This window comes from Gordonia sp. NB41Y (assembly GCF_030718915.1).
In the GTDB taxonomy this organism is placed as follows: domain Bacteria; phylum Actinomycetota; class Actinomycetes; order Mycobacteriales; family Mycobacteriaceae; genus Gordonia; species Gordonia desulfuricans.
The window spans coordinates 4,379,701-4,495,043 of the sequence record NZ_CP132196.1 but is presented as its reverse complement, the minus strand read 5'-3'; the positions used below and the strand labels follow the sequence as shown (position 1 = coordinate 4,495,043).

Genomic DNA, 115,343 nt, shown 5'->3' with positions numbered 1-115,343 from the left:
CGCTGCCGCCGGCCGTGCGGACATAGCCGCTGCGCAGGACCCGATGATGGGCCAGCAAACCGGACGCGGCCAGCCGGATGCGGGCACGGTCGATGTCGCCTCCGAGGGTGAGCACCGCCTGGGTGACGTAGACGTCGACCGACGCCGCCCGGCCCACACCGGCCGAGGTCATCCCGGCCTGGAAGTAGAGCCCGGCCTGCAGTGGCGACAGCGGCCAGAGGGCGGCACGCGGATAGCGCACGGCGAGGACGTCGAGATCGTCCTGGGTCAGTGCCACACCCGGCACATCCGACGGGGACGGCCCCGGATCGGGGTCGGCCGCGATGTGGTCGACGACGGCTGCGAGTTCGTCCTCCCAGGCCCGTCCGAGTGCGGCGACCTCGGTGTCGGTCAGCAGTGCACCGGGGAAGGTCAGGTCGGCGACCAGGGTGCGGCCGCCGGCGCCGGGCACCGTGGACACGGTGACCGTGAGCGCCGCGGGCATCGTCATGGCCCCGGCGACGGTCGGGGGCAGCGGCGGTGCCTCGGGGGCGACGGTGAACGGGACGACATGGGCGGCCCCGGATGCCTCACCGGCCCCGGATCGCTTGCCGGCCCCGGATCTTTTGCCGGCACCGAAGAAGTTGAACGCGATGGACGGCAGCGGTCGCTCGGCGAGTTCGGTCTGCGCTCCGTAGCGCAGGATGCCGAATCCGACTCCGGCGTCGGGCATGCCGAGACGTTCCTCCTTGGCCGCCTTGACCGCGTGCACGATGTCCACCGCCGGGTCGAGTGCCACCGGGGCGATGGTGGTGAACCATCCGACGGTGCGCGACAGGTCGGCCCGCCGCGGATCGGTTCCGCCGGAGATGGCCTCCTCCGACCGTCCGTGACCCTCGGTGAGCACGACGACCGGTGCGTCGTCGGCGATCCCACGCTCACGTTGCCGGCGGCGCACCGCCCGTGCGAGTGCGGCCAGCAGCACGTCCTGCGCGGTGCCGCCGAAGGCCTCGGGCACCCGGGTGAGCACCGCCTCGGTGGTGGCGGCCGACACCCGGTGGATCACCGATCTCGCGGTGGCCTCCCGATCGCGGGAGCGGTCGGGGGTGACCCCCAGGTCGGTCGGCTGCAGCGGGGACCGGGCCAGCCAGTGGTCGAGTTCGGCGGTCCGGGCCCCGGCCTGTCCGGCGAGCGCACCGTACCAGGCTGCCGCACCGGTGATCTCGGGCCTGACCTGCACCGGTGCGTCGTCGGTGCGCCGGGTCCACACGGTGATCAGGTCCTCGATCAGGATCGGCCACGAGACCGCGTCCACACCGAGGTGGTGGATCACCAGGACGAGGCGTTGCTCGCCGCCGGAGGCGTGCACCAGAACGGCGGCGACCAGGGCACCGGTCGACGGGTCGAGACGACCCGAGGCCTGCGCGTGGGCGGTCCGCACCACCTCGGCGAAGCCCGCATCGTCCACCGCGAGTCCGGTGGTCGTCTCGGTGACGGCGGTCTGCGGATCGAACACCCCGTCGGCCACCAGGTCCCAGCCGGCACCGGCCCGACGCAGCGACACGGTGAGCATCGGGTGGGCGGCGACGACGTCGGCGACGATCGCCGCGACGCTGTCGCGGGTCGACCCGGTGGGTGCGATCAGCACCCGCGACTGGGTGAAGTCCGCGAACGGCTCGGTTCCGTCGGACAATTCGGGGCCGTCGGACAACCCGGTGCCGTCGGACAACCCGGTGCCGTCGGACAACCCGGTGCCGTCGGACAACTCGAGCATCCAGGACACGATCGGCGGGATGTCGACGGCGCCGCCGGTGTGCTCCGGTTCGGCCAGCATCGGCAGGCGATCGGTGTGATCGGCGGCCGCGGCGGCCATCGCACGGATCGTCTTGAGCTCGAAGATCTCCCGCGGTGAGAGCGAGAGTCCGGCGGCACGCGCCGCCGAGGTCAGCTGGATCGACATGATCGAGTCCCCGCCGAGTGCGAAGAACGATTCGGTGACCGACACGCGGTCGAGTCCGAGCAGCCCGGCGACCAGTGCCGCCAGGATGCGTTCGGCCTCGGTGACCGGCTCCACGAACTCCTCGTCGATCGCACCGAAATCCGGTTCCGGCAACGACTTCCGGTCGACCTTGCCCGCGGTGTTGAGCGGCATGTCGTCGAGGATCATCCAGACCGAGGGCTGCATGAACTCGACGAGGTGCGCCGCCGCATGGGTGCGCAGCGTCTCGCGGTCCAGTCCGGCCGGCCCGTCGACGTAGGCCACCAGCACCTCGCCGCCGGCCGGTGCCCGGCCGAGGACGACGGCGGCGTGCACGACGCCCGGCGCCGCGGCGACGACCGCCTCGATCTCGCCGAGCTCGATCCGCTGACCGCGCAGTTTGACCTGGAAGTCGGTGCGGCCCAAGTACTCCAGATGTCCGTCCTGGTTCCAGCGGACCATGTCGCCGGTTCGGTAGAGACGATCGCCGGCCTGCCCGAAGGGGTCGGCGACGAACCGTTCCGAGGTGAGACCGGGACGATCGGCGTAGCCGCGGGCGATCTGCAGCCCGCCGAGGTAGAGCTCACCCGGCACCCCGGCCGGGACGACCTGCAGCCGGTTGTCGAGGACGTGGGCACCGACATGCCACAGCGGCCGGCCGATCGGCACACTGCCCCGCCCCGCCCGGACCTCGGCGATGGTGGCGAAGATGGTCGCCTCGGTGGGGCCGTACTGGTTGTGCAGACCCACGTGCGGCCACAGCCCCAACAGGCGGTCGACCACCGCCGGCGTCAGGGCCTCGCCACCGGTGTGCAGATGACGCAGTGACGAGATCCATTCCGTCCCGGCCTCACTCATCGCCTCCACCAGCGAGGAGAGCATCGACGGCACCATGATGGCGCTGGTCACGCGATGGTCGGCGATGTGGCGGGCGACGGCCCACGGATCGCGGTGCTCCCCCGGCCGCATCATCACCAGGCGACCGCCGTCGTACATCCACCGGAGGAACTCCAGCACCGACGGGTCGAAGGTGTAGTCGAGCACCTGCAGGAAGACGTCGTCGGGTCCGAAGGCGTAGTAGTCCTGGTCGAAGATCAACTGCGACAACACCGACCGGTGGGACACGGTGACCCCCTTGGGGCGACCGGTCGATCCGGAGGTGAAGATCGTGTAGGCCGCGTGATCGGGCCGCAAGGGCGCGGTGCGGTCGGCGTCGGTGATCGTGGCGACCTCGCCGTCGACGGGGTCGTCGGCATCGAGGGCGACCACCGGCATACCGCTGTCTGCGGCGAGGGCGGAGATCACCTCGGGCACAGTATGTCCGGCGACCACCACCGCGACCGCACCGGCCGTGTCGAGCATGTACTGCACACGCTCGACGGGGGCGGCGGTGTCGATCGGCACATACTGTCCGCCGGCGGCGAGCACCGCCTGCAGGGCGATGACCATCTCGAAGGACCTCGGCGTGCACACACCCACCGCCACATCCGGTCCCACGCCGAGACCGATCAGGCGGCGGGCGGTGGCACCGACCCGGGAACCCAGTTCGGAGAACGACATCGCCCGACCGTCGAAGGTCACCGCGGTCGCCTCGCCGAACCGGCGCCAGGCGGCGTCGATCACGTCGGCCAGGGTGCCGTGGGTCGGCGCCCCGCGCAGTGCCTCGTCGGTGAGACCGACCTCGGCGCCGTCCGACCAGCCCGCGATCGTCGCGCGCTCGTCGTCGGTCACCAGTGCCGGGGCCGACACCGGAAGCTGCGGTGCCGCGGTCAGGTCGGCGAGCAGACGGGTGAGACGGGCGGCCAGGTCGGCGACGCGGGCGGCGTCGAACAGATCGGTCGCGTAGACGATCGCGCCCTGCCACCGGTCGCCGGGGGCGCCCGGGGTCAGGCTGATCAGCAGATCCACCTTGGCGGGAACGCCCAGGTCGTCGACCGGGGTGATCTGCAGGCCGGCGATCGTCGCCGCCGGTGCGCCCGGCGCCAGTTCCGGCAGCACCGACTGGTCGAGGGTCAGCCACACCTGCGCCAGCGGCGCGAAGGCCTCCGACCGCACCGGAGCGAGGGTCTCGACGACGGTCTCGAACGGCACATCGGCATTGGCGAAGGCATCCAGGTCGGTCTCACGCACCACCGCGAGCAGATCGGCGAACGACATGTCCGGGTCGATCCGGGTCCGCAACACCAGCGTGTTGACGAACATGCCCACCAGCGGGTCGAGTTCGCGGCGGCCACGCCCGGCGACCGGACTGCCGATCGCGATGTCGTCGGTCGCCGACAGCCGGGCCAGCAGCACCGCGAGTGCGGCGTGCACGACCATGTAGGAGGTGACCCCGGCCTCGCGGGCGATCGTCGCGACCGCGGTGGCGACGTCGGCCGGCAGGTCGAAGGCCACCGAGGCACCCCGCTGCGAGGCGACGCGTGGCCGTGGCCGGTCGGCGGGCAGGTCGAGGACGTCGGGCAGACCGTCGAGCCGTTCGGCCCAGTAACGCAGTTGCCTGCCGACCACCGAGTCCGGATCGCCGGTGTCGCCGAGGGTCTCGCGCTGCCAGAGTGCGAAATCGGCGAACTGGATCTCCATCGGCGCGAACTCCGGTGCCGCACCCCGCAGCCGGGCCTCGTAGGCGGTCATCAGGTCACCGATCAGCGGTGCCATCGACTCGCCGTCGGCGACGATGTGGTGGGTCACCACCGCCACCACGGCCTCGCCCTCGGCGAGGGTGAGCACGCGGACCCGCAGCGGCAGGTCGGCGGTGACGTCGAATCCGGTGGTCACCGCCGACTCGAGCTCGGCCGGTGTGTCCACCACCGCCCAGTCCAGCCGGTCGCCGATCTCGGCGACGTCACCGATCAGCTGCACCGGATCACCGTCGACGGAGACGAAGGTGGTGCGCAGGATCTCGTGGCGCACCACGAGATCGGCGATCGCCGACCGCAGTGCCCGGATGTCGAGCGGACCGCTCACGCGCATCACGATCGGCACGTTGTAGGTCGGCGACGACGGGTCGAACTGGTTGATGAACCACATCCGCTGCTGTGCGAACGACAGCGGGATACGGTCCGGCCGTGCCGGTTCGGCCACGATCGGGGCGACGATGCCGCCGTCCCGGCCGGCCGCGGCGGCCACCAGCGCCCGCACCGATCCGGCCGCGAAGACGTCGCGGACCGAGATCTCCGCCGACAGCGCCTCACCGGCCCGGGCGGCGAGCCGGGTGGCCGAGAGCGAGTTGCCCCCGAGGTCGAAGAAGTCGGCGGTCACCGACACCTCGGCGGGATCGAGGTCGAGGAGTTCGGCGAAGACGCGCACCATCGCGGCCTCGGTGGGATCGGCCGGTGCGACGAACTCGCCCACGGTGATCACCGGATCGGGCAGTGCCCGCTTGTCGAGTTTGCCGACCGGGGTCAGCGGCAGTGCGTCGAGAACCATGATCGACGACGGGACCATGTGGGCGGGAAGGCGTTCGGCGACATGGGCACGGACCTCGTCGACGTCGAGCGATCCGGCGTCGGCCACCACGTAGCCGGCCAGTGCGGTCGCCACCGAACCGCCGACACCGACCACCACCGCGGCGCGCACACCGGGATGGCCGGCAAGCACCGCCTCGATCTCGCCGAGTTCGATCCGCAGACCACGCAGCTTGACCTGGTCGTCGCTGCGGCCGGAGTAGTCCAGGACCACCTCACCGGCACTGTTCTGCCGCCACCGGACGACGTCACCGGTGCGGTACATGCGATCACCGCCGGGCCCGTGCGGGTTGGCGACGAACCGGCTCGCCGTGCGGGCCGGGTCGTCGAGGTAGCCGCGCGAGAGTGCGCCGCCACACACGTAGAGCTCCCCGGGCACACCCACCGGGACCGGACGCAGCCGTGCGTCGAGCACCATCAGCCCGACACCGGCGAGCGGACCGCCGAGGGTGACCGGCTCGCCGACACCCATCGGCGCGCTGATCGTCACGCCGATCGTGGTCTCGGTGGGGCCGTACAGGTTCTGCACCCGCCGGAACGCCGCCCACTGGTCCTTGAGCGCCTGCGGCACCGCCTCGCCGCCCGCGTAGACCACGCGCAGCGTCGGAACACCGTGTGGCTCCAGCGTCGCCAGCACCGACGGGGTGAGGAAGGCGTGGGTGACCGCCTGCCGGGCCATGTGGTCGGTCAGTCCCGGACCGCCGACGGCATCGGCCGGCCGGTAGATCAGGACCCCACCGGACACCGTCGCCAGCAGATACTCCAGCACCGACGCGTCGAAGCTCGGCGATGCGAAGCCGAGGACCCGCGCGTACTCGTCGGCACCGCTGCGGCCGATCTCCTCGGCGGCGAAGTTCGCCAGCCCGGTGTGGGTGACCGCCACGCCCTTCGGCCGGCCGGTCGACCCGGAGGTGTAGATGACGTAGGCGATCGAGGTCGGGTGGGCCGTGGCGAGGCGATCGGTGTCGGTGATCGCCGCGTCGGAGGTCGAGGCGATCGTCGCCGTCACCGCGTCGTCGTCGATCCGAATCCACTCGAATGCCGTACCCGGCAGATCTCCGGCGGCGGTAACGGTGAGTCCCAGCACCGCCCCGGAGTCCTCGATCATCGTGGCGATCCGGTCGGCCGGGTAGTCGGCGTCGATCGGGACGTAGCCGGCGCCGGTCTTGGCGACCGCCCAGATCGCGGTCAGCAGACGTGCCGATCGGCCCATCGCCAGCGCGACCAGCGACTCGGCGCCGATCCCCTGCCCGATCAGCCAGCGCGCCAGCCGATTCGAGCGCGCATCGAGCTCGGCATAGGTGAGCATCTCACCGTCGGCGTCCACCACCGCCTGCCGTGGCCCCCAGGTGGCGGCGGCGGTGGCGAAGATGTCGGCGAGGATCACCGGCGGGGTCTGGCGCCCGCCGGTCACCACCACATCCGAATCGAAGGCGGCGGGATCGAACGAACTCGCCGGCGGCGCCGGGGTCACCGGCCGGGGTGCGCGGGCCAGTTCCCCGACGGTCGTACCCGCCGAGAACGGCACGTCACCGACGAGGATGCGCGGATCGGCGACCACGGCCTCGAGCACCCCGACGAGGTGCTCGGCCAGCCCCGACACCGTCGGCTCGTCGAACAGGTCGGTGGCGTACACGATCGAGGCCTGCCACGGTGCGTCGTCGGCGTGGGCCACCGAGACCATGAGGTCCACCCGGGCTCGCACGGTGTCCGGCGTCAGCGGGGTCAGCGTGAGGTCACCGAGCCGCCCGGCGGCCAGATCGGCTCCGGCGGTCTCGGGCAGGGTGGACTGGTCGAAGGTCAGCCACACCTGCGAGAACGGTGCGAACGCCTCCGAGCGCGGCGCCCCGGACGCCTCGACGACGGCCTCGAACGGGACGTCGGCGTTGGCGAAGGCGTCGAGATCGGTGCGCCTGACCTCGTCGAGGAGGGCGGCGAAGGTGGCGTCCCGGTCGACTCGGGTCCGCAGGATCAGCGTGTTGACGAACATACCGATCAGCGGATCCAGCTCCGCGGAGCCGCGACCGGCGATCGGGGTCCCCACCGCGATGTCGTCGGCGGCACCGAGCCGGGCCAGGACCACCGAGAGCGCGGCGTGGACCACCATGAACGGTGTCGTACCGGATTCGCGTGCGAGATCGTCGATCCGGGCACCGAGGCCGGTGTCGATCCCGAATCCGACGCGGCCACCGCGTCCCGAGGCGACCGGTGGGCGCGGCCGATCGGTCGGCAGGTCGCCGACCGGGTCGAGGCCGGCCAGCCGGCCGGTCCAGTACGCCAGTTGTCCGCCCACCGACGATCCCGGGTTCTCCGGACTGCCCAGCACACGGTGCTGCCAGATCGCGAAATCGGCGAACTGCACTGCCAGCGGCGCGAAGTCGGGGTCGGTGTCGGCCGATTCGGCGAGGTAGGCGGTGGTGAGGTCGGCGATCAGCGGTGCCATCGACTCACCGTCGGCGGCGATGTGATGGGTGATCACGGCGATGACGTACTCGGCCGGTGCGGTGCGGGCGACCCGTACCCGGATCGGCCAGGCGGTGGTGACGTCGAAACCGGTCTCCACCGCCTCCCGGATCTCGTCGGCCGAGTCCACCACGGCCCAGTCGAGCCGGGCCGCCACCGACGACACCCGGCCGATCTTCTGATGGCCGACACCGTCGGCCGACGGGAAGGTGGTCCGCAGGATCTCGTGGCGGACGACCACGGCGATCAGTGCCGCGTGCAGCGCGTCCACGTCGAGTTCGCCCGACACCTGCAGGACGACCGGGATGTTGTAGGTCGGCGAGGTGGGGTCGAGCCGGTTGATGAACCACATGCGCTGCTGCGCGAAGGCCAGCGGGATGCGCTCCGGGCGTGGATCGGCCACGGTGACCGGTCCGGGTGCCGCGCCACTGTGGCCGGGGGTGCCGATCCGCGCGGCGAGGTCGCGCACGGTCGGTGCGTCGAACAGGTCGCGGACCCCCAGGTCGCGGCCGAGGATCTGGCCGGCGCGGGCGGTGAGCCGCATCGCCGACAGCGAGTTGCCACCGAGATCGAAGAAGTGGTCGGTGGCACCGACCCGGTCGGTGCCGAGTACCTCGGCGAACACCGCGGCCAGCGTGCGCTCGGTACCGGTCTCCGGTTCGACGTACTCCGACGCCTCGAAGACCGGTTCCGGCAACGCCTTTCGATCGATCTTGCCCGCCGTGTTGAGGGCGAGGTGGTCGACCGGCATCCACACGGTGGGCCGCATGTACTCCGGTAGTGCGGCGGCGACGGTCGCCCGCACCGCGTCGAGGTCGATCTCCGTGCCGGTCGCGGCCGACACATAGCCGACGAGGTGTTCTCCCCCGCCGGGTGCCGTCGCCACGGTCGCCGCGGTGTGCACCACACCCGGCGCCGAGGCGATCACCGACTCGATCTCCCCCAGCTCGATCCGCTGGCCGCGCAGCTTGACCTGGAAGTCGGTGCGGCCCAGGTACTCCAGCACACCGTCGGCGCGGCGGCGCACCAGGTCTCCGGTCCGGTACAGCCGTGTACCGGGTGCCCCGTAGGGGTCGGCGACGAACCGTTCGGCGGTCAGGTCGGCCCGGGCGGCATAGCCGCGGGCGAGCTGGACGCCACCCAGGTAGAGCTCACCGGCGACACCGTCGGGAACCCGGTGCAGACGTGCGTCGAGCACCACCGCCGACGAATTCCACATCGGCAGGCCGATCGGGACCGTGGGGTCGCCGGCCGAGACGGTCTCGACGCGCTGATAGGTGATCTCGACCGCGGCCTCGGTGGGGCCGTACAGGTTGTAGAACAACGCCTCCGGCCAGATCTGCCGGACGGTGGCGGCCACGGCCGGCGGCAGTGCCTCACCGGTCGTCGAGAGGATCCGGACCGTGTCGAGCCGGGCGAGCCGGTCACCGGGGACGACCTCGAGGAACACCGACAGGATCGACGGCACGAAGTGCACCATCGTGACACCGGTGCGTTCGATCTCGTCGGCCACGTGTACCGGATCGAGGTGGCCACCGTCGCGCAGGACCACGGTCTTCGCACCGATCATCAACGGCGCGAACAACTCCGGAACCGAGCAGTCGAAGGTGTAGGGCGTCTTCTGCAGCACCACGTCGGTGGTGTCGATGGGCAGTTCGTCGAGTCCCCACCACAGGCGGTTGAGCACGGCGGCATGCGAGAGCGTGACCCCCTTGGGCCGACCGGTGGATCCGGAGGTGAACAGGGTGTAGGCCGCCGCGTCGGCATGCAGCGGGGCGAGCCGGTCGGCGTCGGTGACGGGGGTGACGGTGAGATCGACCGGACCGGAGGTGTCCACCGTCAGCACCGCGATCCCGGCGGCGCGGGCCGCCGTCGCGGCATCCGAGCCGGAGGTCGCGGCGGTGGTCAGCAACACCGCGGCACCGGCGGTGGTGAGCATGTACTCCACACGGTCGGCGGGTGCCGAGATCTCCACGGGCACATACTGTCCGCCTGCGGCGATCACCGCGTGGACGGCCACCATCATCTCCGGCGAACGCGGGATGCACAGGGCCACGGCCACATCGGGTCCCACACCGGTGGCGATGAGGTCGCGGGCGAGGACACCGATCCGGGCACCGAACTCGGCGAACGACATCTCCCGGTCGCCCGCGACCAGCGCGACGGACCGGCGGTGTGCCGCGATACCCGCGGCGATCGCATCGGCGACCGTGTTCACCCGCGGAAGATTTACCGCCGCACCCGTTTCGGTTTCTGCGATGGCGCGGTTCTCGGTGTCGTCGACGATCCGGATGTCGCCGACGGCGCCGTCCGGGGTCGCGGTGAGCAGGTCGAGTACCCGCACGAGCCGGCGGTTGAGCCGGTCGATGGTCGCCTCGTCGAACAGGTCGGTGGCATAGGTGGTCCGGAGATCCCAGTCCTGCCCGGCCGGTGCGGTGGACACCACGACGTTGAGGTCGAGCTGTGCCGGCACCTCGGCGGGCTCCACCGCGGTGAGGGTGAGTTCGTCACCGGTGACCGCACCGATCGCCTCGATCACCGAGGCCCCGCGGGCGCCCTCGTTGAAGGTCAGCATCACCTGTGCCAGTGGCGAGAAGGCCTCCGACCGGGTCGGCTCCAGTGCCTCGACGACAGTCTCGAAGGGGACGTCGGCGTGCGCGAAGGCCGCCAGATCGCCGGTGCGGACACCGTGCAACAGATCCGTGAACGTCTCGTCGGCGACGATCCCGGTGCGCAGCACCAGGGTGTTCACGAACATTCCGATCAGCGGGTCGAGGACGCGCTGTCCGCGTCCGGCGACCGGGACGGCGACGGCGATGTCGTCGGCCGCCGCCAGCCGGGAGAGCAGGACCGCCAGTCCGGCGTGCACCACCATGAACGGGGTGACCCCGACATCGCGGGCCAGCGCTGCGATGCGGTCGGCGAGTTCGGCGGGAATGTCCAGTCCGGTCCGGGCACCGCGCTGTGATGCCACCGGCGGACGTGGCCGGTCGGTGGGCAGTTCGAGGAGATCGGGCAGTCCGGCGAGCGCACCGGTCCAGTAGGCCAGCTGGGCGCCGACCACCGAGTCGGGGGCGTCGGCCGCGCCGAGCTCGGCATGCTGCCAGATCGCGTAGTCGGCGAACTGCACCGGCGGCGGCGTGAACTCCGGTTCCCCGCCCCGGATGCGCGCCGCGTAGGCGGTGGTCATGTCGGTCACCAGCGGCACCATCGACTCGCCGTCGGCGGCGATGTGGTGCATCACCACGGCCAGCACGTGCTCGTCGGCCGACACCGGCCACAGCCGCACCCGTACCGGCAGCGTCTCGGTGAGGTCGAACCCCGACATCACCGCGGATTCGACGTCGGCCGCGGAATCGACCACCGCCCAGTCGAATCGGTCGGCCATCTGTTCCGGCGACAGGATCACCTGACGGCCGGCACCGTCCTGCGCGGGGAACACCGTGCGCAGGATCTCGTGCCGGGTGACGACGTCGAGCAGCGCCGTCCGCAGGGTGGGTACCTCGAGATGTCCGCGGATCCGTACCACCACCGGGATGTTGTAGGCCGCCGACCGCGCGTCGAAGCGGTTGAGGAACCACATGCGCTGCTGGGCGAACGACAGCGGGATGTGCTCCGGCCGCGGGCTGACCGCGGTGATCGGGGCGAGGCCGGCACCACGGTCGGCGACCAGGGCCAGCAGTGCCCGCACCGACGGCGCCTCGAAGACATCGCGTACCGAGACGTCCACGCCGAGCACATCGGCCACCCGGGCCGCCAGCCGCGACGCCGACAGCGAGTTGCCGCCGATGTCGAAGAAGCCTGTGGTGACCCCGATCTCGGCCGGATCGTCGAGTCCGAGGACATCGGCGAACACCTCGGCGAGCATCAGTTCGTCGGCACTCGCGGCCTCGACGATCCCGCCGGTGTGTGCCACCGGCTCCGGGATCGGCAGCGCGCCGCGGTCGAGTTTGCCGTTCGCGGTCAGCGGCAGCCGGTCGATTCCCATCACCATGTCTGGAACCATGTAGCCGGGTACCACCTTCGCGGCGCTCGCCCGGATGAGCTGGGCATCGGGCTCCCCGGCATCCGACCCGGTATCGCCGAGCACCACGTAGCCGATCAGCTGGTCACCGCGCCCGGGCATCTCGACGACGCGTGCGGCGGCGGCGAGTACCCCTGGTGCCGCGAGCAGTGCCGCCTCGACCTCGCCGTATTCGATCCGGTAGCCACGCAGTTGCACCTGGGCGTCACCGCGTCCGAGGTATTCGATGTCCCCGCCGATGCGGCGGGCGAGGTCACCGGTGCGGTACATGCGCTCGGCGGTGCCGAACGGGGAGGCGACGAAACGTGTCGCAGACAGTTCGGGACGACGCAGATATCCTTGTGCCAGTTGGTGTCCGGTCACATACATCTCGCCGACGACGCCGTCGGGCACCGGCCGCAGCCGGCCGTCGAGGAGGTGGATGCCCAGACTGTTCAGCGGCCGGCCGACGAAGCTGGCGTCACCCGCGGCGACCACCTCGGGATCGAGTGCGCGGAAGCTGACGTGCACGGTGGTCTCGGTGATCCCGTACATGTTGACCAGGGTCGCGGTGTCGGCGGGGTGCTCGTCGAACCAGCGGCGGACGTACTCGAATTCCAGTGCCTCGCCACCGAAGACGAGGTAGCGCAGATCCGGGAGTGCGGTCGGTGTGCGGCGCCGTGCCTCGCCGAGCTGGACGAAGGCCGACGGGGTGAGGCTGACGACGGTGGCATGTTCGTCGGCGAGCAGGCCGAGGAACTCCTCCGGGGAGCGCGCGACGTCCCGGTCGACTATCACGCATCGGGCCCCGGTGCACAGTGCACCCCACAACTCCCACACCGAGAAGTCGAAGGCATAGGAGTGGAACAGGGTCCAGGTGTCGGTCTCGTCCAGGGTGAACTCGGCCGCCGCGGCGTCGAGCAGGGCCACCACGTCGCGATGGCTGACCGCCACCCCCTTGGGCAGGCCGGTGGAACCCGATGTGTAGATCACGTAGGCGAGGGTGTCGGGGTGCACTCGCGGCAGGTCCGCCGGTGTGTGCGCCGCGCCGTCGGACACCAGCGACCCGATGTCGGCGATCGCCACGGACGCGGGCAGCTCCGCCCACAGGGGTGCACCCGCCGATCCGGCGTCGGTGATCACCACAGCGGGTGCGGCGTCGGTGACGATGTGCCGCAGGCGTTCGGTCGGGTTGGTCAGATCGAGCGGCAGGTAGCCGGCCCCGGCGCGCAGGACACCGAGGATCGCCACCGGCAGATCGGTGCCGCGCCCGGTGGCGACGCCGACCAGATCCCCCACCCGCACACCACGGTCGATCAGGGCGGTGGCCACCGCAGCCGACCGCCGGTCGAGTTCGCCGTATCCGAGTGCCGACCGTCCGGCGGTGATCGCCACGCGATCGGCGAAGCGGCCCGCCGATTCCCCGGCGAGGTCGACCAGACTGCGCCCGGATCGGGGGCCGGGCACCGGTTCCGCCAGGGCCTCGACGTAGCCGTCCACGTCGAGCAGCGCGATGTCGCCGACCGGCGTCGACGGCGTCTCGGCGACGGCGTCGAGCACCCGCAGCAGCATGTCGGTGAAGATCTCCACCTGCCGGTCGCCGAAGGCCGACGGCAGATATGCCAGCGTCATCCGGAGGGTCTCACCCCGCAGGGACGAGATCAGGGTGAGCGGGTAGTGGGTGGCGTCGCGGGTCACGACGTCGACGATCTCGAGATCGGTGCCGGTCCCGGTGCCGGTCAGTGAGTCGGTGTCGACCGGATAGGACTCGTGCACCATCAGGGTGTCGAACAATGCACCGGCGACCCCGGTCATCGCGAGCAGGTCGGGGAGGCCGATCTGCTGATGGTCGAGCACGGCGACCTTGTCCGACTGCAGGCGGGCCAGCACATCTCGCACCGAACGGTCCGGATCGACGTCGACCACCACGGGCAGCGTGTTGATGAACAGTCCCACCATCGACTCGACACCGTCGAGGTCGGCGGGGCGGCCGGAGACGGTCTCGCCGAACGTGACGACCTGTTCGCCGCTGACCCGCGACACCAGGACCGCCCACGCGAACTGGACGAGGGTGGCCAGGGTGACGCCGAGATCGCGGGCGGCGGCCTCGAGTGCCGCGGTGCGGCCGGCGGGGACGGTCAGCACGCGTTCCTGCGGGAGATCGTCGACGGAGGCCTCACGTCCGGCGGCGACCAGGGTCGGCCGGTCGACCCGGGCCAGGACCTCTCGCCAGGCCGCCGTTCCCGCAGTGGTGTCGGCGGTCGCCAGCCGACGCAGATGGTCGGCGAAGTCTCCTGCGGCACCGGTGTTCTCGGTGTAGGTGCGCCCGGTTGCATACAGCGCCAGCAGATCGGCGAGGACCAGCGGCCCGGACCATCCGTCGAGCAGGATGTGGTGGTTGGTGACCACCAGATGGGCACCGCCGGCGTGGCGGACGAGCACGAACCGGACCAGCGGCGGCCGATCGAGATCGAACCGCGCCAGCCGCTCGCGATCGGCGATCCGCGCGATCCGATCGTCCTCGACATCGGCAGCGGCATCGGCATCGGTCACCGAGGTGAGATCATCGGCGAGGTCGACCACTTCCCAGGGGATCTCGACGTCATCGGCGATCACCGCGACCACCGAACCGCCGATGGTGCGGACGAATCCCGACCGCAGCACCCGGTGGTGATCGAACAATCGGCGGGCGGCCCCGCGCAGCCGTTCGGCGTCGACGTCACCGCCGAGCGACACGATCACCTGGGTCACGTACACGTCGACGGCACCGGCCGCCGAACCCGCCGCGGCGAGTTCGGCCTGGAAGTACAGGCCCTGCTGCAGGGGTGCGAGCGGCCAGATCGCCGCGTCCCCGAACCGTGCGGCGAGGTCGTCGAGGTCGGCCTGCCCGACATCGGCACCGGGCACATCCGACGGCGACAGACCCAGCGGGATGCCGCCGGCCACGACGGCGGCCACGGCACCGAGTTCGGCCAGCCACCGGTCGGCGAGCCCGGTGATGTCGGAATCGTCGAACAGTGCTGCGGGGAACGCGATGTCGGCGCTGATCTCCCGGCCGTCCGCGGTGGGTACCGTGCTCGCGTTGATGGTCAGCGAATTCAGGGCGACCATCCGGCCGGCCGGCGAACCGGACAGCCGGATCTCCTGTGCCACCGGCAACAGATCACCGGACCGCGCGGGTCCGCCGGCGACGTTGCCCAGGTAGTTGAAGCCGATCGACGGCAGCGGACGCGCCGACAGCTCGGTGTCGGCGAGATAGCGCAGGACACCGAAACCCACGCCGGCGTCGGGGCGGCCCAGTCGCTCCTCCTTGGCCGCCTTCACCGCGTGCACCGGGTCGGCGCACGGGTCCAGTGCGACCGGCACGACGGTGGTGAACCAGCCGACGGTGCGCGACAGGTCGGCGCTGCGCGGGTCGTCGCCGCGGGCGAGGATCTCCTCGGTGCGGCCGTGTCCCTCGACCAGCACCGAGACCGGTGCGTCGTCGACGATGCCACGTTCGGCCTGCCAGGATCGGACGGCACGCGCCAGGGTGGCCAGCAGCACGTCCTCCACACCGGCGTCGAAGGCCCGCGGTACCGACGTCAGGATCGCCTCGGCGAGTTCGGATCCGACGCGCGCAACCACCGATCGTGCGGTGGCCGCCCGGTCGCGGCTGCGGTCGAGCTGGGCGCCCAGCGCGGTCGGACGCACCGGCAGCCGGTGCAGCCAGTAGCCGAGTTCGCTTGTGCGCAGGTCGGTCTGGGCGGCCAGTGCGCTCGCCCAGGCCCGCATGGAGGTCTGTTCGGGACGTGGCGCGGGGGTCTGTCCGGCGGTGCGGGCGGCCCACGCGGTGACGAGGTCTTCGATGATCACCGACCACGACACGGCGTCGACGCCGAGGTGGTGGATGACCAGCACGATCCACCCGGCCCCTGCGGGGTCGGTCACCAGCACCGCCTCGACCAGCCGGCCCGCCACCGGGTCGAGTCGACCGGCGGCGTCGGCATGTGCGGCGGTCACCGCGTCGACGAATCCCGCCGAGCCGACGGCCTCGGGCGACCCGATCACCGTCACCGGCCCGGCGAGGTCGGTGCGGGTACCGGCCACGAGTCGCGGGCCGGTGACGTCGACGGTCAGCGCAGCGCTCAGCATCGGGTGGGTGGCGAGCACCGTACCGAGCAGTCCGGCGAGCACCTCGGCGGTGATCCCGGTGGGTGCCTGCAGGACCGATGCCTGCGAGAAGTCGGCGAGATCGGCTGTGGTGTCGGAATGTTCGAGCATCCAGGAGACGATCGGCGGCACCGGGAGCCCGCCGGTCGGCCCGCCGTCGGGCTCCGCGAGCGCCGGGAGGATGTTCGCACCCGCGATCACCGCCCGGGCCAGCGCCCGGACGGTGCGGTGCTCGAAGACATCCCGTGGCGAGAGTCCCATCCCCGCGGCGCGCGCGGCGGAGGCGAGCTGGATCGACATGATCGAGTCGCCGCCGAGTGCGAAGAACGACTCGGTCACCGACACGTCGTCGACGCCGAGTACGGCGGAGACGATGGCCGCCAGCGCCACCTCCACGGTGCCCTCGGCGGCGACGTGCTCGTCGCCGATCCCGAAGTCCGGGGCGGGCAGGGCGCGGCGGTCGAGTTTGCCCGCCGGGTTCAGCGGGACGGTCTCGAGCCGTACGTACACGGTGGGCCGCATGTATTCGGGTAGATCGCGGGCGATCCGGGTGCGCACCACGTCGAGGTCGACCGTCGCCGGCGCCAGGTAGCCCACCAGATGCTGGGCACCCGACGGCGCGGTGGCCACGGTCACCGCGGCATGCACCACGGCGTCGACGGCCGCGAGGACCGATTCGATCTCGCCGAGCTCGATCCGCTGACCGCGCAGCTTGACCTGGAAGTCGGTGCGGCCGAGGTACTCGATCGCACCGGAGGTGTTCCACCGCACCAGGTCTCCGGTGCGGTAGAGCCGGGAACCGGGTTCACCGTGGGGGTCGGCGACGAATCGTTGCACGGTGAGGTCCGGCCGGCCGGCATATCCGCGGGCCAGCTGGACGCCGCCGAGGTACAGCTCACCCGGGACGCCGACCGGCACCGGCCGCAGCCGCGCGTCGAGCACCCAGGTGTCGGTGTTGGTCACCGGGCGTCCGATCGGGACGATCCGCGGGGCGTCGGTCACGTCGGCATGGGCGACCTCCACCGCGGCCTCGGTGGGACCGAACAGGTTGTGGACACCCACCCAGGGCAACGCCTCGTGGGCCTGCGCCACCACCGCCGGTGGCAGCGCCTCACCGGAGGCGAACAGCCATCGCAGCGTGCTCAGTTCGCGCAACCGGTCACGGCCGACCACGTCGAGGAAGACCGCGAGCATCGACGGGACGAAGTGGACCGAGGTGGCCCCGGTGGCCGTGATCAGATCGGCGATGTACTCGGGGTCGGTGTGTCCGCCTGCCCGGGCGATCACCATCTGCGCCCCGGCCAGGAGCGGACCGAACAGCTCCGGAACCGAGACGTCGAAGGTGTACGGGGTCTTCTGGACGATGCGATCGGCCGGGCCCCACGGGTATTCGTCGAGCCCCCAGTGCAGGCGGTTGAGTACTGCGGCGTGCGAGACGGTGACCCCCTTGGGGCGACCGGTGGAGCCGGAGGTGAACAGTGTGTACAGGGCGTGATCGGGGCGCAGCGGGGCGATGCGCTCGGCGTCGGTGACCGGGGTGTGATCGCCGGTGACCGGGGCCGACGCATCGACGGCGAGCACCGTGACGGACACGTTCGTCAGGCCGGTGCCGTCGGTGGCGTCGGGGCCGTCTGTGCTGTCGGAGCTGTCTGTGCTGGCGGGGCCGGGTGCGGCGTCGGCGATCTCGGCGATCGCGGGTGGGACGGTGCCGGAGACCAGCACGATTCCGACCCCGGCGGTGGCGATCATGCCCGCCACACGGTCGGTCGGCGCCGCGGTGTCGATCGGCACGTACTGTCCGCCCGCGGTGACGACCGCCGCGATCGCCACGACCATCTCCACCGACCGCGGCAGGCACACGCCCACCGCGACGTCGGGACCGACACCCAGTGTGATGAGTTGTCGCGCAAGGGTATCGATGCGCTCACCGAACTCGCCGTAGGTCACCTCGCGACCCTCGTGGTGCAGGGCCACCGCGGTGGGCGCGGCGGCGATCGTGGCGGCCACGGCGTCGGCGACGGTGCCGGTGGCGTAGCGGGTCCGCGCACCGCGCGAGCACACGTCGAGGTCCCGGCGTTCCCGGTCGTCGAGCAGGGCCACGTCGCCGACCGCGATCTGCGGGTCGGCGGTGACCGCGCGCAGCACGTCGGAGAACGACGACGCGAAGCGCTGTGCGGACGGTTCGTCGAAGAGATCGGTGGCGTAGATCAGTGTCCCGGACCAACTCTCGCCCCGCTCGCCGACGGTCAGTCCGATCGCGAGATCCACCTGCGCCGCCACCACGGGTGCCGGCAGTGCACAGATCGCGAGTCCGGCGTGCTCGCCTGCCGGGATGCCGACCGAAGGATCGGTGACACCGGGGATCGCCGAACGATCGAGGGTCAGCATCACCTGGGCGAGCGGGGCGAATGCCTCCGACCGCACCGGATTGATCTTCTCCACGAGGGTTTCGAACGGCACGTCGGCGTTGGCGAAGGCGTCCAGGTCGACGGTGCGGGTGTGGCCGAGCAGATCGGTGAAACTCACCGCCGGATCCACGCCGGTGCGCAGCACCAGGGTGTTGACGAACATGCCGACGAGCGGGTCGAGTTCGCGCCGGCCACGCCCGGCGATCGGGGTGGCGACGGCGATGTCGTCGGTCGCCGACAGCCGGGCGAGGAGCACCGACAGGGCGGCGTGGGCGACCATGAAGGCGGTGCTGCCGTGGTCGGCGCCGATCGCCGCGGCCCGGTCGGCCACCTCGGCCGGTATCTCGAAGGTGACGCGCGCACCACGGCCCGAGGCCACCGGGGGCCGCGGGCGGTCGGTGGGCAGGTCGAGTACGTCGGGCACCCCGGACAGCCGGTCGAGCCAGTAGGCCAGCTGCGCACCGACCACCGAGTCCGGATCGTCGGGCCGGCCGAGCACCCGGTGCTGCCACAGCGCCACATCGGCGAACTGCATCGGTAGCGCCTCGAATCGTGGTGCCTCACCGGCGATCCGCGCGGCGTAGGCGACGATCAGATCGGTCATCAGCGGGGCCATCGACTGTCCGTCGGCGGCGATGTGGTGGGCCACCACGCCGAGCAGGTGTGCGCCGGCGGCGTTGCGCCACAGGCGTGCCCGCACCGGCCATCGCGTGCTCACGTCGAAGCCGGCGGTCAGCGCGGCCTCCAGTTCCGCACGTGAGCCGACGACCTGCCAGTCCAGGCGAGCGGCCACCGTCGCGGCATCGTCGACCTGCTGGACCGGTGCCCCGTCGACGGACGGGAAGGTGGTCCGCAGGATCTCGTGCCGGATCACGACGTCGACGAGCGCATGCCCGAGGGCGTCGACGTCGAGCGCGCCGGACAGTTCGAGGACGACGGGGATGTTGTACGTCGGCGCCGAGGGGTCGAACTGGTTGATGAACCACATGCGCTGCTGCGCAAAGGACAGCGGGATCCGGTCCGGCCGTGGGATGACGGCGGTGATCGGCTCCGAGCCTCCCGCCCCGTGGGCGACGTGTGCGGCCAGGGTCCGCACGGTGGGGGCCTCGAAGAGATCGCGGACCGACACCTGCGAGCCGACGACGTCGGCGACCCGGGCGGCCAGGCGCATCGCCGACAGCGAGTTGCCGCCGAGCGCGAAGAAGTCGTCGGTGACACCGACCCGATCGACGCCGAGCAACTCGGCGAAGACATCGGCGATCATCTCCTCCGCCGGGGTGGCGGGCCCGATGTACTCCACGGCGGAGAACTCGGGCACCGGCAACGACTTCCGGTCCAGCTTGCCCGCGCTGTTGAGGGTGACCTCGGTCAGCACCATCCAGGTGGTCGGACGCATGTACTCCGGTAGCGACTGTGCCACCGCCTGTTTCACGGCTTCCAGGTCCACCGGGCGACCGCCGGGTGCGGCGACGTAGCCGACGAGGTGCTGCCCGCCGTGCGGTGAGTCCACCACCGTCGCCGCGGCGTGCACCACGCCGGGTGCCGATGCCATCACGGCCTCGATCTCGCCGAGTTCGATGCGCTGGCCGCGCAGCTTCACCTGGAAGTCGGTGCGGCCCAGGTACTCCAGGACCCCGTCGGGCCGACGGCGGACGAGGTCACCGGTGCGGTAGAGCCGCGTCCCGCCGGCTCCGAACGGATCGGCGACGAACCGCTCGGAGGTCAGGTCGGGGCGTCCGGCATAACACCGGGCCAGCTGGACGCCGCCCAGATACAGTTCGCCCGGCACTCCGGGCGGCACCCGCCGCAGACGTCCGTCGAGGACGACCGCCGACGAGTTCCACACCGGCACACCGATGGCCACCGACGACGCGCCCGCCTCGACGGTCTCGATCGACTCGTAGGTGATCTCGACCGCCGCCTCGGTGGGGCCGTACAGGTTGTAGAACCGAACCTGCGGCATCCAGGCACGCAGCCGCGCGGCCACCGACGGCGGCAGCGCCTCACCGGTGGTGGACACGATCCGGACCGACCTCAGCGATCGCACCCGATCCTCCCCCGCCACGTCGAGGAAGACCGCCAGCATCGACGGCACGAAGTGGACCATCGTGGTGCGGGTGCGGGCGAGTTCGTCGGCGACGTGGATCGGGTCGAGGTGCCCGCCGGCACGCAGCACCACCATCGTGGCACCGACCATCAACGGCGCGAACAGCTCCGGGACCGACACGTCGAAGGTGTACGGCGTCTTCAGCATCACCCGGTCGGTGGCGTCGATCGGCAGTTCGTCGAGGCCCCACCACAAGCGGTTGAGGACCGCGGCGTGGGTCAGGGTGACACCCTTCGGGCGCCCGGTGGAGCCCGAGGTGAACAGGGTGTAGACGGCGTCGTCGGGCCGGACGGTGCGGACACGGTCGGCGTCGGTGAGGGCGGGAGTGGCCGGGTCGAACGGACCGTCACAATCGACCTCGACACACCGGATGCGCTCGAGTGCGGCGATCGACGGCGGCACCGTCCCGGCGACGATGACGACACCGACGCGTGCGGTCGACACCATGTACTCGACGCGATCGGCCGGTGCACCGGTGTCGATCGGGACGTACTGGCCGCCTGCGGCGATCACCGCGTGGATGGCCACCACCATCTCCGCCGATCTCGGGATGCACAGACCTACGGCGTCATCCGGGCCGACGCCGAGCCGGCGCAACTGCCGGGCCAGGACGGCGACGCGGGCGGAGAACTCCGCGTAGGTGATCCGACGGTCACCGACCAGCAGCGCGGTGGCATCCGGTGTCGCCGTCATCTGTGCGGCGACGGCATCGGCCACCGAACCGAAGGCGGGGAGTGCGATCTCACCGCCGGACTCACGGCCGGCCTCGGTGGCCGTCTCCGCCGGGCTCATGATCTCCACGTCGCCGACGCAGGTCGCCGGGTCGGCGACGAGTGCGCCGAGCACCTCGGCGAATCGGTCGGCCAGCCGATGTGCGGTCGGCTCGTCGAACAGATCGGTGGCATAGACCACCGACAGCGGCCAGTCGGTTCCCGCGGCCGCACTCGACACCGTGATGTAGAGATCCACCTGTGCCGGCGGTGCCTCCGAGACCACCGGCGTGATCACCGGCTCGGTGATGGCGGCGAGGACGTCGTCGGCGGAGGCGGCCGGATCGAAGGAGAGCATCACCTGGGCCAGCGGCGAGAATGCCTCCGACCGGGTGGGATTCAGTCGTTCGACGAGCAGCTCGAACGGGACGTCGGCGTTGGCGAAGGCATCGAGATCGCCGGCGCGGACGTCGTCGAGTACCGCGGCGAAGGTCGCCTCGGGCCGAATTCCGGTGCGCAGCACCAGGGTGTTGACGAACATGCCGACCAGTGGGTCGAGCACCGACCGGCCGCGGCCGGCGATCGGGGTGCCGACGGCGATGTCGTCGGTCGCCGACATCCGGGCGAGCACCACCGCGAGGGCGGCATGGACCACCATGAACGGGGTGACACCCCGCTCGTGGGCCAACTCGACGACTCCCCTGCCCACCTCGGCCGGGATCCGGGTCTCGGCACGACCACCGCGGTGTGAGGCGAGCGCCGGTCGAGGCCGGTCGGCGGGGAGTTCGAGGACGTCGGGCAGCCCGTCGAGCTGCCGCGCCCAGTGGTCGAGCTGCCGGCCGAGCACCGAGGTGGCGTCGGCGGGATCGCCCAGCGTCGAATGCTGCCAGATCGCGACGTCGGCCACCTGCACCGCCAGCGGCTCGAATCGTGGTGTGCGCCCGTCCTTCCGGGCGGCATAGGCGGTGACGAGGTCGGTGATCAGCGGTGCCATCGACTCGCCGTCGGCGAGGATGTGATGCACCACGAGGGCCAGCACGTACTCGTCGTCGCCGAGTACCGCGACGCGCACCCGCAACGCCGGATCGGCGGTGACGTCGAATCCGGCGGCGACGGCCGTCTCGATCTCGGCGGGCGAGTCGACCACCTGCCAGTCCAGGCGCTCGGAGATCTCGCCGGCCGGGTGGATGTACTGGCATGCGACCCCGTCCACGGCGGGGAAGGTGGTGCGCAGGATCTCGTGCCGGGTGACGACGTCGACCACCGCCGCCCGCAGGGCGTCGAGGTCCACGGCACCGGTCAGGCGCAGCACGGCAGGGATGTTGTAGGTGGCCGCCATCGGGTCGAACCGGTTGAGGAACCACATGCGCTGCTGTGCGAAGGTCAGCGGGATCTGCTGCGGTCGAGGCGATACCGCGACGATGGGGGCGAGTGCATCGCCCCGGCCGCCGAGTGTCTCGGCCAGCGCGCGCACCGACGGCGCCTCGAACAGGTCGCGCACCGAGACGTCCACGCCGAGTGCCTCGGCGGTGCGTGCGGCCACCCGGGTGGCCGACAGCGAGTTGCCGCCGAGGTCGAAGAAGGAGTCGGTGGCACCGACCCGTTCCACGCCGAGGACCTCGGCGAAGACCGCGGCCACCGCCTGCTCCGCGGCGGTCCCGGGCTCGACGAACTCGGTTGCGGCCGAGCCCGATCCCGGCGTGGGGAGCGCGCCACGATCGAGTTTGCCGTTGGCGGTCAACGGCAGGGCGTCCACGGTGACGACGAGGTCGGGCACCATGTATCCCGGCACATGGGCGGCCGCCGATCGGCGGATCTCCTGGGCGTCGAGAGGTTCTGCCCGGTCCGCGGCCGAGCCGGGTTCGGCAGCAGCAGAGCCGGGTTCGGCCACGACATAGCCGACCAGGACGTCGCCGCGCTCGGGCAGGGTGACGACCGCTGCGGCGGCCGCGGCGACACCGGGTGCCGACAGCAGCGCCGACTCCACCTCGCCGTATTCGATCCGGTAGCCCCGCAACTGGATCTGGGCGTCGGCGCGGCCGAGGTACTCGATGTCGTCGCCGATGCGCCGGGCGAGATCGCCGGTGCGGTACATGCGTTCGCCGGTACCGAACGGTGCGGCGACGAACCGGGTGGCGGTGAGGTCGCTGCGGCCGAGGTAGCCCTGTGCGAGTTGCCCACCGGTGACGTACATCTCGCCGATCACGCCCTCGGGGACCGGGTTCAGCCGGGTATCGAGGAGGTGGATGCCGAGCGATGCCAGCGGACGCCCGATGAAGCTCGCGTCGCCGGCCGACACCGTGGCCGGATCGAGTTCGCGGAAGCTGACGTGCACGGTGGTCTCGGTGATGCCGTACATGTTCACCAGGACGGCGGTGTCGGACGGGTTGTCGTCGAACCAGCGTCGGACGTGGTCGAAGCCGAGCTGTTCGCCGCCGAACACCACATAGCGCAGCGGCAGCGGCCGCGGATCGCGCCGGCGTGCGTCGGCGAGCTGGTAGAACGCCGACGGGGTCTGGCTGAGCACCGTCACCCGTTCGCGGTCGAGGAGATCGAGGAACAGTGCCGGATCGCGCGCGAGGTCCCGGTCGACCAGCACCATCCGGGCGCCGGTGGACAACGGTCCCCACAGTTCCCAGACCGAGAAGTCGAAGGCATACGAGTGGAACAGCGTCCACACGTCGTCGGCACGGAAGTCGAAGTCGCCTGCGGCGGTGTCCATCAGGGTCACCACATCACGGTGGGTCACCTCGACGCCCTTGGGGCGGCCGGTGGAACCGGAGGTGTAGATGACGTATGCCCGACCGTCGGCGGGGATCGTTCGTGCGGGAAGCGTTGCCGTGGCGCCGGTTTCGGTCTCGGCCTCGAGATCGGCGATCCGTGCGACGGTGACGGCATCGGGTACCCGGGTCCACAGCTCGGCATCTGCGGTCGAGGCGTCGGTCAGGACCATCCGCGGTGCCGCATCGGAGAGGATGTAGGCCAGCCGTTCCGGCGGATTGGTCATGTCCAGCGGCAGATAGGCTGCGCCGGCCTTCAGCACGCCGAGGATCGCGACCACCAGATCGACGGTGCGGGCCGGGGCGACGGCGACGAGATCACCGGGCCGGACGCCACGGACGGTGAGCGCGTCGGCGACGGCCGACGATCGCCGGTCGAGCTCGGTGTGGGTGAGGCTGCGAACACCGTCGGAGACGGCGATCGCGGTGGTCCCTGCGGCCGGCGACCGGGTGAACAGATCCACCAGGGATGCACCGGAGTTCACGGTGTCGGTCACCGGGGTGCGCAGTGACCGCCGGTACCGTTGCGGGTCGGCGAGGGCGATCGCGGCGGTCGGCGCATCGGGAGCCGCGACCACGGTCTCGAGGATGCGGACCAGCGCATCGGTGAACACCTCGACCTGGCGGTCTCCGAAGGCCGCGGGCAGGTACTTCAGCTTCACCTCGAGGTGGTCACCGGCCATGCCGGTCACCATCGACAGCGGGTAGTGCGTCGCATCGGTGGCGGTGATCTCACCGATCTGCAGTCCGCCCACGGCCGCCGAGGCGAGCGAGTCGGTGTTCACCGGGTACGACTCGTGCACCGCCAGCGTGTCGAACAACTGCCCGTGTCCGGCCGCCGCCATCAGTTCCGGCAGCGGGATCTGCTGGTGGTCGAGTACCGACACCTTGGCCGTCTGCATCGCGGCGAGCACCTGCGCCGCCGACGCCGCCGGGTCGACGTCGACCACCGACGGCAGGGTGTTGATGAACAGCCCCACCATCGACTCGACACCGTCGAGATCGGCCGGTCGGCCCGAGACCGTCTCGCCGAAGGACACCACCCGCCGACCGGTCACCCGGGACAGCAGCACCGCCCACGCGAACTGCAGCACCGTCGACACCGTCACGCCCTGTTCGCGGGCGGTGGCCTCGATCGATGCGGTCAGCTCCGGGGTGAGGCTCCGGAGATGATCGCGCGGCAGCTCGTCGAGGGTCGCCTCGTGTCCCGGGGCGACCAGCGTCGGCGCCTCGACCGGGGCGAGCACCTCCCGCCATGCGGTCAGACCGGCCGCGGTGTCCGACCGCGCCACATGGGACAGGAAGTCGGCGTAGTCGCCACCGGTCCGGCCTCCGCGGCCGGCACCGAGGGTTCCGGTGTAGGTCTGCCCGGTCGCGTACAGCGCCATCAGGTCCGCCAGCATCAGCGGTGACGACCATCCGTCGAGCAGGATGTGGTGGCTGGTCACCACCAGCCGGGTCCGGTCACCCGCGCGGACGACGGCGAACCGGATCAGCGGCGGCGCGCTCAGATCGAACGGCTCGACCCGCTGTGCCGTCGCCAGCTCGGCGACCGTCGCATCGAGATCGGTGGAGTCGAGATCGGTGGTGTCGAGTTCGGTGGCGGGCGTGTCGAGTTCGATCAGTTGCCACGGAACCTCCGCCGCCTCCGGCACCACCGCGACGACCGCACCGGAGCCGGTGCGCACATACCCCGACCGCAGCGCCCGGTGGGCGGCGAGCAGTTCCTGTGCCGCGGCGTGCAACCGCGCCACGTCCACCGCACCGGTGAACGACAGGACCGCTTGTGCCACATAGACGTCCACGGCGCCGGTGGCGCGTCCGCCGGCCGCCAGCTCCGACTGGAAGTACAGGCCGCGCTGCAACGGCGACAACGACCACACCGCCGCACCCGGGTACCGTGCCGCCAGATCGTCCAGATCCGGTTGGGACACCGTGACGCCCACGACGTCCGACGGCGACAGACCGGGATCGCCGACCTCCTCGACGTAGGCGACGATCGTGGCCAGCTCCGCCGACCACCGGTCGGCGAGGTCGGACACGAGTGTGTCGTCGAGCATCCCGGCGGGTGCGGCGAACTCGGCACTGAACTCGCGGCCCGCGGCACCCATCACGGTTCCGACGGTGACGGTCAGGCCGGTCGATGCCATCGCGCCGGTGGCGGTGGCCGGCAGTCGGGGTGCCGTCGGGTCGGGCAGGAACGGGCCGGTGGCCGGCTGGGCGCCGTCCGCGCCGGTGGTCGCGGCCGGGGTGCCCGCCACGTTTCCGAGGTAGTTGAACGCGATCGACGGCAGCGGGCGACCGGTGAGCTCGGTGTCGGCGAGGTGACGCAGGAGGCCGAATCCGATTCCGGCGTCGGGTGTTCCGGCGAGTTCTTCCTTGACCGCCTTCACCGTGTGGGCCACATCGTCGGTGACGGGCAGGCGTACCGGGGCGACGGTGGTGAACCAGCCGACGGTGCGGGCGAGGTCGGCCCGGACCGGATGCGTCCCCTGTTCGAGGACACCCTCTTCGCGGCCGTGGCGCTCCACCAGCACCGACACCGGGCGGTGGTCGGGGATGCCGTGTGCGGCCTGCCAGGAGCGGACCGCGCGGCCGAGGGCGGCGAGCAGTGCATCGTTGACGGTGCCGCCGAATGCGGCGGGGACGGTGCCGAGCAGGGGTTCGGTGATCTCGGTGGCCACGCGTCGCACCACCGGACGCAGCGTGTTCATCCGGTCGCGTCGCCGGTCCGGTCGCGCACCGAGGTCGGTGGGCGACTGCGGGGTGCGGTCCAGCCAGTACCCCAGTTCCGCCGTGCGGTCTCCGACGCGTTCGGCGAGTGCGGCGGTCCAGGCGCGCGCGGAGGTCACCTCGCCGGCCGGTTCGGTGCCCGGCCCGCCCGCCCAGACGGTGACCAGGTCGGTGATGACGGTCCGCCACGACACGGCATCGATGCCGATGTGGTGGATCACCAGAACGATTCGGGCACCGTCGGTACCGCGCACCAGCACCGCCGACACGAGCCGGCCCGTGGTCGGGTCGAGTGCGGCCGAGGCCGTCCGGAAGGCGGCGACGACCGCGGTGGCGAACCCGGCGTCGGCGACGGCGGCCGCCACGTCGACGGTGGTGACGGCGTGGCCGGCGTCGAACCGACGTCCGGGCACCAGCATCGGGGTGGCCACCCCGGTGGTCTCGTGGGGGTGGGTGTCCAGCAGCGCCGCCGACATCATGGGGTGTGCGGTGACGACCGCCGACAGCGTGCGGGCGAGGTCGTCGCCGGTGAGTCCGTCGGGTGCGACGAGCACCATCGACTGGGAGAAGTCGGCGTGGTCGTCCGGGGTGTCGGAATGCTCGAGCATCCAGGACACGATGGGCGGCAACGGAACCGGAGCGTCGGTGGCGGGTTCTGCGACGGTGTCGAGGAGGTTGTCCGCACGCGCGACGGCCACCGCGATCGACCGGATCGTGCGATGCTCGAACACCTGACGCGGGGTGAGATCGACGCCTGCCGAGCGCGCCGCCGACGCGAACTGGATCGACATGATCGAGTCGCCGCCGAGGGCGAAGAACGAGTCGGTGGCCCCGACCCGGTCCAGGCCGAGCAGACCGGCGACGATCCCGGCGAGGGTCTGCTCGATCCGTCCGGCCGGCGCCACGTACCCCTCACCGAGGTCGAGGACCGGACGCGGCAGTGCGCGGCGATCGAGTTTGCCGACCGGGGTGAGCGGAAGGGCTTCGAGCACGGTGAAACTCGACGGCACCATGAACACCGGCAGGTCGCGTTCGAGATGTCCGCGCAGATCGGTGACATCGGTTCCCCGGGGTGCCACCACATAGGCGGCGAGCGCGGCGACCACGGACTCGCCGCTGTCGGCGACGGCACCGTCGGCGGTGATGCCGACGACGACGGCGGTCTCGACCGCGTCGTGGCGGGCGAGGATGCTCTCGATCTCGCCGAGCTCGATCCGCAACCCGCGCAACTTGATCTGGTCGTCGCTGCGGCCACCGTAGGCGACGGTCAGGTCGCCGTCGGCATCGCGCACCCAGCGCACCACGTCACCGGTGCGGTACATCCGTTCGCCGGGCGCCCCGAACGGTGTGGCGACGAATCGCTCCGCGGTGAGACCCGGCCGGGCGAGGTAGCCGCGGGACAGCGGCAGTCCGGTGACGTACAGCTCGCCGAGCACACCCACCGGTACCGGGTGCAGTCGGGAATCGAGGATCGTCAGTCCCACGCCGTCCAGTGGTCCGCCGAGGGTGACCGGGGCACCGGACCGCAGGGGCGCGCCGATGGTGATGCCGATGGTGGTCTCGGTGGGGCCGTACAGGTTCTGGATGCGGATGTGGGGCGCCCAGGCCTCGACGAGGGAGTCCGGGACGGCCTCGCCGCCGGCGTAGACGGTGCGCAGGGTGGTCAGGGTCGCGGGGTCGAGCGAGGCGAGGACGGTGGGGGTCAGGAAGGTGTGGGTGATCCGTCGGGCCCCGATGAACTCCGCGAGGTCATGGCCGACGACGACGTCGGCGGCCCGGTAGATCAGTGTGCCGCCGCCGACGAAGGCGAGGAGGTATTCGAGTACCGAGGCGTCGAAGCTCGGGGACGCGAAGCCGAGGACCCGGGCTCCGGTGGCCGAATCCGCCCGCCGGATCTCCTCGGTGGCGAAGTTGAGCAGCCCCCGATGGGTCACGGCCACGCCCTTCGGGCGGCCGGTGGAGCCGGAGGTGTAGATGACATAGGCGAGCGAGTCGATGCCGACCGAACCGAGGCGGTCGGCGTCGGTGATCGGCGCCCTCGACCGGGTGGCGACCTCTGCGGCCACCGGATCGGAATCCAGGGTGATCCAGTCGATGTCGTGTCCGGGAAGCTCGCCTGCCGCGGACACGGTGAGGCCGATCGCCGCACCCGAGTCCTCGATCATCGACACGACACGGTCGGCCGGGTAGTCGGGATCGATCGGCACGTACCCGGCACCGGTCTTGGCGACCGCCCAGATCGCGGTCATCAGCGTCGTCGACCGGCCGATGCCGAGGGCGACCAGGCTCTCTGGTCCCGCGCCACGGTCGATCAGCATGCGCGCCAGCGCATTCGACGCCTCGTCGAGCTCACGATAGGTGAGCGTGCCGGATGCGTCGGTGACGGCCGGATGATCGGGGTGCCGTCGCGCGGCGTCGGTGAAGATGTCGGCGAGCAGGACCGGATCGGTACCCGCACGACCGCCCACCGGGGTCAGTGCCGGGGTCTCGCCGGCGGTGGTCACCGCGACATCGCCGACCGCGCGCTCCGGCGCGGCCACGAGCTCACCGAGCACCATGACGAAGCGGTTGCACAGCACCGAGATCCCGTCGGCGGTGAAGAGATCGGTCGCATAGTTGACCACACCGGACCACGGCCCGTCGGGTGCGGCGCCGATCCCGATCGTCAGGTCGACCTTGGCGGTGGTCTCCTCGATGTCGAGGATCTCCACCTCCAGCCCGTCGAGGCGGGCGGCGACGGTGTCGACGTCCGGCGGCTCCGGCTGGTAGGTGAGCAGGACCTGGGTCAGCGGCGCGAATGCCTCCGACCGCGTCGGGTCGAGGGCGTCGACGACGGCCTCGAAGGTGACGTCGGCGTGGGCGAACGCATCGAGATCGGTGCTGCGGACCGAGCCGAGCAGCCCGGCGAACGTCGCAGCCGGGTCCACGACGGTGCGCAGCACCAGGGTGTTGACGAACATACCGACGAGATCGTCGAGTTCGGCCTGACCGCGTCCGGCGATCGGGGTGCCGATGGCGATGTCGTCGGTGGCACTCATCCGCGACAGGAACACCGCGAGCGCGGCGTGGATCACCATGAACTCGGTGACCCCGTTCGCGGCCGCGACACCGCGCACGAGTGCGCCCACCTCCGCGGGAATGGCGAAGTGTGCCTCGGCGCCGCGCTGTGAGGCGACCGGCGGGCGGCGACGGTCGGTGGGCAGGGGCAGCAGGTCGGGCAGCCCGGCCAGCCTCGCACGCCAGAAGTCCAGTTGTGCCGCGACGAGCGATGCCGGATCGTCCGGGGTGCCGAGCACCTCGTGCTGCCACAGCGCGTGGTCGGCGAATTGCAGTGGCAGGTCGGTGAACTCGGGAGCCACTCCCCTGGCCCGCGCCTGGTAGGCGCCGACCATGTCGGTCACGAGCGGCCGCATCGACTGGCCGTCACCGGCGATGTGGTGGATCACCAGCAGGAGTACGCACTCCCGGTCGTCGGGCTTTCGGTCTCCCGACCCGGGATCGGCGACCGGCGCGACCCGCACGCGCAGCGGGTGTGTGGTGGCGACGTCGAAACCGGTGGCCGCCGAGGCATGCAGGGCGTCGACGTCGTCGACGACCGCCCAGTCGAGCCGGGCGCGGGCGGTGGCGGGATCGGTGATCTGCTGCACCGGATGCCCGTCGACCGACGGGAAGGTGGTGCGCAGCACCTCGTGGCGCTCGACGACGTCGCCGACCGCCTGGCGCAGGGCATCGAGATCGACCGCGCCACGCAGCCGCAGGCCGATCGGCAGGTTGTAGGCCGGTGACGCGGTGTCGAACTGGTTGATGAACCAGATCCGGCGCTGCGCGAACGACAGTGGCACCTGCGCCGGGCGCGGGTCGACGCGCCGCACCGGGGGCAGACCCGCCCCCCGGGATGCGACGAGGGCGACCAGTTCCCGCACCGACGGCGCATCGAAGACGTCGCGGACGGACACGTCCACGCCGAGGGCGGCCGCGGTCCGCGCGGCGACCCGGGTGGCGGCCAGCGAGTTGCCGCCGAGATCGAAGAACGAGGCGGTCACGGACACCTGCGCCACCCCGAGCACCGATGCGACCACCGCCTCGACAGCCTGCTCCGCGGTACTCGCCGGTGCCACGACGTCGTCGACGGTGAACTCCGGTGCGGGTAGCGCGGAGCGGTCGACCTTGCCCGAGGCGTTGCGGGGCAGGCTGTCCCGGAGCTGCCAGATCGACGGGCGGAGGAACTCGACGAGGTTCTCGGCGGCGAAGGACCGCAGGGAGTCCACGTCCACCGCGCCACCGGCGACGCCGGCCACGTGCGCGACCAGCACGTCACCGGCCGGACCGGCCACCACGGCCGCGGCCACCGCCGCCACCCCGGGGGCACCGGCCAGGACGGACTCGACCTCTTCGAGCTCGATCCGCTGGCCGTGGAGTTTGACCTGGAAGTCGCTGCGCCCGACGTACTCCAGCGATCCGTCGGCGCGTCGCCGGACGAGATCGCCGGTGCGATAGAGGCGCCCGCCGGAATCTCCCGCAGAATCGGTACCGAAGGGATCGGGGACGAATCGCTCGGCGGTGAGTCCCGGCTGCCCGGCATAGCCGCGGGCGACCTGCGCACCACCGAGATAGAGCTCACCGGTGACGCCGACCGGGACCGGATGCAGGTAGGTGTCGAGGACCCGAGCGGTGGTACCGGCGACCGGGCGGCCGATACCCGGATGGGTTGTGTCCGAGGCGACCTCGGCGATCGTGGCGTCGACGGTGGCCTCGGTGGGCCCATACTGGTCGATCAGGCGTGCGCCGGGGATCGCCTCCAGCGCACGTCGTGCCACGGCCGGGGCGAGGAGTTCGCCGCCGGTGAACACGGTACGGATCGAGGACATGCCATCGGGATCCGACTGTGCCACCGCGTCGTCGAGGAAGACCGCCAGCATCGACGGGACGAACTGGGCCATCGTGACCTGCTCGGCAGCTATCACCGCACGCAGCGCGCGGGGGTCGCGATGGGCATCGGGTCCGGCGAGAACCGCGGTGGCACCGGAGATCACGGGCCAGAACAGCTCCCACACCGAGGCGTCGAAGGTGGCCGGGGTCTTGACCAGGACGCGTTCGGTGCGCGGATCGTCACTCAGGGTGCCGAACCAGCTGAGCAGGTTGGCCAGCGACCGGTGGCTGACGGTGACGCCCTTGGGCTGACCGGTGGAGCCGGAGGTGAACAGGATGTAGGCGGCGGTGTCGGGGCGGATCGTCCCGCGCCGCTCCGCCGCGGTCGGCAGCGCCATGTCGGGGGCGATCGGGGTCTCGGGGTCTACGGAGAGCACCCGCGTCCCCGGGACATCGCCGACCAGGGCGCGCACGGCCGGCGGCGCACCGTCGGGGCCCACCAGGATGTGTCCCGCGCCGGTGGCGGCCACCATGTGGGCGATCCGGGCGGCCGGGGCGTCGGGGTCCATCGGCACATAGGCACCACCGGCACACACCACCGCATGGATCGCCACGAGCAGTTCCGGCGACCGCGGGATACACACGCCCACCGCATCATCCGGACCGATACCGGCGGCGATCAGCCGATGGGCCAGGGCGGCCACCCGCGCACCGAACCCGGCGGCGGTGAGGGTGCGGCCCGCGGCGGTCACGACGGTCCGCCCCGGATCACCGTCACGCAGACCGGCACCGATCAGCTCGGTCACATCCGACCGGGGGACATCGAATTCGGGCAGGGTGGGCCGCGGACCGGCCGCGGCGGCCTCCAGGGCGTCGTGCTCGGCGGCGGACAGGATGTCGGCGGCACCCACCGGCAGCTCGGGATGGGCGGTCAGGGCGTCGAGCACCCGGACGAACCGCTCACCGAACTGCCGCGCGGTCGCCTCGTCGAACAGGTCGGTGGCATAGCCGATCGTTCCCCGCCATCGGTTCTCCCCCACCGCGATACCCAGCGTGAGGTCCACCTTGCTGGGCAGGTCGTCGGGTTCGGCGGCCCGGATCCGCAAGCCGCCGGCGTCGCCGACCTCGAGTGTCACCGTGGTGAGATCTGTTGTGGCGGACTGGTCGAAGGCCAGCCACACCTGGGCGAGCGGGGCGAATGCCGCCGAGCGGATGGGATCGACCCGGTCCACCACCGCCTCGAACGGGACGTCGGCGTTGGCGAGCGCGGCGAGGTCGACATCGCGTGTGGCACTGATGAGTTCGGCAAACAAAATATCTGGGCGAACGTCGGTGCGCAGGGCCAGAGTGTTGACGAACATGCCGACCACCGGGTCGAGCACCGACTGGCCGCGTCCGGCGATCGGGGTGCCGACGACGATGTCGGTGGACGCCGACAACCGTGCCAGCAGGACGGCGAGGGCGGCATGGGCGACCATGAAACCCGAGGCGTCATGAGTGCGTGCCAGTCGCTCGGCGCGCTCCGAGACCGACTGCGGCACGGTGAATTCCACACGTGCTCCGCGGTGCGAGGCAACCGCCGGCCGGGGACGGTCGGTGGGGATCTCGATGACCTCGGCGACGCCGTCGAGCCGGTCGGCCCAGTAGGACAGCTGCGCACCGATCGGCGAATCGGGGTCGGCGGTGTCGCCGAGGACCTGCTGCTGCCAGACGGCGTGGTCGGCCACCTGCACCGCGAGCGGGACGAGATCGGGTTCTGCGCCGCTGATCCGGGCGCGATAGGCGGTCAGCAGATCGGCGACCAGCGGCTGCAGCGACTCGCCGTCGCAGGCGATGTGGTGCAACACCAATGCCACCACGTGTTCGGATGCGGACCGCCGCAGGAGACGCACGCGCACCGGCCATTGTGCGGTGACGTCGAAACCCGTGGTCGCCGCGGCACGCAGCGCGGCATCGTCGCCGACGGCCGCCCAGTCCATCGCGGAGGCGATCTCGTCGACCCCGTGGACATGCTGGTGGGCCACCCCGTCGACCGACGGATAGGTGGTGCGCAGGACCTCGTGTCGGGTGATCACGTCGGCCAGCGCCCGCCGCAGGGCCGCGACGTCGAGATCGCCGGTCAGCTCCAGGATGGCCGGGACGTTGTAGGTGGGTGCGGTGGGGTCGAGGCGGTTGAGGAACCACATCCGTTGCTGCGCCAGCGACAGCGGGATGCGTTCGGGCCGGTCACCGGCGACGATCGGCGGCAGCGCCGCACCGCTCTCGGCCGACCGCTCGGCCAGCTCGCGCACACTCGGCGCCTCGAACAGATCACGGACGGTGAGGTCGACGCCGAGTTCCTCGGTGGCGCGTCCCACGATCCGTGCGGCGAGCAGGGAGTTGCCGCCGATGTCGAAGATGGACTCGGTGACGCCGACGCGGTCGAGACCCAGCACGTCGGCGAAGATCACCGCCAGCCGGCGTTCGGTGTCGGTGGCCGGCTCGACCGACTCACCCGACGACCCGATCACCGGGCGCGGCAACGCCTGTCGGTCGAGTTTGCCGTTGCCGGTCAGGGGCAGCCGATCGATCACCGTGACGACGTCGGGGACCATGTACTCGGGTACCGCACGCGCGACGAAGCGGCGCACCTCGGCACCGTCGACGTCGGCGCCCTCGGCGGCGACCACATATCCGGCGAGCAGGCCGCCCCGATCCTGCTGGTCGACGACGGCCGCCGCCGCGGCCACGACCCCGCTGACGCGGAGCATCGCGGCCTCGATCTCGCCGTACTCGATCCGGAAGCCACGCAACTGCACCTGGGCGTCTCCCCGCCCGAGGTACTCGATGTCGTCGCCCACGCGGCGCGCGAGGTCGCCGGTGCGATACATCCGTGATCCGTCCGCGGCGAACGGGTCGGCCACGAACCGGCCGGCGGTGAGCCCGTGGCGGTCGAGGTATCCGCGTGCGAGTTGTGAACCCGCGACATACATCTCGCCGACGACTCCGGTCGGTACCGGCCGCAGTCGCGAGTCCAGGAGGTGCAGGCGCAGCGACGGCAGCGGATGGCCGATGAACGACGCGTCCTCGGCGGTGACGACCGCCGGGTCGAGCGCACGGTGCGAGACGTGCACGGTGGTCTCGGTGATGCCGTACATGTTGACCAGCACGGCCTCACCCGCGGGTTCGGTGTCGTACCAGCGGCGGACCTGCTCGAAACTCAATGCCTCGCCGCCGAACACGATGTAGCGCAGGTCCAGCGGGACCGGGTTGCGGCGGCGGGCGTCACCGAGCTGATAGAACGCCGACGGTGTCTGGCTGAGCACGGTGACGTGCTGTTCGGCAAGCACCTCCAGGCATCGCCGGGGGTCGCGGGCGACGTCCTCGCCCAGGATCAGCAGTCGGGCGCCGGTCAGCAGCGGTCCCCACAGTTCCCACACCGAGAAGTCGAAGGCATAGGAGTGGAACATGGTCCACACGTCGGTGTGGGAGAAGTCGAATTCGGTTGCGGCGGCGGCCATCAGCGCGACCACATCGGCGTGGGTGACCACCACGCCCTTGGGTGTGCCGGTCGATCCGGAGGTGTAGATGACGTAGGCGGGTGTGCGGTCGTCGATCGCCGGGGCGCGCCACTCGGCGGTCGCGGCCGGCCCCGCCGCCTGCTCGTCGCCGACGAGGCGGCCGACGGTGGTCAGCCGCACACCGAGATCTTCTCCGCCGTCGGCCCAGTCGGTGTCGGTCAGCACGAGCAGCGGTGCCGCGTCGTCGACGATGGTGCGGATGCGGGCGATCGGCTGCGATCGGTCCAGCGGCAGATAGCCTGCGCCGGAGCGCAGGACCCCGAGCAGGGCGACGACCAGGTCGGTGGTGCGGCCGACGGCGACGCCGATCAGCGTCTCGGGCCCGGCGCCGGCGGCGAGCAGGGCCCCGGCGAGTTCGGCCGACCGCTCGTCGAGTTCCCGGTAGGTCAGGCTGCGTCCCGACAGGTCGGTGACGGCCACCCGATCACCGAAGCGGGCGACGCTCGACCGGAACAGGCCCGGCAGCGAACACAGATCGTCGGTTCCGGCGAGACGGGCTGCGCGCGCGCGGATGTCGGCGATCGCCTCCCGGGTCGCCGCCGCGATGCGGGCGGGCTCGAGACCGGCCGTCGGGAGCAGACCGGCGAGGGCGGCACCCACCGCCGCGGCGTCGTCGAGTCCCTGGGCGGCGAGGACCCCGGCGGTCACCGAGACCTGCGTGTGCAGCCGGCCGAACGTGACCGGTCCCGACGGCGCCTGCACCGCAACCGTGTCGGGTGATGCCGCGGCGGCGAAGGCGATCAGGTGAAGAGTCGTAGCCTGGGAGCCCCAGGCACGAGAGATGTCCGTGGCTCCTGCATCGACATCGGTCACGTCTGAGTCGTTCCTTCCCTCACCTGTGTACGGTTCCCGCCGGCGACGACCTCCGTCGCGGTGGACCGGATGGCTTCGAGCACCTCGCCGAGCGCCGCCGGTCCATCGGCGGCGAGCGTCGGGATCAAACTCATCAGCGCGGTGGTCAGCGCCGAATCCCGGTCCGGCAGCACCGCCGCCATCGCGGTGGTCATCGCCGCGATCGCGGTGAACGTCACCGGGACGGCGTCGCGGCCGACGGCACCGGACTCGGGCGCCACCTGGGCGGCGAGGTCGACCAGTTGCGGCAGCGGCAGCGCAGCGATGTCGTCGGTTCCCTCGCCCGCCGCGGCGTCCTCCTCGGCGGTGGTCACCGAGATGTCGCCGACGAGGACCTGCGGGTTCTCGGCGATGTCCTCGAGCACCCGGAGGTAGCGGCGGGTGTAGAGCTCGACGGTCTCGCGGCGGAAGAGATCGGCCGCATAGATCATCTGGGCCTTCATCGCCGGTTCCTCCTGGGGGATCTCGTCCTGCACCGCACGGGGGGCCGGTTGCGGTGGGTAGAGCGTCAGCTGCAGGTCCACCTTCGCCGCGGTCAGTTCCTCCGACAGCGGCGTGACCGTCAGGCCGTCGAGGGTCACCGTGGGGAAGGTGAAGTTCTGGAAGGCGAACATGACCTGGTAGATCGGATTGTGACTGGTCGGCCTCGAGGTCAGCACCGCATCGGCGATGGTGTCGAAAGCGATGTCCGCACAGGCCATGTCGGCCAGATCGTCCTCGCGCACCCGGTGCAGCATCTCGGCGAACTTCTCGTCGTCACGGATCTGGGTACGCAGGGCGAGGGTGTTGACGAACATGCCGACGACGTCATCGAGTTCGGCCTCGCCCCGGCCGGCGTGCGGGGTGCCGATGACGATGTCGCGCTGCGTGGTCAACCGGCTCAGCAACAGCGCGAAGGCGGCCTGCATCACCATGAACAGCGTCGCATTGTGCCCGCGCGCCACCACCTCGAGGCCGGCCACCAGGTCCGGGTCGAGATCGAAGTCGACCGCACCGCCGGTGAAGCTCGGGGTGCGGGGCCGCGGCCGGTCGGTGGGCAGTTCCAGCCGGGCCGGGGTGCCGGCGAGCCGCTGGGTCCAGTAGGCCAGCTGACGCTGGGCCTCGGAGTTCCCGTCGTCGTCGGTGCCGGCGAGGATCTCCTGCTGCCACAGGGTGAAGTCGAGGTAGTCGACGGGCATGTCCGACCAGTTCGGCGGCACTCCCCCGACACGTGATGCGTAGGCCGACATGAGATCTCGGGCCAGCGGACCCATCGAGATGCCGTCGGCGGCGATGTGGTGGACCACCGCGACCAGCACGTGCTCGTCGGAGCCGGTGGCCAGCAACAGGACCCGCACCGGCGGTGACGCGGTGACGTCGAATCCCCGGCCGGTGAAGGCCGCGATCGCCGCGGCCGGGTCGCCGTGACCCTGCTCGTCCATCCGTCGCTCGATCCGCTCGAGCGCGGTGGCGGTGTCGAGCACCGTCTGGATCGGGTCGCCGTCGATCATCGGATAGTGGGTGCGCAGGGCATGGTGCCGGGCGATCACGTCCTCGACCGCGGCCGAGATCGCGTCCCGGTCGAGCGCTCCCGACAGGTGCAGGGCCATCGCGACGTTGTAGGCCGGCGAGTCCGGGTCGGCATGGTTGATCAGCCACATCCCGCGCTGCACCGTCGACAGCGGGGCGACGCCGTCATGGTCGGCGGGTTCGAGCCGGCGCCGGCGGTGCCGGTGCAGCCGGGCCGCATGATCACACAGCTCCCGCACCGACGGGGCGGCGAAGATCGCGGCGACGGTGATGTCGTATTCGAGTTCCGCCGACAACCGTGCCGCGAGTTTGGTTGCACTGAGCGAGTTCCCGCCGAGATCGAAGAACGACTCGGTGACACTCACGTGATCGGCACCGAGGACCTCCGCATACACCCGGGCCACGATCTGCTCGGTGTCGGTGCTCGGCGCGACCGTCTCCGCGACGGTGATCACCGGCTCCGGCAGGGCCTTGCGGTCGACCTTGCCCGCCGCGTTCAGCGGGATCGCCGGCAGCGGCATCCAGATGGTCGGCACCATGAAGTCCGGCAGGTGCTCGGCGAGTGTCCGCGCGACCGTCGCCGGTGGTGTCGTATCGGGTGCGTAGTAGGCGACCAGCGACTGGCCCGCCGACAGGTCGACGACCGTCGCCGCGGCGTGCACCACCCCGGGAACGGCCACCAGCGCCGCCTCGATCTCGCCGAGCTCGAGCCGGCGGCCGCGCAGCTTCACCTGGAAGTCGTTGCGTCCCAGGTATTCCAGCTCCCCGGCCGAGTTCCACCGCACGAGGTCGCCGGTCCGGTACAGCCGGGCCCCGTCCGAACCGAACGGATCGGCCACGAAACGCTCGGCGGTGAGCCCGCCCTGTGCGGCGTACCCGCGGGCGAGTTGGACCCCGCCGAGGTACAGCTCGCCGGGCACACCCTGCGGGACCGGCTCGAGCCGGGGTCCGAGCACATGGGTGGTGGTGTTGGCGACGGGACGGCCGATCGGCACCACCGTCTCACCCGCCACCACCTCGTGGGCGGTGACGTCCACGGCGGCCTCGGTGGGGCCGTACAGGTTGTGCAGGCGGGTGGTCGGGAGTCCGCGGAGCACCGCGGCGGCGACCCGAGCGGGCAGCGCCTCCCCCGAGGTGAACATCAGCCGCACCGATTCCATCGACGCGAACTCGACGGTGTCGAGCGCGTCGAGGAAGGCCGAGAGCATCGACGGCACGAAGTGCACCACCGACACCCGGTGACGGTTGATCACCTGACGCAGATAGGACGGGTCGCCGTGCCGGTTCGGTTCGGCGATCACCAGGGTCGACCCGGTCATCAAGGGCCAGAACAGTTCCCACAGCGAGACGTCGAAGGTGACCGGCGTCTTCTGCAGCACGACGTCGTCGGCGGTCAGCCGGTGGGCGTCCTGCATCCACCGCAGCCGGTTGCCGATCGCCGCATGGCTCACGGTCACGCCCTTGGGCCGGCCGGTGGAGCCGGAGGTGAACAGGGTGTAGGCGGCGTCGTCGGTGCGCAGCGGGGCGTGCCGGTCCGCGTCGGTCACCGGCGCCGCACCGCGGGCGGTGACGGTCTCGATCGGGATCGCGGTGTCGACCGGGGTCACCGCCACCGCCGGTCCGAGAGCGTCCGCGAAGCCCGGGGTGTGCCCGGCGGCGACGAGCAGGTGCCGCACACCACCGGTGCGCACCATGTACTGCGCGCGTTCGACCGGCGTGTCGACCGCCACCGGCAGGTAGGCGCCACCGGCGGCGACCACCGCGTGGATCGCGACGAGCAGTTCGGCCGACCGGTCGATGGCGACGGCGACGGTGTCGTCGGGGCCGATCCCCGCGGCGATCAGGTCGCGGGCGAGACCGTTGACGCGGGAACCGAATTCGGCGTAGTCGACGACGCGGTCCCCGGCGATCAGCGCGGGCCGGTCGCCGGCTGCGGCGACGGCCGCGGCGATCAGGTCGGGCAGGGTGGTGGCCGGCATGTCGGTGGCGGCACCGTGCGACCATTCGCGGATCGGTGCGAGCTCGTCGGCCGAGCACCGGAGCAGGTCGGCGACGCCGACCGCATCGACGTCGGCCTGCGCCATCCCGCGCAGCACCGCGATCAGACCGTCGGCGAATCTGGCGATCGTCGCTTCCTCGAAAAGGTCCGACGCATAGGTGAACTCGATGCTGATCGGGGTGGCCGCAGCGGAGCCGCGGGGGTCGGCGACATGCACCGAGAGGTCGTATTTGGCTGCGGGCACCCGGGCGTCGATGACGGCGTCGGCCGGTCCGCGGTCCCCGGCGGGTCGGGCCCCGGTCGGACGGCCGCCGAGCAGGCGGCCGAGGTGATCGCCCTGCATCACCAGCTCGACGCCGAACAGCGGGGCGTGTGACCGCGAGGTGCGCACGCCGAGTGCGGTGACGACCTGCTCGAACGGGACGTCGGCATTGCCGAGTGCACGCGCGCGGACCCGGTGCGCCCGGCGCAGCAGGTCGCCGACGGTGTCGGCGGGGTCGACGGTGGTACGCAGGATCACCGTGTTGACGAACATGCCCACCAGGTCGGCCAGCCGCGGATCGTCGCGACCGGACACGGCGGTGCCGATGGGGACCTCGCCGCTGCCCACGAACCGCGACATCACCGCGGCGAGGGCCGACTGGAACACCGCGAAGGTCGTGACCCCCTGGACGGATGCGAGTGCGCGGATCGCCGACGACGTCTCGAGGTCGAGATCGACGTCGAGATGCGCCCCGCGCCCGCTGCCGGTGGCCGGACGCGGGCGGTCGGTCGGCAGCGACACGAAGGCGGGCAGCCCGTCGAGCTCGTCCTGCCAGAACGTCAGCTGACGGCGGAGCAGGGACTGCTCGTCGGTGATGTCACCGAGCAGATCCCGGTGCCACAGTGCGTAATCGGCGTACTGGACCGGCAACGGCCGCCACTGCGGCGCATGTCCTGCCGAGCGCGCCGCGTAGGCCGTCGAGAGGTCGGCGATCAGCGGCGCCAGCGACGCCCCGTCCCCGACGATGTGGTGCAGCACCACCACCAGGACGTGATCGGTGACGGTCCCTGCGGCGTCGACGACCCGCAGCAGCCGGACCCGGGTCGGGTGGTCGGCGACGAGATCGAAACCCGCTGCGGCAGCGTCGCCGATCGTCGCGGCCAGCGCATCGGGGGCGACGTCGGTCACCGCGAAGACCTGGTCGGCGTCGAGGTCGACCTGCGCGGTCGGGGTGATCAGCTGATGGGGCTCGCCGGAGCCCTCGGGGAAGATCGTCCGCAGCGCCTCGTGGCGGTCGAGGACGTCGCGCAGCGCGGCGCGGACCGCCGCGGTGTCGACGGCGGGACCGAGCCGCAGGGCACCGGGCATGTTGTAGACGCCCGAGGACGGGTCCATCCGGTTGATCAGCCAGAGTCGGGTCTGCGGGTGCGACAACGGGATTCGTTCCGGCCGCGGCATCGGGGTGAGCGGCGGGTGCTCGTCGGCGCCCCGTGGTGTCGCGGTGCTCGCCAGATCGGCGACGGTCGCACTGTCGAACACATCGGCCAGCGTGATCGCCAGACCCGGCCCCGACCGTGCCCGGGCGACCAGCCGGGCCGCGGTGAGCGAGTCCGCACCGAGCGCGAAGATGTTGTCCGACAAGCTGATCCGACCGACTCCGAGTAGATCCTCGAGCAGCCGCACCACCGCGACCTCGGCGGCCGTGCGGGGTGCCTGGTAGACCGAGGTGTGCGAGCGGGCCGCCGGGGCCGGAAGCGCCGTACGGTCGAGCTTGCCGGTGACCGTGGTGGGGAACTTCTCGAGTACCACGATCGATGCGGGGACCATGTGCGAGGGCAGCTGTTTGCGGCAGGCCCGCAACAGCCGGTCGACCAGCGCCTCGGTGTGGGGGACATCGGTGTGGGGGAAGTCGGTGCCGGGGGAATCGGTGTGGGGGGTCGCCGAATCCGACGGCGCGCCGGCGCATTTGACGTAGCCGATGACCGCCGGGGAGGGGCCGTCGGCGCGGACCACCACCACCGCGTGGTCGATGCACGGATCGCCGAGCAGGACGGCCTCGATCTCGCCCGGTTCCACGCGCTGGCCACGGATCTTGACCTGGAAGTCGGTGCGGCCCAGGTAGTCGAGGCGGCCGTCGGCATCCCATCGGGCCAGGTCGCCGGTACGGTACATCCGCCGGCCGGTCGCGAACGGGTCGGCGACGAACCGCTCGGCGGTGCGTGCGGGGGCGCCGAGGTAGCCGTGGGCCAGCTGCACGCCGGACAGGTAGAGCTCGCCGGGCACACCCACCGGAACCCGGCGCAGGTTGGCATCGAGGACGCGCAACTCGGTGCCCGGCACGGGGCGCCCGATCGGGATGATCGGGACGTCACGCTCCACCACGTACTCGGTGACGTCGACGGCGGCCTCGGTGGGGCCGTACAGGTTGATCAGGGTGATGTCGGCGCGGTCGAGTACCCGCTGCGCGAGGGCCGGCGAGAGCGCCTCCCCGGACGTGATGATCCGGCGCAGGGTCGGCGGGACCAGCGCCGTGGACTCGTCGACCGCGTCGACGAAGACCTCGAGCATCGACGGGACGAAGTGCACGGCCGTGATCGACTCGGACTCGATGAGCTGCCGCAGATGGTCGGGGTCCCGATGCCCGCCCGGTCGGGCGATGACCATCCGCGCACCGACCTGCAGCGGCCAGAACAGTTCGGGCACCGACACGTCGAAGGTGGTCGGCGTCTTGTACAGGAACGCGTCGTCGGCGGTGAACGGAAAGTGCTCCTGCACCCAGGCGAGCCGGTTCAGCACCGCCTCGTGGGAGACCTCGACCCCCTTGGGGACACCGGTCGAGCCGGAGGTGAACAGGACATAGGCGGCATGGCCCGACGGGTACCGGCGGAACCGGTCGGGCGCGTCGACCTCCTGCGGGTCGACGGCGTCGAACCTCGGGTCCTCGCCGAACACGGTCTCGAGGAAGGCGGCGTCGACCACCAGGCGGGGGGCCGCGGTGTCCAGTACCGACCGTCGGCGGGCGGCGGGCTGGTCCGGATCGACCGGGACGTAGGCGGCGCCGAGGGTCAGGGTCGCATAGATAGCCGCGACCTGGTCGATCCCGCGCGGCAACACCACCGCGACCCGATCGCCTGCCACGACGCCGTTCCTGGCGAACCATGTGGCGAGTACGCGCCGGAGCAGATCGAACTCACCGTAGGTCCAGTGCCGCTCGCCCTCGATGATCGCGATGCGGTCCGGATGGTCGCGCACCTGGCCGGTGAAACCGTCGAGCAGGTCGGCGTCGGGGGCGAACACCGGGCCCGGCCCACCGGTCTCGAGGTCTGCCAGTGCCGTGTGCTCGACCGGCCGCAGGACGTCCACGTCGTCGACCCGGACATCGAGGTCTGCGACGAACCGCTCGACGAAGATCAGGAACCGCTCGAGGTGATCGTGCATCTGCGTCGACGAGTACAGATGCGGGTTGCCGTGGAGGTCGACCACCACCGGCGCACCGGGGCTCGCCTGGTACAGGTTGATCAGCAGATCCTCGAGGATTCCTGAGGTGAGGATGCGGTACTCCATGGTGGTGCCGTCGATCGCGACCTCGTCGTCGAAGAACACCATGTTGATGGTCGGACCGAAGGTGACCGACGAGGCGTCGAATCCCGCATCGCGCCGGATGTCGTCGGAGCGGTAGCGCTGATGCCGCAGCGCCCCCATGAGCTCGAGCTGGGCGGCGGCGACCAGCTCGCGCCCGGTCTGCTCACGCACCCGGCGGAGTCGGACCGGGAGCGCATTGGACACCATCCCGCCCGCGGTCCGGATGCGGGCGGTGGCCCGGCCGGTGACCGGCAGGCTCATCACGATGTCGTCGGCATCGCTCATCCTGGCCAGGAATGCGCCGAAGGCGGCGGTCAGCACCACCGCGATCGAGCTGTTGGCCTCGCGGGCCAGCTCGTCGATCCGCGTCTGCAGGGTGGCGTCGAGCTCGTGACCGGCGACGATGTTGTCGAACGACAGCGGTGCCTTGACCTTGTGCCGGGCCAGGGTCACGCCCTCGGGGAGGTCGGCGACCCGCTCGAGCCAGTGTTCGCGGTCGGACACGCGGCGTGCGCTGGTGCGGTAGGCGTCCTCGTACTCGACGATCTCGGCCATCCCCGCCGGGGCCTTCTCGGTGGGCTCGTCGCCCCGCCGCAGGGCGTTGTACCGGTCGACGGTGCGGCGCACGATCCCGAGCGCGGCGTAACCGTCGACGATGATGTGGTGGGCGCGGCCGTACCAGAAGGTCCGGTCCTCGCCGACGAGCAGCATCGTGGTCACGATGAGCTGGTCGTTCAGCAGATCGACGGGCCGACGGTACTCACGGCGCATCCAGTCCTGGGCCGTGGCGACCGGGTCGTCGGCATCGCGCAGGTCGACGACGTCGACGCGCTGGTCGTAGTCGACGTCGACGTACTGCATCGGGACACCGTCGACCTCGACGAGCCGGATGTACGGCGATTCGACGAGTTTGCCCACGTCGTAGCAGCACTGCACCAGCAGGTCGATGTCGAGACCGCCCGGCTCGTGCCGGATGTCGACGTACTGGGCGATGTTGACCGAGTAGTCGGGCGAGAGCGTCTCGGCGAACCACAATCCCCGCTGTGCGGCGGTCAGGGGCAGCAGCCGGCGCTCTCGCACCTCGGCAGCCTGCGCCTGCGCCATCAGATCGGTCATGTCCCACTCTCGCTCATCTTCGATACCCGTGATACCTCGCCCTGGAGAAACACCTCTCAGCCGTTCGGGCCGGACCCTCTTCCTGCCATCAATGATCACCTCGTATCACCAGGGGTGGTGGACGCCACCCATTCAATGCCGTCGATCGGCACACCGAAAACGTTACAAGGCCGACATGACCTCGATCGGCTATTCCCGATCCAATTCAGACATATTCATTCAAAGGCTCGCAAATGCCGACGACGGGCTCCCGCGTAGCGTCATACCCGGACGGGTGCGATCGGGGTACTCGGCCGGCCGGCGACTACCCGACCGATCTGTAACCCGATCAAGTCAACCCGCGATCAACCAGACAATGGGTAACGTTGACGACGCCGGATTCGCTTTCGTAAAGAATCCGCCTCGGAGCTGCGAAGGGACCACCGCATGACAGAGGGAGCCACCAGGCGGTCGGCATCGCCACGCCTCGCACCCCTGCCCGCCACGCCCCGTCATCATCCGAACGGCGCCCATCCCGACCGGCCGATGACATCAGCAGGGCACGGAGAACCACGCGCCGAGAAGGCGCCGGAGCCGCACCCAGGCGACAAAATGCCTGTACAGCAGTGTAACTCGAATTCTGGGGCGGGACGAGGACCGAAGCCGGATCCCCTGAGCGATCCACTCTCCCCAGCCGATCTCATCGCACTCGACACACCGGACACCGCCAGCATCTGGGACTCCCTGACCCCCGCCGCGAGCACCGATCAGGCCGCCTCCGACACCCCCGCCCCGCCGCCCCCGACCGCCGCCGGCGGTCGCCACGCCCGCCACCGTGCTCCCGTGAACCCGCCGGAAGAAAGCGCGGATCCGGGATCTGACATCGGCGGATTGCCGGATTCACCCGGCATCGACACCCCCACGACCGGCATACCCGGCCCACCCCCGGTCATACATTCGACGGACACCAGGCCGGCGCCGCCCGCGACTCCCCCGACGGGCCGGATCGACGACGATCATCGCCACCGGCCGACACCGGAAAATCCCCCGGCCGAATTTGATCAATCATTCCAGTTCGACAGATCATTTGATCAACTAACTAGATCGAATGATCTAGATAATTTGCAACTCGAACTACACTCCACCGCAATTCCCGCGCCGAACAGCACAGATCTCGCGATATCCGTCTCCGGCCTGGAGAAGAAATTCGGCGACAAGACCGCCGTCGCCGGTGTCGACTTCTCCGTTCCCCGCGGATCGATCCTCGCCCTCCTCGGCCCCAACGGCGCCGGGAAGACCACGATCGTGAACATGCTCTGCACCCTGCTTAAGCCCGATGGTGGTACCGCGACGGTGGCGGGCCACGACGTCGCGAACGACCCGTCCGGGGTCCGGCGGTCGATCATGCTGACCGGTCAGTTCGCGGCCCTCGACGAAGCGCTGTCGGGGCGGGCGAACCTCGTGCTGTTCGGCCGGTTGATGGGGTTGTCGAAGTCTGCGGCCAAGGCCCGGGCCACCGAACTCCTCGACGGTTTCGGCCTCACCGAGGCCGCCGATCGCCGCGTCGGCGACTACTCGGGCGGTATGCGCCGGCGAGTGGACATCGCCTGCGGTCTGGTCACCCGTCCGGACGTGGTCTTCCTCGACGAACCGACGACCGGACTCGACCCACGCAGCCGCCAGGAGGTCTGGACGCTGGTCGAGGACCTGCGCGCGGAGGGGGTCACCATCATGCTCACCACGCAGTACCTCGAGGAGGCCGACGCCCTGTCCGACCGGATCGTCGTCATCGATCGTGGACAGGTGATCGCCGACGGGACCGCCGACGAGCTCAAGGCCCTCACCGGCTCCGCCCACTATCTGGTCACCCCGGCCAACCCGGCCGACCTCCACCGGCTCCGGTCGGTCCTCGGCGACATCGTCGACGACGAGCAGTCACCCGACACCGCACTGGTGGTACCGACCACCGAGGGCGCCGACACCCTGGTCACCATCGTCGCGCGGGCCACCGACGGCCGCATCCGGCTCGCCGACGTCTCGCTGCAACGTCCGTCCCTCGACGAGGTCTTCCTGACCCTCACCGACCCGGCACGCGAGCACCCGCCGATCGTGTCCCGGACCACCGACACCCCCGTCGTCACGACCGGGACCGAGCCGGACACCGACGCCATGCCCGCCGCGGCACCGCCCACCACCCGGACCGGCCGATGACGCAGCTGACCCTGCCCCGGGATCAGGCCGGCGGTGACGGCGCGCGGATCGAGGCCGTGCGCCAGTGGTGGACGCTCACGATGCGCGGTCTCGGCTCGATCATGCGCAACGGCGAGGTGATCTTCGCGTTCGTGTCGCCGGCCTTCCTCGCCGTCGCGTTCTACGTGCCGCTGCGCAGCATCATGTCCCAGTACGCCGACATCGACTACGCGAAGTTCCTGATGCCGATCATCGCCCTGCAGTCGGTGGGCTTCGTCGCGTCGTCGGCGGCGATGCGCTCGTGCCTGGACGCCACCACCGGGATCACCACCCGCTTCCGCACCATGCCGGTCTGGTCGGCCGCCCCGATCCTGGCCCGATTCAGCGCCAACCTCGTGCTGCTGGTGATCTCGGTCGTCTGTGCGGCGATCGCGAGCCTGCTCACCGGCTGGCGGCCCGGCGGCGGTCTCGGCGGCACGATCGGGCTCTACGCGCTGGTCCTGACGGTCGGGATCGGCGTCGCGGTGCTCTCCGACGCCATCGGACTGCTCGCCGACAGCCCCGAGACCACCAGCCAGGCGATCGGCCTGCCCCTGCTGATCCTGGGCATGCTCTCGACCGGATTCATGCCCGCGATCCTGTTCCCCGACTGGATCGCCCCGTTCGCACGCAACCAGCCGGTGTCGCAGTTCGCCAAGGCCATGCGGGCCTTCGACGACGGGACGGCGACCTGGAGCTACGTGGCGCCCGCGGTGTGGTGGTGCGTGGCCCTCATCGTCGGCGGCGCCGTCCTCACCTACCTCGGGACCCGGAAGGTGCACCGATGACCACCACGAACCGGATGTCCGACATCACGCTGCCCGAGACCGGCCCGGCCGGGCAGGGGGCGTCGGCCGAGTCGTCGTTCGCCGCATGGTTCGCCCAGACGCGGGCCCTGAGCGCCCGGCAGCTGTGGGTGATCTTCCACGAGAAGAGCACCTTCCTGCAGGTGTTCCTGATGCCGGTGCTCACCATGGTGATGCTCAAGGTGGTCCTCGGTGAGGCCATCGGACGGGCCACCGGCCAGGACGCGGCCTACGGCACCGTCCCCCTGGTGATCGTCGTCAGCGCCATGTTCGGTTCGGTGGTGGCCGGTGTCCGGCTCAACCTGGAACGCACGTCCGGGCTGCTGTCCCGCCTGTACGTCCTGCCGATCAACCGCGCGGCCGATCTGAGCTCCCGGCTGGTCTGCGAGATCGTCCGCATGGTGCTGACCACCACCGTGCTCATCGTCGTCGGCTGGCTCGTGGGCTTCCGGATGAACCCCGACCCGTGGGCGATCCTGGGCATCTACGCGGTCGCCGTCGGCTTCGGTATCGCCTTTGCCTCGATTGTCCTCGCGCTCGCGGTGAACTTCTCCCCCGGCGCCCCCCTGGTGCCGTTGCTCTCGCTGGTGTCGAGCGTGCTGATGTTCTTCAACACCGGATTCGCCCCGGCCTCGGAATACCCGGGGTGGCTCGAACCGATCGTCGCCAACCAGCCGATGAGTCCGGCGATCGAGGTGATGCGCGCGCTCGCGGCGGGCGGGCCGCTCACCGAGAACCTGATCAAGGTCACCCTGTGGACGGTCGGCACCCTGGCGGTGTGCCTCTATCCGGCGCTGCACGGCTACCGCAAGGCCGCCACCGCATCCTGATCCCGGCCGGCGATGGCGACAAATCCGGCGACGTCGGCGACCCCGGGGCACCGAATGTCCCACCAAGGCGGGTCCTTGGTCCCTGGTCCCATCCCTGCTCGCCCAATAACGTTGTTGATGTGAGCGGGGGTGGACGACCGCTCACCGCGACGGTTGGGTAGACCCGCCGGCCACCTCTCCGGGCGTGGAACCGCAACCGATCACGGCCCGTCCGGCGTCGCCGCCGGACGGGCCGATTCGTTTCCGCGCCCGACCCTGTCGGCCCCGGCCACTAGAATTCTCGGCGTGACGTTGGTGGATGGTCAGGAGTTCGCGGGATACCGCATCGTCGGCAAGCTCGGCGCCGGCGGGATGGGTGAGGTCTATCTGGCCGCACACCCGCGACTGCCCCGCCAGGACGCACTCAAGGTGCTGTCGGCGACGATGTCGGCCGACGAGAACTTCCGGCGCCGGTTCATCCGAGAGGCAGACCTCGCCGCAGGCCTCGACCACCCCAACATCGTCGGTGTGTACGACCGCGGCGAACACGACGGCCAGTTGTGGATCACCATGCGCTACGTCGAGGGCCGCGACGCCGCCGACGCACTGCTCGCCCATCCGCGAGGACTCCCGGTGTCCGACGTCGAGGAGATCGTCACCGCGGTGGCCGACGCACTCGACCACGCGCACGCCCAGAAGCTGCTGCACCGCGACGTCAAGCCCGCGAACATCCTGCTGACCGACGCCGCCGGCCCCGGCGGCCGGCGGCGGGTGCTGCTGGCCGACTTCGGTATCGCCCGGCCGATGGTCGACGACACCCGGCTCACCGCAACCAATTTCACCGTCGGCTCCTTCGCCTACTCCTCGCCCGAGCAACTCGCCGGGGAGACCCTCGACGGCCGCACCGACCAGTACTCGCTGGCCTGCACCGCCTACCAGCTGCTCAGCGGCAGCACCCCGTTCGACAGCAGCAATGCCGCGGCCATGATCCGCCGGCACCTGTCGTCACCACCGCCGCCGATCACCACACGACGCCCCGAACTCTCGACGCAGGTCGACCAGGTCCTCTTCCGTGCCCTCGACAAGGACCCGCGCCGGCGATATCCGTCCTGCACCGCGTTCGCGACCGACCTCGCCGCCGCACTGACCGGCCCGGGCTCCTCGGACCGCCCGTCCGCTGCCACCCTCCCCCCTCGGCCCGACCTCACCAAGCAGCCGTCGTCCGACGGCCGGGGTACCGCACACCCCGCCCCCTCGCCGACCCCACAGCCGTTCCGGCAGTCATCCACCCCACAGCCGTTCCGGCCAAGCGTGCACCCCGGATCGGCCGCAGCCCAGCCCACCTCGGCTCGCCCGTACACGCCCCAGACCCAGCACACCCCCGCACCATCGGCCCACTTCCCGTCCCCGTACTCCCCGTCCCCGTACTCCCCCGGCGCCTATCCGCCACCGCCGGCACCGACGCCGTCGAATTCCCCGGCCCGCCGCAATGCGATCCTGGCCCTGGTGCTGTCGCTCGCCGCCATTCCGGGCTCCTGCCTGTTCGGCGTGGGTGGCATCGTGCTGAGTGGCGTGGGCATCTACTTCGCCATCGCCAACCTGCGACTCACCAGCGATGGCCCCGCCGGACCGGGTGCCGAGCCCACCCACCGCGGGATGGCGATCAGCGGACTCGTCATCGGCATCATCACGCTGCTGTGGAGCATCCTGCTGCTGATCGGCTTCATCGGCAGCCTCAGCTCGGGAAGCTGACCGATCCGACGTCCCGGCCGTGGGCGTCGAATTCCCGCCGGCCCTCTCCCGACACCGAGATCACCGCGACGGTCCGCCTGCCCGGCGGCAGGATACGTGCCACCACCCGGCCGTCGGTCCGGCCGTCGAGTTCGGCGACCAGAGCCGCGACGAGCCGATCCCGCACGATCTCGCGATCGGTGGCGTCCACGGCGTCGACTCCCCCGTCGTCGAGCAGCGTGACCGTCACACCTGCCGCACGTGCCGCCCACACCGCATCACGCACCTCCGCCCGGTCGAGGCCGCGGGCCCGAATCCCGTCGCGCAGTGAGGTTTCCACCAGCCGGGCACGGACCACGTCCTCGGCGGTGAACTCGCGCCGCGCCGCAACCGCCTCGAGCAGCGGTCTCGCCTGCCGCGAGAAACCGGAGATCTGTTGCCGTCGAACATCTTCGGCGGCACGCACCGCGGCTTCGGTCGCGATCTGGCGGGACCCGCTGGCCCGCAGCGCGATGATGTTGGCCGCCATCGGGCGCAGCATCAGCGCGAACAACGACCCCATGATCATGATGGCGTAGCCCGGGACCGTCAGCAGCACACCGTAGACCGCACCCATCCCGACCATCGTCGCCCACACCCCGGCGACCACCGTGATCGCCGCGCTCACCGCCCACGCCGCCACCACCCGGCCGCGTACCGCGAGATAGGCGAGCACGATCACCGATGCCCCGATCGGCGGACCGCTCTGCATCACATCGGCCCCTGCGTCGGTGATCCGGGCCAGCCCGGCGCCCACACCGAGGAGTGTCGCGGCCGCGATCAACGCCGCGGGACCCACGGGCATCGGATCGGCCCGCACCGCGATCACACCGTGGCAGGCGGCCCCCAGCAGCAGCGCGGCCACCGCGAGCAGGACCCACCCCCACACCGGTGAGTCGTCCGAGGTGGAATGGATCGTCACCGCGAGGGCGACCACACCGAAGAATCCCATCGCCACGCGTACCGCCGGTGACCGGATACCGAAGATGTCGGCGACAGCGGCCGTCTCGGTCACGCCGCCCCGTCCCCCGGCAGCGGTCGCCGTCACATCCGGTGTCCCCGTGCCCGGTGTCCCGGTATCCGACGTTCCCGTGTGCATCGGCCCGCCGTCCGTCCCGGTGGTGTCGGTTCCGCTGGCATCCGATCCGTGTGTGTTCATCTCTCCTGCGCTCACGTCTCCTGCGCTCACGTCTCCTGCGCTCACGGCCGCACCCACTGCAATCCGACCGTGGTACCACGCCCGACGCTGCTGCGCAGGACCGACGACCCGCCCGGAACGGCATCCATCCGTCCGCGGATGCCGGCCGCGATGCCGAGCCGTCCGTCGGCGATGCGCTCGGGGTCGAAGCCGGCGCCGTCGTCCACCACGGCCATGCTGATCGAGTCGTCGGCGGCCCGGCACAGCACCGCCGACGACGCACCGGCACCGGCATGCCGGCCCACATTGCGCAGCGCCTCGCCCATCGCCTCGATCAGGGCGCCGACGCTCTCGGCCGGATAGCGCGTGTCGTCGGCGGTGACGGACTCGATGTCGATGTCGATGTCTTCGCCGAAGTCACGTGCCGCCGCACGGATCCGGCGCAATGCGACAGGTGCCGTGATCATCGGCGGACCGGTCGCGATCACCCCGGCCGCGAGCCTGTCCATCGCGTCGAGGGCCGACTCCGCCTGCACGGCGAGTGCGGGATCGGGCCGGCCTACCCCGATCGCGAGCAGACTCGCGATCGCACGGTCGTGGATCACGGCGTCGAACCGCGCCTGTTCGGCCTGCCGCGCCGTGGCGGCGGCGGCCTCGGCCGCCACCCGGTGGGCGTCGGCGCGGGTCCGGTCGAGCAGTTCGGCCGTCCGGACCGCAACCCGGGCGATCGCCAGGAACACCCCGGTGAACCCGACCGCCCAGCAGACCTCGTAGACCAGATCGGTGTCGAGATGGCCGAATCGGCCCATCTGCTGGGCGCAGTTCACCACGAAGCTCGCGACCACCAGGTGCACCACCCCGAATCGCGGATAGACGAGCATCGCCACCATGCTCGCCATCCCGGGGAAGGTGCTCAGCCATATCGCCGACTGGTCGGGGTCGGCCAGCGGTGTCCCGGTCCAGGCCACGAACCACAGTCCGACGGCGGCGAGGTACCCGAGCGAACACGCCACCACCAGCGGACCCAGCCAGTCGGTCCCGGGCCGGAAACTGGCCACCACCAGCAATGCCCCCGGGCCGACCGCCAGGAGAACGCTGACCGGTGTCCACCAGGGCGCGGTCTGCACCGACGCCGACACCATCACCGGCCACGACACCATCAGATAGGCGAGCAGGCCGGCACCGAGGAAGCGCGCCCCGATCCGCCGGACGCGTTCCAGATCGCGACCCACGGGCTGCTCGGCGGCATTCACCCCGACATTGAAACACCATCCGACGCCGAAAGGCCCGCTCCCCGGTGTGGGGAACGGGCCTTTCGGTCACGAGAGTCGGAGCAGGCCTACTTGGCCTTCTCCAGCACCTCCACGAGGCGCCAGTGTTTGGTCGCCGACAGCGGGCGGGTCTCCATGATCCGCACGCGGTCACCGACGCCGGCATCGCCGTTCTCGTCGTGTGCCTTGACCTTGGACGTGGTCCGGATGATCTTGCCGTAGAGCGCGTGACGCTTACGATCCTCCAGCTCGACCACGATGGTCTTCTGCATCTTGTCGCTGACGACGTAGCCGATCCGCTCCTTGCGGCTGGCACGCGTCTCGGCAGCGGTTTCGCTCACCTTCGCATCCTCACTCATGCGTCATCACCTTCCGGTCCCGACGCCAGACCCAGCTCGCGCTCGCGCATCACGGTGTAGATACGAGCGATCTCGCGACGCACGGTCCGCAGGCGGCGGTTGTTGTCGAGCTGGCCGGTGGCCATCTGGAAGCGAAGGTTGAACAGCTCTTCCTTCGATTCCTTCAAACGGTCGACCAGATCGGTGTCATTGAGTTCACGCAGCTCGGCTGCAGCAACGCCCAGTCCCATCAGAACTGCTCCTCTCTGGTCACGATCCGGGTCTTGATCGGGAGCTTGTGCTGCGCGCGACGCAGGGCCTCGCGAGCGATCTCCTCGTTGGGGTAGGTCATCTCGAACAGCACGCGACCCGGCTTGACCGGGGCGACCCACCACTCGGGCGAACCCTTACCGGAACCCATGCGGGTCTCGGCCGGCTTCTTGGTGAGCGGGCGGTCCGGGAAGATGTTGATCCAGACCTTGCCGCCACGCTTGATGTGCCGGTTGATGGCGATACGAGCGGACTCGATCTGCCGGTTGGTGATGTAGGCGCTCTCCAGAGCCTGGATGCCGTAATCACCGAAGGTGACCTTGGTGCCGCCCTTGGCCTGACCCTTCAGGCTCGGGTGGTGCTGCTTGCGGTGCTTGACCCGCCGTGGGATCAACATTGGCTAGCCCTCCTGCTTCTCTGCACCCGCACCAGCGGTGGCCTCGGCGGGAGCGGCCTCGGCCGCACGTGCGGCGTCGGTGCTCGTGGCAGTGGTGCCCGAGGCACCGCTGCGGCGAGGACGGCTGGGCCGGCGCGGACGACGGTCATCGCCGGACGGCGCGGCTGCGGACAGCTCGCGACGGCCACCGACGATGTCGCCCTTGTAGATCCACACCTTCACGCCGATCCGGCCGAAGGTGGTCTTGGCCTCGTGCAGGCCGTAGTCGATGTCGGCGCGCAGCGTGTGCAGCGGCACACGACCCTCGCGGTAGAACTCGCTACGGCTCATCTCTGCGCCGCCCAGACGACCCGAGCACTGCACCCGGATGCCCTTGACGTTCGGCTGACGCATCGCCGACTGGATGGCCTTGCGCATCGCGCGGCGGAACGCCACACGGTTGCTCAGCTGCTCGGCGACACCCTGGGCCACCAGCTGGGCCTCGGACTCAGGGTTCTTGACCTCGAGGATGTTCAGCTGGACCTGCTTGCCGGTCAGCTTCTCCAGCTCGCCGCGGATGCGATCGGCCTCGGCGCCGCGGCGACCGATGACGATGCCCGGGCGGGCGGTGTGGATGTCGACGCGAACCCGGTCACGGGTGCGCTCGATCTCCACCTTGGCGATGCCGGCGCGCTCGAGCCCCTGCGAGAGGAGCTTGCGGATGGCGACATCCTCTTTCACGTAGTCCGCGTACTGCTTGTCGGCGTACCAACGGCTGTTCCAGTCGGTGGTGATGCCCAGACGGAAGCCGTGCGGGTTGATTTTCTGGCCCACTGTCAGGCTCCCTTCTGCTTCGGCTGACGCGACCGGCCGCGACCGGCGGTCGCCTTCTCCGGCAAGCTCTCCACGACCACGGTGATGTGGCTGGTGCGCTTACGGATACGGAAGGCCCGCCCCTGCGCACGCGGCTGGAACCGCTTCATGGTGGGGCCCTCGTCGGCGAAGGCGGTGGCGACGACCAGGGTCCGGCGATCCAGATCCAGGTTGTTCTCCGCGTTCGCGACGGCGCTGGCCAGCACCTTGTACACGGGCTCCGACGCCGACTGCGGGGCGAACCGCAGGATGTCGAGGGCCTCGTCGACGTTCTTGCCGCGGATCAGGTCGATCACACGACGTGCCTTCATCGGGGTGACGCGCACGAAACGTGCGGTCGCCTTCGCGGTGGGGTTCTCGGTCTGAGTAGTCATGGTTTACCGGCGCTTCGCTTTCCGGTCATCCTTGATGTGACCCTTGAACGTGCGGGTGGGGGCGAACTCGCCCAGCTTGTGCCCGACCATGTTGTCCGAGACGAACACCGGCACGTGCTTGCGGCCGTCGTGGACGGCGAAGGTGTGACCGATGAAGTCGGGGATGATGGTCGAACGACGCGACCAGGTCTTGATGACCTGCTTCGTGCCCTTCTCATTCTGAACATCGACCTTCTTCAGGAGATGGTCGTCGACGAATGGGCCCTTCTTGAGGCTGCGTGGCATTCTTCTACCTCCTCCTGATTCTTATCGCTTGTTCTTGCCGGTGCGGCGGCGGCGGACGATGAGCTTGTCGCTCGCCTTGTTCTTGCGGGTGCGGCCCTCGGGCTTGCCCCACGGGCTGACCGGGTGGCGACCACCGGAGGTCTTGCCCTCGCCACCACCGTGCGGGTGGTCGACCGGGTTCATCACGACACCACGGACGGTCGGGCGCTTGCCCTTCCAGCGCATACGGCCGGCCTTGCCCCAGTTGATGTTCGACTGCTCGGCGTTGCCGACCTCGCCGACGGTGGCGCGGCAGCGCACGTCGACGCGACGGATCTCGCCGGACGGCATACGCAGGGTCGCGTAGGCGCCCTCCTTGCCGAGCAGCTGGATCGATGCGCCGGCCGAGCGGGCCATCTTGGCGCCACCACCCGGACGCAGCTCCACGGCGTGGACCTGGGTACCGGTCGGGATGTTGCGCAGCGGCAGGTTGTTGCCGGGCTTGATGTCGGCGGTCGCGCCGGTCTCGACGATGTCGCCCTGCTTCAGACCCTTCGGCGCGATGATGTAGCGCTTCTCGCCGTCGATGAAGTGCAGCAGTGCGATGCGTGCGGTGCGGTTCGGGTCGTACTCGATGTGTGCGACCTTGGCGTTCACGCCGTCCTTGTCGTTACGACGGAAGTCGATCAGACGGTAGGCGCGCTTGTGACCGCCACCCTTGTGACGGGTGGTGATGCGACCGTGCGCGTTACGGCCACCACGGCCGTGCAGCGGGCGGACCAGCGACTTCTCCGGATGATCACGGGTGATCTCGGCGAAGTCCGAACCACTGGCCCCGCGACGACCCGGGGTCGTCGGCTTGTATTTACGAATAGCCATGTGAAAGTCCCTCTATTCCAAGAGCCCCGGTCAGTTGACCGAGCCTCCGAAGATCTCGATGGGCTTGCTGTCGGCGGTCAGCGTCACGAACGCGCGCTTGGTGGAGCGGCGCTGGCCGTAGCCGAAGCGGGTCCGCTTGCGCTTGCCCTGCCGGTTCGCGGTGTTGACGCTGTCGACGGTCACGTCGAAGATCGCCTCGATGGCGATCTTGATCTGCGTCTTGTTGGAGTCCGGGTGCACCAGGAAGGTGTACACGTTCTCTTCCATGAGCCCGTAGGACTTCTCCGAGATCACCGGCGCCAGGATGATGTCGCGCGGGTCGGCCTGCGTAGCCATGCTCACGCCTCCTTCGCGTCAGTCTTGGAATTGGCAGCGATGAACGCGTTGAGCGTCTCCACGCTGAACACCACCTCATCGGCGTCGAGGACGTCGTAGGTGTTGAGCTGATCGGGAGCGATCGGCAGCACGTTGCCCAGGTTCGCCACGCTCTTCCAGGCGGTCAGGTCCTCACGACCCAGCACGACCAGGAACTTGCGGCGCTCCGACAGGGCCTCCAGGAACTGACGCGCCGACTTGGTCGACGGCACCTGTCCGGAGACGAGCTCGGTGATGACGTGGATGCGCTCGTTACGAGCACGATCACTCAGCGCGCCGCGCAGGGCGGCCGCCTTCATCTTCTTGGGGGTGCGCTGGGAGTAGTCACGCGGCTGCGGACCGTGCACGACGCCACCACCGGTGAACTGCGGTGCGCGGGTCGAACCCTGGCGGGCGCGACCGGTGCCCTTCTGGCGGTACGGCTTGGCACCACCACCGCGGACGTCGCCGCGGGTCTTGGTGGCGTGCGTGCCCTGGCGAGCGGCGGCCAGCTGGGCCACCACGACCTGGTGCATCAGCGCGATGTTGGCCGGTGCGTCGAAGATCTCGCCGGGCAGGTCAACGGTTCCGTTGGTCTTGCCGTCGGCGGTCTTGACGTCCAGCGTCAGCTTGGTTGCGGTCTCGGTGCTCATTACTTCGCACCACCCTTCACTGCGTCGCGAACCACCACGACGCCGCCCTTGCGACCCGGGATCGCTCCCTTGATCAGCAGCAGGCCGGCCTCGGCGTCCACCTTGTGGACGGTGAGGTTCTGCGTGGTCACCTTGTCGTTACCCATACGTCCGGCCATGCGCATGCCCTTGAACACGCGACCCGGGGTGGCACAGCCACCGATCGAGCCCGGTGCGCGGTGCACGCGGTGTGCACCGTGGCTGGCGCCCAGACCGGCGAAGCCGTGGCGCTTCATGACGCCGGCGAAGCCCTTGCCCTTGGAGGTGCCGGTGACGTCCACCAGCGCACCGTCGGCGAAGATCTCGGCGGTCAGTTCCTGACCGATCTCGTACTCGCTGACGTCGGCCAGACGGATCTCGGCCAGGTGCCGGCGCGGGGTGACCCCGGCCTTGCTGAACTGACCGGTGACCGGCTTGGAGACCTTGCGCGGATCGATGGCGCCGTAGGCGAGCTGGACGGCGGTGTAGCCGTCGCGCTCCGCGGTGCGCAGCTGGGTGATGACGTTCGGGCCTGCCTGGATGACGGTGACCGGAACGACACGGTTGTTCTCGTCGAAGACCTGGGTCATGCCGAGCTTGGTGCCCAGGATGCCCCGTGTGGCACTTTGATTGCTGGTCGAACTCTGATTGCTCATGTTTCTCTTCGCCCCCCGCCTACTGGATGTTGACGTCGACGCTGGCCGGGAGGTCGATGCGCATCAGCGCGTCGACCGTCTTCGGCGTCGGGTCGAGGATGTCGATGAGTCGCTTGTGGGTGCGCATCTCGAAGTGTTCGCGGCTGTCCTTGTACTTGTGCGGCGAACGGATGACGCAGTAGACGTTCTTCTCTGTGGGCAACGGCACCGGGCCGACCACACGTGCCCCGGTACGGGTCACGGTTTCCACGATCTTGCGCGCCGAAGCGTCGATCGCCTCGTGGTCATAGGCCTTGAGCCTGATGCGGATCTTCTGTCCCGCCACGCTGTGTCCTCTTCCGTCAGTTGTTCTCGACAGACAAACACCGCGTACCTGGGCCGACTTCGCCGCCGGCGGGCACATGATCACCACGCGTGAGATTCGCGGGATCGACGCTGTTCATCTGTCGTTGTACGTTGGCTCGCCACTGGGACGAACCGTTTTGCTCCGGCACCCGCGGTCGGGCGTGTCGTGACGGTGAACCCGGTGCGGCGAACCGCTCGAGGGTCACCCGGTACACGCCCATCCCCGTCAACCGGGCCTGGGAGTCATTCACCTGACCGATGCCGCAGAAATCCGCGCCGCCGATCAGGCAACCCGACAAGTATGCACTATGCCGGGAGCTCAGGCCAAATCCGGCCCGGGAAGCGACGAATCCGGGAGCCGCCGGTGTCACCGTTGCTCCCGGATTCGCGTTACCGGAGTATCCCGGGGGTACCGCGGTACCCCCGGATGATCGAGGCCGTCAGGCCTGCGGCGGCTGACCGTATCCCGGCTGTCCGGGCTGCTGTCCGTACCCGGGCTGCCCGTATCCCGGCTGACCGGGCTGCTGTCCGTATCCCGGCTGCCACTGCCCCGGGGACGCCTGACCGTAGGGCTGCTGATCGCCTGCGGGCGAGGTTCCGTACCCCGGTTGTTGCGGGTACCCACCCCCCGGCTGACTCCCGTATCTCGGACCGCCCGCATATCCGGGCCGACTCCCGAACCCGGGCTGACTCCCGTATCCGGCCCCGGGTGCGCCGAAGGGCGTCACACCGGCTGCCGTCGCACCCGGTGGCGTGCCACCGGGAAGCAGTTGCAGCACCACTGTCGCGGCGGCCACGGCGAACGCGGCCAGGGAGGCGAGGAAGACGATCCAGAGACCGTAGCCGGCGCCCACCTGGTCGGACCCCGCACCCGGATCGCCATCGGACACCGCGGCGGCCGGATCGGCGAGGAAGACGATCGTCGCGATCAGCGTGGCGAACCCGATCACGGTCGCCGCGATGGCCGCCCACGACGCGAATCGCCGAAGGATCAGCGGCACCGCCGCGAGGACCAGGAGGATGCCGAACGCGATCGTCCAGCCACCCGGTGCCGAGGTTCCGTCATCGCCGGCCGCGGCCGCGTCGAGCGCGTCCTGGTCGAGGCCGGGGATGCCCTGCGGCAGTCCGCTCACCTCGGCGTCCACCGAACCGAGACCGCTGACCGTCACCGAACTGGTGATGGTGCCGAGCCCTCCCGGGATGGTCTGGCTCTGCGACACCGATGCCCAGGTCACACAGCTGAAGATCACGAGGATCACACCGAGCAGGGCCAGCACGCCGCCGGCGATCATCGTCTGCTGCGGCCGGCTCGGCCGGTCCGCACCCAGGCGGGACATCACCGAACCGCCCGACGGCGTCACCGGAGCACCCGGCCCCGGGGTTCCGTACCCGCCTGCGCCGTACCCCTGTGAGCCATATCCCTGTGCGCCGTATCCCGCTGCCGGTTCACCGAAGCCCTGCGACCCGTGGCCCGGTGGCTGCCCACCGGGGACACCGCCTCCGTATCCGCCGCCGGCCGGTCCACCCGCACCGTATCCACCGGATCCGGGGCCTGGACCGCCCCACCCCTGGTTGTCGTATGTCACGCCGCCGAGTCCTTCCCTCACGTGATTGCTCGCGATCACCGTATTTCTCGACGACCGGGCCGCGTCGGTTGCCCGGCAATCCGGCGTGTCAGGCAATACCGTGGGTCTCGGGCACCGACCCCCGGCTCGCCGGCCCCCGAGCCGACCAGAAGGCCTGGAATGAGTTCGCGATCCCCGTCGCCGTCCGCATCCTCCCCCACCGAGGTCCCGAGCCGATCGGCACCGATCGACGGCCCGCCGATCGACGGGACACCCATCGGCGTCCCGGCTGCCGTCGCCCCCATGCCCACCACCCGGCCACCGCTCCCGTCGACGGTGACGCTCAAGGTGACGATGGCGCTGACCGGCACCGTCTTCGCACTGTTCGTCCTGGTCCACATGATCGGCAACCTGAAGGTCTACACCGGTGCCGAACACTTCGACGCCTATGCCCACTGGCTGCGGACCCTGCTCGAGCCGCTGCTGCCGTACGAGGGTGCGCTGTGGATCTTCCGCGTCGTCCTGCTCGCCTGCCTGATCGCCCACGTCGGGGCGTCGGTGATGCTGATCGGGCGGGCGCATCGGGCGCGGGGCCGGTTCCGCCGCAGGGGTATGGGGCTGCGGCGGCTGCCCGCCACGCTGATGCCCTACACCGGGCTCGTGCTGCTGGTGTTCATCGTGGTGCACATCCTCGACCTGACCACCGGGACCCGCCCGGTGGCGTCGTCGTCGTTCGAGTCCGCCACCGCCGACGCCTCATCCGCCCACCACAATCTGGTGGAGAGTCTTCAGCGCTGGCCGATGGCCTTGTTCTACATCGTGGTGATGGGATTGCTGGGACTCCATCTGGTGCACGGCCTCTGGAGTGTGGTCAACGATCTCGGCGCCACCGGCCGGCGGGTGCGGCAGGCCGGTGCGGTGATCGCGCTGGTGGTGGCCGCGGCGGTGATGATCGGGAACATCAGCATCCCGATCGCGGTGCTGGCCGGGGCGGTGGGTTGATGAGCATCGGACCGACCATCGAGCAGCTTCTGGATTCCGGTGTCCCCGAAGGTGATCCGGCCACCGCATGGCAGCGGCGCCGGGACGCCTACCGGCTGGTGGGTCCGCTCAACCGCGGCAAGTTCACCGTGATCGTGGTCGGTACCGGTCTCGCCGGGGCCGGGTGTGCCGCCGCGCTCGGCGAACTCGGTTACGACGTACACGCATTCACCTTCCACGACGCGCCGCGGCGGGCACACAGCGTCGCCGCACAGGGTGGGATCAACGCGGCACGGGCCCGCAAGGTGGACAACGACTCGATCCGCCGGTTCGTCGTCGACACCGTCAAGGGCGGTGACTTCCGGGCACGTGAGGCCGACGCGTTCCGGCTCGCCGAGGAGTCGATCCGGGTGATCGACCACCTCGATGCGATCGGGGCGCCGTTCGCGCGGGAGTACGGGGGTTCGCTGGCCACACGGTCCTTCGGCGGGGTGCAGGTCTCGCGTACCTATTACACGCGCGGGCAGACCGGCCAGCAGTTGCAGGTCGCGGCGTCGCAGGCACTGCTGCGCCAGGTCGCGGCCGGCAGCGTCACCCTGCACACCCGCAGCGAGATGCTCGACCTGATCGTCGCCGACGGTCGCGCGCAGGGCATCGTCGTCCGCGACCTGGTCACCGGGCGGATCGGGGCCCGCACCGCGCATGCGGTGGTGCTGGCCACCGGCGGCTACGGGACGGTGTTCTTCCAGTCCACCCTGGCCCGCAACAGCAATGCGACCGCCGCCTGGCGTGCGCATCGCCGCGGGGCGTTGATGGCGTCGCCGTCGTTCATCCAGTTCCATCCCACCGCACTGCCGGTGAGTGCGCCGTGGCAGACCAAGACGACCCTGATGAGCGAGTCCCTGCGCAACGACGGCCGGATCTGGGTGCCGCGGACCGCCGGCGACGAGCGTGCGGCGAACGATATCCCCGACGCCGACCGCGACTACTACCTGGAACGGAAGTACCCCGCCTACGGCAACCTGACCCCGCGCGATGTGGCCTCACGTGCCGCCCGCGAACAGATCGAGGCCGGCCACGGGGTCGGTCCGCTCCGCAACTCGGTGTATCTCGACTTCGCCGACGCCCTGGCCCGGCTGGGCCGGGCCACCATCGCCGAACGCTACGGCAACCTGTTCTCGATGTATCACGACGCAACCGGCGAGAATCCCTACGAGGTGCCGATGCGCATCGCCCCGGCCGCACATTTCACGATGGGCGGACTGTGGTCGGACTACGACCAGATGACCTCCATCCCAGGTCTTTTCGTCGGCGGTGAGGCGGGCTGGGGATACCACGGCGCCAATCGGCTCGGGGCCAACTCGTTGTTGTCGGCATGTGTGGACGGCTGGTTCACCCTCCCGTACTCGATCCCGAACTACCTCGCACCGCTTCTGGGTGAGGGTCGGCTGCCCCTCGACCACGACGCGGTGCGGGCCGCGGTGGGCGCGGTGACCGGTCGCATCACCGACCTGCTCGACGTGGGCGGACGCACCGGCCCGGACCGTTTCCATCGCCGCCTCGGCGAGATCCTCTATGCCGGGTGCGGGGTCGCACGCAGTCCCGCGGGCCTGACCTCGGCGATCGGCGAGATCCGTTCGCTGCGTGAACAATTCTGGTCGGATGTGCGCGTCGTCGGCTCGGCGTCGGAGTTCAACCAGGAACTCGAACGGGCCGGACGGGTCGCCGACTTCCTCGAACTCGCCGAGTTGATGTGTGTCGACGCCCTCGATCGTGACGAGTCCTGCGGGGCCCACTTCCGGGTGGACCACCAGACCGCACAGGGCGAGGCGCGCCGCGACGACGACCACTGGTGCGCCGTCTCGGCGTGGGAGACCACCACCGACGGCCGCCACATCCGGCACCGGGAGCCCCTCGCCTTCGACGCGGTTCCCCTGCAGACCAGAAACTATCAGTGAGGCGATCAGATGCGGATCACCATCGAGGCCTGGCGACAGTCGGGTCCGTCGTCCCCCGGCCACTTCGAGAGCTACACCCTCGACGACGCGACCCCGGAGATGTCGCTGCTCGACGTCCTCGACCGCCTCAACGACCGGCTCGTCGCCGAGGGTGCCGAACCCGTGGCCTTCGACTCGGATTGCCGTGAGGGCGTGTGTGGTTCGTGCGGGGTGATGGTCAACGACCGGCCACACGGCCCCACCCCCAACACCCCGTCGTGCCGCCAGCATCTGCGACAGTTCGGCGACATCACACATCTCAAACTGGAACCCCTGCGCGCCAACGCCTTTCCGGTCGTCCGGGACCTGGTGGTGGATCGCTCGGCCCTCGACCGGGTGATCGAGGCCGGCGGACACGTCGGCCTGGACGCGGGTCAGGCCCCCGATGCCGATGCGGTGCCCGTCGGCCACGACGTCGCCGAGACCGCCCTGGACTTCGCGGCGTGTATCGGTTGCGGTGCCTGCGTCGCGGCGTGCCCCAACGGGGCCGCGCATCTGTTCGCCGGCGCCAAGCTGCTCCACCTGGCGGCCCTCACCGCGGGCCGCGCCGAGCGGGGCAGGCGGGCCCGGGCGATCACCGGCCAACTCGACCGCGACTTCGGGCCGTGCTCCACCTACGGCGAGTGCGCGACGGTGTGCCCGGCCGGGATCGGCCTCGATGCGGTGGCCGGCGTCAACCGTGAGGCGATCCGGTTCGCATTCCGCCGCAAGGCCGACTGATCTGCGCACGCGGACGGTCCATCACCACCTTACCGCCGAGTAGTATCGTCGGCTCCCATGAGCTCCGACCGCAGCGAACGCACCGCCACCTACGCCCTGCGCCGCCGCCTGCCCGACAACCTCGTCGGCCACCTGCTGTTCTCGGTGGGCATGGTGGCGCGGGTCCCCTACTTCGCGACGATCCTGCCGCTGGTCGACGAGATGCGTCCCGGCTTCTGCCGGGTGGTGGCACCCAAGTGGTTCGGCGTCCACAACCACATCGGCACCTTCCATGCGATCGCCGCCTGCAACCTCGCCGAGACCGCGATGGGGATGCTGATGGAGGCCAGCCTCCCGACCACGCACCGGTGGCTGCCGAAGGCCATGTCGGCGCAGTACCTCGCCAAGGCCACCACCCGGATGACCGCCGAGGCGACCTTCGCCGAACCGCTCGACGTCTCGACGATCACCGACGGAACCGACGTCGTGGTGTCGATCCGCATCGTCGACACCCACGGCACCGAGGTGGTGCACTGCGACATCACCACCTGGGTGACCCCGCGCTGATCCCACCGCGCTGATCCCACACCGTCCGAGTGACACCCTCGCTCCACATGATCTCCATCACCCGGGCGTACGGTCCGATCCATGCGCCGTCGGCAGGTCGCAGTACTCGCATCGACGCTGCTGGCTGCGGTCCTCTCGGTCTGCACACCGGCCGCCGCCGCACCCGGTCCCGGCACCTCGGCGTCGCCGGCACCACCACCCGGGCCGTCGGCGACCGAGCCGTTCACCATGTGGCCGATCCCCGCGCAGATCCCCGACGCGATCGACGCGGTGGTCGGACCGCCACCGTTCCCCCATCTGCAGACCATCCCGCAACGGGCGGTGACGCCCGGGGCGAGTCATCGCATGCAGGAGTTGCGCGAGGCCACCCTGCCCGACCCCGTCGGCGACCCGTTCTTCGACCGCTGGGCACCCGACCTCGACCGGCGCCATCCGGGTGAGCTACTCGCCCGGCGCGAACTGTCCTGGCCCGCCGCGATCCTGGCGGTCGCGCCGATCACCCGCGCCACCCAGATCAAGTTCGCCACCCGGGACGCCGTCGACCGGCCCTCCTTCGGCACCGCCACCGTCCTCGTGCCCCGCACCCCGGCGCCGGTCGCCGGACCGCGACCCGTCCTGGTGGTGAACCAGCCGATCGACTCGCTCGGTGCCGCCTGCACCCCCGGGTTCGACTTCGTCCACGGCATCGGACCCAACTCCGGGATCTCCGACGTGATCCCGCCGACCGTCCAACTCGCCCTGGCCCGCGGCTACACCGTGATCGTGCCCGACCACGAGGGCCCGCGGATGGCCTATGCCGAACCCACCACCGCCGGCCACATCGTCCTCGACTCCCTGCGCGCCGCGGCCGCACTCGACCCGGCCGCACTCGACCCGGCCGGCCTCGGTGCCGGACCGGTCGCGATGACCGGGTACTCCGGCGGCGCGATCGCCACGCTCGGTGCGGCCAAGCTGATCGACTCCTATGCACCGGAGCTGGCCCCGCGGATGGCCGGCGCGGCGATCGGCGGCGTCCCCGCCGACTTCCGGATGCTGGTCGGCAGCATGAACGCGAACCTCGCCACCGGCCTGTTCCACGCGGCCACCTTCGGTATCGCCCGGGAACGCCCGGAGATCCTGTCGCTGGCGAACAACCCCGCCCAGTGGATCGCCACCTCTCCGCTCAAGAACGTCTGTACCCTCCCCGAGGCGCTGGCCGGCGGCACCTTCCTGCCCATGCAGCTGCTGAGCACCGATCCCGATCCGTTCCACTCCCCCGTCGCCGAGCAGATCTACCGCGTCACACAGATGTCCGACCGCCGATCCGGGACACCGCTGTACATCTATCAGGGTGCGCAGGAGTTCTGGATTCCCGCGGCCGGCGCGCGCAATCTGTTCGCCGAGCAATGCCGGCTCGGGGCCAACGCCACCTACCGCGAAGTCTTCGGTGAGCATCTCGTCGCCGCGGTCACCGGCTATCCCGACGCGCTCACCTGGCTCGATGCCCGATTGCGGGGCGTCCCGGCGGTGTCCGGCTGCCCCGGCGGCCAGACGCCCGCCGACGGGCATCCGCCGCGGTGACACCGGTCGCATCGGCGACCCGCGCACGCGGCTACCCCGCGAATCGCCCGCGAACCTCCTACCCTGAGGGGACGTCGACACGGAGGAGGACCGAACACATGTGTGGAGTCTGCGGCGAGATCCGACTCGACGGGACGGCACCGGACACCGCCGCGGTGGACGCGATGACCCGGGCGATGACGCCCCGCGGACCCGACGCCTCCGGTCTGTTCGTGAAAAACCATGTCGCGCTGGGGCACCGGCGGCTCAAGATCATCGACCTCTCCGAGCGTGGCGGACAGCCGATGATCGACGCCGAACTCGGACTCGCCCTGGTCTTCAACGGCTGTGTCTACAACCACGAAGAGCTGCGTGACGAGCTCGAGTCGATGGGCTACCGCTTCTTCTCCCACGCCGACAGCGAGGTGATCCTCAAGGCCTATCACGCATGGGGATCGGACTGCGTCGACCACCTGATCGGCATGTTCGCCTTCGCGATCGCCGACACCGACTCGGGCACCGTCACCCTGGCCCGCGACCGCCTCGGCATCAAACCCCTGTATCTCGCCGAGACACCGGGACGGCTCCGGTTCGCCTCGTCGGTGCAGGCACTGCTCGCCGGCGGGGACGTCGACACCTCCATCGACCGGGTCGCGCTGCACCACTACTTCAGCTTCCACGCGGTGGTACCCGCCCCGCACACCATGTACAACGGCATCCGCAAACTGCCGCCGGCGACGGTCCGCACCATCACCCGCGACGGCCGCAGCACCGAACGACGGTACTGGTCACCGTCTTTCGAACCGCACCCCGACCGCCTCGACTGGGATGCGCAGCGATGGCAGCACGAGATCATCGGGTCGCTGCGCACCTCCGTGCGGCGGCGCATGGTGGCCGACGTCCCGGTGGGCGTCCTGCTGTCCGGCGGCGTCGACTCCTCCCTGGTCGTCGCCCTCCTGGCCGAGCAGGGACAACACGACCTCGCCACCTTCAGCATCGGATTCGACTCCGCTGCTGGAGAATCCGGTGACGAGTACGCCTATTCCGATCTGATCGCCGAGACCTTCGCCACCGATCACCACAAGATCCACATCGGCACCGAACGTCTCCTGCCCGCCGTCCCCGACACCGTCGCGGCGATGGCCGAACCCATGGTCAGCCACGACTGCGTCGCCTTCTACCTGCTCTCCCAGGAGGTCAGCCGCTCGATCAAGGTGGTGCAGTCGGGGCAGGGCGCCGACGAGATCCTCGGCGGCTACTCGTGGTACCCGCCGCTGGCCGGGGTGCCGCGCTCGCAGACCACCGCCGCCTATCGGGACGTGTTCTTCGACCGCTCGCACGCCGACATCACCGGCATCCTCAACGACGACTACCTGCCCGGCGACCAGGACTACGATCCCAGTTGGGAATTCGCGCTCGCCCACCAGTCCGCACCGGGCGCGGCCACCTCCGTCGACGCCGCCCTGCGACTCGACACCACCGTGATGCTGGTGGACGATCCGGTCAAGCGGGTCGACACCATGACCATGGCGTGGGGACTCGAGGCGCGGGTGCCGTTCCTCGACCACGAGTTCGTCGAACTCGCCGCGAGCTGCCCGGCCGAGTTCAAACTCGCCCACGGCGGCAAGGGCGTACTCAAGGAGGGTGCACGCTCGATGCTGCCCTCGGCGGTGATCGACCGCACCAAGGGATACTTCCCGGTGCCGGGCATCCGACATCTGAAAGGCGGCGTGCTCGACCTGGTCACCGACACCCTCGGCGCGCAGTCGGCGCGCGACCGCGCGCTCTACCGCCCCGAGGCACTCGACCGGCTGTTCGCCGATCCCAACGGCATCCGCACCACCCTCGACGGCAACGAGCTCTGGCAGGTCGCCGTCCTCGAGATGTGGCTGCAGTCCATGGAATCGATCTCGGCCGGTGCGGGTTCGGGACGAACGGCCGGATCGCGGTGACGGCGGCACCCCTCACCCATCCGGAGATCCGGTTCGACGAGACCGGTTGGCACACCTATGGGGCGTCGGTGTCGCCGGACGGCTCGGCCTTCGCCTACATCGTCGACGACGGAACCGGGTATCCGCGTGCGGCACAGCGTGTCCTGTCCCCCGGTTCGATCGGCGAGCTGCGGTGGGTGCGGGTCCCGTCGAGCGGTCCGGTCCGAAAACTGGTGCACTCCAGCGACGGTCAGTGGCTGGCCGTGGAGATCGCACCCGGCGGCGGTGAGCACCATCAGGTGTGGGTGGTCACCACCGACCCCGACGACGACACCGCCCACCGGGTCGGCGCCACCCTGCCCGACGCCGAACCGAGCGGCCCGTTGCGACGCCCCACCCCCGCGGCCCGATCGTTCGGCACCGTCACCCTGGTCGGCTGGGACACCGACTGGGTGCTGATCAGCGCCACCGAACCCGACGGCACCGCACATTCGCTGCGCGTACACCCGGGTACCGGCACCGTGGAGACCCTCGACATCCGCGTCGGCGGCGCCCTGATCGACTCCTGGAAGGGCGCCACCCTGCTGCGGGTGGGTCCACGCGGCTACCAGGACATGCTGCTGTTGCGGCGCCGCCCGGCCGGTGAACGCGCCGACGGCCTCCCCGACGTCGAGATCGAGATGTCGACGCTGCTGCCGAACGACCCCGGCTCGGTCACCGACGACGGGTACATCCTCGACCAGGGCTTCGATCACGCGTCGCTGGTGTTCGTCGGCCCGCCGCAGGACGCCGACCGCGACCTCGACTCGGTACAGGCGGTGTTGCGCAGCGACTTCGACGCCAAGTATCCGCGTCTGCTCGGTGTGGAGGTGGGCCAGAACGGTACCCGCTTCCGGGTGCTCGCCGAGCGGCCCGACAGCGGACTGGACGCATTCGCCGTCTCCCACGACCAGTCGACCATCGCGTTGCTGTGGAACGTCGGTGGCCGCAGTGAACTGCAGATCCTGACCCTGCCCGACCAGACGCTGCATCCGCCGATCCCGCTGGCCGGTGAGGTGGCCTTGGAGTTGTCGATCTCGGCGGCGGGATCGCTGATCGCGCTGACCGTCTCGAGTCCCCAGCATTCCCCGCTGGTCCATCTGGTCAACACCGCCACCCGCGAGGTGACCCCGGTGACCGACGATGTCGTGACCGGCACCGGTCCGTCGCATGCGCTGCACCCGGAACTGCACCACTTCTCGGCCCGGGACGGAATGCCGTTGTCGGGGTGGCTGTTCCGGCCGTCCACCACCGCGCCCGACCGGCCGGCGCCGTACCTGCTGTACTTCCACGGCGGCCCGGAATCGCAGACCCGCCCGGATTACCAGTTCCTGTTCGGGCCCCTCGTCGACGCCGGGATCGGGGTCTTCGCCCCCAATGTCCGCGGATCGTCGGGGTACGGTCGCCTGTTCTCGCACGCCGATGACCGGTACGGCCGGTACGCGGGGATCGACGACGCCGCCGATTGTGCGAACTATCTGTGCGACAACCGGATCGCCGATCCCGACACCCTGTATGTCAGCGGTCGGTCCTATGGCGGATACCTCACCCTGGCGTGTCTGACCTTCCATCCGCGACTCTTCGCCGCCGGCATCGCGGTCTGCGGGATGAGCGATCTCGAGTCGTTCTTCCGCAACACCGAGCCGTGGATCGCGGTGGCCGCCTACACGAAGTACGGCCACCCGGAGTCCGATCGCGAACTGTTGCAAGATCTCTCACCGATCCACCGCATCGACGAGGTGTGCGCCCCACTGCTGGTGATCCACGGCGCCCACGACACCAATGTGCCGGTGAGCGAGTCGCAACAGATCGTCCACGAGCTGCGGGCGCGCGGCCGGACCGCGGAGATGCTGATGTTCGGCGACGAGGGTCACGAGATCGTCCGCCGCGCCAACCAGCAGCAGATGACCGCGGCGATCGCGGACTGGATTCGGGCCCACCCGTCGGCGCGTGAGGCACATGCACACCTCGGCATGTCCGCCGAAGCCCCTGCCCCCCAAGGGTTTGTCCACCAGGAGATCGTCCACCAAGGGATCGTCACCGAGGGTGTGTACCCGGACGGGACCGACACTGATGGATCGGAGACCGCATGAGCCGGCGGATGCCCAACCGCCTCGTCACCCGGCTGGCGCAAGTGCGATCGCACAGCGGACACCCGAACGTGGAGGAGGAACTGCGGCGCCTCATCCTCTCCGGCGATGCACCGCCGGGCACCCAGATCCCGCCGGGCGAGGTCGCCGACGTGTTCAAGGTGAGTCCGATCCCGGTCCGGGAGGCGCTGAAGACCCTCGTCGGCGAGGGCCTCGTCGTCCACCAGCGCAATGCGGGCTATCGGGTGAGCACACTCTCGGCCGAGGAACTCACGGAGATCTACTTCGTCCGCGGGGTACTCGAGCAGGCCGCCCTGGCACGCGCGGTGGAGCTGATCGACGATGACGCCATCGCTTCCGCCCGCGAGTGTCACGAGCAGCTGTTGACGGCGACGAAGTTCCACGACGGCAAGTCCTTTCACGATCTGACGCGGCGATTCCACTCGTCACTGACCACCCCGTGCGCGATGCCCCGCCTGCTGTCGATGCTGGATTCGACGTGGAATCTGACCGAACCGTTCCAGATCATGCGCAATGTCGGCGAGGCCACCCAGAAGTCACTCAACGACGACCATGCCGCCCTGCTCGACGCCTTCGGGGAGCGGGACACCGCAACGGCCCTCGAGATCGCCAAGGTGCATCACTCGCGGCTGCAGGCGGCGATCCTGGAATCGGTGGCCCACCGTACCGAGGCCGTCGACGACTGGTGATCGGCGCGGCGCCGGACGTCGCCGTCACCGTTCCGGATCAACTTGGGCGTCAACCGAACCGGGCGTCACCCGAACCCGGCGGGTGCCGCGGCGACGTGACGTCGGCGCCACAGCAGCCAGGCACAGACGACGCCCTGGACCATGACCAGGGCACTGACCGTGGCGGCGATGACCCCGGCGGATTGGTCTGCGGCGGTGAGCAGGTCGAATCCCGCATGCCAGAGCAGCACGGGGATGATGCTCCACGCCGCCCCGTAGGCCATCCAGGCCAGCAGATAGGACCCGCAGACCAGGGCGAGCATCCAGCCGATGATCCCGGCCCCCATGTCCCGATATGCCGGGTTGAAGAAGAACGCCGGGATGTGCCAGGTGATCCACACAGCCGCGACGACGAGGGCCGCCCAGAACACCGACATATGTTGCGAGAGTGCGGGAAGCAGCCAGCCGCGCCACCCGGCCTCCTCGCCCAGACCGAACGTGAGCACCCACACCACCGCCACGAGCGGCCAGGCCAGACCAGGCAGTTTGTCGGTCATGCCGAACTGTGCGGTGTCGGGCCACGATCCCTCGACGACGGCGGCCGCGCCGAAGGCGATCAGGTAGTAGGCGATGGGCATGCCGATGGCGGCCACCCACCAGATCGGCCGGAACCGCACCCCGAAGGTGCGCCGCGCCCACGCACGCAGACCTGACGCACCGCCCTCCCACAACGAGGCGACGACGGCACCACAGATCGGGCCTGCCGAGGCGAGGAAGAACGTCCACGGGACGCGATCGGGACCGCCTGTCTGCGCCCGCACCACCAGCGGCAGCCACACGGCCCACGTCACCAGGACGGTGACGACCAGATACACCACCAGCGCGTGGGGGCGGCGCAGCTCGGTCCCGTCGGGGTACGCGATCCTCATGCGTGAATTGAACACCCTGACCGCATCCGAGGCCGTGCCGGTCACCGAAAATATACTCGGCGATTAATCAACCGGAAACACGACGTCCTTACGTTGTTCTCAGTCTCATCACCCTTCCCGAGGAGAACAGCAATGACCGCATCGGCCAACTCGGCCGCCGCGACCGCGCACCACAGCGCGGCCGGTGAGAGCGTCATCAAACCCGGCTACGACCCGTCCTTGACCAATGAGGACCTCGCGCCGCTCAAAGAGCAGAAGTGGACCTGGTACAACATCTTCGCGTTCTGGATGTCCGATGTGCACAGTGTGGGCGGCTACGTCTTCGCCGGCAGCCTGTTCGCACTCGGGATCGCCGCCTGGCAGGTGCTGGTGGCACTGGTCGTCGGCATCGTCGCGGTCAACCTGCTGTGCAACCTGGTCGCCAAGCCCAGCCAGCAGGCCGGAGTGCCCTACCCGGTGACCACCCGGATCTGCTTCGGCATCAAGGGCGCCAACATCCCGGCCATCATCCGCGGTCTGATCGCGGTGGTCTGGTACGGCATCCAGACCTACCTGGCGTCGGTGGCCTTCGGCCTGCTCGCCCTGAAGTTCTGGCCGTCGCTGGCGCAATACGGCGAGGACGGCTCACACTTCTTCCTCGGCCTGTCATGGGTCGGCTGGGGCGGCTTCATCCTGATGTGGGTGCTGCAGGCACTGGTGTTCTGGAACGGTATGGACACCATCCGCAAATTCATCGACTTCTGTGGTCCCGCAGTGTACGTCGTGATGATCCTGCTGGCCGGATACCTCATCTACAAGGCCGGCTGGTCCAACGTCAGCTTCGACCTGTCCGCCGGAACCCCCACCGTCGGTTGGGGTTCGGTGACCGCGATGATCTCCGCCTTCGCCCTGGTGGTCTCCTACTTCTCCGGTCCGATGCTCAACTTCGGTGACTTCTCGCGCTACGGACGCACCTTCGGCGAGGTCAAGAAGGGCAACTTCTGGGGTCTGCCGGTGAACTTCCTGTTCTTCTCGATCCTGGTGGTGTGCACCGTTTCTGCCGGCGCCACCGTCATCGGCCACGATGCCGACGGCAACATCATCACCGACCCGGTGCACATCGTCGACCAGATCGACAACACCACCGCCGCGGTGCTCGGTGTGCTGACCTTCGCGATCGCCACCATCGGTATCAACATCGTCGCCAACTTCGTCTCCCCCGCTTTCGACTTCTCCAATGTCGCGCCCACCAAGATCAGCTGGCGGATGGGCGGCATGATCGCCGCGGTCGGCTCGGTGGTCATCACCCCGTGGAATCTGTTCAACAATCCGTCGGCCATCCACTACACGATGGACACCCTCGGTGCGGTGATCGGCCCGCTGTTCGGCATCCTGATCGCCGACTACTACCTGGTCAAGAAGCAGAAGATCGTCGTCGACGACCTGTTCAGCATCAAGCCGGAGGGTGCCTACTTCTACCGCAACGGCTGGAACCCGGTCGCGGTGATCTCGGTGATCCTGGCCTCCCTGCTGCCGATCTCGTTCGTCATCTGGGGCACCTCGTTCCAGGCGAGCTTCACGTGGTTCATGGGTGCCGCCGCCGGCCTGGTGATCTACTACCTCGGCATGCGACTCGCGCCGGCGTCGTTCGTCCACGGCAAGACGGGGGCGACCTCGACGAGCGACATCGCGGTCTCCGCCGACGGCACCACCGCACCCATGGACGCCACGCTCGACACCGCCGGGGCATCCTCGGATTCATGAAACTGGTCGTCATCAACCCGAACACCACCGACGAGATGACCGCGGTGATCGCCACCGCCGCGCGATCGGTCGCCCCGGCCGGCGCCGAGGTCGTCGCGGTCACCTCGTCGATGGGTCCGGCATCGATCGAGAGTCATTACGACGAGGCGCTCGCGGTCCCGGGAGTGCTCGACGCGATCGCCGCGCATCCCGATGCCGACGGTTACCTGCTCGCCTGCTTCGGTGATCCCGGCCTCGACGCCGCCCGCGAACTCGCGGCCGCGCCGGTGCTGGGTATCGCCGAGGCGGCGATGCACCTCGCCGCCCCGCTGGGGCGGGGGTTCTCGGTGGTGACCACGCTGTCGCGGACCATCGGCCGGGCCCACGACCTGGTGGGCCACTACGGTTTCGGCCGCCAGTGCCTGGGCATCCATGCCTGCGAGATCCCGGTCCTGGAGCTCGAGTCCCGCCCCGACACCGCCGACGTCCTGGCCAAGGCGTGCGCCGAGGCACTGGTGGCCGACGGTTCGGACGCCATCGTGCTCGGCTGCGCCGGGATGGCCGACCTGGCCCGGCGGATGTCGGCCGAGATCGGGGCCCCGGTGATCGACGGGGTGGCCGCCGGGGTGGGCATGCTGGCCGCGATGGCGGCGATGGGGCTGCGCACCGGCACGTCGTCGGGCGAGTTCGCCCGCCCGCCGGCCAAGACCTACAGCGGTGTCCTGGGCGGCTTCGGGCTCGGCGGCGGCATGCCGTCACGATCGTCCGACCAGCACTGAATTCCCCTATGCGACCGCACGACGAGGCCGCGCCCGGTCCGACCTGGGCGCGGCTTCGTCGTGTCAGACCGCTAGGGTTAGGTCCCATGGACAGCGCTGCCGACCACGACGCCGAGGTCACCCACGCCGCCCTGCTGGCGGCCGAGGGCGACCGCGCCGCGTTGAGCCGGTTCATCCGCGCCACCCAGAAGGACGTGTGGCGGTTCGTCGCCCACCTCGGGCATTCCGGCACCGCCGACGACCTCACCCAGGAGACCTACCTGCGTGCGGTGAAGTCCATCCACCGCTTCCGCGCCGAGTCCAGCGCCAAGACGTGGCTGCTGTCGATCGCACGGCGCGTCTGTGCCGACGAGGTCCGCTACGCACGGTCACGGCCCCGTGTCTCTGCCGACGTCGACTGGGTCAGCGCCGCCGACGCCCACCGCTCGCAGCGGGCCGGCGCCCGCTGGGAGGACCTGGTGGAGATCAACCTGCTGCTCGAGGGACTGCCCGCCGAACGGCGTGAGGCGCTGGTCCTGACCCAGGTGCTGGGGCTGTCATATCAGGAGGCCGCCGAGGTCACCGGCTGCCCGATCGGCACCGTCCGCTCGCGTGTGGCCCGAGCCCGGGAGTCGCTGATCGACGCGGCCGCCGCGCAGCGTCGTCACATCCGCTGACCGATCGGCCTATCGCGAATCGAGATCCGGGTCACAGTCGGGAACCGTGTCGGCACGCCCGACGACCTATCCTGGGGAAGCATGTGTACGCGGCTTTCGCCGTGAGAGATCGAGGTTGATGTGACCAGCGTTACCGACCGTGCCGGACTCGACCCCGCCAGTACCGCAGCCGGGACCGCCGGTGATGGAGCCGACGCCGATCACCGGCTCCAGCTCGACGTCACCGGCATGACCTGTGGTGCCTGTGCCGCCCGGGTGGAACGCAAACTCAACAAGGTCGACGGGGTGAAGGCGTCGGTGAACTACGCCACCCGCGTCGCCACCATCGACGCCGCCCCCGGGATCGGCACCGACGAGTTGTGTGCCGTCGTCGACGGCGCCGGATACGGGGCCACCCCGCGGTCGAACGTGCCGCAGGCCCTGCCCGACACCGATGCCGTCGAGGCCACCCGCCTGTTCCGTCGTCTCGCGGTGGCCGTGGTGCTGTTCGTCCCGCTGGCCGATCTGTCGATCGTCTTCGCCGTCGTCCCGTCGATGCGGTTCACCGGCTGGCAGTGGCTGCTGCTGGCGATGGCCGCCCCCATCCTCACGTGGTGTGCGTGGCCGTTCTACCGGGTGGCGTTCAAGAACCTGCGGACCGGCGCGGCCACCATGGAAACCCTGGTCACCCTGGGTGTGCTGGCGGCGACCGGGTGGTCGTTGTACTCGATGTTCACCACCGACCCCGACACCGCCGAACCCCACGGTGTGTGGGATGCGATCTGGAGCAGCGACTCGATCTATCTCGAGGTCGCGACGGGTGTGACGGTGCTGGTGCTGGCCGGACGCTACTTCGAGGCGCGGGCGCGGTCGCGCGCCGGCGGTGCGTTGCGGGCGCTGGCCGCGCTCGGCGCCAAGGATGTGGCGGTGCTGCTGAAGGACGGCCGCGAGATGCGCATCCCCACCGAAGAACTCAAGGAGCAGCAGCGGTTCGTCGTGCGCCCGGGTGAGACCATCGCCACCGACGGCCTGGTCATCGAGGGCACCGCGGCCATCGACATGTCGGCGATGACCGGCGAGTCGCGGCCGGTGGACGCCGAGCCGGGCGAGGCCGTCATCGGCGGCACCACCGTGCTCGACGGCCGGCTGATCGTGGAGGCCGCCGCGGTGGGCGCCGACACCCGCTTCGCCGCGATGATGCGGCTGGTCGAGGAGGCGCAGACCGGTAAGGCGCGCGCACAGCGGCTGGCCGACCGGATCGCCGGTGTCTTCGTCCCGGTGGTGGTCGCGTTGTCGCTGATCACGCTGGCGGTGTGGCTGCTGATCGGTGAACCGGCCGACCGTGCGGTGTCGGCGGCGCTGGCCGTGCTGATCATCGCCTGCCCGTGTGCGCTGGGTCTGGCGACGCCGATCGCGGTGATGGTCGCCACCGGCCGTGGCGCACAGCTGGGCATCTTCCTGAAGGGCTATCAGACCCTCGACACCTCCCGGATGGTCGACACCATCGTCTTCGACAAGACCGGCACCGTGACCGAGGGCTCGCTGTCGGTGTCGCAGGTGCTCGCGACCGACGGTTTCGACGCCGACGAGATCCTGGGGCTGGCCGCGGCCGTCGAGGCGGCCTCCGAGCATGCGGTGGGTGCGGCGATCGCCGGTGCGGTCGACGAACAGCACCGTCTCGAGGTCGCCGACTTCGTCGCCGAGGCCGGTCGGGGTGTGACCGGTGTGGTCGACGGGCGTACGGTGACCGTCGGGTCCCCGCGCTGGGCGCAGCGCGCCTCGGTGATCCCCGCCGACATCGCCCGGGCCCGCAAGCAGGCCGAGGAGCGCGGTGACACGGTTGTGTACGTGACCGTCGACGGCACCCCGGCGGCGATGATCGCCGTCGCCGACACCATCAAGGATTCCGCGGCGCCGGCGATCGCCGGGCTGAAGGCGGCGGGCCTGCGCACGATCCTGCTGACCGGCGACAACGAGGGTGCCGCGCGCACCGTCGCCGCCGAGGTCGGTGTGGACGAGGTGATCGCCGAGGTGCTGCCCGACGAGAAGGTCGAGACCATCCGGCGGCTGCAGGACGAGGGCCATTCGGTCGGCATGGTCGGTGACGGCATCAACGACGGTCCGGCCCTGGCCACCGCCGATCTGGGGCTGGCGATCGGTCGGGGTACCGATGTGGCGATCGGCGCCGCCGACGTCATCCTGGTCCGCGACGACCTGCGGTCGGTGCCTGCCGCACTGAGCCTGGCCGGCGCCACCCAGCGCACCATCCGCACGAATCTGGTGTGGGCCTTCGGCTACAACGTGGCGGCGATCCCGATCGCCGCACTCGGTGTGCTCAACCCGCTGATCGCCGGTGCGGCCATGGCCCTCTCGTCACTGTTCGTCGTCACCAACAGCCTGCGACTGCAGAAGTTCGGCGCGGTGCGCAAGCGCTGACGGCCCGCTGCTTCGGCGCCACCGAACGCGCCCACCTCCGAGGTGGGCACCATCCGACGTCGGCCGACCGAGGTTTCGACACGCCTCGTCGCTACGCTCCTCATCGGCTCAACCACCGAAGAACGCGCCGCACACCATCATCACCACCACCGATGGTCGAGCCGGGACCGAGCCCCAAGGGCGAGGACCCGTGTCGAGACCCCGCAACCTCAACCAACGATGGTCGAGCCGGGACCGAGCCCCAAGGGCGAGGACCCGTGTCGAGACCCCGCAACCCGACGATGCCCGCACCCCCACCGACACACGCCGCACTCCATCGCGCGCACCGAGGCCACCCGATCGAGCACACGTCACCGAGTCCGACGACGCAGTTCCCGGACCTCGGCCAGTGCGGTGTCGATCGCGTCGTCGTCGAAGACCGGTTCGTCGTCGGACACCGGGGCATCGGGCGCATCGTCACCGGCCGCACGGTGTGGTCGGTCGCGGCGGGCGCCCACGGTCAGCGCGATCGTGACGACGACGGCGCAGGCGGCGGCCACCGCGACCGCCACCGATCCGGAGGTCACCACGAGTGCCACGATCAGCGCACCGGACACCACGGCCCCGACACCGGCTGCCGTCCACCACATCCGTGTCCGACGGTCGGGTCCCCAACGTGGGGTGTGCCTCCCGCCCTCGGCGGCTTCGAGGATCCGGTCGGTGAGGTCGGGTCGGTCGTCGGTGATCACGCGCAACGAGTCACGGACGTGCGGGATCGCCAGGGACTGCAGCCGTCGGTACCACTCGGCGCAGTCGGGACACCCGGCGACGTGCTCGTCGACCCGCGCCGACGGCACGGTCTCCCGCTCCCCGTCGACCCGCGCCGACAGCGCCTCGCGCGCCACCTCACACCGCATGGTCCCGATTGTCCTCTTCCGGTCAAGCCGATCAGCGACGCGACTTGGCGAGTTCCTCGAGCATCTTGTTGTAGTTGTCGAGCTCGACGTCCTCGTAGGTCTCGGCATGCCGGTCGGCACGACGCGCCTCCCGGTTGTCCGACTTGGCCCACTGCGCGACGATCGCGATCACCACCAGCACCAGCGGCACCTCACTGGCACCCCAGGCGATGGCACCACCGAGCCACTGGTCGTGGGCGCGGTCGGCAACCCACGGCAGGTCGAGCTGACTGTAGAACTTGTCGCCGATCACCGACGACATGGTCATCAGCGCGATACCGAAGAACGCGTGGAACGGCATGACGCCGAACAGGTATCCGATGCGGGCGAGGTACGGGATGCGCTGCGGTCCGGGGTCGATGCCGATGACGACCCAGAAGAACAGGTATCCGATGATGATGAAGTGGATGGTCAGCAGGACGTGACCCCAGTGGTAGCGCGTGAACGTCCCGAAGATCGCCGTGAAGTACACCGCATACAGCGAGATCACGAACAGCACGAAGGCGACCGCCGGATTCGACAGCACCTTGGTGACCTTGGAGTGCAGCGCCCACAGCAGCCATTCACGCGGGCCGGGCGGCCGATGTGAGCCGCTGGTCGGCAGCGCACGCAGCGCGAGGGTGGCCGGTGCACCCAGCACGAGCAGTACCGGAGCGAACATGTTGAGCGACATGTGTTCGGCCATGTGCACGCTGAACATCGCCGATCCGTAGGCACGGATACCCGATCCGGTCACCACGACCACCATCAGGCAGCCGAGCATCCAGGAGATGGTGCGACCCCACGGCCAGGCGTCGCCGCGCTTGATCAGATGCCGGACGCCCACGCCGTAGAGGACGGCCCCGACGATCGCGGCGGTGCCCATCACGAAGTCGAAGCGCCAGTAGGAGAACAGTCGCCATGTGGTGGGTGCCCCGGGCAGTTCGTAGCCGAGGAAGACGTCCCAGGAGGTGAAGTCGTGGGCGAGCAGCCCCGGTGCGACGCGGGTGTCCATGATCGCCCAGCAGGCCATCGCCAGCACCATCGCGACCGTCCCGACCAGCGCGACGGTGAGGCCACGACCCCGATCGGCGTCGTCGGAGTGCGAGCGCAGGGTGAGCACGCTGGTGACCAGGGCTGCGGCCAGTCCGATCAGCAGCAGCACCGATGCGATGCCGAAGGCGGTGGTGAACAGGTAGCGGGCGGGCACCAGGAAGGCGATCAGACCGGCACCGGAGGCCAGTCCGACGAGGTCGGCGATACCGACGATCCACGCGGTCCGACGCTGAAGGATCTGCCGGTCGTCGTCGGGGGTGATCGGCGGGGCGGTCAGCGCGGCCACCCGCACACCGATCGACACCGACACCGCCAGGATGAACAGGATCACCAGGCTGGTCATGTAGTCGTGGTTGGGTCCCTGCCCGCCGTTGCCGGCCATCGGCAGCGCCGCGACCGCGATCCCGGTGGGGATCACGAAGACCAGGTGGGCGATCCACGACAGGAAGAACCGGCTCAGCAGGGCGACGATGGTGGCGAAGATCGCCACCACCAGCCAGGCGACGGCTTTCTCACTGATCCCGATGGCGCTGAACAGCAGACCGTTGGACAGGATCTTGCCGAGGGGCTGCCCGTAGCCGTCGGCGGCGGCCACACCCACCATCAGCCACGACAGCACCGCCCAGACGGGGGTGGCCGTCGAGACGAACCGGTGTGCCCGGTAGACGGTGGCGTCGATGATGCCGTCGTGATCGGGTCGGGCCGAGGTGACGACGAAGATCAACGCCCCCAGACACAGTGCACCGAGGGTGGCGCCGACGAAGTATCCGGCCACGTCGAGCACCGCGATCGGCCCACCCGGATACGGGTCGCCGCGTTCGATGTGTCTCGCGGAGCCACTGATCATGGCGTAGATCACGACGCCGAGCAGGGCGGCGAGGATCACGAGTCCCAGCCCTCGGCCCACCTGTGAGACCGACCTGCGTGCTGTCGGTGCTTCATCCACGGAGGTCATGTGAACAAACGTCTCCTAGCGACGCCGCAGCGTACTGGCGTCCCGGCCAGTCTACGACGCCGTGTAGGGGTGCCCCCAGCCCGCCGTCGCGGCCGGTACGCTGAACACCGGCGCAAAGGCGCTCGAGCCCGATGTTGCGGACCAGGAGTGTGAGAAACCAGTGGCAAACAAGCCCCGGAAACCGGTCGTCGATCCGCGAGCAGCCGAACGCCGGCGCTCCCTGTTCATGAAGATCGGCACGGTGGTCGCGGTCGTCGTCATCGCCGTCGTGGTCTTCGTCGCGATCGTCCTCACCAACAAGTCGTCCACCGGCGACGCCACCGCCCCGTCGGTCGCCACCGGCGACGCCTACCGCATCACCGCGGCACCGGCCGGCACCACTCCCGCGGTCACGGTGACGATCCTCGAGGACTTCCAGTGCCCGGCATGTAAGCAGTTCGAGCAGCTCTACAGTGACGCGCTCGCCCAGTTGCGGACCAACCCCAAGGTGGCCGTCGACTACCGTCCAATCGCGATCCTCGACCGCATGTCGACCACCGACTACTCGACCCGCGCCGCCAACGCGTCGGCCTGTGTCGCGGAATCGACCAAGGGCGCCAACAACTTCGAGGTGTGGCTCAAGTTCCACAACCTGCTGTACGTGAACCAGCCGACCGAGGGCGGCGCCGGGCTCACCGACAGTCAGCTGACCACCTACGCCAACCAGGCCGGGGCACAGAACATCTCCGACTGCGTCAACGACGGCCAGTTCAAGAGCTGGGTCGCCGACCAGACCAAGAGCGCCGACGTCACCGCCACGCCGACCGTGCGGATCAACGGCAAGGACGTCGAGCTCAGCACCCCGGATGCACTGCTCGCCGCCGTGAACGAGGCCGGGGGCGCACAGCAATGACCACCGACGCCGTGACCGAGCCCGACGCCACCCCGGAGCCCGTCGACGCATCCGCCGGATCGTCGTGGGCGGGGTTCCACCCCTCCGTGGGTGTCGGTACCGGGATCGCCGTTCTCGTTCTCGGCATCATCGGATTCGTCGCGTCGTCGACGCTCACCATCGAGCGCATCGAGCTGCTGATCGACCCGAACTACCGACCCAGCTGCAGCATCAACCCGGTGCTGTCGTGCGGTTCGGTGATGGTCACCGAGCAGGCCCGCCTGTTCGGTTTCCCCAATCCGCTGATCGGTATCGCCGCGTTCTCGGTGATCATCGTCACCGGCGCGCTGGCCACCGGCCGGGTCTCCCTACCGCGTTGGTACTGGCTCGGCCAGACCATCTTCACCGCACTCGGATTCGTCTTCGTCAACTGGCTGGCCTTCGAGAGCCTGTACTCGATCAATGCACTGTGCCCGTACTGCATGGTGGTGTGGACCGTCACCCCGATCATCCTGATCATCAGTGCCGGAAGGCTGTTCGCCCAGACCGACCGCGCCCGCGAGATCCGGTCGTGGCTGTGGGTGCTGCTCCCGATCTGGTACGTCATCGTGATCATGCTCATCGGTATCCAGTTCTGGGACTACTGGTCGACGCTGTTCTGAGCTCGACCGACGTCGGCTTCACCACCTGGTCATACCAGTTCGTGGGGCCGACTCGGGCGGTGACCACCTCGGAGGTGGTCACCGCCCCACGCATGTCACGGAGATCTCGACACGGGTCCTCGCCCTTCCGGCTCGGTCCCGGCTCGATCACCAAGAACTGATGGTTGAGCCGACAAGGAGCGAAGCGACGAGTCGAGTCGAAACCCCCGCAACCCGAACCCGTGACGCAACCACCCCCGAACGTGGCCACCACCCCACACACGTCACGAAGATCTCGACACGGGTCCTCGCCCTTCCGGCTCGGTCCCGGCTCGATCACCAAGAACTGATGGTTGAGCCGACAAGGAGCGAAGCGACGAGTCGAGTCGAAACCCCCGCAACCCGAACCCGTGACGCAACCACCCCCGAACGTGGCCACCACCCCACACACGTCACGAAGATCTCGACACGGGTCCTCGCCCTTCCGGCTCGATCACCAACAGGACCCCCGCAAGCCGAACTCGTGACGCAACCACCTCGGAAGTGGTCACCACCTATGCCAGGGTCTCCCCCACGCGGTAGGCGACCATCATCGTCGTGGCGTGGGGGCCGCTGCGACCGTCGCCGGGCAGGATCGAACCGTCGACGATCCGCAGACCTCGTACACCGTCGACGACGCCTGCACCATCGGTCGCAACTCCCATCGGCATGGTGCCCCACGCGTGCTGCGATGTCCCGACCGTCGGATCGATCATGATGCTTCCGGATTCGACGATGCCGGCGAACTCTGACGAGGCGAGCATGTCCCGGACATCGTCGGCGATCGCCGACAACGTCTGAAGCACACCGTGTTCCGGGTCGTCCAGGTGTAGTCGCACCTCGCCCGTGCCGTCGAGGAACACCTGCCCGGTACCGGCCGGGCGCATCCCACATACCCCGATGACCGGCCGGCGGCCCGACACTCCCCCGATGTAGCGACCGAAATCGTCGGAATAGCAACGGATCTCGACCCCGCTCTCGGTGTGGACCACCGATTGCAGCAGCGCGGGAAGGTCGGCGGCGGAGGTCTCCTGGCGTCGGCGGTAGCCGACCAGGACCTCCCGGTGCTCACCGACGCCGAGGGTTCGAGGCACCGACAACCCGCCGGAACGCAACAGGATGCCCGCCGTCCCGAGGGTGCCCGCACACAAGATCACCTCGCCGCACGCGATGTCACCCGACGCGGTGCGGACCCCGGTGACCCGGCCGTCGACGACGAGCACCTCACCGACGGCGACCCCGGTACGGACGGTGAGTCCCGGTCTTCCGATCGCGGGCCGCAGGAAGGCCTCCGCGGAGGTCACCCGGAGGCCGTCGCGCCGATTGCTGACAACGCGGTTCAGGCCGACGATCGGCCAGCGGTCCCCGGGTGGACGAACCGGGATGCGGGTCCGCCAGAAGGATTCGAATGCGATTGCGGTGTCGCCGAGTTCGTCGTCGCCGAAGGGGCTCGCCGACATCCGGCCGTGCGGTCCGTCGAGCTCGGCGTAGGCGGCCTCGACGGTGTCGAGATCCCATCCGGCAGGCCAGTCGTCGAAGTCGTCGCGGTGCCGGCGCAGGAAGTAGGCGCCGTTGACCGCCGACGACCCGCCGAGTCCGCGACCGCGCACCACCGGCAGTCCGGACGCCTCGGGTACCGGTGTCGCATGCGGTTCCCCCGAACCGATCGGCAGCCGCCGCAGCGAGCGCACGGCGTCGTCCGGCCAGCCCGGGCCCTGCTCGAGCAGCAGCACCGTGCGTGTGCCGCCGCGGGTCAACGCATCGGCAAGCACGCAGCCGGCACTGCCGGCACCCACCACGACGACGTCGAACCGATCGGTCAGCGCGTCACCACCGGACGCAGTGCCCCGAGATCACGTTCGCGCACAACGCCTTCCCACAGCCCGGTGCCGTAGGCGAGGTCGTCCAGGCGGCGACACAGCAGGTAGCTGAACGGCCCCATACTCGGGCCGAGCGACGGATCGCTGATCACCGACCGCACCCATTCGACGAGACCCTCGATCACCGCCAATTCGATCACCAGTCGCCGGAAGCGACGCGACAGCAGGGCCATGATCAACGCCAGCGGCCAGTAGTGACGACAGATCGCCGCCGATGCCTGCAGCAGCCCGTACCCGGCGGCGCGGCCGGTCATCTGCCCGGCCACCACCGATGCCCCCGGAAGATCGCCGAGCCTGCCACGCAGTCGAGCGGCCGCCTGGGCGAGCACGACGAAGGCGACGACCATGCCGATCTTGGTGCGGGTCAGCAGCGCGGCGACGGCGACCGCCATCGACACGGTCATCACCATCGGCGCGGCCATCGTCCCGTGCCGTTGCGCGAGGAAGGCCGCCCCGGTCCCGTAGTAGCGGCGCCGTGAGAGCACCTGACGCATCCCCGTACGGTGATCGTGGGAGACGCGGGCCACCGGGTCGTAGCGCATCCGCCAGCCCGCCTCGTGCAGGCGCCAGCACAGATCCACGTCCTCGGCCACCCGAAGATCCTCGTCGAATCCCGGAAAAGCACTGCGCCGCAGGATCATCGCCGCACTGGGCACGTACGGCACCGGGGTTCCGGGCACCACCGACGCCTCGGTGGGCCCCATGTCCAGCGAGGAGTGGCTGTTCTCGTAGCGCTCGGCGAGTGACTGCCGACCCCGTCCGGGTCCACCGCGCGCCGACAACCCGACGATCCGCGGTGCCGCGAGCGCCACCATCGGATCGGAGAAGTGGGCGAGCAGCATCATCAGCCATTCGGGGTCGGGCACCACATCGGAGTCGAGGAAGGCGACGAAGTCGGTCTGCGCGGCGGCCGCACCGGCGTTGCGTGCGGCGGCCGGACCGCGGTTCTCCTCGAACCGGATCACCCGGACCCGGGGGCGTGCGGCGACGACCAGGCCGTCGGCGGCCGAATCCTCGGTGACCGCTTCGGCGGTGGAGGAATCGCCTGCGGCGCAATCGGTGTGGCTCGCATCGACCCGGATCGGCTCGGCCGATCCGTCGTCCACCACGATCACCTCGTGGCAGTCGAGCGCGGCGATCAGCCGGTCGACCCCGGATTGGTTGTCGCGCACCGGGATCACCACGGTCACATCGTCGATCCTGGGTCCCGACATCGGGCGCGGATGGGCGATACCCGACTCGAGGAGGGTGCGGGCGAGTGACCTGGTGGGCGGATCGCACACCTCGATGCGGCCGTCGGCCGACGTCATGCCGAGTGCGGCGTCGGACATCCGCAGCATCCGCGTCGGCGATCCGCCGACCAGGTAGCGCAGGTCTCCACGCCGGGCACATCGCATGTCGATCTGCACCTGGAAGCCGTCGGGCAGTACCTGCTCGGCCGGTGCCACGCCCGCCTCCGCGTCCCGTTCGACCGCTGTCATCGAAGTCGTCCCCCGTCGTCGACCGTCCATTCCGTCAGCGCCCGGACCAGATCGTCCACCGCCCCGTCCAACAGCCGGGCGCCGTGTTCGGCCGACGCCGACCGCGGGTCACCCAGGATACCGTTGCCGCTCACCGCCGCGACCCCACCGGCCCGCATCGCGCCGAGCAGTTCGCGCATCGGTGCGACGTTACCCGCCTCGAGCCGGCCGGTGTGCACCAATCCGGGTGAAAGGTGAAGCAGGATCGACGTTTCGGTATGCCCCGCGTGGGCGTCGGCATCCGGGAAGACACATGGGTACCAGGCGACCTCACGTGCCTCATAACGCAACCTGGCCACCGCACCGGCGACGGTCGCGACGTTGCCGCCGTGGCCGTTGACGAAGACGATCCGTCCCGCCCACCGGCACGCACTGCGCCCGTATTCCAGCAGGACCTGGTGCAATGCCTCGTGCCCGAGCGAGATGGTCCCGGCGAACCCCTCGTGTTCACCGCTGGCGCCGTACGACAGTTCCGGGGCCACCCAGCTGTTCGACGGGGCGCGCTCCCCGGCCCGGGTGGCGATCGCCACCGCGATCCGGGTGTCGGTGTCCAGGGGCAGGTGCGGGCCGTGCTGTTCCACCGCACCGACCGGGACCAGCAGCGTGAGGTCGGCGACGGCGTCTTTGCGGGTTTCCACTTCCGGCCAGGTCGCAGTCCCCAACGCCGCCGGTTGTCTCATTCCAGAGAGTCTAGTGCGGTCACGCCGTGCGGGTAACCGTCTCGCGCGCCCGAATCGGGGCGATCGACCGCTCTTGCCCGCCCGCCGAGACCTACTTGGCGAGCGCTCGATCGGTTGTGTCATCCTGGTAACCGAATCGTGATGCCCGACACAGTGGCACACCTCGACCGGAGGGACCGCATATGAGTGACACCGCAGCACCCACCAGCGGTAAGACTGGACCGCTGAATCGGATTCGTGTGATCGAATTCGCCGGGATCGGCCCCGGCCCGCATGCGGCGATGATGCTCGCCGACCTCGGCGCCGACGTCATCCGCGTGCAGCGCCCCGGCAGTCTGCCCAAGGAGGGCGCCCCGGCCGACGCCCTGCTGCGCGGCCGGCGTGTGGTGGAGGCCAACCTCAAGGATCCCGCCGACAAGGACATCATCGAGGGCCTGGTCGCCAAGGCCGACGTGATCCTCGAGGGTTTCCGGCCCGGTGTCATGGAGCGGCTGGGCCTGGGCCCGGACGATCTCGCCGCGATCAACCCCGGCCTGATCTACGGCCGGATGACCGGCTGGGGCCAGGAAGGCCCGCGCGCCCAGCTCGCCGGACACGACATCAACTACATCTCGCTGACCGGAATGCTGCATGCGATCGGCCGCAACGGTGAGCGCCCGGTGCCGCCGCTGAACCTGGCCGGCGACTTCGGCGGCGGGTCGATGTTCCTCGTCATGGGCGTGCTCGCGGCGCTGGTCGAACGCCAGTCGTCGGGCCGCGGCCAGGTGATCGACGCGGCGATGGTCGACGGCGCTTCGGTTCTGGGACAGATGATGTGGGCGTTCCGCGGCCTCGGCCTGTGGAAGGACGAGCGCGGTGCCAACATGCTCGACACCGGCGCCCCCTACTACGAGGTCTACGAGACCTCCGACGGCAAGTACATGGCCGTCGGCGCGATCGAGCCGCAGTTCTATGCCGAACTGCTCAAGGGCCTGGGTCTGTCCGACGCCGACCTGCCCTCCCAGACCGACGTCACCCGCTCGGCCGAGCTCAAGGCCGTGTTCACCGAGACCTTCGCCTCCCGCACCCGTGACGAGTGGGCCAAGATCTTCGAGGGCACCGATGCCTGCACCTCCCCGGTGCTGAACTTCGACGAGGTGGCCGCCGATCCGCACATGGCCGCCCGCGCCAATCTCGTCGAGATCGACGGCGTCGTCCAGGCGCAGGTCGCCCCGCGCTTCTCGCGCACCTCCCCGCAGACCCCGGCCGGTCCGGCCCGCACCGCCACCGACCCGGCGTCGATCTGGAACGACTGAACACACCCCGATGACCAAGGCCCCCACGGATTCCCGTGGGGGCCTTGGTCATCGGTGGGTCAAGCCGGGGTGTCAGACCTTGGAGTTGCCCATGTCGATCGGCATCTGCATACCGGTGATCGCGCGCGACTGCGGCGACATCAGGTAGAGCACCGCGTCGGAGATGTCGTCGAGGGTCGCGACCGGGTAGTCGTCCATCATCGAGATGAAGTACCGGGTGTACTCGCCCATCTCGGTGAACACCCGCATCGCCGACGAGTCCCCCACCCCCATCGGGGTGTCCACCGCGTACGGATGGATGGAGTTGACCCGGATCCGATGCGGGGCCAGTTCTTTCGCGACGGTCTGGGCCATCCCGGTGAGCGCGAACTTCGACGCCGAGTACGACGCCTGCACCGGCATCGCCTTGAGCCCGGCCACCGAACTCACGATCACGATCGACCGGCTGCGCCGCTCTCCGGCCAGCAGGGCGGGAATGGTGGCGCGCAACGTCTTCCACGTTCCGGTGACGTTGACGTCGAGCACGTCGGTGAACTGCGCCTCCGACAGTTCCCAGGTGAGGCCCCAGGTGAGGATGCCGGCATTGGCGATGACGTGGTCGAGCCTGCCGAACTGCTGGACGCCGTCGGCGACCAGTTGTTCCTGGAAGGCCAGGTCACGGATGTCGCCCTGCCGGGCGAGGATCTTGCCGCCGGCCTCCTCTACCAGCCGGACGGTCTCCTCGAGGTCCTCGGCGGTGGCCGCCGGATAGGTGGTGTGGTCGGCCACGGGTCCCGCGATGTCGAGTCCGACGATCGCGGCACCTTCGCGCGCGAACCGGATCGCATGATTGCGACCCTGCCCGCGCGCGATACCGGTGATGTAGACAACCTGGCCGTCAAACTGTCCCATGACAGAACTGTAACACGTTCTAGTTCTGCCGTGGAGGGTGTTCTCAGGCGTCGCCGTAGGACCGTTCGAAGCCCTCGGGGATGATCAGGTCGTCGCGGCTCAACTCGTGAACACTCTTGCGCCCCAAGCCCATCAGCACACCGTCGAGACCCATCCGGAGCAGGTCGAGGACGTTCTCCACGCCCGGCTGACCGTTGGCGGCCAGACCCCACAGGTAGGCGCGGCCGATCATCACGGCCTTGGCACCCAGCGCGAGCGCCTTGGCCACATCACTGCCGCGGCGGATACCGCCGTCGAGCAGCACGTCGAGCTCGTTGCCGACGGCGTCGGCGATCGGCCCGAGCACGCGGATGGTGGCCGGGGTGCCGTCGAGGTTGTTGCCGCCGTGGTTGGACACCGAGATCGCCGAGGCACCGATGTCGACGGCGCGCTTGGCATCGTCGATCCGGGTGATGCCCTTGACCATGAACGGCCCGTCCCACTGCTCACGCAGCCACTTGAGGTCTTCCCAGGTGGGCGGCGGGGTGTTCATCCACTCGTAGTAGGCGCCGAAGAAGGTGGGGCCTGCGGTGCCCACGGTCGGCGGCAGGTTGGGTGCGGTGAGGTCGGGGATGATGATCTTGCCGTCACGGATCCAGTCCATGGCGTAACGCGGCTTGAGCGCGATCTCCGGAGCCAGTCGCAGCAGCGCCTTGAAGTCGACCTTCTCCGGGATCTCCGGGCTGCCCCAGTCACGACCGATGTTGAACACCCAGTCGGTGGTGACGATCAGACCCTTGGCGCCGGCCTCCTTGGCCCGCTGCACACGGGCGAGGATGTCGTCGCGGCTGCCGAGCCAGTAGATCTGGAAGAAGATCTTGTCGTTGACCGCGGTCACCTCCTCGACGGGGTGACTGGCGAAGCTCGACAGGCCCATCGCGGTCCCGCGGGCGGCGGCGGCCCGGGCGACGGCGACCTCGCCGTCGGGATCGACCGCCTGCACGCCGGTCGGGCTGATCATGACGGGGAACGAGATCTCCTGTCCCATCACGGTTGTCGACATCTCGCGGTCGGGCTGCACACCGACCACGTGCGGGGCGAAGCCGAGTTCCTTGAAGGCCTCGGTGTTGTCGTTGACGGTCACCCCCGCCTGTGTGCCGGCGACCAGCGACGAGTACACCGACTTGGGCAGTCGCTTCTTGGCGCGACGCTGCGCCTCGGTGACGGTTTCGAACCAGGGGTTGCGGGCCCAGGGATTGGTGACCATTGTTTTCCTACCTGTTTTCCATCTCGTGTTGCGGGCACCACCGATTCGCCCGGCCGCCGACCGGGCGAATCGATGATCACCGTGTGGGGGTTACAGAGAGAATCCGGCGAGCGGGTTCTCGTCACAGCTCTTCGACGGCGGACCGCCGATCGGAGCCATCTCGCCGTCGGGCCGGCGCGTCATCAACGTCAGCGGCGTCCCGCGCGAATGATCCTTGTTCGCAGTCGGTTTGGAGCGTTCCCCGGCGAGCAGCTCCTCGCCGTAGCCCTGGACGCACTCGGGGTCGGGACCGGCCAGGGGCAGGCCGGTGAAGAACTTGGCCGCCATGCAGCCGCCGCGGCAGGCGTCGAAGTGGGCGCACTTGGTGCAGGCGCCGGCGTTCTGCGGCTCACGCAGTTCGGTGAACAGATCCGATCGCTGCCAGATCTCCTGGAAGCCACCGTCGGTGGTGATGTTGCCGGCCAGGAAGTTCTCGTGGATCGCGAACGGGCAGGCGTAGACGTCACCCACCGGATCGATCAGGCAGACCACGCGACCGGCACCGCACAGGTTGAGGCCGGGCAGGCCACCACCGTTGGCACCACCGAACGCCGACAGATGGAAGAACGAGTCACCGGTCAGCACGTTGTCGCCATGTGCGACAAGCCATTCGTAGAGATCACGCTGCTGCGACGGCAGCGGGTGCAGATCGTCCCACACATCGGCACCGCGACCGGACGGACGCAGGCGGGTGATCCGCAGCGTGGCGTTGTAGCGGTCGGCGAGCGCCTTGAACTCGTCGAGCTGTGCGACGTTCTGGCGGGTCATCACGACGCTGATCTTGGCGTCGGCGAACCCCGCCTCGTGCAGGTTCTCCAGGGCGCGCACGGCCATGTCGAAGGACCCCGGACCGCGAACGGCGTCGTTGACCTCGGCGGTCGCGCCGTCCAGCGAGATCTGGACGTCGACGTAATCCGACGCGGCCAGACGTGCGGCGACCTTCTTGTCGATGCGTAATCCGTTGGTGGAGAACTTGACCCCCACCTGATGGCTGGTGGCGTAGTCGACCAGCTCCCAGAAGTCGGGGCGCACCGTCGGCTCGCCGCCGCCGATGTTCACATAGAACACCTGCATCCGCTGCAGCTCGTCGATGATGGCCTTGCACTGCTCGGTCGACAGCTCGCGCGGATCGCGTTTACCCGACGACGACAGGCAGTGCACACACGCGAGGTTGCACGCGTAGGTGAGCTCCCAGGTGAGACAGATCGGGGCGTCGAGACCACGCTCGAACTGATCGACCAGCCGACCGACCGCGGGACGCTGACCGCGTTCGGATTCGGTTGCGATGGGCGGCAACTCGAGGGTTGTCATCGGGTTCTCCTTGGACTAGAGGAGGGGTGGACGAGGACGCCGGGGCAGTCGGCGACCGGGGTGACGAGAAGATCGATCAGCGACGGGTGATCATGCCGGAATCGGCGAGCGTCGCCAGTGCCTGCAGGTACAGCGGGCGGTCGACGGTGTCGATCGCGGCCGCCGACAATGCCTGCTCGGCGGTGTCGAAGGTGGACAGCGACTGCACGATCCCGACCACCGTGAGGTTCTTCAGGAACGAGAGCTTGCGGGTACCGAAGTGATAGAGCAAGGCGCCGAACGGTTCTGGCCGCAAAGCCACCTTGGGGTTGAGTTCCCACGCCGCGTCGAGATCGAAAGCGGTTGCGGCACGGGGCGTATGGGTGGGCGCTGGGTCGGCGCTCCGGCCGCCGGTGACCGCGGGGCGGTCACCGGCAACCGGGGCAGATGTCGGGGAGGACATCAGTAGACCCCGCACATCCCGTCGATCGACACCTCTTCGACGAGCGACTCGCCGACGAGCTCGGTCTCCACGTCAGCGGGAACCGACGCGTCGTGAGTGGACTTACTCGACTGATCTGCCATGATCCAAACCTCCTGTAGATCGGGTAGTGATGCGGATCACGAGTCACTATAATGACACCCGGTGCAGAAATACACCCCCAGAACAGAAAAGCTGCCCAGATGGACAGGTGGAGAACAGGTGCAGGGAGCGTGACCAGCGTGAACAACCCGACCACGGCGACCGAGCCGTCGGCCCAACCCGGCCGCCGTCCGCGGACCTCCCGCGCGGAGATCTCCGGCGTCGCCATCGAGATGTTCACCGCGAGCGGCTTCGAGGAGACCAGCGTCGACGACATCGCCGACGCCGTGGGCATCGCGCGCCGCACCCTCTTCCGGTACTTCCCGTCGAAGAACGCGATCCCGTGGGGCGACTTCGATTCCCACCTCGACGAGCTACGGGCCATGCTCGACGAGATCCCCCCGGACCTGCCGATCGCCGAGGCACTGACCCGCGCACTGACCGCCTTCAACCACGTGCCCGCCGACACCATCGGACACCATCGGCGACGGATGGGTCTGCTGCTCGGGGTACCCAGCCTGCAGGCGCACTCGATGCTCATGTACGCCGACTGGCGGCAGGTCATCGCCGAGTTCTGCGCCCATCGCCTCGGCGTCCCGGAGACCGATCACCTGCCGCAGACGATCGGCTGGATGAGCCTGGGCACCGCCCTCGCCGCCTACGAGCACTGGCTCGCCGACCCCGACGCCGACCTCGACGAGCTCATCCGGACCGGGTGCACACTCCTCGCCGACGGAGTCCGGGCCCTGCACTGAGTCCTCGACCCGGCCCCGGCGATTACCCTGGTCCCGGAAGCGGCCACTCCACAGCCCCGGAGTTTTCGGCTACGCTCTCAAACTAGAACACGTTCTAATTTCATTCCCCGCACCATCCAGGAGACCGCCGGACATGACCGAACTGACGCCACACGGCTCTCGCAGCGTGATCCTGACCGTGGCCGAGGTCATCGACGAGACCGCCGACGCCCGCTCGATCGTCTTCGAGATCCCGGACACCGCCAAGGAAGCGTTCACCGACTACAAGCCGGGACAGTTCCTCACCCTGCGCATCCCGAGCGATCAGACCGGCTCGGTGGCGCGCTGCTACTCCCTCGCGTCCTCCCCCGCCGGCGACGAACTGCCGAAGGTCACCGTCAAACGAACCGTCGAGGGCTACGGCTCCAACTGGGTCTGCGACAACCTCGCCGCCGGTTCTCAGGTCGAGGTGCTGCCGCCGTCGGGTGTGTTCACCCCCCGATCGTTCGACGAGCCCATGCTGCTCATCGCCGCTGGCAGCGGCGTCACCCCGGTCATGTCGATCCTCAAGACCGCCCTGAACCGCGGCAACCGGCCCGTCGTGTTCTTCTACGCCAACCGTGGCACCGACGACGTGATCTTCGCCGCCGAGCTGCGCGAACTGCAGGCCACCCACGCCGACCGGCTGACCGTCGTCCACTGGCTCGAGTCATTGCAGGGTCTGCCGTCGGAGGCCACGCTCACCACCCTGTTCCGCGCCTTCCTCGGTCACACCGCCTACCTGTGCGGCCCCGGACCGTTCATGGAGGCCGTGCACAAGGGCCTGGAGAACGCCGGTTTCGCCCACCACGACGTCCACACCGAGGTCTACAACTCGCTGTCGGGGGACCCGTTCGTCGACGTCGTGCTCGAGGAGGTCAGCGACGAGGAACAGGCCGACGCCGCGACCGTCGAGGTGGAGCTCGACGGTGAGACACACGAGTTGTCGTGGCCGCGCAGACGCACCCTGATCGACATCATGCTCGAGGCCGGACTGGATGCCCCGTACTCCTGCCAGGAGGGCGAATGCGGTTCGTGCGCTTGCACTCTCACCGAGGGTTCGGTCGACATGGACAACGCCGGCGCCCTGGACCCGGAGGACATCGCCGACGGCTACATCCTCGGCTGCCAGGCGCATCCGACGTCGGATCGCCTGCGTATCGAGTTCTGAGTCCGCGGCTGCGGCGCCGTGGGCGCCGACGGCATTAAGGTCGATTCGTGCCGCCGCAGAAACCGGACGAGTCGCCCACCCACGATCCCGGCGATCCCGACGTCGACCCCACCACCCGGGTCGTCGTCTGGATGACCCTGCTCGCCGCCGTCGCCGGTGTGATCACCGGGTTCGTCGGCGGCGCCTTCCGCTGGCTGCTGGTACGCGCCGACCGCCTCCGACTCGACATCGTCGCCTGGGCGCATGATGCCGGTCCGGCCGGCTGGCTGGTCCCGATCGCGGTGTCGGCGGTGGCCGCCGGGATCGCCGGGCTGATCGGCGCGCGCATCCCGTTGTCGGCGGGCAGCGGTATCCAGCATGTCGAGGCAGTCGACCGCAAGGAGGCCGACCCGCCGACCGGTGAGGTCATCCCGGCACGCTTCGTCGGCGGCCTGCTGTCGATCGGCATCGGCGGCCTCGTCCTCGGCCGCGAGGGTCCGACGGTGCACATGGGTGCGGCGATCGGCGCGCTGTGCGGCCGGCTCGTCCGTGCCACCGCCGACGAGATCCGGGTGCTGCAGTCGGTGATGTCGGGGGCCGGGCTCGCGGTCGCGTTCAACGCCCCGATCGGCGGCGCCCTCTTCTGTCTGGAGGAGGTGGCCCACACGTTCAGACTGCGCTACGTCCTGTGGACGATGTCGGCGGTCGCACTGGCGGTGATGTGCAGTCGGGTGATCCTCGGCGATCATCCCGACTTCCAGGTCTTCGACGTGGCCGAGCCCGCGTTCTCCACGCTGCCGGTGTTCGTCGTGTTCGGCGGACTTCTCGCCCTGCTCGGTGTCGCCTACGGATGGCTGATCCGCGCCTGCCTGACTGCATTCGCCGCGGTCTCACACATCCCCAAGCCGCTCAGGTCCGCGGCCATCGGTGCCGTGATCGGCGCGGTGCTGATGGTCGACGCCGACCTGGTCGGCGGTGGCGACACCCTGACCCAGGCGATCCTCGCCGGTCAGCACCTGACGTTCATCGCCCTCGTCGTGATCCTGGTGGTGCGGTTTGCCGCCGGCCCACTCTCATACGCGGCCAACACATCCGGTGGCCTGTTCGCCCCGATGCTCGCACTCGGGGCGCTGTGCGGCGTGCTGTTCGCCCGCGTCCTGGACCTGCTCTGGGCAGGACTCGGCACCGACCTGCTGCCGGCGCTCATGCTGGTCGGGATGGCGACCCTGTTCACCTCGGTGGTGCGGGCACCGTTGACCGGTGCGGTGCTGGTGATGGAGATGACCGCGACCACCTCGGTCGCGGTCGCGATCCTCGCCGCCGGCGCGGCCGCGATGATCGTGGCGCAGTTGCTCGACGCTCCCCCGATCTACGACAGCCTCCGTCAACGGATGCTGGGCGCCGAACCGGACGAACGCTGACCGGGTACCCGAATCCGTCGACCGGGTACCATCTTCCATCGACCGGGCAGCGAATCGCTTGCGCCACAGGCCGGTCCGGCCGTCGGCACCACTCGAGGACGAGACCTCCGTCATGGTCGGACCGCCAGGCCGGCACGTCCACCTATCGGCTGCAGCCGATCCACCTGCGCCGACACGCATTTTGTCAGACCCCGTCTGTATGTTCGAACCATGTCCACCGAGATCCCCCCACCACCGTCGGCACACGCCGACGACGGTGCCCACGGCGATCCACACTGGACCGACCTCATCGCCACCGACGACACCCTCCCCGTACCCGACCGCCTCCGCGGCGACGAACACCTCACCGCCACCGATCTCACCGAGATCATCGCCCACTGCGCCTCCACCCGCGCCACCGCCATGTTCCGCCTCATGCAAGCCGCCTCCCTCATGTACGAGGAATACGAAGAGAACCACCACCAGAAGATCGCCGAAGCCACCACCAACCACTACGACAGCCTCGAAACCTTCGCCGACGCCCTCACCGCCCACCACACCGACACCACCCCCTACGACCAGCACGGACCCGACGGCCTCGAACAAGCCATCGCCCAGATCGGCGCCGTCCTGTCGGTCCCACCTCGCAAAGCCCGCGAACTCATCCTCGCCGGCGACGCCCTGCGCTACCGCCTCCCCTGGACCGGCGGCACCCTCGCCCAAGGCCGCATCGACGAACACCGCTTCCAGATCGTGCTCACCCGCACCACCCTCGTCACCCCCGAACTCATGCCCCAGGTCGACTCCCGCATCGCCGAACAGATCCTCGGCCGCGACACCATGTCCACCGCCCGCTTCACCGCCATGGTCGACGCCGTCGTCGCCACCACCGACCCCGCAGCCCTGCACCGCCGCCGCGCCCACGCCAAAGCCGAACGCAAGGTCACCATCACCCCCGACCGCTTCGTCCCCGGCCAATCCCGCCTCACCGCCAACCTCCCCGAACTCGACGCCGAACTGGTCAACGCCCGCATCGAGGCCATGGCCACCACCGTCCACCCCGACGACCCCCGCACCCGCGAACACCGCCGCTCCGACGCACTACTCGCCATGTCCGAAGGCCGCACCCACCTCGACTGCCAATGCCACACCTGCACCACCACACCAACACCAGCACCAGCACCAGCACCAGACGACAGTGACAGCGACAGTGCCGCAGCCGAAATCGGCAGCAGCACCGACCAATCCGACCCCACAGAGCACCCCGACCCCACAGAGCAGCCCGACCCCACAGAGCACCCCGACCCCACAGAGCAGCCCGACCCCACAGAGCAGCCCGAATGCACCTGCCAGTGCACCCACCACACAACCCCCACCCCGAACGCGGCCACCCCACCCGCCGCCGGTGCCATCATCCACGTCATCGCCAACCAGAGCACCCTCGACGGCCACGACGACCACCCCGGCTACGCCGACGGCATCGGCATCATCGACGCCCACACCATCCGCGACCTCGCAATGCGCGACTTCACCCAACGCACCGGCATCACCCGCGACATGATGGAGCGATCCTCACGCATGCGCTACCGGCCCGGGAAACAACGCACCGCCTACGCCTTTGCCGCCGACCTGTGCTGCACCTGGCCCGGCTGCAACAACAAGGCCACCACCAGCGACATCGACCACACCACCCCCTACGACCACCGCCACCCCGAACGCGGCCCCACCACCACCTGGAACCTCAAACCCCTGTGCCGGTTCCACCACCGGATCAAAACCTTCACCACCTGGCGCGACTTCACCGACACCCTCGGCCTCGCCGTGTTCGAATCACCCACCGGACACTTCTTCGTCGGCAACGCCTTCCGCGGCACCAACCTGTTCCCCGGACTCATCGGCCTCGCCGACAAACCACCCGACCACCCCGCCCGCCGCAAGACCGACACCATCCACCGGCAACGCCGCCACCGAGCCGACCGCGCCCAACAACGCTGGGACGACGAGAACCCGCCACCCTTCTGAGGGCGATAGGTCGTGCACGAAACCACCCGAAACAGATGGCACACCAACAATGTTGATCGATCCAGAAGCCCCGCCGGGCCCGACTCGGTGCGGGCCCACCTTCGAGGTGTCCACCCACCCGACGCCACCCACAGAGATTTCGACACGGGTCCTCGCCCTTCGGGCACGGTACCGGCTCAATCATCAACCAGCACAAGATGGTTGAGCCGCCGGGGAGCTCAGCGACAAGTCGAGTCGCCCCCACCGGGCGGACTCGGTGCGTGACCACCTCCGAGGCGATTACCCGGCCGGGACGACGTCGGTGATGGGCGTCGGGTTCTGCAGCTTGGGGCGGGTCTTCATCACCGCACCGACCTTGCCGGCGCCGACGACGCCGGTCAGCAGTCCGTCGCGGCTGTAGTAGGCGAGGAACTTGGTGCCGTCGTCGTCGACGACGTGCACGGTGTCGTCGGCGGTCGGGCTGCCGAGAACCTGGATCTTGAGGCCGAACTGGTCGCTCCAGAAGTACGGGACGGAGGCGGTGATGGCGGTGGCCTCGGGGTCGCCGACGATCTCGCGGGCGACGATCGCCGCCTGGTCGACGGTGTGGTTCCAGTGCTCGGCGCGGTGTGCAACACCCTCGGCGTCACGCCAATTCGCCACATCTCCGACGGCGTAGACGTCGGCGGCGCCGGTGAGCCCGACGCTGTCGCAGGCCACACCGCCCCCGGCCTCGCGCGGTGCGAGGTCGATTCCCGAGCCGTCCAGGTAGCCGACGACCGGAATCGATCCGATGCCCACGACGACGATGTCGGCCGACAACTCGCTGCCGTCGGTCAGCCGCACCGCACGCACCGCACCCTCGTCGCCGACGACGATCTCGGCGACGCCGACCCCGGTGCGCACGTCCACCCCGCGGGCGATGTGCATCCGGGTGACCAGTGCGCCGATCTGTTCACCGAGTGCGGCGGCCAGCGGAGTGGGGGCGGGTTCGACGAGGGCGACGGTCAGGCCGCGTTCGGTCAGACTCGAGGCCACCTCGCAGCCGATGAAGCCGGCCCCGATGACGACCGCGGTCCGCGCGCCGTCGATCTCCTCGCGCAGGGTCACCGCGTCGTCGAAGGTGCGCAGCACGTGCACGCCACCGACGTTCTCGGCGCCAGGGAAGGGGCGCGGGGTGAGTCCGGTGGCCAGGACGAGTGCGTCGTAGCCCAGGGTCGCGGTCTCCGAGCCGTCGTCGACGGTGACCGTCTTGGCGGCCGGATCGACCGCGGTGACCCGGGTGCCCAGGCGCAGGGTGATCTGTGAGTCGGCGTAGAACTCGTCGGCCTTGAGGTCGGGCCGGTCGTCCTTGCCGAGCAGCACCGACTTCGACAGCGGCGGACGGTCGTACGGGGCGTACGGTTCGTCGCCGATCAGGGTGATCGGCGCGGTGTATCCGCCGGTTCGCAGGTTCTCGGCGACGCGGATGGCCCCGAGCCCCGCCCCCACCACGACCACACCGGCTCCGGAATCGCTCATCGTCGTCGAGATCCTCTCGTCGTGTGCCGGCGCATCGACGCGGCATCCCCCCAGGTCAACGGGTGATGTCGCCGACCGGAAGCAGGTCGGACATCAGCCAGGTTCCGTTCACCTTAGCCATGACCACCCACTTTGTGGAAGGTGCATGCCCAGTGAGCGGTACACCACCCGCCGCCTTTCCGGTGACATCGATCACCTGATCGACGAAGACTAGCAGCCGTGCCCGCTCGGGCCCGTACTCGTGCACCCCGACGCCCACCACCTGCGCCGAGGCCGTGGCGCCCGCGGCGACCGCACCGGGTGCCACCAGGTCGGCGCCCTGACTCTCGTACCGGGTGAGCAACGGTTCGGTGAGGTGGGCGCGAACCGCCGCCGGGTCCTGGGCCCGTCCGCCGGTCACGGTGAGCAGCGCCGACACCGCCTCCGATGCCGCCGCCGACACCGCGGCACGCTCGGCATCGTCGGGCTGCGGCGCCGACCGGACCGCCATCACCCAGCCGAGTGCCCCGATGATCAGCGCGACCACGACGACCAGCACGGCCACGCGAAGCCGGCGACGCTCGCCCCGCCGCAACCCCGTGAACCACATCCGAGGACTCATCCCGGCACCACCGATCCGACCAGCCAGTTCCCGTCGACGCGGGTCATGGTGAACGTCAACGTGATCCGTTCGGCGCCGGGGTCGCCGCCGACGAGTTCGGGATTGGACGCCTCTGCCACCAGCAGCACATCCGCGGCGGCACCCGGATCGTCCGACGGCGGGTCGGTCGCCAGCCCCGCGGCGATCACCCGGCCGGTGCTCGCTCCGGGCTGGGCGGCGACGGCCGCGGTGAGCGCGGCCTGCGCACGCTCGAGCCGGTCGTGCTGGGCACCGGTGCTCAGCGCGAGGACGTCGCGGACGTATCGGTCGGCATGTGCCGGGTCGGCGGCGAGCATGGTGGTGGCCGCCGAGCGTGCCGCGTCGAGGACGTCGTCGCGGGTCTCGGCCCGACCGTCGGCGCGGGCATCGGAGATCGCATAGCCGATGGCGGTGGCGGCCAGGGCGATCGCGACGACCACGGCGGCGACGAGAATCCACCACACCGCGCGGGATCGGCGCACCGCGCGCGCACGCAGGTCGTCGGCAGCGGCGATCCGCGCCACCCGGGCGGCCCGGCGCGCGGCGTCGACCCGGTCACGGGCCACCTCGAGCCGTCGCGACTGCGACCGGTCGGTGTCCGCACTCATGTGATCACCTCCGCCGACGTCAGCAGCCAGCCCTCGCCATGCCGGACGAAGCCCGCGCGGACGGTACGCGCGGTGGTCTCCTCGTGCCCGTCGTCGGTGCGGGTGACCACATTCGACCGGATGAGTGCCGCGCCGGATTCGGTGTCGACGTCGATGAGTGCCACGGTGCCCGGACTCCAGGTGACCGCCGCGGTGCCGTCGGCGGGCGGGCTGCGCAGCGCGGTGGCGAAGGTGCTCGCGAAGTCGCCGCCGATCACCTCGCGGGCGCGCGCCCGGTCGGCCTCCCAGTGTGCCCGGTCGACGGTGAACACGGTGGCGACGATCTGTCCGGCGTGGGCGCGCAACGACATCCGGTTGTCGTCGACGGTGTGGTGCCGGTCGGCCGCCCGCACACCCCACACCACCGCGGCGACGAGGACGGCGAGCACCACCACGGCCGCCGACAGCACCAGGAAAGCCCGTGTGCGCGACAGGATCCGGTCGCGTCCCGGCAGAAGTCGGGTCATGGCAGGTACTGCACCGCCGACACCTTGAGCACACCGGCGTCCTCGGCGACCCCGACGTGCAACCGGAACTGCCGGTCGGTTCCGGCGGCCCCCTCGTAGTGCACGGTCGCCGCGACGAGGACCGTGGCGTCGTCGGCGGTGCGCGCCGACACCCCCGAGCCGTCGATGTCGGCGGAGGCCACCTCACCGTTGCGGCGGATCACCTCGGTGAACGCCTGCGACGACTGCGCGAAATCGTCGTAGAACTCCCCGGTGGCGCGGTCGAGGATACGCCGGACCTGTTGCGGGTCCTGCGGATTCGGGCTCAACAGGAGCGCCACCGTGGATGCGGCGGCCTGCTCGAACTCGGCATCGGAGCGCGTCTGGGCGGAGTGCACCCACGCCCACACACCGATCCCGGCGGCGAGAACCGACGCCACGACGAGTACCCCGATCACCGCCCACCAGCGCCAGGCGAGACCCGGCCGGAGGCCGGCGGCGTACTCGGCGTCGGCGAGATCGTCAACCGCCGAGCGCAACTCGCGTCGCGCCGCCCGCTCACGACCGATCGTGCTGGAACGCACCACTCAGGCCGACCGGCCCGCAGAACTCGACGCCACAGAACTCGACGCCACAGACCCCGACACCGCAGACCCCGGCGCCGCGGCAGACGCCACCGCGCCGCCACGAATGCGTGCGTCGTAGTCGGCACGTCCGGTCGAGTCGACGTCGAGGAAGATCCGGTCGAGACCGGTCTGGCGTCGGGTGAGTCGCTTGAGCGCCTGCGGGAACGACGGGTTGGCGTCCACCCAGCGCATGAAGCCGGGTGCGGCGACGCGGGTGCGCGGACGGGCGATCACGTCGACGACGGCGGCCGAGACCACCTCCGGCTCGACGGTCTGGATGTAGCGGTTGGTCTGCAGACCGGTGATGAGTCCGGTGTTGGTGAAGGTCGGCATCACCGTCGACACCCGCACCCCCTGGACCGACAGTTCGGCGTCGAGGGCCTCGGAGAACTCGATGACGCCGGCCTTGGCGGCGTTGTAGACGGCGAGACCGGGCATCGGCAGACGGCCCGCGACCGAGGCGATGTTGACGATGTGTCCGGCGCGGCGCGGCACCATCCGTGCGGCGGCGAGCTGGCTTCCGGTGATCACACCGAGCAGGTCGATGTCGATGGTGCGGCGGATCAGTGCGGCGTCGAGGCCGAGGAAGGAACCGACCGGCATGATCCCCGCGTTGTTGATCAGCACGTCGACGGGGCCGAGCCGGTTCTCGACCTCGTCGAGGAAGGCGGTGAAGCTCCCCCGGTCGGTGACGTCGACGACGATGCCCTCGACCCCGAGGTCGGCGGCTGCCTTGCCGAGCACCTCCGCGTCGACGTCGCCGATGGCCACGCGGGCACCGGCGGCGAGAAGCTGTGTGGCCGTCTCCAACCCGATGCCGCGGGCACCACCGGTCACGGCGATCACGCGGTCGGCGAGCACCGCACCCACCGCATCGTGATTGCGCTTGCCGAAGAGCTTGTCCCGCAGGGTCATTCCTACTCCTGTCACCAGATCATGGGGGCGAGGTACTTCTGCGCCAGTGCGCGAACCGCATCCGGCGCCTGCCGGGCCTCATCGGAGGCCGGAGTTTCGAGAAATGAGATCACCAGGCGCACATGCAGTTCGACGGCCTCGATGAGCTCGGCGTCGGGCATCTGGGCGCCGGCATTGCGCAGGGTGGAGGCCACACGTCCGGTGACGACGTCGATGAACAGCGAGGTCACCGATTTGGTGATGGACTTCATCTCGTAGTCGGTGAGCACCAGGCGGCGCATCAGCGGGTCCTCGGTGACCAGTTCGGCTCCGGCGGCGAAGGCCTCGACCACCGCGTCGCGCGGGCCGAGTCCGGCCACCGCCTCGACGAGGCGTTCCATCCCGCGCTCGTAGAGTTCGGAGGTGACCCCGAGCAGCAGTGCCTCTTTGTTGGGGAAGCGCCGGTAGAGCGTGCTGCGGCTGACCCCGGCCCGTTTGGCGACCTCGTCGACATTGGCCCGGCGGACCCCGACCTCGGTGAACTCGGCGGCCGCCGCGGCGAGGATGGCGGCGTTCTGATCGGCCGGGCTGTCGGTGTTGCGGACCTTGCGGCGGCGCCGGCTGCCCCCGGCGGCTGTGCCGTTGCCGTCGGCACCGGACAGATCGTCGTCGGACCCACCGGAATCGGCGGGCCCGAGGTCGGCATCGGTGTCGGTGAACGTGGTGGTGTCGAAGTCCGAACCCATCGCCTTCACCGGCGCCGAACCGTCGCCGGGAACCGGTCCTTGGGGACCGGGAGCGCGCTGTAGTCCATCGGGAGTTCGTAACCGGCCGGGACCGACCACTCATACCCGCGCAGCAGGTGGTGCATGATCGTCTTGATCTCCATCTGACCAAAATACAATCCGATGCACTTGTGCACTCCGCCGCCGAACGGCATCCAGGCCATCCGGTGCCCTTTGTCCTCGGCACGATCGGGGGCGAACCGCTCCGGGTCGAAGGTGTCGGGGTGGGTGTAGAACGCGGGATCCCGGTGGTTGGTGAGCTGCGGGATGGCCACGAGCGTGCCCTTCGGGATGAAGTAGCCGTCGATCTCGGTGTCCTTGATCGCCATCCGCGGTTGCGCCGGAACCGGTGGGCACATCCGCAACGACTCGCGCATCACCAGGTCGAGCACGTCGAGCCGGGCGAGGTCGTCGTAGCCGAGTTCTGGCCCCAGCTCGAGGGACTGGGTGCGCGCCCGCTCCTGCCATGGCCGATCGGCTGCCATCCGGTAGGCCATCTGGGTCATCGTGATGGTCGAGGTGTCGTGTGCGGCCATCAGCACGAAGATCATGTGGTTGACGACGTCCTCGTCGGTGAATCGGTGTCCCTCTTCGCTTTCGGCGTGACACAGCACCGAGAACAGGTCGGGGGTCTCGCGGGCCCGCTTGGCCGGGATGGTCTCGTAGAAGAATTCCTCGAGGACCTTGCGGCTGCGCAACCCCTTCCACCAGCGACCACCGGGCATCGGGGCGCGGACGTAGGCGACGCCGGCCCGCACGGTCTCGATGAATGCCTTGTTGAGCTGGTCGGCACGGTCCTTGGGGAGTTCGACGCCGAGGAAGACCTCGAGTGCGACGTCGAGGGTGAGCGATTTGAACTGGTCGAACATCCGTACCTCACCGACCGGGAACCGGCCGATCGCCTCGGCGATGATCGGCTGCATCTCCTGCATGTAGCCCTTGAGCACCGTGGGGGTGAAGGCCTGCTGCAGGATGTGCCGGTGATGGCGGTGCTCGTCGAAGTCGAGGAGCATGACGCCGCGGTTGAAGAACGGTCCGATGAAGTAGCTCCAGGCGGGACCGTTGGCGAAGGCGCGGTCTTTGTTCATCAGGATCTGGTGCGCCGCCTGCGCACCGGCCACGGTGACCGTGCTGATCCCGAGCGCCTTGAGTGCCGAGATGGTGCCGAACTCGGCGCGGCGTCGCTCACCGTAGCCGAACGGATCGCGCCGCATGGCCATCATCTCGAGCACGCCGTTGCGCTCGACCCGCGGGACCGAACGCAGACCGCTGCCGGCAGGTGCCGGTGCCAACACCGCGACCATCTCGTCCTCCTCCGGTCATGTACCGTCGTGTGATCCAGTACACATCCATTGGAACAGAATTGGACGAATGTTTCTAGTGGGTTCCGATCAGCCCAGGTCGACGCCGTCATACCGCGGGTCCCCGTGCCGCATCCGGCGCTCCAGGACCTGATGGCACCGCGTCAGCCGGTCGCGCCACCACCTGGTGCGCCCGGCGTCGGCGAGCATCCCGGCACCCACCGGCACCGGTAGTGCATCCGCGCCGGGCCAGCGCGGGACGAGGGCACCGTCCTCGGGCGCGAACGACGGCGCGACGTCGGCGACGAACAACGATCCGGTACCCAGCCCGCAGGCCAGGTCCAGGCGGGGCAGCGCCGCGGCGGCGGCGACCCCGGCGGCCATCCCGACCATCGAGTCCAGCGCGCTCGAGATCACCACAGGCAGACCGATCTCGTCGGCCAGCGCCAGCACCGCCCGCATCCCGCCGAGCGGGGCCACCTTGAGCACGGCGACGTCGGCGGCGTCGGCGGCGATCACCCGCATCGGGTCGGCGGCCTTGCGGATCGACTCGTCGGCGGCGATCGGCACCGACACCGCCCGGCGCACCTGCGCCAGCTCCTCGACGGTCGCACACGGCTGCTCCGCATACTCCAGCTCGCCGATCGCCTTCAGTGCCGTGATCGCCTGCGTCACAGACCATTTACCGTTGGCGTCGACGCGCACCCGCGGGATCAGCTCCCGGGTGGCGGCAACCCGGGCCACGTCGTCGTCGAGAGTCTGCCCGGGTTCGGCCACCTTGACCTTCGCGGTGGTGGCACCGGGATTCCGGGCCAGGATCGCCGCGACCTCCGCGGCCGGTACCGCGGGCACGGTGGCGTTGACCGGCACCCGAGAACGCCGGGCGGCCGGCGGCCCCCACCATGCGGCCTCGATCCCCGCGGCCAGCCACGCCGCCGACTCCTCGTCGTCGTACTCGACGAAGGGACCGAACTCCCCCCATCCCGCCGGCCCGCGGAAGATCAGCACCTCACGGGCGGTGATCCCACGGAACCGGGTGCGCATCGGCAGCCGCACCACCACGGCGTTCTCGAGCAACTCCTGCACCGGCGGCAACACCACGGCACCCATCACACCCTCTTTCGGCCATGGACCTGCCCGGCAATGCCGGAACCCACCGTTGAAACAAATCTAGATATCCGTTCCAAAGTGGGTTATGGTCCCTGTCATGACAGTCAACCAGGGGTTCGACGCCGCGATCCGCGAGGCGGAGCCGGTTGTCGTCGCGGACACACCCGACGACGCACTGCCGATGCCACGCCTCGGTGCCGACTCGCTGATCTGGAAGTTCTACGGCGACGTCCGCGGCCTGCTCGGCTTCCAGCGCCTCGCCGGCACCGAGAACTGCATCGAGCAGCTCGGCCAGGCCGTCCTCGACCACTCGGTGATCTTCGACGACTTCCTCGGCCGCGCCCGCCGCACCGGGCCGCCGGTGATGCGCACCGTCTACTCCACCGAACCGCAGAAGTGGGGTCGCACCGTCCGCGACTTCCACAAGGACATCAAGGGCACCATCAGCGACGGTTCGCGCTACCACGCGCTCAACCCGGAGCTGTTCTATTGGGCGCACGCCACATTCGTCGACCAGACGCTCTACATCACCGACACCTTCATCCGCCGGCTCTCGGAGGCCGAGAAGGAACAGATCTTCGAGGAGAGCAAGGTCTGGTACGACCTGTACGGTGTCAGCGCCCGCAGCCAGCCGCAGACCTACGCCGAGTTCCGGGCGTACTGGGACGACATGCTCGACCGCTTCGTCCCGCACAAGACCATCGTCTACGCCACCGGCTACATCCGAAAAGGGTTCCCGCGGCCCGCGAGCATCCCCGCCCCGGTGTGGCGGGTGGTGTCGAAACCACTCGACGCGTTCATCCGCACCGTCGTGGTGGGCACGCTCCCGCCGCAGATGCGCACGGTCTGCGACCTGGAATGGGACGACAAGCGGGAGAAGCGCTTCCAGCGATTCGCCGCGTTCATGCGGGCACTCAATCCGGTGATCAACCGGTTGCCGCTGAAATGGCTGTACGTGCCGTGGGCCTATGAGGCGTGGCAGCAGGTCGGGGTGGATCCCCGCCCGCTGCACAACAAGCCGGCCCAGAGCAGGATCGGGGCCTGAGGTCGGTGCCTGGGACGTCGTCGACGAGGGGCGACCGCGTCCCGGGCACCGCCGGATCCCACCGGCATGCGGACAGGCCCCCGGGGTTCACGCCTGTGTGAGGAATCCTCCTGCGGCACCGCAGAATTCGCGACGCCGATCACGGTGGACACTGTGGCCGGCCTCGATCACCTCGAAGCGGGCACCCGGAATCGTCTCCGCCAGCGTCCGGAGATGGTGCGACGGAAGAAAACTGCGCTGCCCGCCGGAGATCACCAGGGTGCGCGCCGACACCTGCGCCAACCGCTGCCACCACTGCGGTTCGGCCTGCTCGAACGCCGCCCCCACCTGACCGCCGACCGCCCTGTCGAACCGCAGCAACGGCATCGGGTTGGCCAGCAGCAACGCCAGACCGCGAACCCGCTCGCCGAGCGAGGAATCCATCACGATGCCCTCGTCGACGTCGGCCTGATCGCGTGGCATCGGCGGCACCTCCTCGAGCACCAGCGACCGCACCCGGTCCGGGGCCGACATCGCCAGCCGCAGTGACGCATGCGCACCCAGCGAATGCCCGACGACGTCGACCTGCGCGACGTCGAGATCGTCGAGCACATACCGGAGATCGTCGGAGAACGACTCGAGCCGATAGTCGCCGGGGCGCCCGCTGCGGCCGTGGCCACGCAGGTCCACCGCGAGCACGGCACGCCCGGCCGCACGCAGCTGCCCGGCGAAATACCGCCAGGTGGAGTGATCGCCTCCCATCCCGTGCACCAGCAGGACCGGGGGCGCTGCGCCCGGGGTACCCGAGGTGCGCACGGCCAGGGTCAGATCACCGGATTCGGTCGGTCGTCCTACCAATCGCACCCGGCCAGGGTACTGCGCGGCTCCCCGACGATCCCCCGGCCAGGCCTGTGATCCTCGTCGAACGCCCCGGCGGCCCCGGATCATCTGCCGCCGCAGGGTGGCGAGTAGTCCAGCCCGTGGACGTGGACGGTCCACTCCTCCTCGGTGATCCCGTCGCCGGGCCGGGCGCACTCGTCGTCGAGCACCGCGCGCGGTTCCACATCCCAGGACCGGATCAGCCCCTGTTGCCCGGACACCAGGATGTGGTTGTCGGAGACGAACCGGACATCCCACACCCGGCCCGGGAACGACCGCAACACCAGCCCGGCGGATGCGGAGTCACCGTCGAGATCCCACACCCACACCTCCGAGTTGGAGCCGCCGGCGATCACGCGCCGACCGTCCGGGGAGAACCCGGCACTGTAGAGCTGCCCGGCCGGTCCGGCCATGGTCGCCACCGTCCGCGGATGCAGGGGATCGGACACGTCGGCCACCTCCACGCTCTTCTCCTCCGAGGTGGCCACGACCCGCGTACCGGTCCGGTCCCAGCGCACCGCGAGTGCCGCCCCGTCGAAGGTGATCGGGTCGGCCAGTGCCCGCGGATGCGCCGGATCGGACAGGTCGAGCATCCGCACACCGCCGGTGGTCGTGGCCACCGCGACGTGCCGGCCGTCCGGTGCCAGGGACGCCCACCACACGCCACCCCCGGTGTCGAAGGTGGAGACCACGCGGGGTGCGGTCAGGTCGGACGCGTCGATCACGGTGAGGATGTTGGAGTCGGTGGCGCCGGTGACCGCGAGTCCGGAGGCCTCGCTGTAGTCGACCGTCTCGTTGAGGGTCGGCTGCGCGGCGACCGCACCGATCACCCGGGGTCGCGCCGGATCGGAGTAGTCGGCGAACTGCACCTCACCGGTGACGGTGCCGATGGTGACCACCTTGCCCGACGGCGACATCACCACCGCACCGGAGTAGACGAGACCGGGAGCCGGCACCAGATCGGGACCCGCCCGGGTCAACCCCGTGTCGCCGATGTCCCACTCGGTGAGCCGGCCGTCGGTACCGGTGTCGGCGGCCACCAGCCGGCGACCGGCACCGTCCACCGGGATCTGGAAGACGTTGTTGGAACCGACGAAGGTCATGTCGTCGGCGGGCGGCCAGTCCTGGACCCGGCCGTCGTCGCTGGCGGCGATCACATGCCGGCCGGCGAAGACCACCGACACCACATTCGACGAGTTCGCCAGCACCCGCGGTGACGTGGCGGGTGCGGTGAGGTCGAAGATCCGCAACGAGTTGTCGGCGCCGGCGGCGGCGATGTGCGTGCCGTCGGCGTTCACCGCGACCGCGGTGACATAGCTGGTGAAGCCGCCGAATCGCTGGACATCGCGGGGGGCGGCCGGATCGGTGACGTCGTACACGCTCACCACGCGACTGCGCAGCGCCGCGACCAGCCGGGTGCCGTCGGGGGTGAACGTGAGGCCCTGGGCGAGTTCGTTGTCGCGCCAGTCGTCGAGGTGGATCTGTCCGGACGGTTCGATCCGGTCTCCGGCCACCCGCCACAGGTCGATGCGCCGGTTGGCGGCCGAGGTGGCCAGGGTCGCACCGTCGGGGCTGAAGGCGACCGCGCCGGCGACACCACCGGCAGCTCCGGGCAGTTCGACCTGACGCCACGCCCCGTCCGCCGACACCCACGCCTGCACGCCGACATCGGGCCCCGATGCGACGACGAAGCGCCCGTCCGGACTCACCGCGAGGGCATTCATGTCCCCGGTGACGCCGGGAACCTGTCCCCCGCGGACCGGACGGGCCGGGTCGGAGACGTCCCAGGCCGTGATCGCACCGCGACTGCCGATCAGCAACGTCTTGCCGCCGGGGAGGAATGCGGCCGCACCGAGACGGTCATCGGACCCGGTGGCCCCGTTGAAGTCGCCGACCTGCCGCTGGATCCCGGTGTCGTCGGAGACCTCGAACAACCGCACCTGGCCGGCGCCGCCGATGGCCGCCGCCAACGGGCCCGACCGGGCGAGCAGCAACGATCCCGCCACCCCGACGAAGCGGATCGGCAGGGCACCCGAGGTGGTGTCGATCAGCTGGGATCGCGCCTCCAGCGTCGGGGAGATCTCGTATCCGACCATCGCCATCTGCGCGGCGAGCAGCGGATCACGGTCGACGAGATCGGCCGAGACCACCGCCATCTGCTGCGACAGCGCCTGGTTGCGGGCGTCCTCGGCCCGTTCACGCTGGTGCACGGCATTGACGCCGGCCACCACCGCGGTCACCGCGGCGAGTACCGCCACCACACCGAACACCGCGGCGAACGTGGCGAAGCGACGCAGCTGCCGGGCCCGACGCTGCTCGTGCTCGGCCTGGTCACGGACCCGCGCAGCACCCGCGGCCAGGAAGTCACGGCCGGTCTCATCCGGGCCGATCCGACCGGCATCGCCCTGCGAAGTCCCGACCGGTGCCGGTGCCGTGAGAGCGCGGCCTGCGGGATCGGCGGTGTCGGTGTCGGTGAGCGTGGCGAACATCTCGAGTCGCGCCTGCGACGGCAGCAGGTCGTCGGGCCGGCCGTTGCTGTCCCACGGCTCGGCGAGCGTCCGCAGCCGCCGCAACAGCAGCAACCGTTCACGGTCGGCGTCGATCCATTCGGTCAGCCGCGGCCATGCGGTCAGCAAGGCCTCGTGCGCGACCTGTGCATGCGACGAGGTCACCGTGATCAGGCGGGCCGCGGCAAAGGTGTCGAGCACCGGCGCGGTGTCCGGGCCGAGGTCGGCGAGCCGGACGGTACGGCGGGTGACGGTGTCCTCGTCGACGTTGACCATCGCCAGCAGGATGCGGCGGGCGGTGGCCTGTTCGGTGTCGTCGAGCTCGGCGTACACCGACTCCGCGGTCTGCTCCACGGCGCCGGAGATCCGGCCGGTGGCGACATAATCACGGACGGTGAGCCGTCGGCCGTCGGACTTCTCCCAGGTGGCGCGCAGCGCGTGGGACAGCAGCGGCAGCACCCCGGTGTCGGTCGGCCGGTTCGGCGACGCGGGTGCGACGTCGTCGAGGAGCATGGTGACCAGGTCGTCGTCGACGGTGGCCCCGGCGGACTCGGCGGGGCGGACGATCACCTCCCGCAGTTCGGCGCGGGTCATCGGCGGGATCAGCTCCTGGGCGGCGGCCAGGATCGGGGCGAAGGCCGCACTCGCCGCGGCCCGCCCGTAGAAGTCGGCACGCAGCACCGCCACCACCACCGCCCGGCGCCCGGCCGTCCGCCGATCGATCTCGGCGAGGAACGCCGACCGCGTGGCCTGATCGTGCTGGGTCCACAGCTCCTCGAGCTGATCGATCACCACCGCCACCGGCACGTCGGCAGGCACCTCGGCGATCCCGTCGAAGGCCGCCGCGAGCGAGGCGATCGGGTCGTCTCCGGGAACCCCGATCACCGAGCGCCAGCCGGCGAGCGGACCCGGGGCACCCACCCGCGCCAGCAGACCGGCCCGCACCGCAGACGACTTGCCCACCCCCGACGCGCCGACGACCACCAGCGCCGGGTACGGCTCCCCCTGCGCCGGATCGGTCACTGGCTCATCCGGCAGACGCCCGACGAGGGTCCGCTCCAGCCGGTCGACGACGGCGTCCCGGCCGAAGAACACCGACCCGTCCGCGGTGCCGTATGCCTCGAAACCGCGATAGGGGCAGTCGGCCGTGGCACGCCTACGCGACCGGCGCGAGGAGCGTTCGGCCGCCGACCACCACCGCGCGAGGTCGTCGTCGGTGACCACGCCACACGTCCGCAGCACCCGCTCGAACATCTCGCGACTGGCCTTGGTCGGGGCGTGCTGTCCGGCGAACCAGCCCGCGACGGTGCCCAGGAGGGCGTTCGCCTCGGTCGCCACATCGCGCACGCTCAGACCCGAATCCTCACGCAGCCGGGTCAGTGCACGACCCAGCTCGTCGCGAGTCGATACAGATTCCGGGCTCATCCCGAATCCCCTCCGCCGGCCACATTTGCGCAGGTCAGCGTATCGGAATTCGTATCGACTTGGCTCTGCTCACGGTTTCGACACGTCCCCGCGAGGGTCCTGGGACCAGGATTGGCCCGAACGGACGACAGTCCACCCATCCGCACAACGGTGCCCCACTCGATCCGAGGTCACCGATCCCTCGTCCAGGAGGCAGCGATCATCACCGGAACCGACCGTCCCGCACCGCCCGGACGGTCCGCACCCACCCCCACCGGTCGTCTGCGCGTCGTCCCCGCACCGGCTTCCCGGCGGCCCCGACTGTCCGACCGTGAGATCGAGGTGATGCTCACGTGGCTACGCGCCGAATCCAAGCAGGAGGCCGCCGGTGAACTGTTCATCAGCGTGTCGACGGTGAGCACCCACATCTCGCGGATTCGGGTCAAATACGAGTCGGCCGGGCGCCCGGCGACATCCAAGTCGAGTCTGTTCGTCCGTGCGATCCAGGACGGGTACGCCACCCTCGACGACTGGTGAACCCGCAGCCGCACCGGCAGATCTCGGCCGGCCGCTCCGCCGGCAGGACCGTACAGACGGCTCCGCCCGCAGGACCGTACAGACGGCTCCGCCGGCAGACTCGATCAGACGGCTCCGCCGGCGACGACCGACCACCCCGGTTCGCGAGGTGGTCGGTCGTCGCCGGCGGCATATACCGCACCGCAACCGCGATCATCGACGAGGCGCCGCATCCCCATCGGCGCCTCGTCGGCGATCAGCGGTCGAGGAACCAGCCGGCGCGCTTGGCGCGCCAGACCATGTCTTCCCAGTAGTCCCACTGATGAGTGCCGACATTGGGAAAGTCTGTGGAGATCCGGATACCCTGCAGGGCCGCGGCGACCTCGAACGCCCGTGACTGGGCGAGCGCGACCACCTCGAGCGGGGTGCCCTTGACCGACGCGACGGCATCGGTGTTGTGCGGACCCCACGTCGCCGATCCGGATGCGACGCGGATCTTCATCCCGCGCATCCGCGGCAGCTGGACGAGGGCGTCGTTGCGTTCCCAGCGCGGCGCCCACGGCGGACCCCACATCGCGTCGGCGCTGAGCGGGCCCACCCCGCCCTCCACGCCGGCGTCGAGCAGGGCCAGTCGTACGGCCTCACGCATCGTCGGCGCCGAGATGTTGACGTAGCCCGACATGGAGAAGACGTGCGAGATGCGCGCCCGGTGGTAGGCGCCGTAGATCATCGCCGCGCCGCCGCCCATCGAGATCCCCATGACCGCGTACTTGTGCCACGGCCCCACGGCCAGGCCGCGGGCGTCGAGGGCGCGGACGATGGCGTCGAGCCGGCACGTCCAGCGGTAGCGATAGGCGATCTTGCTGCCAGGGCTGGCCGACTCCCAGTCGGTGTAGAAGCTCCCCAGGCCACCGACCGGCTCCACCACGTTGACACCCGACGACGCCAACCGCTGGATGCGGGTCTCGTGCCGCCAGCCCGACATGTCGCTCGTCGCGCGCAGACCGTCGAGCGCGATGACGGTCTTGTAGTTACCCGGTCGGCTCCAGATGTCGACCGGGCTCGCGGGCATACCGCAGCCGCCGACCTTGATCCGGTTGAAGGTCGCCGCCTCGGCGGGACCACCACCGCTTGCGCCGACGATCACCAGCGCTGTCGCAGCAATCACCACCGCGATCACTCGCCGGCCCACGCGCTTGTGAACCGACCGCTTCAAAGGGGAACGCACGGGCGGAACAGTATGGCCCCGGAGGCCTCGGGAACACCCCGAAACGGGCGCCGTGACCACAGGGCGCCCCCATTGATACCAACCAGTTACCCAAGTGGCTATTGGTGCAGGATGTTACTAATGTGACTCGTGTGGTCTATCTGTCGGCGATTTCGGCGGTCATCCATCCACGCACCGATTCCACGCCGCAGAACCCTTCCGGCTCGATGTCACAGAACCCTTCCGGCTCCATGTCACAGAGCACTCCCGGCTGCAGGCCGCAGCGCACTCCCGCTCACAGCAGGTGGGCCATCCGCTTCTTTGTGCGGTTGGTCTTGACGATCCACGCGAGGTCGGGGTCTGTGGTGTCGAGGGCGTCGAACACGGCCAATCCCGGTTGCGGATCGGCTGCCACCGCCACACTCCAGCAGTAGCCAAGGCTCTGTCGCAGGACTCGCGCTGCGGGAGTGCGTCGTGATGCACCCACGGGTAGCGCGCCCAAAACAGCCGTCGCGCGGCGACAGACCTCGACTGCCACCGCTGCCGCTTCGGGTGTGCGTAGCAGGCGCGGCTCGCAGATGGCCGCCGTACCTGCCCGCGCGATGAGCGGGTTCGGGTCACCGGCCCAGTCGCGGGTCAGCGACTGCACGGCGTCACCATCGGCGTCCGCGGCCTCCTGCACGCCGATCACCACACCTTCACGCACCCGCCATCGGTCATCGACGGCCAGCTCCCGCAACCGTGAGCGCGATGTCGGGTCGGCGATCCGGGTGCCCAAGCAGATCGCCCCGCACATCACCTGGTACTCGTCGTCGCTCCGCAGGAGCCGGTCGACCAGTTGTGGATCATCGGCGACCTGGTCACCGCGATCGCCAGTGACGTATTGGCCCGCGGCCCCGGCAGCCCGGAGTTCGCATCCAGAAACCCCGGCCATTCGGCGCGGTCCAGTCGCCGCAATCGGGCCGCCCACTGCTCCACCGCCTTCGACACCCCGACAGCATACGGCGATACAGACGGGCAACCGGCGTCATCGGCGGACGCATGGTCACCACGCATCCTGACGGTCGATTCGCCTACCGCCCAGCGGTTTCCGAGCACCGACAACGCAGGTCGTCGAGTCGGGCCAACCGCCGGCCGACGGCACGACCGACACAACAAAGCGCCCCAACCGCGAAAGCGGTTGGGGCGCTCTGTTTGTCAGACTCGGCGAGTCAGATCGACAAAGTGAGACTCAGAGAATCACTTGTTGATCCGTGACGCAGGCCCACGCCCGAACGACAACGCTCACACGCTGCCGCGACGGGCGTGGGAAATCGTCACTTGTTGATCTTGGTGACTCGACCCGCACCAACGGTGCGGCCACCCTCGCGGATGGCGAAGCGCAGGCCCTCGTCCATGGCGACCGGCTGGATCAGCTTGACGCTCATCTCGGTGTTGTCGCCCGGCATGACCATCTCGGTGCCCTCGGGGAGGGTCACGACGCCGGTCACGTCGGTGGTACGGAAGTAGAACTGCGGACGGTAGTTGTTGAAGAACGGGGTGTGGCGGCCACCCTCGTCCTTCGACAGGATGTACGCCTGGCCCTCGAACTCGGTGTGCGGGGTGGTGGTACCCGGCTTCACGATGACCTGGCCACGCTCGACGTCCTCACGCTTGAGGCCGCGGAGCAGCAGACCCGCGTTGTCGCCGGCCTGAGCCGAATCGAGGAGCTTGTGGAACATCTCGATACCGGTGACGGTGGTCTTCTGCGACTTCTCGCGGATGCCGACGATCTCGACTTCCTCGTTCACGTTGACCTCGCCGCGCTCCACACGACCGGTGACCACGGTGCCGCGGCCGGTGATGGTGAAGACGTCCTCGACGGGCATCAGGAACGGCTTGTCGGTCTCGCGAACCGGATCCGGGATCGACTCGTCGACAGCGTCCATCAGTTCCTCGACGGACTTGACCCACTCCGGGTCACCCTCGAGAGCCTTCAGGGCCGAGACCTTGACGACCGGGGCTTCCTCGTCGAACTCCTGGGCGGCCAGCAGTTCGCGGACCTCCATCTCGACGAGCTCGATGATCTCTTCGTCGTCGACCATGTCGGCCTTGTTCAGGGCGACCAGGATGTAAGGAACACCGACCTGGCGGGCCAGCAGCACGTGCTCGCGGGTCTGCGGCATCGGGCCGTCGGTGGCGGCGACCACGAGGATCGCACCGTCCATCTGAGCCGCACCGGTGATCATGTTCTTGATGTAATCGGCGTGACCCGGGGCGTCGACGTGCGCGTAGTGACGCTTCTCGGTCTCGTACTCCACGTGAGAGATGTTGATCGTGATACCACGAGCCTTCTCTTCGGGAGCCTTGTCGATCTGGTCGAACGCGAAGCTCTTGTTGAGCTCCGGGAACTTGTCGTGCAGGACCTTGGTGATGGCCGCGGTCAGGGTGGTCTTGCCGTGGTCGACGTGACCGATGGTGCCGATGTTCACGTGCGGCTTGGTCCGCTCGAACTTCGCCTTCGCCACTTGATTGTCCTCCTGGACTTGTTGCTCTACTGGGCGGATCCCAGCAGGGGTTTTCTCTTACGTTGTTCGCGCCGTGGAGCACACCTGGTGGTGTGCCAGCGCTTCGCCAAAACCTCTGGCCGAGTAGGGATTACTCGCCGGTGGCCTTCGCGATGATTTCCTTCGACACGTTCGCCGGAACCTCGGCGTACGAGTCGAACACCATGGAGTAGTTAGCCCGGCCCTGGGTCTTCGACCGAAGGTCGCCGATGTAGCCGAACATCTCCGACAGCGGAACCTGTGCCTTGACGACACGGGCACCACTGCGCTCCTCCATGGCCTGGATCTGGCCACGGCGGGAGTTCAGGTCGCCGATCACGTCACCCATGTAGTCCTCCGGGGTCGTGACCTCGACGGCCATGATCGGCTCCAGGATGACCGGGCTCGCCATCTTCGCGGCCTCCTTGAGGGCCTGCGCGCCGGCGATCTTGAAGGCCATCTCCGAGGAGTCGACGTCGTGGTACTGACCGTCGAGCAGGGTGACCTTCAGGTTGACCAGCGGGTAACCGGCGAGCACACCGTACTGCATCGCGTCCTGCGCACCGGCATCCACCGACGGGATGTACTCACGCGGCACGCGACCACCGGTCACGGCGTTCTCGAACTCGTAGGTTGCGCCGTCTTCGGCATCGACCAGCGGCTCGAGCTTGATCTGGACCTTGGCGAACTGGCCCGATCCACCCGTCTGCTTCTTGTGGGTGTAATCGTGCTTCTCCACCGTCTTGCGGATGGTCTCGCGGTAGGCGACCTGGGGCTTGCCCACGTTGGCCTCGACCTTGAACTCGCGACGCATGCGGTCGACCAGGATGTCGAGGTGGAGCTCGCCCATACCGCCGATGACGGTCTGGCCGGTCTCCTCGTCGAGCTGCACCGAGAAAGTCGGATCCTCTTCGGCGAGCTTCTGGATCGCAGTGCCCAGCTTCTCCTGGTCGGACTTGGTCTTCGGCTCGATCGAGACGTTGATGACCGGGTCCGGGAAGCTCATCGACTCGAGCACGATCGGGGCGCTCGAATCACACAGGGTGTCACCGGTGGTGGTGTCCTTGAGGCCGATCATCGCGTAGATGTGTCCCGCGGTGGCGTCCTCGACCGGCATCTCCTTGTTGGCATGCATCTGGAAGAGCTTGCCGATGCGCTCCTTCTTGCCCTTGGTGGCATTCAGGACCTGGGTGCCGGCGGAGATGTGACCCGAGTACACGCGGACGAAGGTCAGCTTGCCGAAGAACGGGTGCGCAGCGATCTTGAACGCCAGGGCCGAGAACGGCTCCTCGGCGGAAGGCTTACGCGACAGCTCCTCTTCCTCGTTGCCCACGGCGTGACCCTCGACGGAGGGGACGTCCAGCGGCGACGGGAGGTAGTCGATGACCGCGTCCAGCATCGGCTGGACACCCTTGTTCTTGAACGCCGAACCACACAGCACGGGGTAGAACTCGCGCGAGATGGTGACCTTGCGGATCGCGGCCTTGATCTCCTCGGCGGAGAGCTCCTCGCCACCGAAGTACTTCTCGAGCAGCGCCTCGTCGGTCTCGGCGACGGTCTCGAGCAGCTTCTCGCGGTACTCGGCAACCTTGTCGACCAGGTCCGCGGGGATCTCCTCGATGGTCGGCTCGGCGCCGATCTCGACGGTGCCGCGCCAGGTGATGGCCTTCTGCTCGATCAGGTCGACGACGCCGTCGAAGTTGTCCTCGGCACCGATCGGGAGCTGCAGCACCAGCGGCTTGGCCCCGAGGCGGTCCTCGATGGTCTTGACGGTGAAGTAGAAGTCGGCGCCCAGCTTGTCCATCTTGTTGACGAAGCAGATGCGGGGCACGTCGTACTTCTCGGCCTGCCGCCAGACCTG

At 69.7% G+C, this 115,343-nt stretch carries 66 protein-coding genes and 1 pseudogene (2 of these 67 only partly in view); 25 read left to right on the top strand and 42 right to left on the bottom strand.

The window, feature by feature from the left end; all coding sequences use genetic code 11:
• Positions 1 to 36,019, bottom strand: the 5' portion of a protein-coding gene (locus Q9K23_RS19365; protein ID WP_305950244.1) for a non-ribosomal peptide synthase/polyketide synthase. It extends 4,358 nt beyond the left edge of the window; only the first 36,019 of its 40,377 coding nucleotides appear in the window; it begins with the start codon at positions 36,017 to 36,019; its stop codon lies off the left edge, out of view.
• On the bottom strand, positions 36,016 to 44,247 hold the full coding sequence (locus Q9K23_RS19360) for a non-ribosomal peptide synthetase (RefSeq protein ID WP_305950243.1): 8,232 nt from the start codon (positions 44,245 to 44,247) through the stop codon (positions 36,016 to 36,018). The genes Q9K23_RS19365 and Q9K23_RS19360 overlap by 4 nt, the downstream gene beginning before the upstream one ends.
• Before the next feature lie 1,155 nt (positions 44,248 to 45,402).
• Between Q9K23_RS19360 and Q9K23_RS19355 the strand changes: the two are divergent.
• The 4 genes and pseudogenes from Q9K23_RS19355 to Q9K23_RS19340 form a co-directional block, all read left to right on the top strand.
• A pseudogene (locus Q9K23_RS19355) lies at positions 45,403 to 46,437 on the top strand (ATP-binding cassette domain-containing protein); the annotation flags it as partial.
• A complete protein-coding gene (locus Q9K23_RS19350; RefSeq protein WP_020792275.1) occupies positions 46,434 to 47,243 on the top strand; it encodes an ABC transporter permease in 810 nt (269 codons plus the stop codon). The pseudogene Q9K23_RS19355 and the gene Q9K23_RS19350, both read left to right, overlap by 4 nt.
• Positions 47,240 to 48,091: an ABC transporter permease gene (locus Q9K23_RS19345; protein WP_020792274.1), complete on the top strand. Its 852-nt coding sequence runs from the start codon at positions 47,240 to 47,242 to the stop codon at positions 48,089 to 48,091. The genes Q9K23_RS19350 and Q9K23_RS19345 overlap by 4 nt, the downstream gene beginning before the upstream one ends.
• 285 nt (positions 48,092 to 48,376) lie before the next feature.
• On the top strand, positions 48,377 to 49,822 hold the full coding sequence (locus Q9K23_RS19340; protein ID WP_053777917.1) for a protein kinase: 1,446 nt from the start codon (positions 48,377 to 48,379) through the stop codon (positions 49,820 to 49,822).
• Here the strand turns inward: Q9K23_RS19340 and Q9K23_RS19335 are convergent.
• The 14 genes from Q9K23_RS19335 to Q9K23_RS19270 form a co-directional block, all read right to left on the bottom strand.
• A complete protein-coding gene (locus tag Q9K23_RS19335; RefSeq protein ID WP_305950242.1) occupies positions 49,806 to 50,999 on the bottom strand; it encodes a hypothetical protein in 1,194 nt (397 codons plus the stop codon). The genes Q9K23_RS19340 and Q9K23_RS19335 overlap by 17 nt on opposite strands.
• Before the next feature lie 41 nt (positions 51,000 to 51,040).
• Complete coding sequence (locus tag Q9K23_RS19330) at positions 51,041 to 52,231, bottom strand: ATP-binding protein (protein ID WP_244882451.1); 1,191 nt, start codon at positions 52,229 to 52,231, stop codon at positions 51,041 to 51,043.
• Positions 52,232 to 52,317: 86 nt separating this feature from the next.
• Positions 52,318 to 52,608, bottom strand: a complete 291-nt coding sequence (gene rpsQ, locus Q9K23_RS19325; protein ID WP_053777920.1) for a 30S ribosomal protein S17 — start codon at positions 52,606 to 52,608, stop codon at positions 52,318 to 52,320.
• The gene (rpmC, locus tag Q9K23_RS19320) at positions 52,605 to 52,838 is read right to left on the bottom strand and encodes a 50S ribosomal protein L29 (RefSeq protein ID WP_020793369.1); all 234 of its coding nucleotides are present in this window, start codon (positions 52,836 to 52,838) and stop codon (positions 52,605 to 52,607) included. Before rpmC ends, rpsQ begins: the two co-directional genes overlap by 4 nt.
• Positions 52,838 to 53,254, bottom strand: coding sequence for a 50S ribosomal protein L16 (gene rplP, locus Q9K23_RS19315; RefSeq protein ID WP_020793368.1), 417 nt, complete (start codon positions 53,252 to 53,254; stop codon positions 52,838 to 52,840). Before rplP ends, rpmC begins: the two co-directional genes overlap by 1 nt.
• A gap of 3 nt (positions 53,255 to 53,257) precedes the next feature.
• A complete protein-coding gene (gene rpsC, locus Q9K23_RS19310; protein WP_053777921.1) occupies positions 53,258 to 54,067 on the bottom strand; it encodes a 30S ribosomal protein S3 in 810 nt (269 codons plus the stop codon).
• Positions 54,068 to 54,069: 2 nt separating this feature from the next.
• On the bottom strand, positions 54,070 to 54,480 hold the full coding sequence (gene rplV, locus Q9K23_RS19305) for a 50S ribosomal protein L22 (RefSeq protein ID WP_020791561.1): 411 nt from the start codon (positions 54,478 to 54,480) through the stop codon (positions 54,070 to 54,072).
• 3 nt (positions 54,481 to 54,483) lie between these two features.
• On the bottom strand, positions 54,484 to 54,765 hold the full coding sequence (gene rpsS / locus Q9K23_RS19300) for a 30S ribosomal protein S19 (RefSeq protein ID WP_006332376.1): 282 nt from the start codon (positions 54,763 to 54,765) through the stop codon (positions 54,484 to 54,486).
• 21 nt (positions 54,766 to 54,786) lie between these two features.
• Positions 54,787 to 55,623, bottom strand: a complete 837-nt coding sequence (gene rplB, locus Q9K23_RS19295) for a 50S ribosomal protein L2 (protein WP_020791558.1) — start codon at positions 55,621 to 55,623, stop codon at positions 54,787 to 54,789.
• A gap of 30 nt (positions 55,624 to 55,653) precedes the next feature.
• Positions 55,654 to 55,959, bottom strand: a complete 306-nt coding sequence (rplW, locus tag Q9K23_RS19290) for a 50S ribosomal protein L23 (protein WP_059035320.1) — start codon at positions 55,957 to 55,959, stop codon at positions 55,654 to 55,656.
• Positions 55,960 to 55,961: 2 nt separating this feature from the next.
• Positions 55,962 to 56,630 (bottom strand): 50S ribosomal protein L4, encoded by a 669-nt coding sequence (rplD, locus tag Q9K23_RS19285; RefSeq protein ID WP_020791556.1) that lies wholly within the window; start codon positions 56,628 to 56,630, stop codon positions 55,962 to 55,964.
• A complete protein-coding gene (gene rplC, locus Q9K23_RS19280) occupies positions 56,630 to 57,304 on the bottom strand; it encodes a 50S ribosomal protein L3 (RefSeq protein ID WP_020791555.1) in 675 nt (224 codons plus the stop codon). The genes rplD and rplC overlap by 1 nt, the downstream gene beginning before the upstream one ends.
• A gap of 19 nt (positions 57,305 to 57,323) precedes the next feature.
• A complete protein-coding gene (gene rpsJ, locus Q9K23_RS19275; protein WP_003938093.1) occupies positions 57,324 to 57,629 on the bottom strand; it encodes a 30S ribosomal protein S10 in 306 nt (101 codons plus the stop codon).
• A 460-nt stretch (positions 57,630 to 58,089) separates the two neighbouring features.
• Positions 58,090 to 59,235 carry a hypothetical protein gene (locus Q9K23_RS19270; protein WP_187343561.1) on the bottom strand — a complete coding sequence of 382 codons (1,146 nt, stop codon included), beginning with the start codon at positions 59,233 to 59,235 and terminating at the stop codon, positions 58,090 to 58,092.
• A gap of 282 nt (positions 59,236 to 59,517) precedes the next feature.
• On the opposite strand from Q9K23_RS19270, the gene Q9K23_RS19265 reads away from it, so the two are divergent.
• The 8 genes from Q9K23_RS19265 to Q9K23_RS19230 all read left to right on the top strand — a co-directional run bounded on the left by Q9K23_RS19265 (position 59,518) and on the right by Q9K23_RS19230 (position 69,767).
• Entirely contained in the window at positions 59,518 to 60,216 is a 699-nt protein-coding gene (locus Q9K23_RS19265) for a succinate dehydrogenase cytochrome b subunit (protein ID WP_174518997.1), read from the top strand.
• Positions 60,216 to 62,153, top strand: coding sequence for a fumarate reductase/succinate dehydrogenase flavoprotein subunit (locus Q9K23_RS19260; RefSeq protein WP_053777923.1), 1,938 nt, complete (start codon positions 60,216 to 60,218; stop codon positions 62,151 to 62,153). The genes Q9K23_RS19265 and Q9K23_RS19260 overlap by 1 nt, the downstream gene beginning before the upstream one ends.
• Before the next feature lie 9 nt (positions 62,154 to 62,162).
• Positions 62,163 to 62,912: a succinate dehydrogenase/fumarate reductase iron-sulfur subunit gene (locus Q9K23_RS19255; protein WP_053777924.1), complete on the top strand. Its 750-nt coding sequence runs from the start codon at positions 62,163 to 62,165 to the stop codon at positions 62,910 to 62,912.
• Positions 62,913 to 62,969: 57 nt separating this feature from the next.
• Complete coding sequence (locus Q9K23_RS19250; RefSeq protein ID WP_020793972.1) at positions 62,970 to 63,458, top strand: hotdog fold domain-containing protein; 489 nt, start codon at positions 62,970 to 62,972, stop codon at positions 63,456 to 63,458.
• 228 nt (positions 63,459 to 63,686) lie between these two features.
• On the top strand, positions 63,687 to 65,018 hold the full coding sequence (locus tag Q9K23_RS19245) for a lipase family protein (protein WP_261978018.1): 1,332 nt from the start codon (positions 63,687 to 63,689) through the stop codon (positions 65,016 to 65,018).
• A gap of 98 nt (positions 65,019 to 65,116) precedes the next feature.
• A complete protein-coding gene (locus tag Q9K23_RS19240) occupies positions 65,117 to 66,949 on the top strand; it encodes an N-acetylglutaminylglutamine amidotransferase (RefSeq protein WP_020793734.1) in 1,833 nt (610 codons plus the stop codon).
• On the top strand, positions 66,946 to 69,060 hold the full coding sequence (locus Q9K23_RS19235; protein WP_261978015.1) for a prolyl oligopeptidase family serine peptidase: 2,115 nt from the start codon (positions 66,946 to 66,948) through the stop codon (positions 69,058 to 69,060). Before Q9K23_RS19240 ends, Q9K23_RS19235 begins: the two co-directional genes overlap by 4 nt.
• Positions 69,057 to 69,767 carry a GntR family transcriptional regulator gene (locus Q9K23_RS19230; RefSeq protein ID WP_082365984.1) on the top strand — a complete coding sequence of 237 codons (711 nt, stop codon included), beginning with the start codon at positions 69,057 to 69,059 and terminating at the stop codon, positions 69,765 to 69,767. The genes Q9K23_RS19235 and Q9K23_RS19230 overlap by 4 nt, the downstream gene beginning before the upstream one ends.
• A 65-nt stretch (positions 69,768 to 69,832) precedes the next feature.
• On the opposite strand, the gene Q9K23_RS19225 is transcribed toward Q9K23_RS19230, so the two are convergent.
• Positions 69,833 to 70,675, bottom strand: a complete 843-nt coding sequence (locus Q9K23_RS19225) for a CPBP family intramembrane glutamic endopeptidase (protein WP_053777943.1) — start codon at positions 70,673 to 70,675, stop codon at positions 69,833 to 69,835.
• Positions 70,676 to 70,807: 132 nt separating this feature from the next.
• Between Q9K23_RS19225 and Q9K23_RS19220 the strand changes: the two genes are divergently transcribed.
• The 4 genes from Q9K23_RS19220 (at position 70,808) to Q9K23_RS19205 (ending at position 76,247) form a co-directional block, all read left to right on the top strand.
• Positions 70,808 to 72,418 carry an NCS1 family nucleobase:cation symporter-1 gene (locus Q9K23_RS19220; protein ID WP_020790442.1) on the top strand — a complete coding sequence of 537 codons (1,611 nt, stop codon included), beginning with the start codon at positions 70,808 to 70,810 and terminating at the stop codon, positions 72,416 to 72,418.
• Positions 72,415 to 73,176 (top strand): aspartate/glutamate racemase family protein, encoded by a 762-nt coding sequence (locus Q9K23_RS19215; RefSeq protein WP_053777926.1) that lies wholly within the window; start codon positions 72,415 to 72,417, stop codon positions 73,174 to 73,176. The genes Q9K23_RS19220 and Q9K23_RS19215 overlap by 4 nt, the downstream gene beginning before the upstream one ends.
• Before the next feature lie 86 nt (positions 73,177 to 73,262).
• Entirely contained in the window at positions 73,263 to 73,832 is a 570-nt protein-coding gene (locus Q9K23_RS19210) for a sigma-70 family RNA polymerase sigma factor (protein WP_053777927.1), read from the top strand.
• A 120-nt stretch (positions 73,833 to 73,952) separates the two neighbouring features.
• A complete protein-coding gene (locus tag Q9K23_RS19205) occupies positions 73,953 to 76,247 on the top strand; it encodes a heavy metal translocating P-type ATPase (RefSeq protein WP_053777928.1) in 2,295 nt (764 codons plus the stop codon).
• A 350-nt stretch (positions 76,248 to 76,597) separates the two neighbouring features.
• Here Q9K23_RS19205 and Q9K23_RS19200 read toward each other — a convergent pair whose 3' ends face one another.
• Complete coding sequence (locus Q9K23_RS19200; protein WP_082365985.1) at positions 76,598 to 77,143, bottom strand: zf-HC2 domain-containing protein; 546 nt, start codon at positions 77,141 to 77,143, stop codon at positions 76,598 to 76,600.
• Between the two features lie 31 nt (positions 77,144 to 77,174).
• Positions 77,175 to 79,172 (bottom strand): cytochrome c oxidase assembly protein, encoded by a 1,998-nt coding sequence (locus Q9K23_RS19195; RefSeq protein WP_053777929.1) that lies wholly within the window; start codon positions 79,170 to 79,172, stop codon positions 77,175 to 77,177.
• A 160-nt stretch (positions 79,173 to 79,332) separates the two neighbouring features.
• On the opposite strand from Q9K23_RS19195, the gene Q9K23_RS19190 reads away from it, so the two are divergent.
• A complete protein-coding gene (locus Q9K23_RS19190; protein WP_020789509.1) occupies positions 79,333 to 80,064 on the top strand; it encodes a thioredoxin domain-containing protein in 732 nt (243 codons plus the stop codon).
• A complete protein-coding gene (locus Q9K23_RS19185; RefSeq protein WP_082365986.1) occupies positions 80,061 to 80,705 on the top strand; it encodes a vitamin K epoxide reductase family protein in 645 nt (214 codons plus the stop codon). The genes Q9K23_RS19190 and Q9K23_RS19185 overlap by 4 nt, the downstream gene beginning before the upstream one ends.
• A 533-nt stretch (positions 80,706 to 81,238) precedes the next feature.
• On the opposite strand, the gene mftG is transcribed toward Q9K23_RS19185, so the two are convergent.
• From mftG to mftE, 3 genes are read right to left on the bottom strand one after another with little or no spacing between them, the layout of a single operon-like run.
• Complete coding sequence (mftG, locus tag Q9K23_RS19180) at positions 81,239 to 82,519, bottom strand: mycofactocin system GMC family oxidoreductase MftG (RefSeq protein ID WP_348533948.1); 1,281 nt, start codon at positions 82,517 to 82,519, stop codon at positions 81,239 to 81,241.
• Positions 82,520 to 82,542: 23 nt separating this feature from the next.
• On the bottom strand, positions 82,543 to 84,084 hold the full coding sequence (mftF, locus tag Q9K23_RS19175) for a mycofactocin biosynthesis glycosyltransferase MftF (protein ID WP_053777930.1): 1,542 nt from the start codon (positions 84,082 to 84,084) through the stop codon (positions 82,543 to 82,545).
• Complete coding sequence (gene mftE / locus Q9K23_RS19170) at positions 84,081 to 84,803, bottom strand: mycofactocin biosynthesis peptidyl-dipeptidase MftE (RefSeq protein ID WP_053777931.1); 723 nt, start codon at positions 84,801 to 84,803, stop codon at positions 84,081 to 84,083. The genes mftF and mftE overlap by 4 nt, the downstream gene beginning before the upstream one ends.
• Before the next feature lie 182 nt (positions 84,804 to 84,985).
• Between mftE and Q9K23_RS19165 the strand changes: the two genes are divergently transcribed.
• Positions 84,986 to 86,098 (top strand): CaiB/BaiF CoA-transferase family protein, encoded by a 1,113-nt coding sequence (locus Q9K23_RS19165; RefSeq protein WP_053777932.1) that lies wholly within the window; start codon positions 84,986 to 84,988, stop codon positions 86,096 to 86,098.
• Between the two features lie 72 nt (positions 86,099 to 86,170).
• On the opposite strand, the gene Q9K23_RS19160 is transcribed toward Q9K23_RS19165, so the two are convergent.
• The 5 genes from Q9K23_RS19160 to mftA all read right to left on the bottom strand — a co-directional run bounded on the left by Q9K23_RS19160 (position 86,171) and on the right by mftA (position 90,149).
• Positions 86,171 to 86,989, bottom strand: coding sequence for a mycofactocin-coupled SDR family oxidoreductase (locus Q9K23_RS19160; RefSeq protein WP_020791930.1), 819 nt, complete (start codon positions 86,987 to 86,989; stop codon positions 86,171 to 86,173).
• Between the two features lie 43 nt (positions 86,990 to 87,032).
• Complete coding sequence (gene mftD / locus Q9K23_RS19155; RefSeq protein WP_053777933.1) at positions 87,033 to 88,235, bottom strand: pre-mycofactocin synthase MftD; 1,203 nt, start codon at positions 88,233 to 88,235, stop codon at positions 87,033 to 87,035.
• Between the two features lie 90 nt (positions 88,236 to 88,325).
• The gene (gene mftC, locus Q9K23_RS19150) at positions 88,326 to 89,585 is read right to left on the bottom strand and encodes a mycofactocin radical SAM maturase (protein ID WP_020790278.1); all 1,260 of its coding nucleotides are present in this window, start codon (positions 89,583 to 89,585) and stop codon (positions 88,326 to 88,328) included.
• A 76-nt stretch (positions 89,586 to 89,661) separates the two neighbouring features.
• A complete protein-coding gene (mftB, locus tag Q9K23_RS19145; protein WP_053777934.1) occupies positions 89,662 to 90,027 on the bottom strand; it encodes a mycofactocin biosynthesis chaperone MftB in 366 nt (121 codons plus the stop codon).
• Entirely contained in the window at positions 90,027 to 90,149 is a 123-nt protein-coding gene (gene mftA, locus Q9K23_RS19140) for a mycofactocin precursor MftA (RefSeq protein ID WP_020790277.1), read from the bottom strand. Before mftA ends, mftB begins: the two co-directional genes overlap by 1 nt.
• Before the next feature lie 129 nt (positions 90,150 to 90,278).
• Here mftA and mftR point away from each other — a divergent pair, with 129 nt between their 5' ends.
• From mftR to Q9K23_RS19120, 4 genes are all read left to right on the top strand, one after another.
• Complete coding sequence (gene mftR / locus Q9K23_RS19135; RefSeq protein WP_020790275.1) at positions 90,279 to 90,902, top strand: mycofactocin system transcriptional regulator; 624 nt, start codon at positions 90,279 to 90,281, stop codon at positions 90,900 to 90,902.
• 133 nt (positions 90,903 to 91,035) lie between these two features.
• Positions 91,036 to 92,091, top strand: a complete 1,056-nt coding sequence (locus Q9K23_RS19130) for a ferredoxin--NADP reductase (RefSeq protein ID WP_020790274.1) — start codon at positions 91,036 to 91,038, stop codon at positions 92,089 to 92,091.
• A gap of 131 nt (positions 92,092 to 92,222) precedes the next feature.
• Positions 92,223 to 93,491, top strand: coding sequence for a chloride channel protein (locus Q9K23_RS19125; protein WP_082365991.1), 1,269 nt, complete (start codon positions 92,223 to 92,225; stop codon positions 93,489 to 93,491).
• A gap of 210 nt (positions 93,492 to 93,701) precedes the next feature.
• Entirely contained in the window at positions 93,702 to 95,492 is a 1,791-nt protein-coding gene (locus tag Q9K23_RS19120; RefSeq protein ID WP_305950241.1) for a DUF222 domain-containing protein, read from the top strand.
• A gap of 279 nt (positions 95,493 to 95,771) precedes the next feature.
• On the opposite strand, the gene Q9K23_RS19115 is transcribed toward Q9K23_RS19120, so the two are convergent.
• The 9 genes from Q9K23_RS19115 to Q9K23_RS19075 form a co-directional block, all read right to left on the bottom strand.
• Positions 95,772 to 96,992 (bottom strand): FAD/NAD(P)-binding oxidoreductase, encoded by a 1,221-nt coding sequence (locus Q9K23_RS19115; protein ID WP_053778520.1) that lies wholly within the window; start codon positions 96,990 to 96,992, stop codon positions 95,772 to 95,774.
• Positions 96,993 to 97,047: 55 nt separating this feature from the next.
• Positions 97,048 to 97,581, bottom strand: a complete 534-nt coding sequence (locus Q9K23_RS19110; protein ID WP_053778519.1) for a hypothetical protein — start codon at positions 97,579 to 97,581, stop codon at positions 97,048 to 97,050.
• 8 nt (positions 97,582 to 97,589) lie between these two features.
• A complete protein-coding gene (locus tag Q9K23_RS19105) occupies positions 97,590 to 98,219 on the bottom strand; it encodes a hypothetical protein (RefSeq protein ID WP_305950240.1) in 630 nt (209 codons plus the stop codon).
• Positions 98,216 to 98,725, bottom strand: coding sequence for a hypothetical protein (locus tag Q9K23_RS19100; RefSeq protein ID WP_305950239.1), 510 nt, complete (start codon positions 98,723 to 98,725; stop codon positions 98,216 to 98,218). The genes Q9K23_RS19105 and Q9K23_RS19100 overlap by 4 nt, the downstream gene beginning before the upstream one ends.
• Positions 98,722 to 99,288, bottom strand: coding sequence for a hypothetical protein (locus Q9K23_RS19095; RefSeq protein ID WP_261978084.1), 567 nt, complete (start codon positions 99,286 to 99,288; stop codon positions 98,722 to 98,724). Before Q9K23_RS19095 ends, Q9K23_RS19100 begins: the two co-directional genes overlap by 4 nt.
• Before the next feature lie 3 nt (positions 99,289 to 99,291).
• On the bottom strand, positions 99,292 to 100,245 hold the full coding sequence (locus tag Q9K23_RS19090; protein ID WP_020793753.1) for an SDR family oxidoreductase: 954 nt from the start codon (positions 100,243 to 100,245) through the stop codon (positions 99,292 to 99,294).
• Positions 100,246 to 100,256: 11 nt separating this feature from the next.
• A complete protein-coding gene (locus Q9K23_RS19085) occupies positions 100,257 to 100,970 on the bottom strand; it encodes a TetR/AcrR family transcriptional regulator (protein WP_082366088.1) in 714 nt (237 codons plus the stop codon).
• A 5-nt stretch (positions 100,971 to 100,975) separates the two neighbouring features.
• Positions 100,976 to 102,313 (bottom strand): cytochrome P450, encoded by a 1,338-nt coding sequence (locus Q9K23_RS19080; RefSeq protein ID WP_020793179.1) that lies wholly within the window; start codon positions 102,311 to 102,313, stop codon positions 100,976 to 100,978.
• An 87-nt stretch (positions 102,314 to 102,400) separates the two neighbouring features.
• Positions 102,401 to 103,420 (bottom strand): o-succinylbenzoate synthase, encoded by a 1,020-nt coding sequence (locus Q9K23_RS19075; RefSeq protein WP_053778518.1) that lies wholly within the window; start codon positions 103,418 to 103,420, stop codon positions 102,401 to 102,403.
• 97 nt (positions 103,421 to 103,517) lie between these two features.
• On the opposite strand from Q9K23_RS19075, the gene Q9K23_RS19070 reads away from it, so the two are divergent.
• Entirely contained in the window at positions 103,518 to 104,465 is a 948-nt protein-coding gene (locus Q9K23_RS19070; protein WP_020793956.1) for an oxygenase MpaB family protein, read from the top strand.
• 87 nt (positions 104,466 to 104,552) lie between these two features.
• On the opposite strand, the gene Q9K23_RS19065 is transcribed toward Q9K23_RS19070, so the two are convergent.
• Both Q9K23_RS19065 and Q9K23_RS19060 read right to left on the bottom strand, forming a co-directional pair.
• A complete protein-coding gene (locus tag Q9K23_RS19065; RefSeq protein WP_053778517.1) occupies positions 104,553 to 105,308 on the bottom strand; it encodes an alpha/beta fold hydrolase in 756 nt (251 codons plus the stop codon).
• 80 nt (positions 105,309 to 105,388) lie between these two features.
• Positions 105,389 to 109,255 carry a helix-turn-helix domain-containing protein gene (locus Q9K23_RS19060; RefSeq protein ID WP_053778516.1) on the bottom strand — a complete coding sequence of 1,289 codons (3,867 nt, stop codon included), beginning with the start codon at positions 109,253 to 109,255 and terminating at the stop codon, positions 105,389 to 105,391.
• A gap of 150 nt (positions 109,256 to 109,405) precedes the next feature.
• On the opposite strand from Q9K23_RS19060, the gene Q9K23_RS19055 reads away from it, so the two are divergent.
• Entirely contained in the window at positions 109,406 to 109,771 is a 366-nt protein-coding gene (locus Q9K23_RS19055) for a LuxR C-terminal-related transcriptional regulator (RefSeq protein ID WP_020793666.1), read from the top strand.
• Between the two features lie 235 nt (positions 109,772 to 110,006).
• On the opposite strand, the gene Q9K23_RS19050 is transcribed toward Q9K23_RS19055, so the two are convergent.
• The 4 genes from Q9K23_RS19050 to fusA all read right to left on the bottom strand — a co-directional run.
• Positions 110,007 to 110,978, bottom strand: a complete 972-nt coding sequence (locus Q9K23_RS19050; RefSeq protein ID WP_053778515.1) for an alpha/beta hydrolase family protein — start codon at positions 110,976 to 110,978, stop codon at positions 110,007 to 110,009.
• A gap of 274 nt (positions 110,979 to 111,252) precedes the next feature.
• Entirely contained in the window at positions 111,253 to 111,891 is a 639-nt protein-coding gene (locus tag Q9K23_RS19045; protein ID WP_020789920.1) for a hypothetical protein, read from the bottom strand.
• 382 nt (positions 111,892 to 112,273) lie between these two features.
• On the bottom strand, positions 112,274 to 113,464 hold the full coding sequence (gene tuf, locus Q9K23_RS19040; protein WP_020789921.1) for an elongation factor Tu: 1,191 nt from the start codon (positions 113,462 to 113,464) through the stop codon (positions 112,274 to 112,276).
• Between the two features lie 130 nt (positions 113,465 to 113,594).
• Positions 113,595 to 115,343 carry the 3' portion of an elongation factor G gene (gene fusA / locus Q9K23_RS19035; RefSeq protein ID WP_053778514.1) on the bottom strand. It continues 357 nt past the right edge of the window, so 1,749 of the gene's 2,106 nt are visible here — the last part of the coding sequence; the start codon falls outside the window, past its right edge; it ends in the stop codon at positions 113,595 to 113,597.

Excerpts from the sequence above, each read along its gene's own strand:
- mftD (WP_053777933.1), bottom strand. The coding sequence starts at position 88,235 with ATGGTCACCAATCCCTGGGCCCGCAACCCCTGGTTCGAAACCGTCACC.
- rplC (WP_020791555.1), bottom strand. The coding sequence starts at position 57,304 with ATGAGCAATCAGAGTTCGACCAGCAATCAAAGTGCCACACGGGGCATC.
- Q9K23_RS19265 (WP_174518997.1), top strand. The coding sequence starts at position 59,518 with ATGCCCACCACCCGGCCACCGCTCCCGTCGACGGTGACGCTCAAGGTG.
- Q9K23_RS19335 (WP_305950242.1), bottom strand. The coding sequence starts at position 50,999 with ATGAACACACACGGATCGGATGCCAGCGGAACCGACACCACCGGGACG.
- Q9K23_RS19110 (WP_053778519.1), bottom strand. The coding sequence starts at position 97,581 with ATGTGGTTCACGGGGTTGCGGCGGGGCGAGCGTCGCCGGCTTCGCGTG.
- Q9K23_RS19165 (WP_053777932.1), top strand. The coding sequence starts at position 84,986 with ATGAGTGACACCGCAGCACCCACCAGCGGTAAGACTGGACCGCTGAAT.
- mftB (WP_053777934.1), bottom strand. The coding sequence starts at position 90,027 with ATGTCCTCCCCGACATCTGCCCCGGTTGCCGGTGACCGCCCCGCGGTC.
- Q9K23_RS19350 (WP_020792275.1), top strand. The coding sequence starts at position 46,434 with ATGACGCAGCTGACCCTGCCCCGGGATCAGGCCGGCGGTGACGGCGCG.
- Q9K23_RS19260 (WP_053777923.1), top strand. The coding sequence starts at position 60,216 with ATGAGCATCGGACCGACCATCGAGCAGCTTCTGGATTCCGGTGTCCCC.
- Q9K23_RS19360 (WP_305950243.1), bottom strand. The coding sequence starts at position 44,247 with ATGACCGATCTGATGGCGCAGGCGCAGGCTGCCGAGGTGCGAGAGCGC.
- Q9K23_RS19240 (WP_020793734.1), top strand. The coding sequence starts at position 65,117 with ATGTGTGGAGTCTGCGGCGAGATCCGACTCGACGGGACGGCACCGGAC.
- Q9K23_RS19080 (WP_020793179.1), bottom strand. The coding sequence starts at position 102,313 with ATGGTCGCGGTGTTGGCACCGGCACCTGCCGGCAGCGGTCTGCGTTCG.
- Q9K23_RS19125 (WP_082365991.1), top strand. The coding sequence starts at position 92,223 with ATGACCCTGCTCGCCGCCGTCGCCGGTGTGATCACCGGGTTCGTCGGC.
- mftC (WP_020790278.1), bottom strand. The coding sequence starts at position 89,585 with ATGACAACCCTCGAGTTGCCGCCCATCGCAACCGAATCCGAACGCGGT.
- Q9K23_RS19100 (WP_305950239.1), bottom strand. The coding sequence starts at position 98,725 with ATGACCCGACTTCTGCCGGGACGCGACCGGATCCTGTCGCGCACACGG.
- Q9K23_RS19115 (WP_053778520.1), bottom strand. The coding sequence starts at position 96,992 with ATGAGCGATTCCGGAGCCGGTGTGGTCGTGGTGGGGGCGGGGCTCGGG.
- Q9K23_RS19085 (WP_082366088.1), bottom strand. The coding sequence starts at position 100,970 with ATGGGTTCGGACTTCGACACCACCACGTTCACCGACACCGATGCCGAC.
- rpsQ (WP_053777920.1), bottom strand. The coding sequence starts at position 52,608 with ATGAGTGAGGATGCGAAGGTGAGCGAAACCGCTGCCGAGACGCGTGCC.
- Q9K23_RS19255 (WP_053777924.1), top strand. The coding sequence starts at position 62,163 with ATGCGGATCACCATCGAGGCCTGGCGACAGTCGGGTCCGTCGTCCCCC.
- Q9K23_RS19075 (WP_053778518.1), bottom strand. The coding sequence starts at position 103,420 with ATGGGTGCCGTGGTGTTGCCGCCGGTGCAGGAGTTGCTCGAGAACGCC.
- Q9K23_RS19195 (WP_053777929.1), bottom strand. The coding sequence starts at position 79,172 with ATGACCTCCGTGGATGAAGCACCGACAGCACGCAGGTCGGTCTCACAG.
- Q9K23_RS19200 (WP_082365985.1), bottom strand. The coding sequence starts at position 77,143 with ATGCGGTGTGAGGTGGCGCGCGAGGCGCTGTCGGCGCGGGTCGACGGG.
- Q9K23_RS19185 (WP_082365986.1), top strand. The coding sequence starts at position 80,061 with ATGACCACCGACGCCGTGACCGAGCCCGACGCCACCCCGGAGCCCGTC.
- Q9K23_RS19045 (WP_020789920.1), bottom strand. The coding sequence starts at position 111,891 with ATGGCCGGGGTTTCTGGATGCGAACTCCGGGCTGCCGGGGCCGCGGGC.
- rpmC (WP_020793369.1), bottom strand. The coding sequence starts at position 52,838 with ATGGGACTGGGCGTTGCTGCAGCCGAGCTGCGTGAACTCAATGACACC.
- rplD (WP_020791556.1), bottom strand. The coding sequence starts at position 56,630 with ATGAGCACCGAGACCGCAACCAAGCTGACGCTGGACGTCAAGACCGCC.
- rpsS (WP_006332376.1), bottom strand. The coding sequence starts at position 54,765 with ATGCCACGCAGCCTCAAGAAGGGCCCATTCGTCGACGACCATCTCCTG.
- rplP (WP_020793368.1), bottom strand. The coding sequence starts at position 53,254 with ATGTTGATCCCACGGCGGGTCAAGCACCGCAAGCAGCACCACCCGAGC.
- Q9K23_RS19215 (WP_053777926.1), top strand. The coding sequence starts at position 72,415 with ATGAAACTGGTCGTCATCAACCCGAACACCACCGACGAGATGACCGCG.
- Q9K23_RS19210 (WP_053777927.1), top strand. The coding sequence starts at position 73,263 with ATGGACAGCGCTGCCGACCACGACGCCGAGGTCACCCACGCCGCCCTG.
- Q9K23_RS19245 (WP_261978018.1), top strand. The coding sequence starts at position 63,687 with ATGTGGCCGATCCCCGCGCAGATCCCCGACGCGATCGACGCGGTGGTC.
- rplV (WP_020791561.1), bottom strand. The coding sequence starts at position 54,480 with ATGACTACTCAGACCGAGAACCCCACCGCGAAGGCGACCGCACGTTTC.
- Q9K23_RS19060 (WP_053778516.1), bottom strand. The coding sequence starts at position 109,255 with ATGAGCCCGGAATCTGTATCGACTCGCGACGAGCTGGGTCGTGCACTG.
- Q9K23_RS19105 (WP_305950240.1), bottom strand. The coding sequence starts at position 98,219 with ATGAGTGCGGACACCGACCGGTCGCAGTCGCGACGGCTCGAGGTGGCC.
- mftF (WP_053777930.1), bottom strand. The coding sequence starts at position 84,084 with ATGACAGCGGTCGAACGGGACGCGGAGGCGGGCGTGGCACCGGCCGAG.
- Q9K23_RS19225 (WP_053777943.1), bottom strand. The coding sequence starts at position 70,675 with ATGAGGATCGCGTACCCCGACGGGACCGAGCTGCGCCGCCCCCACGCG.
- mftA (WP_020790277.1), bottom strand. The coding sequence starts at position 90,149 with ATGGCAGATCAGTCGAGTAAGTCCACTCACGACGCGTCGGTTCCCGCT.
- Q9K23_RS19345 (WP_020792274.1), top strand. The coding sequence starts at position 47,240 with ATGACCACCACGAACCGGATGTCCGACATCACGCTGCCCGAGACCGGC.
- rplB (WP_020791558.1), bottom strand. The coding sequence starts at position 55,623 with ATGGCTATTCGTAAATACAAGCCGACGACCCCGGGTCGTCGCGGGGCC.
- mftE (WP_053777931.1), bottom strand. The coding sequence starts at position 84,803 with ATGAGACAACCGGCGGCGTTGGGGACTGCGACCTGGCCGGAAGTGGAA.
- Q9K23_RS19250 (WP_020793972.1), top strand. The coding sequence starts at position 62,970 with ATGAGCTCCGACCGCAGCGAACGCACCGCCACCTACGCCCTGCGCCGC.
- Q9K23_RS19090 (WP_020793753.1), bottom strand. The coding sequence starts at position 100,245 with ATGACCCTGCGGGACAAGCTCTTCGGCAAGCGCAATCACGATGCGGTG.
- Q9K23_RS19120 (WP_305950241.1), top strand. The coding sequence starts at position 93,702 with ATGTCCACCGAGATCCCCCCACCACCGTCGGCACACGCCGACGACGGT.
- Q9K23_RS19130 (WP_020790274.1), top strand. The coding sequence starts at position 91,036 with ATGACCGAACTGACGCCACACGGCTCTCGCAGCGTGATCCTGACCGTG.
- Q9K23_RS19070 (WP_020793956.1), top strand. The coding sequence starts at position 103,518 with ATGACAGTCAACCAGGGGTTCGACGCCGCGATCCGCGAGGCGGAGCCG.
- rplW (WP_059035320.1), bottom strand. The coding sequence starts at position 55,959 with ATGGCTACGCAGGCCGACCCGCGCGACATCATCCTGGCGCCGGTGATC.
- Q9K23_RS19160 (WP_020791930.1), bottom strand. The coding sequence starts at position 86,989 with ATGGGACAGTTTGACGGCCAGGTTGTCTACATCACCGGTATCGCGCGC.
- Q9K23_RS19230 (WP_082365984.1), top strand. The coding sequence starts at position 69,057 with ATGAGCCGGCGGATGCCCAACCGCCTCGTCACCCGGCTGGCGCAAGTG.
- Q9K23_RS19220 (WP_020790442.1), top strand. The coding sequence starts at position 70,808 with ATGACCGCATCGGCCAACTCGGCCGCCGCGACCGCGCACCACAGCGCG.